Here is a 113,436-nt window from a genome sequence, read left to right as displayed (position 1 = left end):
TCAGCGCCTGTGAAATGGTGAGAAACTACATGAGGTTTTTCTATAAATGACTTCATCTATGTTTCTTATGTCACTGATAAATATAGATTTACTTTCTCGATTAATGACGATCGCGTGCGTCCGCTTCAGGCACTGAACCCCGCCTGCTGATCTTCTGTTTTCGTTTTGAAGACAATTCGATAACGATTCTCATCCGAGATTCGTTTTCATGTGAATGCCGGCCAACCGGTATCCAGGACTTTCATCGAATCGAACAAGGAGAAGGCAGCGATGTTCGCGCCCATCAGCCGTAGCATGACTCTCACCTTGGGTCTGTGCGCCACCGTCATCAGCCCGGCAGGGGTGGCCGAAGAGCGCGAAAAGCGTTCCGAGGAAGGCGTACTGGAGCTCGGCTCCACCGAAATCCTCGCCCAGGGCCTGGGCAGCACCACCGAGCACACCGGCTCCTACACCACCGGCAGCATGAGCGCCGCCACGCGCCTGAACCTGTCGATCAAGGAAACCCCGCAATCGGTCTCGGTGCTGACCCGCCAGCAACTGGACGACTTCCAGCTCGACACCTTGTCCGAAGCGCTGGGCCACGTCACTGGCGTGACCGTCCAGCGCAACGACTCCGAGCGACCGATGTACTATGCGCGCGGCTACTCGATCAACAACTTCCAGATCGATGGGATGCTCAACACCTTCTCGGGGCTCAAGTCCGACTCCGACACCATCATCTACGACCGTATCGAGGTGGTGCGTGGCGCTACCGGCCTGACCACCGGCGCGGGTGATCCCTCCGGCACCATCGCCATGGTACGCAAGCGCCCGTCCCATGAGCTGGCGCTGAAGACCGGCATCAGTGCCGGCAGTTTCGACAACTACTACAGCTACGTGGACGTTGGCGGCCCTTTGGGTTGGGACGGGCGCCTGCGTGGGCGCACGGTGCTGGCCTATCGCGACAACAAATCGTACATGGACCACTACCAGACTCAGCGTGAGGTGGCCTACGGCATCCTCGAGGCCGACCTCACCGACAGCACGGTGCTGGCGGTCGGCTACGACTACCAGAACAAGCATGTCCAGGGCTCCAGCTGGGGCACCGTGCCCTACTGGAACGCCGATGGCAGCAAGGCCAACCTGCCACGCTCGACCAACCTGGCGGCGCCCTGGTCGTCCTGGCCACTGAAGGACCAGACGGTGTTCGCCACGCTCGACCAGCAACTGGGCAACGACTGGCTGCTCAAGGCGGCCTACACCCATCGGCAAAGCGACAGCGACGGCAAGGTGTACTATGGCGGCAACGGCTTCCCCGAGGCCGACCGCAGCGGCATGAAGGCCTGGAGCAGCCATTTCTCCGGAGAGGAGCAGATGGATGCCGTGGACTTCAACCTTGCAGGCCCCTATCAGTTGCTGGGTCGTACCCACGATTTCATGATCGGCTACGGGGTTTCCGAGCGACGCGACAGCTCGCCGTACTACACCGGCCGCAACGATCCGCAGGGCTACGCGATCATTCCCGACTGGAAATACATGGGCGGTATTTCCAAGTTCTACGATCGCAAGACTGGCCTGGATGAATCGCGCTCGCGCATCGAGCAGAAGGCCGGCTACATCGCCACCCGGCTCAACCCTACCGATCGCCTGCACCTGGTACTCGGCAGCCGCTACGGCAGCTGGAAGACCACCAGCAAGTCCTGGAGCTACGATGACAACCTGGCGGTCAGCGACATCTCCCGCAGCGAGCAGACCCAGAACGACCAGTGGACGCCCTATGCCGGTGTGCTCTACGACCTCAATGAGCAATTCACCGTCTATGTCAGCTATACCGACATCTTCAACCCGCAGACCAACAAGGACATCAGCGACAAGTACCTGGACCCGGTCGTGGGCAAGGTCTACGAGCTGGGCCTGAAGGGCAGCCTGTTCGAGGACCGGGCCAACCTCAGCGCCGCGGTGTACCGCAGCAAGCAGGACAACGTTGCGGAGGTCGACGACTCGGTGCCGCCAGGCCCCAACGGCGAGCAGTACTACAAGTCCGGTGGCAAGGGGGCGGTGGTCGAGGGCTTCGAAGCCGAGTTGGCAGGCGAGGCGGTGACGGACTGGCAGATGAGCCTGGGCTACAGCTACACCCACGCCCTGCGCGGCGACAAGACGCGCAAGGACACTGCCCGACCGATGAACCTGGTGCGTTTCTCCAGCACCTACAAGGTGCTGCCAAAACTGACCGTGGGCGGCACCCTCGACTGGCAGAGCCACACCTTTGGTGTGGGTAACCGCCCAGTGGGGCGCAATGCATCGGGTGGCATCATCACCGCCAGAGACCGCATGAGCCAGCGGGCGTTCTCGGTGGTCGGGCTGATGGCCCGCTACCAGATCGACGAACACCTGTCGGCATCGGTGAACGTGAAGAACCTGTTCGACGAGCACTATTACAACAACCTGGGGTTCTACAACGGCGTCTATAACGGCGAACCGCGCACCCTGATGGTCAGCCTGGACTGGTCGTTGTAGCGTCCCGCGCCTGGCCTGCGACGTGCAAGCGCTCGCAGGCCAGGTTCAGCGCCCCAGCGGCAGCGCCACCGCAATCATCGCGAACAGCGCGCCGCAGCAGCGGTTGAACCCCTTGCCGCCCTTGGCCAACCACGGCCTGATGCGACCGGCCAGGCGTGCCAGCAGGTATTCGACCAGGCATTCCACGCAGGCGAACGTCGCCGCCATCACGATGAACTGCAGGGCCAGGCCGCGTTGCGGGTCGATGAACTGTGGCAAAAAGGCGCCATAGAACAGCAGCACTTTCGGGTTGGACAGCGCCGACAGCAAACCCTGGCGGAACAAACCGGCATTTCCCAGCCGGGTCTGGCCCTGGGCCAGGTCCAGGTGCAGGGGTGGGGCACGCCAAAGCTGGATGCCGAGCCACAGTAGGTAGGCGCCGCCGACCCATTTGAGCACTTGCAGCACGGAGCCGGACGTTTGCAGCAGTGCGCTCAGCCCGAACATCGCCAGGGCGATCAGGGCGCTGAAACCACACATGCCGCCGAGGATGGTGAACAGCGTTCGCCGCGCGCCGTAGCGAGCGCCATGAGTCAGGGCAAGCAAACTGTTGGGACCCGGGGTCAGAGACAGGCCGATGCTTGCCAGCAGGTAGATGAGCCAGGTATCGAGTGCCATGAGAACGCCTTGTAGGGGAAGGGGCGGCGGGCCCGCTGCGCGCAAGCGGCCCTGTGAGTGCGAAGTATACGGCCGCTTGTCCTTAGGCATGGGTATGATCTGGACGCTCAACTGTTGGCGTGCCAACACCCTGCGCACACTTTGCCCGCCATCGATCAGCGCATATTTGGCAAACTCCAGCAAAATCAGTGGGTTGAAACCCGGCACAACTCCTGCAAAAGCCCCTGCATGCCCAGTCATCCGCAGGAGCGCCCTTGAACCGACTCAACTTCTCCTTGATCCCGCTCTGTGCCGTGCTGGCCCTGGCTGGCTGCGAGCGTGCCGAGCAGGTCACGACGCGCAGCGACCAGCCGCTGCACGGCGGAACCTTGGTCTATGCCACCGACCGTGAGCCCACCTGCCTGGACCCGCATGTGGCGGGTGACATGCCGCAAGTGTTCGTGGCCCAGCAGTACCTCGACTCGCTGGTGTCGATGGACAGCGACGGCCGTATCGGCCCTTGGCTGGCCGAGCGTTGGCAGGTGTCCGCCGACGGCCTGAGCTACACCTTTCACCTGCGCCGCGACGTGCATTTCACCGATGGCACGCCGTTCAATGCCCAGGCGGTCAAGGCCAATCTCGACCACATGGCCGACCCCAAGACCCAGTCCAGCACCGCGGGCGGCTATATCCGCCAGTATCGCGGCACCGATATCGTCGACGAATACACCGCCGTGGTGCACCTGGCCACGCCTTACGCCGCCTTCCTCGAAGTGCTCGCCCAAGGTTTTCTCGGCATCCAGTCGCCCACCGCGCTCAAGCGCAGCCGTGACGAGAACTGTGAAAGCCCGGTGGGCAGCGGGCCGTTCAAGGTGGTGCGCTGGGACCGGCAGAACCAGGTCGAACTGGTGCGCAACCCCGACTACAACTGGGCGCCGCCCACCGCCAGGCACCAGGGCCCGGCGTATCTTGAGCGCATCGTGTGGAAGTTCATCCAGGAGCCTTCGGTGCGTTTCGCCTCGCTGCAGGCCGGTGAGGTCGACGTGATCGAGAGCGTGCCACCCGAGTCGCACGAGGCTGCGCGGCGCAATCCGGATGTCGAGCTGATCATCGCCCAGCGCCCCGGCAACCCCACCAACGGCACCTTCAACCTGCGCCGGGCGCCGTTCGACGATATCCGCGTGCGCGAAGCCTTCGTACGCAGCGCCGATATCGAAGGCGCGCTCAAGAGCGTGTACTTCGGCGAGTTTCCGCGAGCCGGTGGCCCGCTCAGCGTGGCCACGCCGTTCTACAGCGGCGATTTCGAGCGCAGCCAGGACTACGACCCGCAGCGCGCCGCCCGATTGCTCGACGCCGCCGGCTGGACCGCGCGTGATGCGCAGGGTTACCGCACCCGCAATGGCAAGCGCCTGAGCGCGGTGGTGCTGATCGGCGCGCGTACACCGCCTTCGGAACTGACCCTCTGGGAGCAGGTGCAGGCCACCACCCGCCAGGCTGGCCTGGAACTGGTGATCGATCAGATGAGCGACGCCCAGGTCACCGCGCGCCAGGCCGCCTGGGACTACGACATCCGCATCGGTTACTGGAACACCAACACCCCGGATGTGCTGCGCATCATCTTTGGCTCGGCGTTCGTCCAGCCGGCAGGTGTCGGCGGCTATCACCAGAACTCCTCGGGCTTTGCCGATCCGGGCTTCGACGCGCTGCTCGACGACGCCCTGGCCACGCAGGATCCGGAGCGCCGTCGGGCGCTGTACCTCAAGGCCCAGCAACAGGCCGCCAGCCAGTACCTGCAATTGACCACCTACCCACAGAGCACGCGGCTGGGCCTCTACAAGACGGCCCACGGCGTGCGCCTGGAGCCCTCGTTGGCGGTGACCTACCTCTATGACACATGGGTGAGCAAATGAGCGACCCGACGACCCTGACCGATCCCCGTCGCGAGCGCCTGGGTGCGCTCGCACGCCGCACCGCCATTCGCCTGGGCGGCGGCCTGCTGGTGCTGTGGGCGGTGGCGACCCTGACCTTCTTCGCCCTGCGCCTGATGCCGGGCGACCCGGTGCTGGCGATTCTTGGCGGCACCACCGGCAACCCGACGCCGGAAGCCATCGAGGCGACCCGGCGCGAGTACGGCCTGGACAAACCGCTACCGGTGCAATACGTGCTGTATCTCGGGCGTCTGGTGCAGGGCGACCTGGGCCAGTCCTACTCCCAGCACCAGCCCGTGACCCGAGTGCTGGCCGAACAGGCCGGGGCAACCCTCGAGCTGACGTTCGCCGCGCTGGTGCTGGCCTGGTTGCTGGTGCTGCTGTTGACGGTGGTCACCGCCGGCCGTGGCCGGCTCATCGGCGGGCTGGCCTCGCTGGCCGAAACCCTCAGCGCCGCCTTGCCGCACTTCTGGCTGGGGGTGGTGCTGCTGGCGGTGTTCGCCTTCGGCTTGCGCTGGTTCCCGCCGGCGGGCAGCGACAGCCTCGCAAGCCTCGTGCTGCCGGCATTCTCCCTGGCCATTCCGCTGGCAGGATTCATCGCCCAGGTGACCCGTGAATCGCTCGAGCTGACTCTCGATCAGCCCTTCATCCTCAGCGCCCGCAGCCGTGGCCTGAGCGACCTGGCCGTGCGCTTCCGGCATGCCCTGCGCCACGCCCTGCTGCCGGGGGTGTCACTGTCGGGCTGGGCCATCGGTGCGCTGATCAGCGGGGCGGTGGTGTGCGAAGTGATCTTCTCGCGCAAGGGGGTGGGCCGTCAGTTGTACCAGGCGGTGCAACTGCAGGATCTGCCGCTGGTGATCGGCATCACCCTGGTGGTGGCTGCAGCCTACGTGCTGGCCAACATTCTCGTGGACTTGCTCTACCAATGGATCGACCCACGCCAACAGGAGGCGAGCGCATGAGCGACCTTATTCTGGAACACAGCCAGGCGCCGCTGCGTCGACAACGTCGCTTGCAGTGGCCGCCGCTGGGGGCGATCCTGGCGATCCTGTTCCTGCTCGCGCTGTTGCTGGCGGCGCTGGCGCCTGGGCTGTTCACCCGCATCGACCCGCTGGCGATCGTGCCGCGCGAGGCGTTCCAGGCACCGAGTTGGACGCACTGGCTGGGCACCGACCAGTCGGGGCGCGACATCTTCGCGCGTATCGTCCATGGCGCGCGTCAGAGCCTGCTGATCGGTGTGGCGGCAACCTTGCTGTCGATGACCATCGCCGTCAGCCTCGGGCTGCTCGGCGGATTGGGCGGGGCGCGGGTAGACCGTGGCGTGGGCTGGCTGCTGGAGGTGCTGTTCGCCTTTCCCAGCCTGGTGCTGGCGCTGCTGTTCGTGGCGGTGTTCGGCAGCGGTGTCGGTCCGCTGATCATCGCCACCGGGCTGGGTGGGGCGCCTGGCTATGCGCGGATGGTCCGTGGCCAGGTGCTGGCGGTACGCAATTCGGGCTATATCGAAGCGGCACGGGCGCTGGGGCACCCGACCGCCCGCATTGTCCTGCGTCAGTTGCTGCCCAATGCCATGCGCCCGCTGGTGGTGACCCTGACCATGGGTGTCGGCCAAGCCATCGTCTGGGCATCTGCCCTGAGTTTCCTGGGCCTTGGTGCCCGACCGCCGGCGCCTGAGTGGGGCACCATGCTGTCGATGGGCCGTGATTTCATTGCTAGCGCCTGGTGGCTGACCTTTTTCCCCGGCCTGTTCATCGTGCTCACCACGTTGGCGACCACTGCGGCCGGACGCTACCTTCAACACCGCCTGGAGGGCCGCCTGCCATGAGCGACAAGACCTTGATCGTCGATGGCCTGAACGTGACGTTCGAAGGCCGCAGTGTGGTGCGCGAACTGTCCTTTACCCTGGCGCCGGGTCGCTGTGTGGCCCTGGTGGGGGAGTCTGGCTCGGGCAAGAGCGTCAGCGCCCGCAGCCTGGTTGGGCTGGTGGGCGCGCGTGGCGAGGTGACCGCGCGCACCTTGGGCTTTGCCGGTCGCGACCTGCTGGCCCTGAGCGAGCGTCAATGGCGTGCGGTGCGTGGCAAGGATATCGGCTTCGTGCTGCAGGATGCGTTGGTGTCGCTCGACCCGCTGCGGCCCGTGGGCAAGGAAATCCTCGAGGTGTTGCAGACCCATGGCTATGGAGATCGGGCGCAGCGCGCTGCGCGCGTACTGACGCTGCTCGAACGGGTCGGGGTGCCGGACGTGGCGTTGCGTGCGCGGCAGCGGCCAGGCCAGCTTTCTGGGGGGCTGCGCCAGCGAGCGCTGATCGCCAGTGCGCTGGCACTGGAACCGGCGCTGGTGATCGCCGATGAACCCACCACTGCGCTCGATGCCACGGTCCAGGTGCAGATTCTTGAGGTGTTCCAGCAGATCAAGGCGCGGGGTTCATCGTTGCTGATCATCAGCCATGACCTGGCGGTGGTCGCGCAACTGGCCGATGAGGTGGTGGTGCTGCGCCATGGCGAGGTGGTGGAGCAGGGGCCGATGCAGCAGGTGCTGCGTCAGCCACAGCATCCCTATACCCAGGCGCTGTTGGCCGCGGTGCCGGCGGAGCATCCGCGTGGCAGCCGCCTCTCGCCAACGCGTGCGGGCGAGCGTGTACCGCGTAGCGCCGTGCCTGGCGAGGTGCTGCTGCAGGCCCGAGGCCTGGGCAAGCGCTACACCGGCCCTGACGGGGTGGTGCGCCAGGTGGTGCAGGGCGTGGACTTCACCCTGCGTGCCGGGCGTACCCTGGGCATCGTCGGTGAGTCCGGCTCGGGCAAGACCACGGTCGCGCGCATTGCCCTCGGGCTGCTGCAACCGGACCAGGGCGAGGTGCTGTATCGCGGCCAGCCATGGAACCGCCCGAACGATGCCGTAAGCGAAGCCAGCCGACGTCCGTTACGCCAGCAGATCAGCGTGATCTACCAGGACCCGCTGGGTTCGTTCGACCCGCGCTGGACCGTGACGCAGATCCTTGATGACGCCTTGCAGGTGGCGGGCGTCGAGGCCGCCGCGCGCCCGGCGCGTATCCAGGTGCTGCTCGAGCAAGTGCGCCTGCCGGCCAGCCTGGCCAGCCGCCGGCCGTTGCAGCTCTCCGGCGGCCAGCGCCAGCGTGTGGCGATCGCCCGCGCCATCGCCAGTGAGCCGAAGCTGATCATCTGCGACGAGCCTGTGTCGGCGTTGGATGTATCGGTGCAAGCCCAGGTGCTCGACCTGCTGGCCGACCTGCAGGATGCGTTGGGTCTGGCCTATCTGTTCATCTCCCATGACTTGGGGGTGATTCGCCATGTCAGCGATGACGTGCTGGTGATGCGCCATGGCCAGGTGGTCGAGCATGCGCCGGTCGAGCAGTTGTTCGAGCAGCCTGCCCACGAATACACCCGCCGCCTGCTCGGCTCGGTGCCGCGCCTGCCGGGCAGCGGCGCCGAGCTGGTGGTGCCGCCGCTGGACCTGGAACACGAAGCCTTCGACCTGTTCGATGAATCACGCCTCTGGAAAATCGCCATTTAAGGATTGCCCCATGACCACCTTCCAACGTTTCCCCTCCCAGGCGCCGGCCGCCACTGTGGAGGCCTTGAAGACGCGCATCGATGCGCTGCTGCCAGACATCGCCGCCGGTGCGGCCGAGCGCGAGCGTGAGCGCCAGTTGCCGTTCGAAGCCATCGCCCGGCTGGCTGCGGCCGGGCTCTACACCGTGCGCATTCCGACCCGTTATGGTGGGCCCGATGGCACGGTGAGCGATGTCATCGAGCTGCTGCTGAAGATCGCCTCGGCCGACTCCAACGTTGCCCAGGCCCTGCGCCCGGGTTTCGCCTTTGTCGAGGGCCTGCTTGTGTCGGGCGCAGACGATGCCGAACAGGAGCGCGAGCGCTGGTTTGCGCGCTACCTGCAAGGTGCGGTGATCGGCAATGCAGGCTGGGAACTGGGCGGCGCCAATGGTGCCATCGCTGCGCGGCTGGTCCGCGAGGGTGACCACTATCGCGCCAATGGCAGCAAGTTCTACAGCACCGGGGCGCTGTTCGCCGACTATGTCAGCGCGGTGGCGCTGGATGAGGACGAGCAACCGGTGTCGTTCATCCTTCCGCGTAACCGCGACGGCCTGGAGCTGGTCGATGATTTCGATGCCATGGGCCAGCGCCTGACCGCCAGCGGCACCACGCACCTGCGCAATGTGCGGGTGGAGGCGCGCGAACTGCGCACGCGTACCGTGGAGGAGGGCAAGCGCACGCTGGTGACGCCGTTCCTGCAACTGTTCCTGGGCACCGTGCTGGCCGGGATCGCCCGCAATGCGCTGGACGACGCCACCCGTTTCGCCCGCGAGCATGCCCGGCCGATCAAGCACAGTACGGCCAGTCGTTCGGTGGACGATCCCTATGTTGAACTGAGCGTGGGCGATATCGCGGCGCGCGCCTATGGCGCCGAGGCGCTGGTGCTGAAGGCGGCCGCCACGATCGACCGGGTCTGGGCGGCGCAGTCGGACGAGGCGGCGGTGGAGCAGGCCGCGCTCGAAGTCGCGCAGGCCCAGTACCTGGTGGCGGAGCTTGCGCTCAAGGCGGCCGAGACAGTGTTCGACGTGGGAGGCGCTTCGACCACCGGGCGTGCGCACAATCTCGACCGCCATTGGCGCAACGCCCGCACCGTGGCCAACCACAATCCACGGCAGTGGAAGGCGGCGGTGGTGGGTGCCTGGCAGCTCAAGGGTACCCGCCCACCGGTGTCCGGCTTGTTCTAGAACTTCACATCCATCGCCACCTCGAAGGTACGCGGTGCGCCCATGTAGTACTGCTGCCCATAGGCCTGCTTGGCATACACCTCATCGGTCAGGTTGCGTACACGGCCGGTGAGGGTGGTGTGCTCGTCCAGGCGATAGCGGGCGAAGGCGCCGAACAGGGTGTAGGCGGGGGCCTTGAGGCTGTTGGCGTTGTCGGCGTAGACCGAATCGACGTAGCGGGCATCCACGCCGGCCGACCAGTCACGGGTGAAGGCATAGGTCAGCCACAGGTTGGCGACATTGGCTGGCACGTTCACCGGCGCATTGCCCTTGCGTGACACCGACATACCACCTACCGCCTCGTTGAACTCATCGTAACGGGCATCGACATAGGCGTAGTTGGCCTCGGCCAACAGCCTGGGCGTGACCTGCAGGCGCCCGGACAGCTCGATACCGCGCGAGGTCTGCTGACCCGCCTGAACCGTCAGGTTGGGGTCGTTGGAATCACGCACCGCGAAATCCTTGCGCACGATCTGGTAGACCGCCACGGTGGCGGCGCCGCGTCCGTCGAGGAAGTCGAACTTGCTACCGGCCTCCCACTGCTCGCCCTTGGACAGGTCGAACAACCCGACGTTGGAATAGGTCGCCGATGCCAGCGAGCCGGCCGGCAGGTCGGCGGAGTTGCTGTACTGCAGGTAGACGCTGGCTGTCGGGGTCAGCTCGTAGGTCAGGCCGATGCGCCCGGACAGTGGCTCCCAGCGGCGCTCGAAATAGGCCGGCGAACTGGGGCTGACCGGGCCGTAGTTGGTGACCTGCATGTCCAGGTAGTCGTAGCGCAGGGCCGTCAGCAGCGCCAGGCGGTCGGTCAGTTCCAGGCGATTCTCGGCGAACAGCGCGCGGTTGAGCACCTCGTTGCGTCGCTGTTTGGTCAGGCCGCGATTGACGCCGGGAATGTCGTAGAAACTGCCGGGATCGAAGTGATCCGGATCGACCACGTCGCTGTAGCTGCCCGAGGTCGGGTACAGAGTCTGGTGCATGCTCGACCAGTCCAGCCCCAGCGACCACTGGCTGCTCAGGCCGAACAGGCTGTTGTCGTGGCGCAGCTCGACACGATCGCCGATCACGCTCTGCTGGTGGCGTTGCAGGTAGGGGCTGGAGCGCACCACGTTGCCGTCGCTGTTGTAGCGGTAGCCTTCGAGGTTGCGGTAATCACGCTGGGCATTGTAGTGGTAGAGGGTGTTCTGCACGCTGGTAGTGTCGCTCACCTGGTAATCGAGGATCGAACGCAGCCAGCGTACACGCTGCTCGTAGCGCCCGTCGGCGACGTTGTAGTTTTCGAAGCGGCGGCTCTTGTCGATCTTCAGGGTGCTGCGCCCCGGCAGGATGGGCGAGCCCCAGTAGGGGCTGTCCTCTTTGTCTTCCTGGTACTCCAGCGCCAAGGTGTGGGTGAGGTTGGGCGAGAGGTCGCTGAGCAACGAGAAGGCCAGGCTGTCGGTGTTGCGCTGGTTGCGGTCAATGTAGCCATTACCCTGGCTGTGGCTGAAGTCCAGGCGTGCGAAGTGGCGGGCATCGGCGGGGTTCTCGGCTAGGGCCTGGTTGATGCCGAAGGCGACTTCCGAGTCGTCGTAGCTGCCGTAGCGGATGCGCCCATCGAGGGTTTGCGCGTCGCGGCTGGCGAGCTTGGTGATGTAGTTGATCGAGCCCCCCACGGCGCCGGCGCCATGCAGGAACGACGACGGGCCGCCGATCAGTTCGACCCGATCCAGCACCCACGCATCCACCGGGCGGGTGGCGCTGCTGTAGCCCAGGTTGATGCCGTTGTAGAGCTGGGTCACCTGGTTCTGGGTGAAGCCTCGGTAGGCGACGAAGCCGCCGTAGCCGGGGTTGGCCGAGGCATTGACGCCGGTCATGGCGTTGATCACGTCCTGACTGTCCTTGGCGTCACGCTGCTCGATCACCCGGCGGTCCGAGACGCTGACCGAAGCCGGTGTCTGCCGTGCCGTGAGGCCCAGGCGCGAGCCGGTGCGAATCGGTTCGTCCAGTTGCACGCCAGAGGGCGACTGCTGTTCGGCGTCGATGGTGGTGGCGTCGAGTTGCACGGGGGCGACGTCGGCCCAGGCACAGGTGCAGGTGGCGCCCATCAGGAGCACCAGAGAAGTGTTGCGGATCATGTTGTAGTGATTTCCACGCAAAGGTCATGGCTGACCCACGGGCACGGGCGTGCCCGCCTGGGGTCAGGCGAAGGTCGCTGCTGCGGGGAGGTCGGACGGGGAGGCGCGGGGCGGGATGGCGGGGCGCAGATAGCGTGGGGGCGGCTGCGCCCAGCTGCGCACGATGATCGGCGAGGGTTGCCCGCCATGCGCCGCAGGGAATGACCAGAGACTGCCACTCAGTGGCACGGCCAGCGCAAAGGAGGAGCACACCGGGCAATCGAGCTGGGCCATGTGCTGGTCGCTGCTGCTGTCGCCCAGGTCGATGGCCGGGCCTTTGCCGGTACTGTCGAGGGCGCAGAAACCACCGTCCAGGCCCGACAGACGCAGGCCGCTCATCTGGCCGTGGTGCAGGCCACAGAGCAACAGGCTGAACAGCACGCTGGCATAGAGCGTCCAGGCAGTCAGCGAACGTGTCCGACGGGTGGTTTTCATGGCCGCGAATCTACCATTCGGATGGCGGGGAGGGTGGCGGTCGTGGTGTGGTCGATTGTCGCAACGTCGTCTGGCGAAATTCGCGCTGCCCTTTATCGCAGTATCTGGCACAGACCCGATGCCCATGAGCACCGAAACCGGGCTCACACCCGCTCTCCAGTTGTGCGTGCCGCCCTATCCCGGAGCGCAGGCCGAAGAATTTCATCTTCGTTCATCTGCGTAGTTGGCCCGCAACCTGCTATATCAGTTCAGCAGTTTCAGACAAGCGGTCATTGCGTACCCCATCGTAGGTAAACGCGACAGATCAGCCAAAAATTAGCAACACCACGGATTTCAGGGGCTGCAGGATGTCGTCCGCGCAACAAATCGAACAACCTGGGAGCGATTCCGGCTGGAGTGCACACCTGCAATTGCGCTTCGTCAAACGCGGGGATACGACTCGTCTTGGTGCACGAAAGCATTTCGGCCCTCTTTTGGTGCAGCGCCCTTTTTATCCCGAAGGCGCGCCGTGCCATGTCTACATCCTTCATCCCCCAGGTGGCGTCGTCGCCGGTGACCGGCTCGAGCTCGATATCCACCTGGAACCTGGCAGCCACGCGCTGCTGACCATGCCTGGCGCGAGCAAGTTCTACCGCAGCATCGGCCCGACCGCGCACCTGGCGCAGCGCTTTCACCTGGCGGCCGACAGCACGCTGGAGTGGCTGCCCCACGACAGCATCTTCTTCGATGGCGCCCGCGCCCGGCTCGACAGCCGTTTCACCCTCGAACCCGGCGCCCGCCTGCTGGCCTGGGAAACCCTGTGCCTGGGGCGTCCGGTGATGAGCGAGCGCTTCGATCATGGCGCCCTCGACAGCCGACTGCGCGTCGAGCTGCCGGACGACCCGGGGCTCCACGAGCGCCTGCGCATAGAAGGCGGGCACCTGGAAAAACTCGGCGGTTATCCGCTGGTCGCGACGTTCTGCGCCGCACCTGCCGATACGGCCCTGCTCGAGCAGGTACGCCAGCTGCTCGACGACGTGGAAACCCCGGCTGGCGCGACCCTGCTCGGGCCGTTGCTGGTGATTCGCCTGCTCGATAACGACAACCAACACGTGCAACGCACCCTGCAGCGCCTCTGGCATCTGTTGCGCCCGGCCGTACTGGGCCTGGCGCCGAGCCCGCCGCGCATCTGGGCCACCTGAGAGAGCCTCCCATGGAGCTGACCCCGAGAGAGAAAGACAAACTGCTGCTGTTCACCGCCGCGCTGGTTGCCGAGCGCCGCCTGGCACGTGGACTGAAGCTCAACTACCCCGAAGCGGTGGCGCTGATCAGCGCTGCGGTGATGGAGGGCGCGCGGGACGGCCGCACGGTGGCCGAGCTGATGAGCCTGGGCCGCGAGGTGCTCAGCCGTGACCAGGTCATGGACGGTGTGCCTGAGCTGATCCCGGACGTCCAGGTGGAAGCGACCTTCCCCGATGGCACCAAGCTTGTGACGGTCCACGAACCTATCGTCTGACGCTGCCCAGGAGGCATTCATGATTCCCGGAGAAATCCAGGTCGCCCCAGGCGACATCGAGCTCAATGTCGGCCGCGAAACGGTCAGCGTCAGCGTTGCCAATCATGGCGACCGCCCGGTGCAGGTCGGCTCGCACTACCACTTCTACGAAGCCAACGACGCGCTGGTGTTCGAGCGCGAGCCGACCCGAGGCTTTCGCCTGGACATTCCCGCCGGCACCGCCGTGCGTTTCGAGCCTGGCCAGTCACGTACCGTGCAGTTGGTGGCCTACGCCGGCAAGCGCGAAGTCTATGGCTTCCAGGGTAAGGTGATGGGCGCGCTGGAGGACAAGGCATGAGCCGTATTTCCCGTCGGGCCTACGCCGACATGTTCGGCCCCACCGTCGGCGACCGCGTGCGCCTGGCCGATACGGCGCTGTGGGTCGAAGTGGAGAAGGACTTCACGATCTATGGCGAGGAAGTCAAGTTCGGTGGTGGCAAGGTCATCCGCGATGGCATGGGGCAGGGCCAGATGCTGGCCGCCGAAGCCGTGGACCTGGTGCTGACCAACGCACTGATCATCGATCACTGGGGGATCGTCAAGGCCGACATCGGCGTGCGCGGGGGGCGTATCGTCGCCATTGGCAAGGCTGGCAACCCAGACGTGCAACCCGGCGTCACCATCCCGGTTGGCGCGGCGACGGAAGTGATCGCTGCCGAGGGCAAGATCGTCACCGCAGGTGGCATCGATACACACATCCATTTCATTTCCCCGCAGCAGGTCGATGAAGCGCTGACCAGCGGCGTCACCACCTTCATCGGTGGTGGTACCGGTCCTGCGACCGGCACCAACGCCACTACCTGTACGCCGGGGCCTTGGTACCTGGCGCGCATGCTCCAGGCTGCCGACAGCTTGCCGATCAATATCGGCTTTCTCGGCAAGGGCAACGTCTCCAAACCCGAGCCGCTGCGCGAGCAGATCGCGGCCGGTGCCATGGGCATGAAGCTGCACGAAGACTGGGGCTCGACGCCGGCGGCCATCGATTGCTGCATGAGCGTGGCCGAAGAGATGGACATCCAGGTCGCGATCCACAGCGATACGCTCAACGAATCCGGTTGCATCGAGGACACCCTGGCAGCGATTGGCGATCGCACCATCCACACCTTTCATACCGAGGGGGCTGGTGGGGGGCATGCACCGGATATCATTCGCGCGGCAGGGCAGGCCAACGTGCTGCCGTCCTCGACCAACCCGACGTTGCCCTACACCATCAACACCGTGGATGAGCACCTGGACATGCTCATGGTCTGCCACCACCTGGACCCGAGCATTGCCGAAGACGTGGCCTTCGCCGAGTCGCGCATCCGCCGCGAGACCATCGCCGCCGAGGACATCCTCCACGACATGGGCGCGTTCTCCATGACCTCGTCCGATTCCCAGGCCATGGGCCGGGTCGGCGAAGTGGTGCTGCGGACCTGGCAGGTGGCTCACCAGATGAAGGTGCGCCGCGGCCCCCTGGCGCCGGACAGCAGCTACAGCGACAACTTCCGGGTCAAGCGCTACATCGCCAAGTACACCATCAATCCGGCGCTGAGCCATGGCATCGCCCATGAGGTCGGCTCGGTGGAGGTGGGCAAGCTGGCCGACTTGGTGGTCTGGTCGCCCGCGTTCTTCGGTGTCAAGCCGTCGGCGGTGATCAAGGCCGGTTTGATCGTCACGGCGCCCATGGGCGATATCAACGGCTCGATCCCGACCCCGCAGCCGGTGCATTACCGCCCAATGTACGCAAGCTTCGGTGCGGCGCGCCACGCCACGCGCATGACCTTCCTGCCCCAGGCCGCCATGGACCGTGGGCTGGCCGAGGAACTGGGGCTGCGCAGCCTGATCGGGGTCACCCGCGGCTGTCGCCGGGTACGCAAGGCCGACATGGTGCACAACGGCCTGCAGCCGTTGATCGAGGTCGATGCCCAGACTTACCAGGTGCGCGCCGATGGCGAGTTGCTGGTGTGCGAACCGGCCAGCGAACTGCCACTGGCCCAGCGTTATTTCCTGTTCTGAAGGAGCAAGCATGATTGTCCTGACCCGCCGTGTCGCCGAGGCTGCCTCGGTCAGCGGCACTGTCACCCTGGATGTGGACAGCCGAATCAAGAGCCGCCTGCGCGTGACCCTCGACGATGGCCGCGAAGCCGGTCTGATGCTCGAACGCGGCCACCTGCTGCGCGGTGGCGAACTGCTCGCCGATGCCGATGGCCTGCACGTGGTGCAGGTGCTGGCAGCACCGGAGCGCGTTTCCACGGTGCGCTGCGCCGATCCGTTGCTGCTGGCGCGTGCGGCCTACCATCTGGGCAATCGCCATGTGCCGTTGCAGATCGAGGCCGGCCTTTTGCGCTACCAGCATGATCATGTGCTGGACGAAATGGTGCGCGGCCTCGGTCTTGAGGTGCTGATCGAGCAGGCACCGTTCGAGCCGGAGCCTGGCGCCTACCAGAGTGCTCCTCACGGGCACGCCCACAATCATCCCTTCGTTCGCCTGTAAACACCTTCCGAACTGCCTTGGAGCACACAATGAAAAAAGCCCTTGCCCTCGCTTTACTGATGATCGCCTTGCCAGCCTTCGCTCACCCCGGCCACGACAACAACCCGCTGCAGGACGGTTTGCTGCACCCGCTGACGGGCCTGGACCACCTGCTCATGCTGCTGGGTACCGGCGTGCTGGCCGCACTGACCCGACGCAACCTGAGCTTGCCCCTGGCCACGCTTTCGGCGATGTTCGGCGGCGCGGTGCTGGGGCATCTGTTCGGCGACCTGGTCGGTGTCGAGACCATGATCTCCATCTCACTGGTGGTGGCCGCCTGCGCCATGCTGCTGCCTAATCGCCAGGTACTGCTGGCCCTGGCCATGCCGGTGTTCGCCCTGTTCCATGGCTGGGCCCACGGCGTTGAAGCAACGCCCAGCGCGTTCTGGATGTTCAGCGCAGGCTTCGTCACCGTCAGTGCGCTGCTGCTGGTGGTCGGGTTCGGCGTGGGCTGCCTGCTGCGTCGCCACAGCAAGTTGCAGAAGCTGTTCGGTGGCGGCTTGCTGGCCGGTGCCGCGTTCGTGCTGGCCGGCTGATGAGCAGCGACCTGGCGCTGTTGCGCCTGCTGCAACTGGCAAGCCCGGGCCTGCCGGTGGGTGGCTTCACCTATTCGCAAGGCCTGGAGTGGGCCGTCGAGGCGGGCTGGGTGCGTGACACGGCCGGCTTTTGTGCCTGGCAGCGTGAGCAGTTGCACGACACCCTGGGTTGTCTTGACTGGCCATTGCTGGCGCGCCTCTACCGGGCATGCCAGGGCGATGATGCCGAGGCCTTCGCGCGCTGGACCCAGTTTCTGCTGGCCAACCGCGAGACGGCTGAGCTGCGGCTGGAAGAGCGCCAGCGAGGTAGCGCCCTGGCGCGGCTGCTCGATGGCTGGCAACTGGCCCAGGCGCCAGCCTGGCGTGAGAGCATCGAACTCTCCCAGCTCGGCGGCATGGCCTGGCTGGGGGCGCATTGGTCGATTCCGCTGCGCGACCTGGCCCTTGGTCATGGCTTCGCCTGGCTGGAAGGCGCCGTCATGGCCGGGGTCAAGCTGGTGCCTTTCGGCCAACAGGCGGCCCAGACCTTGCTGCGCGACTTGGGCGCCGAGCTGCCCGCCGTGCTCGACCAGGCCCTGACCCTGGAGGATGACGAACTGGGCGGCGGCCTGCCGCTGCTGGCCATTGCCTCGTCACGCCACGAAACCCAATACACCCGTTTGTTCCGTTCCTGAGGATTGCCAACATGCAAAGCTATCAGCAACCCCTGCGCGTCGGTGTCGGCGGCCCGGTCGGCTCCGGCAAGACCGCGCTGCTCGAGGCCCTGTGCAAGGCCATGCGTGACCATTACCACATCGCCGTGGTGACCAACGACATCTACACCAAGGAGGACCAGCGCATCCTCACCGAGGCCGGTGCTCTGGAGCCTGAGCGCATCGTCGGCGTCGAGACTGGCGGCTGCCCGCACACCGCAATCCGCGAGGATGCCTCGATGAACCTGGCGGCGGTCGAGGCGTTGGCGCGCAAGTTCGGCAACCTGGAGGTGATCTTCGTGGAGAGCGGTGGCGACAACCTCAGTGCCACGTTCAGCCCGGAGTTGGCCGACCTGACCATCTATGTGATCGACGTCGCCGAAGGCGAGAAGATCCCGCGCAAGGGCGGGCCGGGCATCACCAAGTCGGATTTCCTGGTGATCAACAAGACCGACCTTGCACCTTATGTCGGTGCGTCGCTGGAGGTGATGGAGCGCGACACCAACCGCATGCGTCCCGAGCGGCCCTGGACGTTCAGCAACCTGAAGAAGGGGGAGGGGTTGCAGGCGGTGATCGATTTCATCGTCGATCGCGGGATGTTGGGGGTGAGGGGGTAAGCCTTCTCTGAGCTTTACTCGGCCCTGTGGCAGCGGCGGTTTGCCGCGCCCACAGGTCCTTTGTCAGGCCGCGATCTTCGAAGGGTCGCCCTGCAGCAACCAGCGGCTGCGCTGCGATTGCAGCAGCCCCTCGAGCAGCGACACACCGCGATCGCGTTGGGCGATGCGGTCCTGCTCGAACGCATCCTTGAGCAAGCTCAGCACGTTGCGCGACTGGGTCACGGCCTTGGGCGTGGTCACGTCGCTTTTCAGGTCGCCATCGACATAGGTGAGGATCCGCTCTTTCTGGCTCGCCTGCTGGGTCGCGCTGGCCTCAACCAGCTGGCCTTTGTCATAGGCCAGGCGGGTGGTGCTGCTGGCCTGGTCGTCGATCAGGTGGTAGCTGTAGTTCTGCGACTCGCGGTCGCTGCCCAGTATCAGGTTGGTCAACGGATTGAGGCCGCGGTGGAACGAGGCAGTGAGCTTGCTCTGCTGGTTCTGCTCCACCGAGCGGTCCTGCATGCCACGGCTCTTGACCGTGGTGCTCTGCGAGGCGCTGAAGGTGAAACTGTCGGTTTCGTCCTGGCGCATCGGGTTGCTTCTGCGCGTGGTTTCGCTGATCGATGCGCTGAAGTCGGCCAGGCCGCTGAGCAGGGCGCGGTCCTTGTCGTTCAGGGCGGATGGGCTTTGCACCGCAGGTTGGCGATTGTCGTCGATGCTGTTGAGCTGGGTGAACGCGGTCTTGAACAGGTTCATCAGGTTCTCGTCGCCACGACCGCGGCGCTGGGCGGCGTCGAACTGGGTCAGGTAGTTGTCGATCGCCGCCTTGCGCTGCGCCGACTTGCCCAGCAGCTCGGCGTCCTGGGTGTCCAGACTCAGTTGCACCTGGCCGGAAGGGCCCTGCAGGCTGAGGCTGCGCGCCTTGTCATCGAGGCTCAGGGAGAAGGTCTGCTCGCCGCTCAGGGATTGGAACTTGCTGCTCATCTGCAAGGCGCTGAACAGCTTCGGATCGAGCTTGACCAGTGCGCCGAGCTTGAGCTGGGGTGGCACCTCGTTGAGGCCGTCGATGGTGGATTGGAAGGCGTCGGCGAGGTTGCCCAGGCCCTTGAGTTCTTCGGCGCTGAGCGAGCCGCCTTCGACTTCGGCGCTCACCGCCAGGCCCTTCTCGCCACTGGCCAGCGACAAGCGGATGGTCGCGCCGGAAGCGGTGGTCAGGCTGAAGGTGACGCCGCTGTCGGGATTCTCGCGCAGGCGCTGCTGCTGCAGCTTGAGCACGCCGGGGTCGATCGGAGAGTCGTCGCTGAAGGCGAACACCGACTGCGAGATGTTCTTGCCGCCGTTCTGTGCAAGCTGCTCGATCAAGGCCGCACCAATGCCTTTGAAGCGGCCTGCGCTGCTGGACGACTGGAAGGCTGTCTGCAGTGTGGTGGCGAGCTTGTCCTGGCTGTCGTTTTCCCAGACATAGCGGACCTGGCCTGGCAGCAGCCCCTGGCGCGAGTAGGTCTCGGAATCGCTGATGGTGTTGTTCTGGCCGAGAATCACACTGGTGCTCGGGACTGCCGAGACACTGGCGATGCCGGTCGGGTTGCTGGCGCTGGTCGGATCTGGTTGCGGGGCAGTCAGGACCGGGGCCAGGCGCTGTGCTGCTGTTATCGGATTCATTAGCGTCCTGCCGAATTGAGGTGCGGGTACGTCAGTGATATCGGCAGGCCAGCACCCAACATTAGAAAATCCCGCAAACGAAACGGCCCGCCAGAAGGCGGGCCGTTCGTTACAGCAGGCGGCGATCAGCGGCGGCGGAACAGCGGCAGCGGCTCGTCGGTGGCACCCTGGTAGGTGACCGAGAAGTCCTTCAGGCTCTGCAGCGCGTCTTGCGGGTCCTTGTCAGCACGGATCGCGAAGGCGTCGAAACCACAGCGGGCCATGTAGAACAACTGGTCGCGCAGGACGTCGCCGATGGCGCGCAGTTCGCCCTTGTACTGGTAGCGGTCACGCAGCAGGCGCGCATTGGAGTAGTTGCGCCCGTCGGTGAACGCCGGGAAGTTCAGGGCGATGACCTGGAAGTGCTGGACGTCCTCGCCGATTTCCTCGGCTTCTTCGTCGCTGTCCAGCCACACGCCCAGGCCGCCGTCGCGGGCCTTGAGGGCATGGGCATGGTCACGCCACAGCTGCAGCGGAACGATGTAGTCGTCGCAGTTGGTCAGTTCGTCGAACGAGGTACCCTTGGGCAGCAGGTGCCAGGTTTCGTCGACGAGCTGGTTGTTCTTAATGATTCGCTGCATAGACGCGTTCCTTGAATGGGTCGATGCCGATACGCTGGTAGGTGTCGATGAAGCGCTCGTCTTCGTTGCGCTGCTCGACGTACACGTTGATCAGCTTCTCGATCACGTCAGCCATGTCGTCCTGGGCGAAGGAGGGGCCGAGGATCTTGCCAAGGGTCGCATCGCGCGCGGCGTTGCCGCCCAACGACACCTGGTAGAACTCCTCGCCTTTCTTGTCCACGCCGAGGATGCCGATGTGGCCCACGTGGTGGTGGCCGCAGGCGTTCATGCAGCCGGAGATGTTCAGGTCGAGCTCGCCGATGTCGAACAGGTAGTCCAGGTCGTCGAAGCGGCGCTGGATGGATTCGGCGATCGGGATCGACTTGGCGTTGGCCAGGGAGCAGAAGTCGCCACCCGGGCAGCAGATGATGTCGGTCAGCAGGCCGATGTTCGGCGTGGCAAAACCACTTTCACGCAGTTCCAGCCAGAGCGCGTGCAGCTGACGCTGCTCGACGTCGGCGAGGATGATGTTCTGCTCGTGGGAGGTGCGCAGGTGGCCGAAGCTGTAGCGGTCGGCCAGGTCGGCGACGGCATCGAGCTGCTTGTCGGTCAAGTCGCCTGGGGCTACGCCGGTGGGCTTGAGCGACAGGGTGACTGCGACATAACCCGGCTTCTTGTGGGCGCGGGTGTTGCGCGAACGCCAGCGGGCGAAGCCAGGATTTTCCTGGTCCAGGGCGCTGTAGTCGACGTTTTCCAGCGCGAGGTACTCGGGGTCGACGAAGTGACGTGCGACGCGTTGCAGCTCGGCTTCGGTCAGGGTGGTGCTGCCGCCGCGCAGGTGAGCCATCTCGGCTTCGACCTTTTCGGCGAACACTTCCGGGGTAAGGGCCTTGACCAGGATCTTGATCCGCGCCTTGTACTTGTTGTCACGGCGGCCGTAACGGTTGTACACGCGCAGGATGGCGTCCAGGTAGCTGAGCAGGTCCTGCCAGGGCAGGAACTCGTTGATGAACGCACCGATCACCGGGGTACGGCCCAGGCCGCCGCCGACCAGGACGCGGAAGCCCAGCTCGCCGGCTTCGTTGTGCACCGGCTCCAGGCCGATGTCGTGCACTTCGATGGCGGCGCGGTCGTCCTTCGAGCCGTTGACGGCGATCTTGAACTTGCGCGGCAGGTAGGCGAATTCCGGGTGGAAGGTGGTCCACTGGCGGACGATCTCGCACCAGGGGCGCGGGTCGATCAGCTCATCGGCGGCGACACCGGCGAACTGGTCGGTGGTGACGTTGCGCAGGCAGTTGCCGCTGGTCTGGATCGCGTGCATCTGCACGGTGGCGAGTTCGGCCAGGATGTCCGGGACGTCTTCCAGCGCCGGCCAGTTGTACTGCACGTTCTGGCGGGTGGAGATGTGGGCGTAGCCCTTGTCGTAGTCACGGGCGATCTTCGCCAGCATGCGGACCTGGCCGGCGTTCAGCTGGCCGTAAGGCACGGCGACACGCAGCATCGGCGCGAAACGTTGGATGTAGAGGCCGTTCTGCAGGCGCAGAGGGCGGAATTCTTCTTCGCTCAGCTCACCGGCCAGGTAGCGGCGGGTCTGATCACGGAACTGCTTGACGCGGTCCTCGATGATCCGCTGATCGTACTCGTCGTATACGTACATAAAAGTCCTGTCTCAGGCTGCATGCAGCTAATCGCGCGCACGGCCGCGCACTCCGGGTCGGAGCGGGGGAACGATAACAGGTTGTATTTATGCGCTAAAGTGATGTTTTTGCATATGAAAAGAACCAATTGGACTAAGTGAGACTGGCTGCTATTTGTCGGGTGGCTGGCCTTGCGCCGTTATACTGAGCCCCTTTGCATTGCAGGGATGTTGCGCATGTTCATCAGGGCGCTGTGCCGCAGTCTGTGCCTGGGTCTGCCATTGGTGGCGAGCGCCCAGGCGGCTTCGGTGGTGTTTCTCAACCCGGGCTTGTCCGATGAGACGTTCTGGGTCAGTTATTCGCACTTCATGCAGGCCGCCGCCGACGATCTGGGGATGGACCTGCGGGTGGAATACGGCGAGCGCCAGGCCGAGCGGCAACTCGAGCAGGCGCGGGCCGTTCTGCGGGGGGCGCACAAGCCAGACTATTTGGTGTTGGTCAACGAGCAGTACGTCGCGCCGGAGATCATGCGGCTGTCCCAAGGCAGCGGGGTCAAGCTGCTGTTGGTCAACAACGCCCTGACCGAGGGGCAGGCCGAGGAGATTCAGGCGCAGCCGGGCAAGTATGCCGCGCTGCTCGCGTCGCTGGTCGGCAATGACGAACAGGCGGGTTACCAGATGCTGCACGATCTGGTCGCCAGTTTGCCCAGGACTGGCGAACCGATCGAGCTGCTGGCGTTCTCCGGCATCAGCACCACGCCGGCTTCGCAACTGCGCGAGCAGGGCATGCGGCGGGCGTTGGCCGAGCTTGCGCAGGTACGCTTGCGCCAGGTGGTGTATGGCGGCTGGAGTCGCCAACGGGCCTTCGAACAGGCCCAACTGCTGCTGCAGCGCTATCCACGCGTGCGCCTGGTGTGGTCGGCGAACGACGAGATGGCGTTCGGTGCGATGCAGGCATTCGAGGCGGTTGGCCGGGTGCCGGGGCGCGATGTGCTGTTCAGTGCGGTCAACAGTTCACCCGAGGCCTTGCAGGCTCGCGTGGATGGGCGACTGAGCGTGCTCATGGGCGGGCACTTCAGCCTGGGTGGTTGGGCCATGGTGATGCTGCATGACGATGCCCGGGGCCTGGCGCTGGACCGTGACGGGCAACACCTGTACCGCCTGCCGGTGCTGCAGGCCATCGATGCGGTGAAGGCCAGGCGCTGGCTCGAACTGAGCGCCCGTAAAGGCTATGGCGTCGACTTTCAGCGCTACAGCGCCGAGGGACGAGACACCGATTATCGCTACCCGTTCCTGACGTCACCCGTCGATTATTGAAAAACCCTGCTTGAGCAAAGGGCATTGCTGGGCTTAACTGCTGATGTGACGTGCATTCCCATAACCACTACAAGAGGTAATGCAATGGGAAACCCGACCAAGCTCCGCAAGCCTGACAGCAGTGTCGACGCCTGGGCGATCCTGTGCCTGATCGTGCTGGTTGTCGTGACCGCTGTGTATTGGGTCAGCCATCAGTAACGCAAATTTCAGACCGTGAACCGCAACTGAGCCGCCCGCGGGAGGGAATTCCGCGGGCGGATGCGTTTGGGCGGTGGTATCGCGTTTCAAGGGCAATCAGCGCCCCGTCAGGTGCATCGCCAATTGCACCAGCCCCACCAGCACCAGGATGAACACCAGGGTGAACATCACCCCCATCACGATGAAGTGGCTGGCCTTGCCGTGGGTGAAGTCGCGTGCGCGGTTCTTGCCGCTCTGCACACCGAAGGCGGCGGCGAGGATGCTGTGCAGCATCTGCCAGAAGGTTGGCGGCTTGCCTTGGCTGGAATCGTCCATGGTCGCTCCTGGAAAATCTGAGGCAATCAGCGAAAGTGTAGGCAAGAACGGCGCTCAGCGCCCGACCCGCTTGCCTCGCTGCAAGCCCACCTCCAGTGCCTGGCCGTCACGTTGTTTGCCCTGGCGCGCCAGGCTTTCGAGCTGGGGAATGAGCATGCCTTCGGGCAAGTGGCGCCAGAACCGCCCCGGCATGTGCAGGCGCAGGGCATCAGGATTCAACCGCGCCGGATTGAAGGTGGAGCGGTAGTAGGTACGCCACAGTTCGGCGCCGGGATCTTCGGCATGGCGCGCCCAGTCGATCCACTCACCTGGACATTGCCGACGGTAGTCGAGCTTGCTGCCGTCGAAACGAATGCCATCGGTGGGCGTTGCAATCAGCCAGCGCTGGCGCCCGAGGCGATCGGCAAAATGGCTACTGGCGCTTTCAAGGATGTCATGGGCGGGTTCGTGGTAGGCCACCAGGTCCAGTTGCAGGCGTTCGGCGACCGCTTCCGGCAGCGGCACGAAGCGCACGAAGGCGTGCAGGTGATGCGCCTCGCGGGAGACCTGCTTGATACGCCGCTGCAACTCGCTGCCCAGGCGATCACCGGCAAGCATTGCCGTGCGATCCCCATGGGCGACGCGCCAGAGCACTTCGTACAGCAGGTTCCAGCGTTGCGCGCCGCGATAGCGCGCCGCCTGCTCGAGTTGTGCGAGCAAGGCCGCCGGTACTCGCGGGCGGAATGGGCCGGGCCCTTCTGGCAACGGCGTGGCAATGGCGAGCAGGTCGTCCATCGGGCCCTGGCTCCAGGTCACGTCGGCCGGGTCGATGCCATGGCCGAGCAGTACCCGCGCTTGCTTGCGCCAGGTGTCGAACAGGTCGTCGCAATCCAGCGCGATCATGCCCAAAGCCCCATCTGCACCGGCGCCTGCGGCTCGCGCAGGCGTTGGCGCAACAGGCCGCTGCGCAGTTCGGCCTGGGCCGGGCGGTAATCACTGGTGACGATGAACGGACGGGCTTTTTCCAGCACGCAACGCAACTGGATCAGGTCGTCGTAGCGAATGCGCCGCTCGCGGCGCAGTGTCACCAGGCGCTGCACGCTGCGCAGGCCGATACCGGGGATGCGGGCGAGCAGGGCGGGTTCGGCGCGATTCAGGTCCAGCGGAAAGACCTCGCGGTTTGCCAGGGCCCAGGCCAGCTTGGGGTCGATGTCCAGCGCCAGGTTGCCGGCCTGGCCGAGCAGCTCGCCAGCCTTGTAGCCGTAGCCGCGCATCAGGAAGTCGGCCTGGTACAGGCGATGTTCGCGCAACAGCGGCGGGGCGGCCAGCGGCACGCTGTTGGGGCTGTCCGGGATGGGGCTGAAGGCGGAGTAGTACACACGCTTGAGGCCATAGCCCTGGTACAGCGATTCGGCGTTGCGCAGCAGGGTGCGGTCGTCGGTGGCGTCGGCGCCGACGATCACCTGGGTGCTCTGCCCGGCCGGGGTGAAGCGTGGCGCCCTGGGTTCGTTGGCCACGGCCTGCTGGCCCTGGTGAATCACGCCCATGGCCTGGCGGATGGTGTGCGCCTGTTTCTCCGGGGCCAGGCGCTTGAGGCTGGCCTCGGTGGGCAGTTCGACGTTGACGCTCAGGCGGTCGGCCAGGCGCCCGGCTTCCTCGATCAGCAGTGGATCGGCATCGGGGATGGTCTTGAGGTGGATGTAGCCACGAAAGCCATGCTCTTCACGCAACAGCCGCGCCACTCGATTCAACTGCTCCATGGTGTAGTCGGCCGAGCGGATGATGCCCGAACTCAGGAACAGCCCGCTGATGCAGTTGCGCCGGTAGAAGTCGAGGGTCAGGCGCACCACTTCCTCGGGGCTGAAGCGTGCGCGAGGCACGTTGCTGGAGCGGCGATTGACGCAGTACTGGCAGTCGTACAGGCAAAAGTTGGTGAGCAACACCTTGAGCAGCGATACGCAGCGCCCGTCAGGGGTATAGCTGTGGCAGATGCCCATGCCATCGGTGGCGCCAAGCCCGTCACGCCCCCGCGAGCTGCGCTTGGGCGCGCCGCTGCTGGCGCAGGAAGCATCGTATTTGGCGGCGTCGGCGAGGATGCCGAGCTTGGCGATGAGTTGCATGGGGATGTCTCGTGATACTGGTTTTTCATACAGTATTTGCAGAGCGGTCGACTTGCAAGAGGCTTCTTGAAGTCGCCTGACGGCCTGCCAGCGGATCCGCCTTCAGAACCTGAATGCGCGTGCGGCTAACCTGAGTGAATCACTCAGCTAAGCTTGCCTGAGCTTTTGGACACCAAAGGCACGGGTGCGCGGACCAGGGGCAAGGCACATTCACGGACAGGATCGGGGCCAGCGGTGCCTCGACGGAGGGAGCATGAACAGAGGAATCGCATTCAAACCGGCCCTGGCGGGCCTGGCCCTGGCCTTTGCCCTGACGGGTGTACAGGCTGCCGAGGGCAAGCGGGTTGACGTATTGCTGGTGGGCGGTGGGATCATGAGCTCCACGCTTGCTGTCTGGCTCAACGAGCTCGAGCCCGGATGGTCGATGGAGATGATCGAGCGGCTGGACAAGGTCGCCGAGGAAAGCTCCAACGGTTGGAACAACGCCGGTACCGGGCATTCGGCGCTGGCCGAGCTGAACTACACCCCTGAAAAGGACGGCAAGATCGACATCAGCAAGGCGGTGGAGATCAACGAGTCGTTCCAGGTTACCCGGCAGTTTCTCGCCTGGCAGGTCAAGCAGGGCGTGCTGAAGAATCCACGCTCGTTCATCAACGCCACCCCGCACATGAGCTTTGTCTGGGGCGATGACAATATTCGCTTCCTGCGCAAGCGCTATGAGGCACTGCAGGCCAGCCCGCTGTTCAAGCCCATGCAGTATTCGGAAGACAACGCGCAGATCGCCAAGTGGGTGCCGTTGATGATGGAGGGGCGCGATCCGAACCAGAAGCTTGCAGTGACCTGGACGCCGATCGGCACCGACGTCAATTTCGGCGAGATCACCCGCCAGTACGTGGCGTACCTGCAGACCCGCCCCAACTTCGACCTCAAGCTCTCCAGTGAGGTGCAGGACATCACCCGCAACGACGACGGTTCGTGGCATGTGGAGTACAAGAACCTCAAGGATGGCAGCACGTCGGCCACCGATGCCAAGTTTCTGTTCATCGGCGCCGGTGGCGCGGCGCTGCCGCTGTTGCAGAAATCGGGCATCCCCGAGGCGAAGGAATACGCAGGTTTCCCGGTGGGTGGATCGTTCCTGGTGACCGAGAACGCCGCCATTGCCGATCGCCACATGGCCAAGGCCTACGGCATCGCCTCGACGGGGGCGCCGCCGATGTCGGTGCCGCATCTGGATACCCGGGTGCTCGATGGCAAGCGGGTGATCCTGTTCGGGCCGTTTGCAACCTTCTCGACCAAGTTTCTCAAGGAGGGCTCGCTGCTCGACCTGTTCGGCAGCATGACCCTGCACAACAGTTGGCCGATGGTGCGTGTCGGGGTCCGCGAGTTCGACCTGGTGCAGTACCTGATCGGCCAGGTCATGCAGTCGGACGACGACCGCTTCGCTGCGCTGCAGACCTACTTCCCCCATGCGAAGAAAGAGGACTGGCGCCTGTGGCAGGCTGGGCAGCGCGTACAGATCATCAAGAAAGACCCTGAGCAGGGCGGGGTGCTCAAGCTTGGCACCGAGGTCGTGACCTCTGCCGACGGCAGCATTGCCGGCCTGCTGGGGGCTTCGCCGGGCGCCTCGACCGCGCCGCCGATCATGCTCGACCTGCTGCGCAAGGTGTTCAAGGACAAGGTCGCATCGGCACCGTGGCAGGAGAAGCTGCACCAGATCATCCCCAGCTACGGGCTCAAGTTGAACGAGCATCCTGACAAGGTGCAGCAGGAGTGGGACTACACCAATGAAGTGCTGCAACTGCAGCCTTTGACTTCGCCAGCGGGCTGAGCCCGGCGGGCTGGCGGCCCTGGTGCAGGGCCGCCAGAGGCGTGCCGCCATGCCGCAGACCGCTTTGCTGTTCGCTTGCTAAGATGCGTCCAATCTCAAGCACTGGACATCCTCGATGAGCGACCGCACTCCGATCATTCCCGCCTCCCAGCAAAAACTTGCCGAGCGCGCCGGTTATCTGCCGGCCTTGAAGGTCGGTAATACGTTGCGGCTGCCGGTTGCGATTTCGCGGATGTGGTGGAACTGACCACCTATCATGTCGGCTTGCGCGAGCACATCGCGGTGTTTCGTGCGGTGAAGGACGAGCTGTTCCCGCGAGGTACCTGCCCCTGGACCTGTGTCGGTGTCAGCGAGCTGGCCCATGACGGGCTGCTGGTGGAGATCAAGTGCGTGGCGGTTGCGCGCCAGGGGTGAAATGCAGAAGGGGCGCCAACGGGCGCCCCTTCCTTTTGCTGCTTAGGCTTCAGCGTCCCATGGACGATCGCCTTTTTCATCCTTGACGCGGGTTGGCAGGCCCATCACGTCCAGCGCCTTGAGGAACGGCTCGGCGGGCAGTTCCTCGACGTTGACCATGCGCCCGGCATCCCACTCGCCACGAGCGACCAGCAGGGCTGCGGCCACTGGCGGCACGCCAGCGGTGTAGGAGATGCCCTGGCTGTCGGTCTCGGCGTAGGCCTCTTCGTGGTCGGCGACGTTGTAGATGAACACTTCGCGCGGCTGGCCGTCCTTGGTGCCCTTGACCAGATCGCCAATGCAGGTCTTGCCGGTGTAGCCCGGTGCCAGGGAGGCTGGATCGGGCAGTACGGCCTTGACCACTTTCAGCGGCACCACTTCAAGGCCTTCGGCGGTCTTGACCGGTTGCTCGGAGAGCAGGCCGAGGTTCTTCAGCACAGTGAACACGTTGATGTAGTGTTCGCCGAAGCTCATCCAGAAGCGCACATTGGGTACGTTCAGGTTCTTCGAGATCGAGTGCACTTCGTCGTGACCGGTCAGGTAGAGGTTCTGCGAACCCACCACCGGCAGGTCGTCGGTGCGCTTGACCTCGAACATGGTGTTGCTGGTCCACTGGCTGTTCTGCCAGCTCCAGACTTGCCCGGTGAACTCGCGGAAGTTGATTTCCGGGTCGAAGTTGGTGGCGAAGTACTTGCCGTGGGAACCGGCATTGACGTCGAGAATGTCGATCGAATCAATGCGGTCGAAATACTGCTGCTGCGCGAGCTTCGCGTAGCTGTTGACCACACCCGGGTCGAAGCCGACACCGAGAATGGCGGTAATGTTCTTCTGCTGGCACTCCTCGAGATGCTTCCACTCGTAGTTGCCATACCAGGGCGGGGTTTCGCAGATCTTGCCCGGTTCTTCGTGAATCGCGGTATCCAGATAGGCGACACCGGTATCGATGCAGGCACGCAGCACCGACATGTTGAGGAAGGCGGAACCGACATTGATCACGATCTGCGATTCGGTTTCGCGGATCAGTGCCTTGGTCGCCTCGACATCGAGGGCGTTGAGCGAGAAGGCCTGGATGTCGGCGGGCACCTTGAGGCTACCCTTGGCCTTGACGCTGTCGATGATGGCCTGGCATTTGGAGATGTTCCGTGACGCAATCGCAATACGACCGAGTTCGTCGTTATGCTGTGCGCACTTGTGGGCCACCACCTTGGCGACACCTCCTGCACCAATGATAAGAACGTTCTTCTTCAATTTATCCCTTGCTCCTTACTGAAAGCCGGTCTTACGACAGGCTGGAAACGTAGTCTTCGAAACCGAACTCGCGCTTGACCTCGACGCTGCCGTCGAGCTGCTTGACGACGATGGCCGGCATCTTCAGACCGTTGAACCAGTTCTTCTTGACCATGGTGTAACCCGCCGCGTCGATGAACGACAGGCGATCGCCGATGGCCAGCGGACGATCGAATTGGTACTCGCCGAAGATGTCGCCGGCCAGGCACGACTTGCCGCAGACCATGTAGGTGTGCTCGCCGTCGTTGGGGGCCATCTTGGCGTTGAGGCGGTAGATCAGCAGGTCGAGCATGTGCGCTTCGATGGAGCTGTCGACCACGGCCAGGTGCTTGCCGTTGTAGAGGGTGTCGAGCACGGTGACTTCCAGCGAGGCGCTGTTAGTGATCGCCGCTTCACCGGGCTCCAGGTAGACCTGCACGCCGTACTTCTGCGAGAACTCTTTCAGGCGTGCGCAGAAAGCGTCGAGTGCATAGCCTTCGCCGGTGAAGTGGATGCCGCCGCCGAGGCTGACCCACTGGACCTTGTGCAGCAGGTGGCCGAAGCGCTCCTCGATGTGCGAGAGCATCTTATCGAACAGGCTGAAGTCGCCGTTCTCGCAGTTGTTGTGGAACATGAAGCCGGAGATCTGCTCGATCACCGCTTCGATCTTCTCAGGGTCCCATTCGCCCAGACGGCTGAACGGACGCGCCGGATCGGCCAACAGGTAGTCGGAGCTGCTCACCTGCGGGTTGACGCGCAGGCCGCGGGTCTTGTCTTTGGACTGCTCGGCGAAACGCTCAAGCTGGCCGATGGAGTTGAAGATGATCTTGTCGCAGTTCTCCAGCATTTCCTCGACCTCGTCGTCGGCCCAGGCCACGCTGTAGGCGTGGGTTTCGCCGGCGAACTTCTGGCGGCCGAGCTTGAGCTCGTACAGCGAGGAGGAGGTGGTGCCGTCCATGTACTGCTCCATCAGGTCGAATACCGACCAGGTGGCGAAGCACTTGAGGGCGAGCAGGGCCTTGGCGCCGGAGTGTTCGCGCACGTAGGCGATCTTCTCCAGGTTGCCCAGCAGCTTGGTTTTGTCGATGAGGTAGTACGGCGTCTTGATCATTTCAAAGGCCCCCGGCCAGGCCGGCCAAAAAAAGGACACGCATTGTGCCTTCACTTGCCGCATATCGAAAGAGCGCGAGGCGCATTTCGTCCGAGCTCGCAGGCTGCGTGGCGTGTGAGGGGAGTAGAGCAGGGGAATGTGACTGTCTTAATCGTTGTGGTGGGGCGGATGGCCCATACAGGTACGGCGCTGTACCAGGACTGTCCGGCGATAGGGCCATCTGCCTCGCTACATCAGTGCGGCAACCGCGCAACCACCTTGATCTCGAAATCGAACCCATACAGCCAGGTCACTCCGATCGCCGTCACGGTCGGGTACGGCGCCGGGCCCCAGAATTCCGCCCGCACCAAATCCCAGATGGCCTGGAACTTGTCTTGTGGATCGACGATGAACAGGGTGACGTCCTGCACGTCATCGAAGCTGCAACCGGCGGCCGCGAGGATCGCATTCAGGTTGGCGAAGGCCCGGCGCACCTGGTTCTCAAGGCCCGGCTCGGGTGAGCCGTCCTCACGGCTGCCAACCTGCCCGGAGACGAACAGCAAGCCGTTGCTGCGCACGGCCGGGGAGTAGTGGTTGATGTCGTACAGGGCCTGGCGGCCAGCGGGGAATACAACGTCGCGTTGCTTCATGGTGTTTGTCCATCAGTGAGGTGATGGGGCGACTGTACGGGCCCAGACCTGTTCGATAAACGCGCCAGTCTGGTTATCATTGTTTGTTGATTCCAAACAATCGAGGCGCAGATGGACCGGTTCGATGCAATGCGTGCCTTTGCCCGGGTGGTGGAGGCGGGCAGCTTCACCAAAGCTGCCGAGACGCTGCACATGAGTCGCACCAGTGTGACCCAGCTGGTGCAGCAGTTGGAAACGCGCTTGCGCGTGCGCCTGCTCAACCGCACCACACGCAAAGTGAGCGTGACCCGCGATGGCGAGCAGTTCTATCAGCGGGTGTTGCGCCTGTTGGCCGAGCTCGAGGATGCCGAGAGCAGCCTCAGCGGCGCTGCCGGTTTGCCGCGTGGCAAGCTGCGGGTCGATGTACCGAGCCCGCTGGCAAGCCTGGTGCTGGTGCCGGCGCTGCCGGACTTCCATGCCCGCTACCCGGACATCCAGATCGACATGGGCGTCAGCGATCGCATCGTCGACATCATTGGCGAGCACGTCGATTGCGTGGTACGTGGTGGCGAGTTGCTTGACCAATCGTTGATGGCGCGCAAGGTTGCCGACCTGCAGTTGGGGGTGTATGCGGCGCCGGCTTACCTCGAACGCCTGGGCACACCCGCCCACCCTTCGGAACTGGAGGATTCTGACCACCGCACGGTGGGTTTTCTCTGGGCGCGCACCGGCAGACCGCTGCCCTATGCCCTCGTTCGCGGAACCGAGCGGCTGCAGGTCAGGGGTACCCAGGTCTTGGCGGTGGACGACGGCAACGCCTACCTGGCAGCCGGGGTAGCGGGGCTTGGGGTGTTGTGGCTGCCGGACTACATGGCCCGTGCGCCACTGGCCAGTGGCGCGCTGGTGCGGGTGCTCGAAGATTGGCAGTTGGAGTCGATGCCGTTGTATGTCGCTTATCCGCCGAATCGGCATGTGGGCGCGCGGTTGCGGGTGTTCATCGACTGGGTGGTGGAGGTGATGGGCGCTGATCAGGGCCGTTTCCCCAACTCTGGGCTATAACCTTCAAAGGTACCCCATCGCGGAGTCGCCATGGACCTTGCCCCCCGTTCTGACAGCCATGACCTTGCCAGCACCGAGCGGGCGCACAAGCCGTTCGACCTGCTGCGCTGGTATGCCTGGGTCAGCCTGGCCATCATTCTCTCGGTGGCAATGGGGCTGGGGCTGATTTCCAGCCGTTTCGTCATCGACGAGAGTGTCGAGCGCGATGCGCTGCTGACCGCGCAATTCATCACCGCGATTGCCGATGCCGAAGTGCGCCATGTGGCCATCCCCAACGTACGTACCATGGGCGAGCTGCTCGATCCGCGCCTGGACGAGGCCATGCCCGAGGTCGATCCCGAGGCCCGGCGCAAGGCGCGCGGGGAGTTTCTCGACCATATCGCCCATCTGCCGGACATGCTCCTGGCCAACATCTATGCACCCGACCGCACAGTGATCTGGTCGAGCAATCCTGCATTGATCGGCAAGCTGATCCACGTCGATGAAGACCTCGACCGGGCCTTCGAATACAAGATGCGTGTCTCTGCCAGCTATCACAATTTCGAGCAGGCGCGCAGCGAGCAGAAGTTCGTGACGCCGCCGGAGCAATTGTTCATCGAGAACTACATCCCGCTGTTCGATGCCGATGGTGAACGTGTCACGGCGATGGTGGAGATCTACAAGGAGCCCCACGACCTGATCGTGCGCATCGAGCATGGCCTGATGCTGATCTGGCTGGCGATCGTGGTCGGTGCCGGGCTGGTGTACATCGGCTTGTACGGGATCATGCGGCGCGCAGCCAGGGCCCTGGCGGTGCAGCAGAAGCGTCTGGTCAACAGTGAAACCTTCGTGGCGTTGGGCGAGATGTCCTCGGCGGTGGCGCACAGCCTGCGCAATCCGCTGGCCAGCATCCGTTCCAGCGCCGAACTGGCCCAGGCGTTCGACGAGGGGCCCGCGCAGAAGAACATCAACGACATCATCGGACAGGTCGATCGCATGTCCCAATGGGTCCGGCAACTGCTGCAGTCGTTGCGTCCGCTCAATGACAGCGCGGTCCCCGTCGACCTGGCCAAGGTCCTGTATGAAAGCCTGCAGGCCTTTGCCGTCCCCCTGGCCCGCAGCGGTGTGCAACTGGACGTCCAGCCCTTGCCGGTGGTGCAGGTACTGGGCCATCCGGAACTGCTCGGGCAGATCTTCGCCAGTCTTATCGGCAACGCACTGGAGTCCATGGAGCAGGGCGGCCGGCTAAAGGTGGAAGTGGTGCGCCAGGATCGGCGGATGCTGGTACTGCGCATGTCGGACACCGGGCGGGGCATGAACGAACAGCAGCAGCGCATGGCGTTCCGTCCGTTCTTCAGTACCAAGCAGGGCGGGCTGGGTGTCGGGTTGGTGCTGGTGAAGCGGATCATGGAGCGTTTCGGTGGGGCGGTCCGGCTGAGCAGTCGGGAGGGGGGCGGCACGCGTGTGTCGTTGAGTTTCCGGATTGCCAGATCTGATATTTTTTAGAGCTTTTATCTTTAAATATATGATTTAAATAGGTTTTTGTTTATTGGGCGAAATCCCCCATATGTGGGGCATTATTCTCTAATGTACTTGACGTTATGCTTTCAAGTGCCTGATTTAATTCTATATTTTTTTCATTCATAAGCTGGCTGATTTTTTGCTTCACTGTTTCAAACGCTTCCAGGCCGTTACCCAATCGAGCGACCGACAGCATGCAGACCCTGCAAGACGATGCTTCCGACACCCAACATGTCTCGCCGAGTGCGTTGGCGGTTCCCCTGCGTGAATTCAACCTGTTGCGCTGGTTCTCGATCATCAGCCTGCTGATCATCGCTTCGGTCGCCGGTGGCCTGGGCTATTTCTCTACCCGCTTCGTGGTGCGCGACAGCGTCGAGCGCGACGCCATGCTCACGGCCCAGTTCATCCAGGCCATGGCCCAGGCTGAAGTGCGCCATTCGCAACTGCCCCCGGGAACGACCATGGGTGAGCTGCTCGACCCGCGCATGGATGGCCAGCACTTGCAGATCAGCGAAGCGTTGGTCAGGGCGACCCGGGTGGAGTTCCTCGATCACGTCGAGCACCTGCCCGATACCTTGCTGGCGAATGTCTATGCCCGCGATCACACCATCGTCTGGTCGACCAACAGCGAACTGATTGGCAAGCGCATCGGCGAGGACGACGATCTGCAACAGGCCTTCCATTCGCGCCAGGCGGTTTCGGCCAGCTATCACAAGGTTGATGAGGATCGTGAGGAGCAGAAATTCCTGCGTGAGCCTCAGTACCTGTTCATCGAGAACTACATTCCGCTGTTCGACACCCAGGGCGAGCAGGTGCTGTCGATGATGGAGATCTACAAGGAGCCGCAGGACCTGGTGCGGCGTATCCAGCGCGGTTATGTGCTGATCTGGGTATCGACCCTGGTGGGCGGGGCGCTGATCTACTTCGGGCTGTTCTGGATCGTGCGCCGCGCCGCGCAGTTGCTGCATCACCAGCAGGATCGCCTGGTGGCCAGCGAGACCTATGTGGCGCTGGGCGAAATGTCTTCGGCGGTGGCCCACAGCCTGCGCAATCCGTTGGCCAACATTCGCTCCAGTGCCGAACTTGCCCAGGATATCGCGAGCCCGGCGGCGCAGAAGAACATCACCGATATCATCAGCCAGGTCGATCGCATGTCACGCTGGGTGCGTGAACTGCTGGTGTCGCTGCGCCCGACCAGTGACGACCCCGAAGCCGTGGACCTGGTGGCGGCCCTGGAAGACACCCGCCTGGCGTTTGCCCAGCAGATCGAACGCAACGGTGTGCGGTTCAGCCTGGTTGGCCCACAGGCGCAATGGGTCGCCAGCCAGCCGCTGCAGCTCACGCAGATTCTCAACAGCCTGTTCGCCAACGCGCTGGAGGCGATGCCCAATGGCGGCGAACTGCGCGCCGAGGTCGGCGTTGTGGAGGGGCAGCAGGCGCAACTGGTGCTTAGCGACACGGGCAAGGGCATGACCCGGCAGCAGGAGCGGATGGTTTTCAAGCCGTTCTTCACCACCAAGCAGGGCGGGCTGGGCGTCGGCCTGGCCCTGGTCAAGCGGATCATGGAACGGTTTGGCGGCTCGGTGAGCCTGAGCAGCCGTGAAGAGGAAGGAACCCGCGTCAGCCTGATATTCAAACGTGCAGCGGGAGGGGACCATGGAGCACAGCATCCTGGTGGTCGAGGATGATGAAATCCTTGCCGACAACATTCGCACCTACCTGAGTCTGAAAGGCTTTGAGGTCATGGTGTGTCACAGTGCCGAGCTGGCGCTGGAGCAGATCAAGCGCGTCCAGCCCGATGCGGTGCTGACCGACAACTCATTGCCGGGCATGAGCGGCCATGACCTGCTGCGTACCCTGGTGGCGCAGGCGCCGGCATTGAAGGTGATCATGATGACCGGTTTTGGCAACGTCGAGGACGCCGTCCTGGCGATGAAGGAGGGGGCCTTCCACTACCTGACCAAACCGGTGGTGCTGGCCGAGCTCAAATTGATGCTCGACAAGGCCCTGGCCGCCGAGCGCATGGAGCGCACCTTGTCGTTCTACCAGACGCGCGAGGCGCAGAAGTCGGGGTTGCAGGCCTTGATCGGCGAGTCGCCGGTCATGCAGGGGCTCAAGCACACCCTGCGTCAGTTGCTCGATGCCGAACGGCGTATGGCCAGTGACGACCTGCCGCCGGTATTGGTGGAGGGCGAGACCGGCACCGGCAAGGAACTGGTCGCCCGTGCCCTGCATTTCGACGGCGCACGGGCCAAGGGGCCGTTCATCGAGTTCAACTGTGCCTCGATTCCGGCCAACCTGCTGGAGGCCGAGTTGTTCGGGCACGAGAAGGGTGCCTTCACCGACGCCAAGGAGCGCCGGGTAGGGCTGGTCGAAGCCGCCGATGGCGGTACGTTGTTTCTCGACGAAATCGGCGAGATGGACCTGGTGCTGCAGGCCAAGCTGCTCAAGCTGCTGGAGGATCGCAGCATTCGCCGCATCGGTGCGGTCAAGGAGCGCAAGGTCGACCTGCGGGTGATCAGCGCGACCAACTGCAACCTGGAGCAGATGGTCCAGCAGGGCAAGTTTCGCCGCGATCTGTTCTTTCGCCTGCGGATCATTGCGTTGAAGGTGCCGCGCCTTTATGCCCGGGGGCAGGACATCCTGATTCTGGCCCGGCACTTTCTGGCGCACCACGGTCGGCGTTATGGCAAGCCGAACCTGCGCTTCTCAGCCGAAGCCGAAGCCCTGATGTTGGGTTATAGCTGGCCAGGGAACGTGCGCGAACTACGCAACATGCTGGAACAGACCGTGCTGCTGGCACCGACAGAGGTGATTGGCGCGCATCAGTTGAACCTGTGCCTGACCCTGGTCGACGAGCCAGTCGTACCGGCCGCACAACCTGTCTACGAACCCCAGCGTCCCGAGCCCGAGATCGGCGGTAGCTTGCCGGACATGGAGCGAGACATGGTTTGCCGCACCCTGGACCGCACCGACTGGAACGTCACCAAGTCGGCGCGTTTGCTCGGGCTGTCGCGCGACATGCTGCGCTACAAGATCGAGAAGCTGGGGTTGAGCAGGCCTGACAAGCGGCAGTGGTAGGCGTCAGGGCTTGCCGCTGCCGCCCTGGCTACCATTACCTTCCGAGCCGCTGCCATCCATGCCGGGCAGATCGCGGTTGTCGTTCTGCCGTGCTGGCGGGCTTTCCGGGTCGTTGCCCTGAATGCGCGGATCGGTATCGCGCGGCATGGGTTTCTCGACCGGATTGAGGGTGCTGTCTACACCAGGTTGCGGTGCAGGGTTGTGCGGATCGTCCGGGTAGGTGGTGCCGGTGCCAACCGCCATGGCCAGTGGTGAACAGAGCAGGGCGGCGAGCAGGCAGGTACGGGTCAGGGATCGCTTCATGGGGCAAACTCCTTTGCACAGGACAGGGGCGTCTTCCTCTTGGGCCCCGTCCTGCTCAGCAAGGTGCCATTACCCCGACCGGCGGTCACACCACCATCGACAACAGCATGATGAAGATGATGCCGACCACGGACAGGATGGTCTCCATCATGCTCCAGGTCTTGAAGGTCTCGGCCACGGTCATGTTGAAGTACTGCTTGACCAGCCAGAACCCGGCATCGTTGACGTGGGACAGAATCAGCGAACCAGCGCCGGTGGCCAGTACCAGCAACTCACGGTTGACTCCCGGCACCAGCTCGATCACCGGCGCGACGATACCGGCGCCGGTGATGGTCGCCACGGTGGCCGAACCTGTGGCGATACGGATCACCGCCGCCACCAACCAGGCGAGCATGATCGGTGAAATCTCGGCTTGCACGGCCATCTGCCCGATCACGTTGCCGACGCCGGTGTCCACCAGCATCTGCTTGAAGCCGCCGCCTGCACCGACGATCAGCACGATTGCCGCGGTGGGCGCCAGGCTCTGGTCGAGCATCTTCATGATCTGCTGGCGGCTGAAGCCGCGGGCCGAGCCGAAGGTGTAGAACGCCAGCAGCAAGGCGGCGAGCAACGCGCTGATGGGGTGGCCGATCAGGTCCATCCACTGGCGCACGATATGGTCGGTGGGCAGCACCACATCGGCGAAGGTCTTGAGCAGCATGAGCGCCACCGGCAACAGCACGGTGACCAAGGTGATGGTGAAGCTTGGCAGGTTTCTCTGGTCGGACTCGCGGGCGATCTGGTCCATCAGCTCCTGGGACGGGTTGCCGGGGATATAGCGGGAGATGAAATTACCGAACAGCGGCCCGGCGATGACTGCCGTGGGCAGCGCCACCAGCAGGCCGTAGAAGATGGTCTTGCCGATGTCGGCATGGAAGATGCCGATCGCCAGCAATGGCCCTGGGTGCGGCGGCACCAGGCCATGCACCACCGAGAGCCCTGCCAGCAGCGGGATGCCGATCTTCACCAGCGACACCCCGGAGCGGCGGGCGACGATGAACACCAGCGGGATCAACAGCACGAAGCCGATCTCGAAGAACAGTGGGATGCCCACCAGAAACGCGGCGAACATCATCGCCCAATGCACTTTTTGCTTGCCGAAGGCTCGGATCAGCGTTTGTGCGATCTGGTCGGCGCCGCCGGAGTCGGCCATCAGCTTGCCGAGCATGGTCCCCAGCGCGAGGACGATGCCGACAAAGCCAAGCACGCCGCCGAAGCCGTCCTGGAACGACTTCATGACCTTGGCCACCGGCATGCCGGAGGTCAGGCCAAGGAAGCCTGCGGCGAGGGTCAGGGCGACGAAGGGATGAACCTTGAAATGGGTGATCAGCAGGATGAGCCCGACGATGGTAACCAGCGCGTCGAGCAGCAGGTAGGTATCAGTAGCCAGTCCGAACATGGGGTCTATGCCTCGGTCTTGTCGTTGTTGTAATGGCGGAGCTTGAGTGAACTTTTGACGCTCGGAGGCGTCGAGACAGCGCTGTCTTTGGTGAGCCGGGAAACCGCCGGGTCAGGCAGTTCGCGCCAGAGGCCGGTCACCGCAGGGCTTTAGCCAGTCATGCACGGATTCGGCGAGTGCCTCGATCGGGCGCGTGGCATCCAGCGCCAGCGTGAGCGGTTCGCCAAACGGTGCTTCAAGGGTCGCAAACTGGCTGGCGATCAGGCTGGCGGGCATGAAATGGCCGGGGCGGGCGAGCACCCGTTTCTCGGCCTCCTCAGGGCTCAATTCGAGAAAGACGAAGCCCAGGCCCGGCACGGCCTGGCGCAGGGTGTCGCGGTAGCGGCGCTTGAGCGCCGAGCACGTGAGAATCGGGCGTTCGCCAGCCTGGAGAATGGCCTGCAATTCTTCGCCCAGGCGTACCAGCCAACCGGCACGGTCGTTGTCGTCGAGGGGGATGCCGGCGCTCATCTTCTCGATGTTTTCGGCAGGGTGGAAGGCGTCGCCCTCGATCAGGCGTCCGCCGCTACGCGTAGCAATGGCCTGGCCGACGCAGCTTTTGCCGCAGCCTGCCACGCCCATGACCACGATGGCGCGAGGGGAAAGGTTCATCGATACCTCCTGCGGGGTAAGACAGCGCTGTCTCACGCTCGACGAGCAGTGGTGCAGGCGCCACCCTCCCGGGTGTTATTGATCTTGTGATACGCAGTATGGACGCTGCGGCAATTATTACGTTGCCTGCGTTCTGAGACAGCGCTACCTTAGTGACCGTTCCCACTTCTTGCAAGTAGTAAAATTACAACATTCATGACCCGCACCGGCTCCCGCACCACAGGTCGTCCCACTCTGGCCGAAGTCGCCAGACTTTCAGGGGTTTCTCCCATTACCGCTTCGCGCGCGCTGCGCGGCGTCAGCACGGTTGCACCGGAGCTGGTGGAAAAGGTCATTGCCGCCGCCGCGAGCCTGGGCTACGTGGCCAATCCGGCCGCCCGGGCCCTGGCGTCGGCGCGCAGCCAGTCGGTGGTGGTACTGATTCCGTCCCTGTCCAACCAACTGTTCATCGACACCCTGGAGGCGATTCACGAGGTGATGCGTCCACGCGGGCTGGAAGTGCTGATCGGCAACTATCATTACGACAGCGCCGAGGAAGAGAACCTGATCCGCAACTACCTCGCCTATCAGCCCTGCGGCATCCTGCTGACCGGGTTCGAGCGCAGCGACGCTTCGCGACAGATGCTCGCCGCCAGCGGTGTGCCCTGTGTACACATGATGGAGCTTGGCGGGGAGCCGGGCGCGTTGTCGGTGGGGTTCTCCCAGCAGCAGGCTGGGCACGCCGCGGCTCGCCACCTCATCGAACGCGGGCGCAGGCGCCTGGGCTTCATCGCTGCGCAGCTCGACCCGAGGGTGATGCAGCGCGCCGAGGGGTTTCGCCAGGCGCTGCTGGAAGCGGGCTTGCAGGCACCGGAGCTGGAGATGCTGGACCCACAACCCTCATCGATCGGCCTTGGGGGCGAGCTGTTCAGTCGTTTGCTGGCCAAGGCACCGGACGTCGATGGCCTGTTCTTCTGCAACGACGACCTGGCTCAGGGCGCAGTGCTCCAGGCGCTGCGCCAAGGTGTCGAGGTGCCGAGGCAGGTGGCGATGGTCGGCTTCAACGACCTGCCGGCCTCGGCGCACATGGTGCCGCGCCTGACCTCGATCCGTACGCCAAGGGCCGCTGTGGGGCGCAGTGCCGCGCAGGCGCTGTTGAGCCTGCTCGATGGCAAGCGGGTCGCGCAGCAGCAGCAGGACATGGGCTTCGAACTGGTAGTGCGGGAAAGTACCTGACCGGGTGTGGGGGCGGTCGAAGCCCTCTGCGAAACCGTCTAATCACAAGGTGATATCAGATCGCTTGCACGGCAGCGGGGCCCATCTATGCTCAGGAAACCCCTGCGCATACAAGGAGGCCCGGCGCATGTTCGAGTACCATCGCAAGTCCGATCTGATCGAGATTCAGCGGTGCCGCCAGGCACTGGCGGGCATGGAAGCCAAATTAGCTGCGATCAGTCGCTCCATGGCGATGATCGAGTTCGCCCCGGATGGCAGCATCCTCGACGCCAACGACAACTTCTGCGCAACGATGGGCTACAGCGCCGAAGAGATCCGCGGCAAGCACCACCGTCTGTTCTGCGACCAGACCTATGCCAAGAGCGCCGAGTACCAGCAGTTATGGCATGAGTTGGGGCAGGGCAAGGCGATCAGCGGTACGTTCGAGCGTATCGACAAGGCGGGGCGCGAGGTGTGGCTGGAGGCGAGCTACATGCCGGTGCTCGATGATCAACAGCAGGTTACCAGCGTGATCAAGGTCGCGGCCGACATCACCCGCAGGGTCAACGAAGAGCACGAGAGCGAAAGCCTGCTCAAGGCCATCGGTCGCTCGATGGCGGTGATCGAATTCACTCCCGAAGGGCGGGTGATCACGGCCAACCAGAATTTCCTCGACACCATGGGCTATCGCCTGGAGGAAGTCACGGGGCGTCATCATGGATTGTTCTGCCTGCCCCATGAGCGCGAATCAGCCCAGTACCGGGAGTTCTGGGCATCGCTCAACCGGGGCGAATATCACTCCCACCGCTTCGAGCGGGTCAACAAGCAAGGCCAGACGGTGTACCTGGAGGCCTCCTACAACCCGATCTTCGATGGCAAGGGCCGCCTGTACAAGGTGGTCAAGTTCGCCAGCGACATCACCAGTCAGGTCAGCACCCAGCAGAGCGCTGCCGATGCTGCTCACGCAAGCTCCGTGCAGACCGACGCCTGCGCGCGCAAGGGGACCCAGGTGGTGCAGCAGACGGTGCAGGTGATCGAGCAGATTTCCGAGGAGCTCAATGATGCGGCACGCAGCATCGATGCCGTGAGCAAACAGTCGGAGCTGATTGGGAAGATCGTCCTGACCATTCGCGGGATTGCCGACCAGACCAACCTGCTGGCACTCAATGCCGCCATCGAGGCCGCCCGGGCAGGTGAGCACGGGCGTGGTTTCGCGGTTGTGGCTGACGAGGTGCGCAGCCTGGCGGCGCGCACCAGCAAAGCGACGCTGGAGATCGTCGAGGTGGTGCGACAGAACCACGATCTGTCACTGACGGCGGTGGCCAGCATGCAGTCGAGCCTGTCGCGCACGGGGTTGGGCGTGGAGCTGGCCAACGAGGCCGGCACCGTGATCATGGAGATCCAGCAAGGCTCACGTCATGTGGTCGATGCAATCAGTCAGATCAGTTCGACGCTGCAATTGCATTGAGTCCCTCGCGTAGCTGATGCTCCAGGCCCTGGAGGTTTGCCTCCAGGCGCTCGAGCAATGCATCGCTGGGCGCTTCATCGGCCAGTGCTTGTTCCAGTGTTTCGCAATCGCGAACCACCCCCCTGACCTTGAGCATGCGCGCACCCCCTTTGATCCGGTGCACCAGCGTTTTCACCTGTTCCGATGTGCGGTCTGGCCCCAGTTCTCGCAGGGCCTGCAGATCTTGCGCGGTACTCTGGGCGAGTTGTTCGAGCAGACGCCGGGTCAGGTCCACGTCGTCCTGGGTGAGATGGCGCAGCTGAGCGATGTCGAAACCAGTGGCAGGTGGTGTGTCTTCGGTGAGCGGTGCCTCGGTGGTCGACGCCTGGGGCAAATGGGCTTTGAGGGTGCGCAGATCGATCGGTTTGAACAGGCATTCGTCCATGCCATCGGCCAGGCACTGTGCCTTGGCTTCGGCCTGGGCGTTGGCCGTGACGCCGAGGATTTGGCAGGGTTGCGCGCCGCGCTCGCGTTCCAGTGCGCGGATGCGCCGGGTCAGTTCGTGGCCATCCATGACGGGCATGCTGCAGTCGGTGATCACCAGGTCGAACGTTTCTGCCTGCCAGAGCGCCAGGGCCACCTCGCCATTTTCAGCCAGGCGCACTTTGTGCCCGAGGGTGCAGAGTTGCTTTTCGAGGACCATGAGGTTGGCGGGGTAGTCATCTACGACCAGAACCCGCAAAGGACCGGCCAGGTTGGTATCGCCAGGTTCAGGCGTGGTCTGCGCGACCAGGGGCTCGGCGCTCGGCAGCGACAGGCTTATATCGACTCGGGTGCCGATGCCCTGCAGGCTCTGCAGTTGCAGGACGCCGCCCATGAGCTGGCACAGCGTACGGCTGATGATCAGCCCCAGCCCGGCACCATGGCGCGCGCGCTGGCCGTCGAGTTGGGCGAAGGCCTGAAACAGCCTGGCCTGATCGGCTTCGCTGATGCCGATGCCGCTGTCCTGCACCTGCAGTTCCACCTGCAGGACACCTTTGGTTTGCGGCTGCGCGCTCAGACTGACTTCGACCTGGCCTTGCTCGGTGAACTTGATCGCATTGCTGAGCAGGTTGGACACCACCTGGCGCAGTCTTACCGGATCGACCGCGGCCCAGACCGGCGTCTCCGGGAGCCTGGTTTGCAATGTCAGCCCCTTGAGCCTGGCATTGGCTTCGAACGCGCGCAGGGTCGAACGGACCAACTCGACCAGGTCGGTGGCTACCGGCTGCAAGACCATGTGTCCGGACTCGATGCGCGAGATGTCGAGAATGTCGCCGATCAGGTCGAGCAGTCCGAGCGCGGCATCGTGTGCAGTCTGCAAACCCTGTGGGTCGCTGCGGCCTTTACGGTTGTCTTCGAGTGCCAGCTCCAGCAGCCCGATCACCGCGTTCATGGGGGTGCGAATCTCATGGCTCATGATTGCCAGGAAGCTGCTCTTGGCCTGGCTGGCACGCTCAGCATCCTCTTTGGCCACGCGCAGTTGTTCGAGCAGGCTGCGGCTGAGTGTGAGCTGCGCTTGCAGCGCTCGTTGTGCTTCGCTGCGTTGGTGGATCAGCTTGCGTAGATAGCCGTTCCAGAACACCACACCGGCCAGCAGCAGCGTCGAAAGCACCAGTACCTGCAATGCCAGCGAGCGGTAGTTGCCCCATAGGCTATCGCTGACGACGGTGCTGGTGCGCCAACGGTTGACCAATTGGTCCAGTTCTTCCGGCGGGATACTCAGCAGCGCCTTGTCCATGATCGACTGCAGTTGTGGCAGGTCAGGCGCTACCGCAAAGGCCATGGCTGTATGACTGTCGTCCTGCAAGCCGGCGATGCGCAACTTGTCCTTGAACACATGGGTCAGGTAGTAGGATGCGCTGATGTTGCTGCTGAGTGCGATATCGGCATTGCCTTTGGCAACCGACTCCATCATTGCCAACACGTTGCTGGCCTCGACCACCCGAGCCTCTGGATAACGCTGGCGCAGCGCGACATGCTGGGAACCATCACGTACGAGCGCGATGCGCTGCCCTTGAAGAGGGGTAGACGGAGTGCTGCCGCGGCGCACGACCTGCACGTTCGGGCTGACCAGGTAGGGGCGGGTGAAACGTAGGCGCGATGCACGTGGCGTGCTGTAGTCCAGAGCTCCGATCATCTGTGCATCGCCCCGTGCCACCTCATCGACCATGGCGGCTACGGAGTCGCGTTCGACGATGTCGAAACGCAGGCCGGTGCGCAACTCGATCTGTTTGAGAACGTCCAGCGTGATGCCGCTGGGTTGCTGCTGGGAGTCGTTGAAAGTCAGCGGTGCAAGGCTGGGATTGATCAGCACCCGTATCCTCGGAGCGCTGGCCAACCAGCGCTGTTCTTCACCGGTGAGCGTGGAAGGGCGCCGTTCAAGGAGCAGGCTGGTGTTGCCGCTGGACCAGCGCCGCAGGATGTTCAGGCGCTCGCTGTCAGTGATCCTTTGCAACGCCTGGTCGACCAGATTCAGCAGTCTGACGTTGTGTTGGTCCAGTGCAAAAGCGAAGGCACCTGCAGGCGTCTGGACGAAATGGTCGATGCGCACCAGGCCTTGATAGGCCCGTCCAATGGCGAAGTCCGAGCTGATGGCATCGCCGATGTAAGCATCGGCATCGCCTAGCGCCACGGCGCTGAGGCCTGCCTGGGTCGAGCTGTAGAGGGTCAGATGCGCCTCGGGGTACAGGGCTTGGACAGTCGTCGTCGGCAGGTAGTGGTCGACCATCGCCAGGCGCAGGCCGGTCAGATCCTCACTGTGTAGTTGGGGACGGTCCTGACGCGTGACGATTACCGGAAGGTCGTCGGCATAAGCTTGGCTCAGGGACAACTGAGCATCGGCCGCTTCGAAACCGTTGGAGCTGCCAAGCAGGTCGATCTCCCCCTTGTGCAGGGCTTCGATGGCCGCCGTGCGGCTGGCGAAACGGCGTACTTCGACCGGAATGCCCAATTGCTCGCCGATCAGGCCTGCATAATCCGCGCTCAATCCCTCGTAGTCGTGCGGGCTGACATTGATTTCGAAGGGCGGATAGTCAGGGCGCGAGCTGCCCAGGATCAGCACCTTGCGCTCGCGCAGCCATTGGCGGTCGCTGTCGCTCAGCGGCAGCGCGGCACTGGCGCTGATCGAGCGGGCCAACAACTGTCGGGGTTCGTTTTCGCCAGCTGCGGCGCCCGATACCAGCAGGACGGCCGCTGCCAGTAGCAGGCCGCCAAGGGTGTGCTTCATGAGCGCGAGGCTCAATTCACGTGGTTGCGTTTGGCCAGGTCGACCATTTCGACCAGCGACTCGGTCTTGAGTTTTTCGCCGATTCGGCCGCGGTAAGTACTGATGGTCTTGGCGCTGAGGTTCATGGCTGTCCCTATGTACTTGTTGTTTTCTCCCCGCGCGAGCCTGCGCAAGACTTCCATTTCCCGGTTCGACAGGCTGTTGAGCCGTACCGTTTCCGATGCCAGGGTGTTGCTGTTCACCGACATCTGCGGAAACGTCGAATAACCTTTGACCAGTGCCTTGAGCGCAAACAACAGGGCATCGAGGTCTTCGTCCTTGTTGACGAAAGCCGCGATCCCGGCATCCAGGCAGCGACGAACATAGAGGTCGGAGGACTGCCCAGTGAGTACCATGATTTTTGGCGCAGGATCGAGCAATTGCAAACGCTTGATCACCTCCATGCCATCCAGGCCTGGTAGCCCAATATCGAGAATCACCACTTTTGGGGCAAGCTGGCGTGCCATCTGTACGGCTTCGATGCCATTACCCGACTCGCCAACGACATCAAAGCGTTCGCGTTCGAGCAGGATGCGCACGGCAAGGCGAACTGTGGGGTGATCATCGACCATCAGTACGGTGGTCATGGGAAAACTCCTGTACGAAGTAATGTTCGTTCCTGACGTTATCCAGGAATGGGTCTGTAGGGCCAATCTGGCTGCAGGCACGATACGTCCATCAGAAAGCTTTGATAATGGCGAGTATAGGCGCGTTGAAAAAGCCGCCACTGGTTGGTGAAAAGTCTTACAAAAAAGCGGCGCGTGGGGCGGCGACGCCGCTCGCGGGCCGTTATGGGGTGAGGATGCTCAGGTAGAGCGCAGACAAGCTGGGTGAGGTTTGTTCACGCGTTGCGTGGAGGCGGGATTGTTGATCAGCGCAGTGCCGACCCGCGTCGGGCGTTGCCGCAATTGTCCTGCGCAATTCGGGCACTGTCCCTGCAGATGGTGCTCGGCGCAGCGGCGACAGAAGGTGCATTCGAATGAGCAGATCAACGCGTCAAGGGTATCGGGGGGCAAATCGGTATCGCAACATTCGCAATTGGGGCGTAGCTCGAGCATGGCGCAACTCCGGTACGGACAGTGATGCGCCAGTGTCGGTCGCTGGACGCTGGCTGACAATCCTCAGTCGCCGGGGCGATACAGGTGGGCGTGGCCGGCGCGGTACAAGGCCGAGTCGGCAAATGGCGCGTCGCCTAGCACGTGGCCGACGAGAATCAGCGCAGTGCGTCGGAAGCCTTTGTCGGCAACAGCGTCGACGATATCGGCGAGGCGGCCCCTGACCCAGTCCTGGTCGGGCCAGGTTGCGCGGTGGATCACTGCCACCGGGCAATCTGCCCCATAGTGCGGCAGCAGCTCGTCGACGATGCGCGGTAGATGGCGTACCCCCAGGTGGATGGCCAAGGTACTGCGGTGGCGCGCCAGGTCCGCCAGCTGCTCGCCTGCCGGCATCGGCGAGCGATCGCCGTAGCGGGTCAGGATGACGGTCTGCGAGATGTCCGGCAGCGTCAGTTCACAGCCGAGCAGGGCGGCGCTGGCGGCTGTGGCGGTGACGCCAGGAATGATCTGGTAGTCGATGCCCTGTTCGCGCAAGTGGCGGATCTGTTCGCCGATGGCGCCATACAGGCTGGGGTCGCCGCTGTGTACACGGGCGACATCCAGCCCCTTGTCATGGGCGTCGCGGATGGCGGCGATGATCTGCTCGAGGTGCAGTTCGGCGCTGTTGATCACGGTACTGGCCGTGTGGCCTTCAAGTACCGCGGGCGGTACCAGTGAGCCGGCGTAGATGATCACCGGGCATTGGCGGATCAGGCGTTGGCCCTTGACCGTGATCAGCTCCGGGTCGCCGGGGCCGGCACCGATGAAATAGACCGTCATGGCAAGTCCTTGAAACGTGAAATGAAAAGCGATTATCCGTTGCTGGCCAGGGCAAGGGTAGCGTCACCGAGCACCTGCCGAGTGACTGTCAGGATTGGCGAGCGCTGACCCTCGTCAGCCAGCGCCAGCGCTGCGCTTTCTGCCACTCCCCAACAGCCCGTGGCGTTGAAGGCCATTTCTGAGCGGTAACTGAGCAGGGGCAGGAATGGGTGCAGTTGCTGGGCGCTGTATAGCGTCAGGGGCAGGCCGAGTTGCTCGGCCAGTTGCCGCAGGCCGGGCTCCTGAGCCTTGAGATCGATGCTGGCGATACCACGCAAGGCGGCCAGCTTCAGGCCGTTGTCGGCCAGCGCAAGGTGCAGCAGGGTTTCCAGAACCGCCGCCGGGCAACCCCTGCGGCAGCCGAAACCGACATATAGCGCGGCCATCAGGCCTGCGCGGAGCGGCGGTAGAGCCAGGCGCTCAGCAGACCCAGTGCGACCCAGAAGGCTGCGTTGGTCAGCCAGGAGGCAACCTTGAACTGTGCTTCCAGCGCTTCGGGCGCCAGGCTTTCATGCACCAGTGGCTGAGGGGCGCCGATCAGGTGCGGTACCACCAGCAGCGCTGCGCCGAGCACCTTCAGCAGCCAGTGGCGCGCGAAGACCAGCAACGCCAGGCCCACAGCAGTGGCGGCGGCGGTGCCTATCCACCAGGTCTGGCGTTGACCCAGATCGGCTGCGGCGGTGCCAGGCAGTTCGGGTGGCAGGCCCAGGGTCGGTGCCAGGCAGAACACGGCGAAGCCGCCCAGGCCCCACAAGGCACCCGTACTGACCCGACCAGGTTCGCGCAGGCTGTAGAGTGCGGCGAGGATCAGCGCGAAACCGACTGCCACTACCAGATTGCCGCCGGCAGTCGACAGCACCCGCTGCCAGCCATCTTCCGGCGACCAGGCTTCTGCGTCGTGTTCATGGCCCCCGGCACCTTCACCTGTGTGTTCGTGCTGCTCGGTGGGCGCCGCGTTTTCATAGGTTTCGGCCTGGAGGATCAAGGGCGCGACCCAGAAACTCTGCAACAGCGTCAGCAAAAGTGCGGCGAGCAGGCCACTGAAGCCTGCAGTTCGAGCGATACGCTTGATCATTGTCGGGCACTCAGTGGCAAGGGAAGGCGGCGCTGTGGCGGGTATCGTGGGCAGCGTTGTGCACCGCCTCGAGATGGGAGAACCCGGCGAAGTACACCAGGCACAGGCCCAGCAGGCTGGCGCCGACCGCAACGACGAGGCGCTGGCTGAGGCTGACGGGGGTTGCGATGCTGTGTTTGGCGCTGGTGACGGACATGACGCATTCCTCTGCTTTTTTTCATGGGCGACAGGAAGCGCGGCAACCCCAGGCGAGAACCGCCCAGGGACATGCAACAGCGCCCGCCCACCGCGGGGTGTGATCACAAGACGTCGGGCCGGTCTCCGGGCTGACGAGCAGGAGCATGGCTCCTGGGGAGAGCGTCACCTTCCCATGCCGAACTGCCGACACAGTGGATCAGACGCTCGCTCGCTTACCGTTGCGGGGGCAGCACCGGACTTGTCAGGCTCATGAAGAGCCATTGACGCACCGGTTTCCCGTTTCACCCCTGCAAGGGGCACCCTACGTAATGTATTAGGAGATCACGGCCATGCTTTGGTCGTCAATTCTTGTTACGAATCGCGCAGGCGTAGCGACTGGAAATCATCAACCTGCCTTGCACGTCGCACTTTTTGGCGTTCAGGGGCTCTATGCATGGCCAGGCTGTGCCGATTTCCGGCCCGGCCGCTGACCCTGGACCCCGGTGCAGATGCCTGTTCCTGCCTATCGCCGCCGTGCCCGCCTGTCGCTGGTGGGTGTCTTGATCGCCCTGTGCGCGTGCACCGGGCAGCAGGGGCGCGACGTATTCACCCAGTTAGGCAATGGTCATCCCAGCGAGTTGTTCCAGACCAGTGTCGACCGCATGGCGACCTTGTCCATGCGCGACAACCTGCAGAGCCTGTATCTGCTGATGAACAAGCTCTACCTGCGCAACCCCAATCAGTGGAAGCAGTCCGGCTATCTGGACGCGGCCACCGCCGAGCGCCAGATCCGCCAGGCCATCGAGCAGCGCCAGCCATTGCCGCAACTGGGCGAGCGCCGTGACCTGGCGGCGCTGAGCTACGCCTTGAGCCCGGAGTTTCGTGGAGATCGAGTCGGGGCGTTCATCTATGCCATCGGCAGCATGTTGATTACCGCCCACGGTGGGCGCACCGAGTTCTACATGACCGATGCGATTGATCCACTGTTCGTCAATAACGCCGCGCGCAACATCGAAAAGGCTACCTGGATGCTCAGTCAGCGCCAGGACGCCAATGGTGTGTTGCTACTGTTTTCCAACGAAATCTCGGAGGAGGGCAGCAACCTCAGCTTTGCCGTCGAATTCGGCAAGATCGTGGCGCGCCTCGATCTGCTGGCGCAGATGCTGGATGAGCGTTATCGACGGATCGGCCTCAATTACGCGCAGAGCCTGTTATTGATGAATTTCCTGCCGGTGCAGTGATCGTTACCCGTGGTTTCACAGCAATGCTTCGATCGCGCGTCGATAGCGCTGGCCGGCCAGGCTCATGCTGTTGTTGTGGCTCGCTCCCGGCACCAGGAGCAAGGTCTTGGGCTGTTGGGCCGCCTCGAACAGCGCCTCGCTGAAGCGGGGGGGCACATACCGATCATCCAGGCCATGCACCAGCAGCAGCGGCAAACCGATATCGGCGATCTTGCCCAGCGAGTCGAATCTCTGCGACAGCAGCCAGCGCACCGGCAGTGTGGTATCGGCCACTGATGCCGCCGCGTCGCCAAGGGAGGTGAAGGTGGATTCGAGAATCAGGCCGCGCGCAGGTACAGGCTTACCTTGCTGGCGTGCCTGGCGTGCGAGCTCCGAGGCAAGCTCCACAGCGACCGCACCGCCCAGCGAATGGCCGAAGATCAGGCGCTTGCCCGGCACCGGCTGCAACTGGGCGAAGCGCTCCCAGGCAATTCGGGCGTCCTCGTAAACCGTGGCTTCGGACGGCAGGTCGCCTCGGCTCTGGCCAAAACCGCGGTAGTCCACGGCCAACACCGAATAGCCCATGGCGTGCAACTGCTCGATGCGGAACATCTGGCCGGTGAGGTTCCAGCGTACGCCGTGCAGGTAGAGTATCGCCGGCGCATCGGCGCGTTTGGCCGGCCACCACCAGGCATGCAGGCTCTGGTCGCCGGTGAAGTTGCGCGGGCGCAGGTCCAGTTCCTGTACGTCGGCCGGCAGGCCCCTGAACCAACTGGCCTGGCCCGGCTCGATACGAAACACCAGTTCGCGCTCCTTGTGCTGCAAGACCGCGCAGCCCGCGGGCAGGCCCACCACCAGCAGGGCCATGGCCAGCCACATGAGCCAGCGGCGTTTGAAGTGAGTGAGCAGGGTGTCGGTCATGGGTGTCATCAGGCTGCTGGGAATCGTCGTTTTTAGCAGAAGCCATGGCCTCGCTGCAGGCAATTTTTCCCGAGCGGTGCTGACACATGTTTGCAAGCTGTTTCCCCGGTGCCATCGAGGGGCTCTGCACGCTTGCCGCCGCGGGCGCCGAGGGGTAGGTTTCCCTGACCCTGCCGATGGAAGACTCACCTTGGACTCGATTACTCAAGCCGTACTCGGTGCCGCCCTGCAAGGTACGGTGCTCGGTCGCATCCAGGGCCGCCGTTCGCTGCTGTATGGCGCCGCGCTGGCCACCTTGCCCGATCTCGATGTGGTGATCCGGTATGCGGACCCCGTTTCGCAGATGACCTATCACCGTGGTTTTTCCCACTCGATCTTCGTCCTTACCGGTCTGGCGCTGCTGCTGGCGTGGCTGGTGGCCTGGGTTGGGCAAAGGCGCTGGCCCGACAAGGGATACCGTTGGCCCCGGTTGTTCGTGGCGTTCTGGCTGGTGCTGGTCACCCACCCTCTGCTGGACGCGTTCACGGTCTATGGCACGCAATTGTTCTGGCCGCTGCCGCTCATTCCCGAAAGCTGGGCGGCGGTGTTCATCATCGATCCGGTCTACACCGTGCCACTGCTGGTCGCTGTGATCTATGCCGCGTGGCGAGGGCTGAGCGGCAAGGCGATACCCCTGATGACGGCAGCCCTGGTGTTCAGCACGGCGTATCTGGGCTTTGGGCTGGCCGGGCGCATGGCGGTCGAGCAGCGTTTCCAGGAGGCCTTGGGCCGCCAGGGCGTTGCGGTCGATCACCTGCGTGCAGTGCCCATGGCCTTCAACAGCCTGGTCTGGCGGGTGCTGGCCAAGACACCGGATGGTCATTACTACGAGGGCGTGAGCAGTGTGTTCGACCGCGAACCGCCCGAGATGCAGCGCCTGTCGCTGAACCTGGAGGCCGCCAAGGTGCTCGAGGGCGTCGCGCTGCACGAGCGGCTGCGCTGGTTCACCGATGACTGGCTGCGTTATGACGTGGTGGGCGATGTACTGGTGGTAACCGACCTGCGCATGGGCATTCCCGGTAACTACACCTTCCGTTTCAGCATGGCTCACCGCGACAGCCAGGGACAGTGGGTGGTCGATACCCCGGCGAACTGGCGTGGCGGTGCCGCGATGTTCAACGGCCATGACCTGGGGCTGATCTGGCGTCGTATCCTCCAGCAGCAGCCTCCGCTGCCCCTGGCGGCCTGGACCACACGCTACCTGAACCCCTCGGCGCAATCCGAGGTGGGGCACTGAACGGCCGCTCGAGCGGGCTCGACCTGGTCAAGTGGACGGCGATCCTGAGCATGGTCGCCGATCATTTGCGCTACCTGTGGCCCAGTGCCGACGGGTTGTTCGTGATCGGGCGACTGGCCTTTCCACTGTTCTGCCTGGTCATCGCCTGTCATGTCGCGCGCGGCCAGCCAGGCGTGCTGTACACCCCCGCCAACGCTCGCTACCTGAGCTGGATGCTGGCCTTCTCGATACTTGCCGAAGGCCCGTACCGGTGGCTGGACAATGGCTCGCATACGCTCAACGTCATGCCCACCCTGACCCTTGGCCTGCTGGTCGCCTGGGGGGTGAGGCACCCGCAGCCTGCTGCGCGCATTGTCGGGCTCGGTAGTGCCGGGCTGGCGCTGGTTTTCAGTGATCGACTGATGTACGGCTTGCCGGGGGTGTTGCTGCCGGCGGCCTGCCTGGTGCTGTGGTCGCGAGGTTGGCCGGGATGGCTGGTGCCCTGTCTGTTGGCAATGGGCGCCAACCTGACCAACAGTTGGTTGCGGGCACATCCCTGGCAGCCTTTTTCCCTGCTGGTGCTGGCCACAGCTGCAATGGCACTGCCATTGGGTTTGCGGATGCTGGCCTACCAGGGGGCGTCCATCGTGCCTGTAGGGCGCTGGGCCTACGGGTTCTATCCCTTGCACTTGATGGCGATCAAGGCCTTGCAATACCTGGATCTGCCCCCATCCTAGGGAGCCTCGGATATCCAGGAACAGTCCCATGGAACCCAACCGCTTCGGCGACATCGCAGCCTTCGTCAGTGCCGTGAAGGCCGGCAGCTTCACTGCAGCCGCCGAGAGCCTGGGCCTGACCCGCTCGGCGGTGGGCAAGAGCATCGCACGCCTCGAATCGCGCATGGCGGTACGCCTGCTCAACCGCACCACGCGCAAACTGAGCCTGACCGATGAAGGCCAAGTGGCGTTCGAACGCTGGCGGCAGATCCTCGAAGACCTGGACGAAGTCGAGACCACCATGGCCCAGCGCCGCGGACGACCGACAGGCACCCTGCGCCTGACGGCCCCGCTGTCGTTCGGCCAGCGTCACGTGCTGCCGATCCTGGATGTCTACCTCAAGCAATGGCCGGAACTGCGCGCCGATATTCGCTTCACTGACCGTTTCGTCGATCTGGTGGAGGAGGGGGTGGACGTTGCCGTGCGCATCGGTGCGCCCAAGGAGGACTCGCAACTGCTGACGCGTACCGTGGCGTGGCAGCAGTTCGTCACCTGCGCTGCGCCCGAGTACCTGCAGCGCCATGGTGTGCCCCAGGTACCGGCAGACCTCTATGGGCACGACAAGATTGCTTTTCTGGCGGGCGAGAAGGCCAGCCCCTGGCGTTTCCACACCGATGAAGGGCTGCACCTGTGCGAAGAGCCCGGGCGCTTGAACATCGACAGCTCCGAGGCCATGCTCGATGGCGCCCGCGCCGGTTTCGGGCTGATCCATCTACCCACCTACATCACCGGCAACGACTTGCGCGCCGGAACGCTGGTCGAAGTGCTCGCAGGTTTCCGGCCGCCGGCCGACCCGATTCGTATCGTCTACCCCAGCAAGCGCCACTTGTCGCCGCGGGTGCGAGGCTTCATCGACCTGCTGGTCGCCCGGTGGGAGCACGGAGTGCCGTGGGAACACTGATTGGGGAATGGAGGGACCGGGTGTAGGGCCCGCCTTGCGGTTTATCGCTCAGGCGTGGCCCGGGACACTGTGCAGTCATACCCGTCACGACTTATGGAGACGCCATGACTGCGTTGTCTGTCCTGGACCTGGTCATGATCGGCGAGGGCAAGACCCTGGCCGATGCGATCGAGGAATCCCGCCAACTGGCACGTCACGTCGAGCAGCACGGTTACGCTCGATACTGGATCGCCGAACACCATGACATGCCCGGCATCGGCTCTGCCGCCACCGCGCTGGTAATCAACGAGATCGCCAATGCCACGCGGCATATTCGCGTGGGTGCCGGTGGCATCATGCTGCCCAATCATGCCCCGCTGGTGGTTGCCGAGCAGTTCGGTACGCTTGATACCTTGCATCCGGGGCGCATCGACCTGGGGCTGGGACGTGCCCCAGGCAGTTCCGGGCCGACCGTACGTGCGTTGCGCGGCGTCGCGCCCGAGCGTGACTTTGGCCAGGATATTGCCGAGCTGCGCGACTACCTGGCCGACAACGGCCAGCGATCGGTGCGCGGGGTGCCGGGCAAGCACGAGGTGCCGGTGTGGATATTGGGCTCCAGCCTGTTCGGTGCCGACCTTGCGGCCCGGCTCGGCTTGCCTTATGCCTTCGCCTCTCATTTCGCCCCGCGCTACCTGTTGCAGGCCATCGCCCATTACCGCGCGAACTTCCAACCCTCGGCGCAACTGGCCAAGCCCTACGTCATGGTGGGCATGAATCTGTTCGCTGCAGCCAGCGATGCCGAAGCCGATTACCTCGCCAGCTCGCACCGCAAATGGATGCTCGATCTGCATGTCGGACGTCATGGCCTGCTGCCCTTGCCGCAGGAAGGTTATGTCCAGGGTTTGCCGGGCCATGAACGAGCGGTGCTGGAGCAGGTGATGGCCTGTACCATAGTCGGCGGACCGCAGCGGGTGAGGGATGGGTTGCGCGCACTGATCGAACAGACTGGCGCCGATGAGTTGATGATCGATTGCCGGATCCATGACCCGTTGGCGCGCCTGCGCTCTCACGCGTATGCGGCGCAGGCCCTTGCCGACCTGAACTGAACGCGGTGGCAGGCGCCAAAGCACGGCCTGCCATTGCCGGCCTTCACTGTGCGTCTTTCCAGCCCCCGCCCAGCGCGGCATAGAGGTTCACCTCTGCCAGCAGTTGCGCCAGCCGGTCGTTGATCAACCCCTGCTGGGCGCTGAACAGCGAGCGCTGGGCGTCGAGAAAGGTCAGGCTGCTGTCCACGCCAATGCGGTAGCGGTTGCGGGCCAGGTCGTAGTAACGCTGTGTAGAGGCCACCAGGTCGCGTTGGGCCACCAGTTGCCGCTCATACGTGGCGCGCGCGGCCAGACCGTCAGACACCTCCTGGAACGCGCCCTGAATCGATTTCTCGTAGCGGGCGACCTCGATTTCCTTTTGCAGGCGTGCATAGTCCAGGCTGGCCCGCAGGCTGCCGGCGGTGAACAGTGGCAGGTTGATCTGCGGCTGGAACAACCAGGTTCCGGTGCCGCCGTCGAACAGCCCGGACAACTCGCGACTGCTGCTGCCAGCGTTGGCGGTCAGGCTGATACTGGGGAAGAATGCCGCCCGTGCAGCACCGATGTCGGCATTGGCGGCGCGCAACTGGTGTTCGGCTTCGAGGATGTCCGGGCGACGCTGCAGCAGTGCCGAGGGCAGGCCGGCTGGCAAACCGACGATCTGTGGCGAGGCCAGCGGCAAGCTGGGCGTGCGCTCATCGAGGGGCGCGCCGACCAGCAGGGTCAGCTGGTTGATATCCTGGGCAACCTGGCGCTGGTAGCGCGCTACTGCAGCACGGGCGGTGTCGACGCTGGTCTGCGCCTGGATCTGCTGCAATGCCGACGCAGTGCCGGCGCGGCGCTGACCTTGGGTCAGGCGCAGGCTTTCCTGGTCGGCGATCAGGGTCTGGCGTGACAGTTCGAGCAGTTCCAGGTCGGCACGCCAGGTCATGTAGCTGCTGGCCACGCTGGCCACCAACCCCAGTTGCACACTGCGTCGGGCCTGTTCGCTGGCGAGGTAGGTCAGCAAGGCCTTGTCGCTCAGGCTGCGCAGGCGGCCGAACAGGTCAAGCTCATAAGCGCTCACCCCGAGCGTGGCGGCGTAGGTCTGGGTAATGGCGCCTTCACCGGTTCCGGTCATGCGCCTCGGCAGGTACTGACGCTGGCCCTTGGCGTCGGCGGACACCTTGGGCAGCAACTCCGAGCGCTGGATACGAAACTGCGCGCGATAGGCTTCGACGTTGAGCGCTGCGACGCGCAGATCGCGGTTGTTGAGCAATGCGTTATCGATCAATTGGCGTAGCAACGGATCCTGGAACACTTCGTGCCAGTCGTCGTGCTGATGGCCGTGCGTCATGTCGCCCTGGGTGGTCTCCCCCAAGGGAAATTCAGGGGCGACAGGCAGGGCGGGGCGTTGATAGTCGGGGGCCAGGGTGCAGCCGGTCAGCAACACCGCCAACAAGGCAGCAGAGTATTTGGGCATCGCGGGTTCTCTGGGGTCAGGCACCGGCCATCCATCTGGCCAGGCCGTGGCGGCCACTGACGCCAAGCTTGGCGGTGGCGCGTTTGAGGTAGGTTTCCACTGAGCTGTTCTTCACGTTCAGGCGTTGGGCCATTTCCGGCACGGTGCCGCCGGTGAGCAGCCCCAGGCAGACTTCCTGCTCGCGACTCGACAGTTGCACCGCTTCCTGGGCCAGGCGCTCGCCGAAGCCGTGGCGCAACGCATCGGGCATCGCCGCGCCTTCGCCCTGGCCGTGCACCGGGTGTTGTGCATGGTGTTCGAGCAAGGGCAACAGGGTGTCGGAGAGGCGCTTGAGCAGCGACAGTTCGCCGAGGGAAAAGGCTGTCTGGCTGGGCGGGCGATGGAAGCAGATGACCCAACGGCGGTCGCCATTGCATGACACCAGGTTGCACTGGTGCGCGCTGGGTTGCGGGTTGCCGGTGACATGCGGCGCCCTGACCTGAATGAGCAGGGGATCCTTCATCTGCAGAATGTTCTGCAACAGCGGGTGATTGGGCTGATCAGGCGGAGGAAACTCCTGGGCCAGCCCTGCGCCGCCCAGCACCTTGACCCGGGTGACGCCGGTCTGTCGGGCATCCAGGGTCCACTCGCTCAGGTCGAGCCGGTGAATCGGCACGAGGCTGTCGACCAATTGGAGCATGCGCTCGGCAAAATGAATCTCGCCGGTGCTGGCGATCAGTTCTCCCAGTTGCAGGTAGAGGCGCGCGTCGTGGTGATGTTCGAGGCTGCGGGTCAGCTTCATGTCCTGTTCATCCTTGAGTCGGGTGCTGCGCGGGCGGGTGGCGAATGGGCTCACGCCTTGGCCGGTCGAGGGTGCGCTATTCAAGCCCGGGCCCGGCGCCTGCGTCTGTAGTGGAAACCGGGGACAGAAAATGGCATCGATTCGGACAAAATGGGGGGATGAATCGGACAGGTTGAAGGCAGATCTGTCTGTATTAGTCGGCAAATTGACGTCAGAAAGCCGCTGTTGCCACCACGTTTGCCACGGCTGGCGCGGCGGGTAGGCTATAGAAGGGGCTGATATGTAGCTGATTTCCTACATAAAAATCAGCGACCGTGGACGCGCGGACGACTGTCCGGGTTTCCGGGGCCATACAGGTTACGGAAGCGGTGCTTGAATCCGCGGACGATCAACGGAGAAGGACCCTCCCAGCCCATGCCTGCCGCCGATACCTACCCCCTGACCAGCGCTCAACGGGACATCTGGCTCGACCAGTTGAGCAAAGGCGATTCTCCGCTCTATACCATCGGCGGCTATGTCGAACTCACGGGCGAGCTGCGGCCGGACACCCTGCATCACTCGTTGCAGCAACTGGTGGCGGCCAACCCGGTGTTGCGCACCGAGCTGCTGCCAGGTGCAGGTGCCGACGGCCTGCCGATGCAGCGCTTCGCCGAGCATGCCACGTTGGCGTTGCCTGTGCTGGACCTGTCGACTGAAGCCGACCCGGCAGCCGCGGCCACGGCATTGATTCAGGCGCAAATGGGCCAGGGGTATCGCTTCGACGGCACGGCACTGCTGCGTTTCGCCCTGATTCGCCTGGGCCCCGAACGTCATTGGCTGGCAACCCAGGCCCACCACCTGATCCTCGACGGCTGGGGTTTCGGGCAGATGCTCAAGGCACTGGGCGAGCATTACACGGCGCTGCTCGAGGGTGGCGAGGCGCCACGGGCCCAGGTCGGTTATGCCGACTTCATCGACGAAGACCGCCAGTACCAGGGCTCGATGCGCCAGGCCCGCGATCGCGCATATTGGCTCAAGCGCTTCGCCAGTGTGCCGGAGCCGCTGCTGGCAGCGCGTCACCATTACCGTCGAGCCACCGATGAAGCACCTTCGCGCACCTGGGTTCAGGCGTTTCCCGATGCGTTGCATGGGCGCATGAAGCGCCTGGCCGAGGCTCACCAGGCCTCGGCGTTCCATGTCCTGCTGGCTGCACTGCATGTGCTGTTCTCCCGCAGCGCACAACGCGAGGACTGGGTGGTGGGGCTGCCGCTGCTCAATCGTGGCGGTGCACGTTTCAAGGCCACGCTGGGGACCTTCGTGCAGGTCAGTGCGGTGCCCCTGGCGTTTGCCCCGACACTGAGCTTCGCCGAACTGGTGGTTGCGATACGCGATACCCTGCGCCGGGATTTTCGCCATCAGCGACTGGCCGTGAGCGAGCTGAACCGAGCGCTTGGCCTGTTGCGCGAGGAACGCGGGCAATTGTTCGAGGTGTCGGTCTCCTACGAGCAGGACGATCACGACTACCGCTACGGCGAGGCCAGCGCCCACACGGTGAAGGTCTCCAACAGCCACGAATCCACGCCCTTGGCCATCCACCTGCGCAGCAATCGCCATAATGACAAGGCGTGGTTGCATCTGGTGCATCACCGCGCCTGGCTGGCAAGCGAGGAGGCCGAGGCGTTGGCGCAGCGGCTGCTGCATATGCTCGACCAAGGCTTGGCGACACCGGCGTTGGCGGTTGCCGATTTCGACCTGCCGACACCTGCCGAGCATCGCCAGATGCAGGCGTGGAATGCGACGGGGCGCGCCGTTGGCGAGCCGGTCGTGCACCGCCGGATCGAGGCCCACGCGGCGCTGATGCCCGACGCCATTGCCGCTGTGCACGAAGGGCGCAGCCTGAGCTATGGCGAGCTGAATCAGCGGGCAAATGCTTTGGCCCTGCGTCTGATCGAACGAGGTGTGAGGCCCGAGCAGCGCGTGGCAGTGGTTGCCCGCCGTGGCCTGGATACCCTTGTGGGCCTGCTGGCGATACTCAAGGCGGGGGCAGCCTACGTACCGATCGACCCGGCGCATCCGCGCGAGCGCATCGCATATCTGCTTGAAGACAGCGCGCCCGTGGTACTGCTGACACAACAGGACCTGCTGGCGCGTCTGCCGCGCCATGAGCTGCCGCTGATCGAACTCGACGCCTGCCCGGCAGCCACGACCATTGTGGACAACCCTCGCGTGGCGGGGCTTGGGCCCGAGAGCCTGGTCTATGTGATCTACACCTCAGGCTCCACTGGCCAACCCAAGGGGGTGATGGTCGAACACCGCATGCTGGCCAACCTGGTCGATTGGCATTGCGAGGCCTTTGACCTGGGCGTCGGCGGGCACACGTCGAGCCTGGCCGGCTTTGGTTTCGATGCCATGGCCTGGGAGGTCTGGCCAGCCTTGTGTGCGGGGGCGACGCTGCACCTGGCGCCCAGCAGCGACGGTGGCGAAGATATCGACAACCTGCTGCGCTGGTGGCGTGCCCAGCCACTGCAGGTCAGTTTCCTGCCAACCCCGGTGGCCGAACACGCGTTCACCCAGCACGATCACCCGACCCTGCGTACCCTGCTGGTGGGGGGGGATCGGCTGCGCAGCCTGTCGCGTGAGCGGGCGTATGCGGTCATCAACAACTACGGCCCTACCGAAGCCACGGTGGTCGCCAGCTCCGGGCGGGTGACGGCGGGTGGTGCGCTGCATATCGGCACGCCTGTGGCCAATACCCGGCTGTATGTGCTCGATGCGCAGCTCAAGCCATTGCCGGTCGGTATCCCGGGCGAACTCTATGTAGCAGGCCTGGGGGTCGCCCGCGGCTACCTTAATCGCCCGCAGATGACCGCCGAGCGTTTCCTCGACGACCCGTTCAGTGAAGAGGTCGGTGCCCGGATGTACCGCACCGGCGACCGCGTGCGCTGGCTTGCCGACGGCACCCTGGAGTACCTGGGGCGCAATGACGATCAGGTGAAGATTCGCGGTGTACGCGTCGAACTCGGTGAGATCGAGGCTGCGCTGACCCGTCACCCGCAGGTGCGCGAAGCGGTGGTGCTGCTGCGCGATGGGCAACTGCAAGCCTGGTTCATTGGCGATGCGGTTACCCCCGGCGACCTGCATGAGCACCTGCGCGGGCTTCTGCCGGTGGCCTTGCTGCCAGCCGGCTACCAACGCATCGAGCACTGGCCGTTGACCGCCAACGGCAAGCTCGACCGTCGCGCCTTGCCGGCGCTGGATGAAACCGCATCGGTACGTCGCGCCCATGAAGCGCCTCGCGGCGACGTGGAGGTTCGCCTGGCTGCGCTCTGGAGCGAACTGCTGGGTGTGCAGCGCATTGGCCGTCACGACCACTTCTTCGAGTTGGGTGGCCATTCGTTGCTGGCGGTGCAACTGGTCGAACGCATGCGCCAGCAGGGCCTGCAGGCTGACGTGCAGGTGCTGTTCGGCCAGCCGACCCTGGCAAGCCTGGCCGCCGCCAGCCAGCGTCTGCTCGCGCAGGTGGAGGATAACCGCGTACCCGCTGACTGCACCCATATCACACCGGCGCTGCTCAGCCTGGCTTCGCTGACCCAGGGCGAGATCGACGCCATTGTCGCGGGCATACCGGGTGGCGCAGGCAATGTGCAGGAAATCTACCCCTTGGCGCCATTGCAGCAGGGGCTGCTTTATCACCACCTGCGCGACAGCCATGACCCTTATCAGCAACAGGCGCTGTTCGCCTTTACCGACCGCACGGCGTTCGAGGCATTTGCTCACGCGTTGCAGCAGGTGGTCGAGCGTCACGACATCCTGCGCACCAGCCTGGCTTGGGAAGGGCTCGAGCAACCGCAGCAAGTGGTCTGGCGTCAGGCGCAACTGCCCGTCGAGGTGTTGCGGATCGGGCCGGGCGACACGGCGCAGGAGTTGTCTGCACATTACTCAGCGGCCCAGCGCCCGCTGGACCTGCGTCATGCGCCGATGATGGCGCTGGCGGGGGCTGAAGACCGTGAGCACGGTCGTTGGCTGGGGTTGTTGCGCTTCCACCATCTGGTCAACGATGCGGTGTCGGTGCAGGTGTTGCTCGGCGAGCTTCGGGCCTTGATGAGCGATCAGGGGCATGCGCTGCCGGCGCCTGTGCCTTATCGCAACTACGTCGCGCTCAGCGGCGCCGAGGTGCGGCAGCAAGGGCACGAGGTGTTCCTGCGGGCATTGCTGGCAGGTGTCGAGGCACCGCCGACGTTGCCGGGGATAGTAGAGGACCAGGTGCAGGCGGACGCGCTGGAGAGCCTCGCGCATGAGGCTCCGCTGGTGCTGACCGAGGCCTTGCGCCGCCTGGCCAGGCAGCAGGATGTCGGGCTGGCCAGCCTGTTCCACCTGGCTTGGGCGCAGGTGCTGGGGGCACTGGGCGGTCGTGACGACGTGGTGTTCGGCAGCGTGTTGCTGGGGCGGATGATGGCGGGTGAGGGGGCCGACCGAGCGTTGGGCATGTTCATCAACAGCTTGCCCCTGCGGGTGAGCCTGGCGGGGCGCAGCGTGGCGCAGGCGCTGGCCGACACCCATGCCGGCCTTGCCGGGCTGTTGGGCCATGAAGACGCACCCTTGCTGCTGGCCCAGCGTTGCAGTGGGCTGCCAGCGGGTGTGCCGCTGTTCAATAGCCTGATCAATTTCCGCCATGGGCTGGCGGCCGAACAATCGACGTTGCCAGGGGCTCGCTTGTTGGAGGCCAGCGAAGTACACAGCCATGCGCTAGTGCTGTCGGTGGATGATCAGGGTGAGGCCTTGCACCTGAGCGTTCGTGCGCCGCGAGCATTGGGTGCAGCGCGTGTGCTGGCCTATCTCGAACGTACCCTCGAGGGGCTGGCCGAGGCGCTGGAGCAGGGTGGTTCGGCACCGATCGAGCAGTTGTGCAGTGTGCCGGAGAACGAGCTGCACCGGCTGCTGCACGACTTCAATGCCACCGAGGAGCCCCATGAATTGATGCACAAGACCCTGCCGGCGCTGTTCCAGGCCCAGGTGCTGCGCACGCCCGATGCCGTGGCGCTGCAGACCGACGAGGCGACGCTGAGCTACCGTGAACTCGACGAGCAGGCCAACCGCCTGGCCCATCACCTGGTGGCCCTGGGCGTACAGCCTGACACGCGAGTCGGCGTCTGCATCGAGCGCGGCCTGTCGCTGCTGGTCGGGCTGCTGGGCGTGCTCAAGGCCGGCGGTGCCTACGTGCCGCTGGATCCTGGTTACCCGGATGAACGCCTGCGCTACATGGTCGAGGACAGTACACCGCTGGCAGTGCTGGTCCACGGGGCCACACGTGGCCTGTTCGATCCGTTGGCGGTGCCGCTGGTGGATCTCGATCAGGGTGTCTGGCAAGCGCAGCCTGCCCAGGCCCCTCAGGTGCCGACACTGACGCCTTCGAACCTTGCCTACGTGATGTACACCTCCGGCTCGACCGGCATGCCCAAGGGCGTGATGATCGAGCACCGCGGGCTGGGCAACCTCATGCACTGGGGCTCGACCATCTGCCCGCCGCGTCCGGGCGATGCGCTGTTGCAGCGTGCGCCGTTCAGCTTCGACGGTTCGGTCTGGGAGTTGTTCTGGCCGTTGTGCGCAGGCTTGCGCCTGGTGCTGGCCCGCCCTGACGGTCATCGCGATCCGGCTTACCTGGTCCAGCTGGTCCAGGCTCGCCAGGTCACCACGATCAAGTTCGTCCCGGCATTGTTGCACCAGTTTCTCGAGCAGCCGGGCGTCGAACGCTGTACGAGCCTGACCGACATCTTCTGTGGCGGGGGGGAGTTGACCTTGACGCTGACTGCCAGCTTGCGCCAGCGCCTGCCGCAGGTGCGCTTGCACAACGTTTATGGGCCCACCGAGGCTACGGTCGACAGCACGGCCTGGACGCTCGAACCGGATCAACCGCTGCCGAGCACGCCACCGCCGATCGGCCGGGCGATCGCCAACACCCGGCTCTACGTGCTGGATGCCCATGATCGGCCGGTGCCACTCGGCGTGGCAGGTGAGTTGCACATCGGCGGCGTCGGTGTGGCACGCGGCTACCTGGGGTTGCCGGTGCTGCAGGCCGAGCGCTTCATCGACAGCCCGTTCGTCGAGGGCGATCGGCTGTACCGCACCGGGGACCTGGTGCGCTACCGCGAGGATGGCGAGCTGGAGTTCCTCGGGCGCAACGACTTCCAGGTCAAACTGCGTGGTCTGCGCGTCGAGCTGGGTGAGATCGAGGCCCTGCTGGCCGGGCATCCCGCTGTGGGCCAGAGCGTGGTATTGGTGCGCGACGAGCGTCTGGTCGCCTACTTCACCTGCCGGGAGGAGCAACCCGCCCCGGCACTGGATACGTTGCGCAGCCACCTGCTGGCGCGGCTGCCGGAGTACATGGTGCCCTCGGCCTTCGTCGCCCTGGCCGACATGCCGCTCAGCCCCAACGGCAAGATCGACCGCAAGGTGCTGCCTGAGCCTGGAGCGGAATCGGTGATCAGCCGCGTCTACACGGCGCCACGCAACGCACTGGAGCAGACCCTGGCGCAGATCTGGAGCGAGGTGCTGAAGGTCGAGCAGGTTGGGCGGGACGACAACTTCTTTGAACTGGGCGGGCATTCACTGCTGGCGGTGAATCTGGTGGCGCGCATGCGCCAGGCGGGGTTGCAGGCCGACGCACGTACCTTGTTCCGCCAGCCCACGTTGGCGGGCCTGGCGGCCAGTACCGGGTGGGACAAGCCGCAGATCGAGATCGCGGCCACCACCATCCCGGGGCTGAAGGCACGACGCAGGATCTGAGGCGGGCAGGGGCTGCGTGGCAGCCCCGCACTCACTGTGCCGGCGAATGACTGCTCCACTGTGCTTGACCCCATGGCGCCAGGGGGTAAGGCTACCCGGGTCCGCATGGAGAAAAAAATGGACCTGTCGAGCCTGCTGCTGTTCATCCCCGCCTGTTTCGCCTTGAACATGGCGCCGGGGCCTAACAACCTACTGTCGCTGCACAACGCCAGCCGCCACGGCTTGCGCACTGCCTGCCTGGCGGGGGGCGGGCGTATCCTCGCCTTCAGCGGCATGATCACCTTGGCGGCGATGGGGCTGGCGGTGGTGCTGCATACCAGCGAATACCTGTTCCTGAGCATCAAGCTCATGGGCGCGGGCTACCTGTTCTATATCGCCTGGCAATTGTGGCGGGCGCCCGTGGCAGAGGTGGCCCATGCCGGCGGGCAGTCGCGCGGCACCTGGGGCCTGGCACGCCAGGAGTTCTGGGTGGCGGCGGGCAACCCGAAAGCGATCCTCATATTCACCGCCTTCCTGCCGCAGTTCGTGTCGGTCGGCAGTACCACCCCGGTGAGCGAGCAGTTCCTGTGGCTGGGGTTGTGGTTCCTGTTGCTGGAATGGGCGGCGATCGCGATCTATGCGGCGCTGGGTGCCTACCTGCAGCGCTGGTTCAACCAGCCGCGGCCACGGCGGCTGTTCAACCGGATCAGCGCATCGTTGCTGGGATGCGCAGGGCTTGGCTTGCTGGCGGCGCGGCGATAGCCCCTCAAGATAGCCCCTCAACCGGTCTTTTCGCAGGTATCGACAGGCAAAGCGGCTTGCTCGCGCAGCGCCGACGCCACGACGAACGCCAGGGCCACCAGTGTCAGGACCGGCAGCATCGCCAGGCGCAAGCCATGATGTTCGCCGATAAAGCCCAGCAGGGGCGGGCCGACCAGAAACGCCAGGTAACCTGCCGTTGCCGCCAGCCTGACGCGTTGATCGCTGTGAGCACCACTTTCCCCGGCTGCCGAGATCGCCAGGGGAAAACCCAGCGATGCGCCAATGCCCCAGAGCATCACGGCGGCTGCGGCGATCCACTGCACGTCGCAGAACACCACCAATGCCAGGCTGGCTGCGCCAAGCAGTGCGCTGGCGCGCAAGGTGAGCGTCCGACCAAAGCGGCGCACCACCGGCGCACCGGCGAATCGACCCAGGGTCATGCCCAGGGTGAATACCAGGTAGATCAGCGTGCCGGTGGTTTCTGCGAATCCGTGGCCGTCGATCATCAGCAGCGGCAGCCAGTCATTGGCTGCACCCTCGGCCAGCGCCATGGCCAGCACCACGAAGCCGATCAGCAACAGGCGTCGGTCGCTGAGCAGGGCGCCCCAGGCAAACTCGGCTGTCTGCGTTGTCGGTTGATTCGCTGCTCCTTCACTGGCCCGAGGGGCGTGAGGGGCAAGGGCCAGGGTCACCACGGCCGAAAGCAGTGCGGCGACGATCAGATGCAGGTCCAGGGGCACCTGCAGCGCGGTCATGCCCATGCCGGCCAGCGCGCCCACCAGGGTGCCGAGGCTGAAGAAACCGTGCAGGGTAGTCATGATCGGTGCATCGATTTCCCGCTCCACGGCTGCACCTTCGATGTTCACTGCGATATCCGCCCAACCCATGCCGATGCCGTAGATGAACAGCCCGGCAAAGGCGCACCAGGCACTGTTCAACTCGCTGCTGCCGGCCAGCACCAGCATGCCTGCGGACAGCCCGAGCAGGCCGGTGCGCATCATCCGGTGTGCACCAAAGCGGGCGATCAGGCGTCCGGCACTGAGAATCCCGCACATCGCTCCGGCTGAAAATCCGAACAGGATCATCCCCATCTGTTCGGTGGAGGCCGACAGGCCGTCGCGCAGGGCAGGGGTGCGGGTGACCCAGCTGGCGAGGGTCAGGCCAGGGAGCAGAAACAGCAGATACAAGGCGTAGCGGGCCAGGCGGTAGGTGGCGGGCATGGTACAGACTCGTTGGAAAGGTTTCGTACGGGCGTACGAATAAATCGTACGGATGTCCGAAAAGGGCGTCAATCCTGTATTGAGTCGTGTGCTGGCTGAATGTTCAAAGACTCCAGAGGCAACCGGCGCCTGGCCGGTCGCGGTCAGGAGAACAGGTCGGCGCCGGTGGATGCCGCGTCCAGCATCGCCTGCAACTCGGCTACCCGGCGCTGGTGACGGGCGATGGCCGCAAGGTGTTCATCGATCTGCTGGCGAATGACTGCCGGGTCTTCGGCCTTCCTCGAGAGCCGCTCGATCCGCCTGGACAAGCCAACCTTCTTGTCGGCCTCCAGGCGTGCCGACTCGTCCATCTGGGCGATGAGTGCCTGCAGGTCGTCCAGGCCATGGACGTTGCAGAACAATCCCGTCGCCTGGCGGTAAACCACCGACTTTCGGGCTCTGTCCAGCAGTTCGAAGACATTGCTCAGGGTGCCGGGGCTTTTGCCGTCCCAAATCATCAGGCCGAAATCGGCGGCTTCTGCCATTTCCAGGTCCTTGGCAGTGTAAAACGCGCGGCCCTTGGCATTGGCGGGTGGGCAGACAGCCACGAGTGGCCATGCACCAAGATTGTGGCGAGGCGTGTCACCGGTGCAGTACACCGTGACAGCGGCGTACTGGCGTTTGGCGAAATACTGCTGCACGCATTTGTCCACGCCTGCGGCATCACCGACCAGCACTTCGTGGCCACTGGCAACGATATTGTCGAGTCGCGCCTCGACCTGAGGGTCGAGGCGCTTGAGCGTGATCGAGCCGGAGATGAAAACCTTCGGCATCAATGCCTCCGTGTAAGGGTGACGACTGCAATTGAGCGGATGCTAGCGTATCCGCGCAGGGCGGTACAGGCGGCTTCCAGCGAGGCGCCAGTGTCGAACAGATCGTCGAGCAGCAGGACATTGCACGGGTGGAGTTTGTCTTGGGTGACAAAGCAACCTTGCAGTGCAGCGCAGCGCTCTTCATAGGTCGCCAGGTCTTTCATTGCGACGGTGCTGCTGTGCTTGATCAGTGTCTGGTCGCAGTACTCGAGCTCCAGCAACTGGGCTACCCGTTCTGCCACCGCGTGCACGGGCTGGCGAGTACGCTGGCGGCTGGCGGGCATGGGCAGCACGACATCCACCGGGACATTCTGTATCGCCTGGACGACAGATTCTGCGAGGAAGTCCACCAGGTCGTAGTCGTCGCGGTACTTGAGCTGGAACACCGCCTCGCCGATGGCGGTGCGGGTGGTGTCGAACTGCATGTAGCCCTGGGCGTTTTCGCCGACCGGCACGCTGCAGACGATGTGTTTGTCGAGGCTGATACCGTAATCCCAGGCGTCGTTGCCCGGCAGCGTGCGAATGTCCATGTGAGGCTTCCTTGTCGTTGATATGCCAGAGACTTTCTAACGGCCATCAATCAGCCGTGGTGGCAATGTTGCGACGGGGAAGTCCCAATTTCGACTTCACGCTTTCCGTTTTATGGGTAGGAAAATTCTGAGCTATCCGTGTGTCGCCCTCGTCGGCCAGTGGTCACGGGCCCGGCTAGACTGCTCAGGATCATCCACCGATCCGGGGGCCTGCCATGCCCAGCAAGAACACCATCTGCCTGTGGTTCGACAGCGATGCCGAGGCGGCGGCGAAGTTCTACGCCGCTACCTTCCCCGACAGCCGTGTGCTCGCCGTGCACAAGGCGCCGGGCGACTACCCCTCGGGCAAGGAGGGTGATGTGCTTACGGTGGAGTTCATCGTGATGGGCATTCCGTGCCTGGGTCTCAATGGCGGGGCCGCGTTCAAGCACTCCGAGGCGTTTTCGTTCCAGGTGGCCACCGACGACCAGGCCGAGACCGACCGCTACTGGCACGCGATCATCGATAACGGTGGCCAGGCCAGCGTGTGCGGCTGGTGCAAGGATAAATGGGGGCTGTCGTGGCAGATCAGCCCGCGAGTGCTGACCGACGCGGTCGGCGGTAGCGACCGCGCGGCAGCCAAACGGGCGTTCGAGGCGATGATGGAGATGGACAAGATCGACATCGCCACGATCGAGCGGGCAATCCGGGGCTGACAGGCCTTGCCTGCCAGCCCGCGAGGGTCAGAAGCTGTACTTGGCCGTCAGCATCAGGTTGCGCGGATCGCCGAAGGTGTCGCCGCCGTAGTCCACCGACTTGGAGATGGACGAGTAGTACTTCTTGTCGAAGATGTTGTTGGCGTTGAGCTGCAGGTCCAGATGCTGGTTGACCTGGTAGCCGGCCAGCAGGTCGGTGACCGCGTAGCTGCCCTGTACCAGCCGATAGTTGCCGCCATCGACCGGGATGTCGTTGTACATGCGGCTCTGCCAGGTGATGCCGCCGCCCACCCGCAGCTTCTCCAGCGGGCCCTGGAAGCGGTAGGTGGTGAACAGCTTGAACTGGTGCTCGGGCGTGTCGGATTTGAGCGGCTTGTTGACGCTGGCCGGGTTCTTCTCGTCCTTGATGGTGTGCACGCGCGCGTAGGTGTAGCCGGTGCCGATCTGCCAATGGTCGGTCAGTGCGCCCTGCAGCTCGAAATCGATACCCTGGCTGCGGACCTCGCCCGAGGCCTCGTAGCAGGTCATCTGCGGGCAGTTGGCCGCACCGATCTCGACCTGGCGGTTTTCCTGATCGATACGGAACACCGCAAGGCTGGCGTTCAATGCACCGTCGAAGTATTCGCCCTTGATGCCGACTTCATAGTTCTTGCCGACGATCGGGATGATCGGCTTGCCGGAAACGTCCTTGCCGCTCTGCGGGGTGAAGATGTCGGTGTAGCTCACATACACCGAGTGATGCTCGTCCAGGTCATAGATCAGGCCGCCGTAGCGGGTGACGTTGCGGGTCACCTTGTAGTCGCCGTCGTTGCTGTCGCGCTGGTCGTAGTCGTACCAGTCCAAGCGCCCCCCGAGAATCAGCTTGAGCGGGTCGGCCAGGCTCAGGCGGGTGGTGGCGTAGACGCCTTCCTGGTTGATCAGGTAGCGACTGTTTCCGGTGTGCAGGAAGTTCGGCTTGCCGCCGTCGAGCGGATAGTTGGTGTCATAGGGGCTGTAGTCGCGCTTGTTCATGTCGTAGATGCGCTTGCTGGCACCCAGCACCAGTTCATGGGTGCGGCCCAGCAGCTCGAAGGGGCCGCTGGCGAAGGCGTCCAGGCCCAGCTGGTTTTCGTCGTGCGCGGACTGGTAGACCGTCCTGCTCAAGGTCTTGGCAGTGTTCCAGCGCGACTGGTAAGAACCGCGGAACAGTGCGTTCTGCTCGCTGTAGTTGGCGTTGACCTGCAGTTTCCAGTCGTTGGCCAGGTGCTGGCGCACTTCGGCGAAGAGGGTGTTGATCTCCTGGTCCTTGTCTTCCCAGTCGGTGCCGGGGTTGTACGAACGCGACACATCCAGGTGATGGCCGCTGAGGTCGGTGGGGATCGCGCCCCAGAAGAAATTGGTCTTGTCCTTCTGGTGTGAAAAGCCCAGGGTCAAGGTGGTGTCATCGCTCAGGTCGGCTTCGCTGATGGCATAGAACAGCCCGTGGTTTTCTTCCTGGCCATCACGGAACCCGTTGGCATCGCGGTAGGAGGTCACGATTCGGCCGCGCAGGGTGCCGCTGTCGTTGAGCGGGCTGGAGGCGTCGAGTTCGCCACGGTAGTTGTCCCAGCTCCCGGCCGCGCCGGTCACGGTGACTTTCTGCTCGGCCAGCGGGCGCTTGCGCACCAGGTTGATGGCCGCTGATGGTGTACCGGCGCCTGTGACCAGACCGGTAGAACCGCGGACCACTTCGACGCGGTCGAACATCGCCAGGTTGGGTTGGGCGCCAACCACCGATCCGGTATAGGCGCTCGGGATGCCGTCGTACATCAGGTTGTCGACGTCGAAGCCCCGGGCGGTGTAGCTCTGGCGGCCGGGGCCGCTGGACTGGTTGAGGAACAGCCCAGGGGTGTAGCGGGCCACGTCGTTGATGCTGGTCATGTTCTGGTCGTCCATGCGCTGACGAGTGATCACCGTGACCGCCTGTGGCGTCTCGCGCATGGTCAACGGCAGCTTGGTCGCGGTGTTCATGGCGCCGGTGGTGTAGGACGTGCTGCCTTCGGTGGTGCTGCCCAGCCGGTTGTCAGTGATCTCGGTGGCGCCCAGTTCCAGTGTTCCGGGTGGTTGCTGGTCGTCGGCCATGGCATGGGGCAAGGTGCTGATACAGATGGCCAGGGTCAACAGGTTGGGCGCGAAACGACGAGGCGGAGCAGCAGGGGTCATGCCAGATATCCTTGTTGCTAGTACTTATGAGAATGATTAGCAATAATTGTGTCAGGATTTGTCGCGGTCCGAAAGCGTGGTATGCCAAAAAAATCGCCAAATTTTTCACATTCGTCCGTGGGTTGCAGGATCGCGGGGCGTCCCGAGGCTTGCGCAAAGCGAGTAGAATCCGCGCTTGATCAAGTGTGTGAGGTCCATGTGGAGCTGCAGCAGGGTTTTGTCCTGACCCGTCATTGGCATGACACCCCCGACGGCACGTGCGTGGAGTTCTGGCTGGCCACCGACCAGGGCCCCCGGCGCGTGCGCCTGGGCGCGCAGGTTTCGGTGGCGTTCGTGCCCGCACAGCAGGCCGCCCACGCGCAACTGTTGCTCGCCGATGAGCCGGGCGCAGAGTTGCGCCCCCTTGAGCTGCGCGACTTTCAGCAGCGGCCTGTAATGGGCCTGTACTGCCGCCAACACCGCCAGCTGATGGCCTTGGACAAACGCCTGCGCACGGCCGGCGTCGAGGTGCTGGAGGCTGATATCCGGCCGCCGGAGCGCTATCTGATGGAGCGCTTCATTACCGCGCCGGTGTCGTTCGGTGGTCGTGTCGATGCCCAGGGAGCGGTCGTGGATGCACAGCTCAAGCCTCATCCGGACTACCGACCGAGCCTGCGCCTGGTGTCTCTGGATATCGAGACCAGCGAACGTGGCGAGTTGTACAGCATCGCGCTGGAGGGGTGCGGCCAGCGTCAGGTCTATATGCTCGGCCCTGCCAACGGCCAGGCGCAGGTAGAGGATTTCGACCTGCACTACTGCGCCGACCGTGGCCAGTTGCTCGAATGCCTCAACCACTGGTTGGCACGCCATGACCCGGACGCGATCATCGGCTGGAACCTGGTGCAGTTCGACCTGCGCATCCTTCACGATCACGCTCGGCAATTGCAGGTGCCTCTGTGCCTGGGTCGCGACGGTGCGCCGATGACCCTGCGCGAGCATGGCAGCCGTACGCATTTCTTCGCCGACGCGCCGGGGCGGCTGTTGATCGACGGCATCGAGGCCCTGCGCTCGGCGACCTGGAGCTTCCCCTCGTTCAGTCTGGAAAACGTTGCCCAGACCCTGCTGGGGGAAGGCAAGGCCATCGACACCCCCTACCAGCGCATGGATGAGATCAACCGGATGTTCGCCGAGGACAAGCCGGCCCTGGCGCGCTACAACCTCAAGGATTGCGAACTGGTCACCCGCATCTTCGAGCACACCCGGCTGCTCGACTTCCTTCTTGAACGTGCCACGGTGACTGGCCTGCCGGTGGACCGCAGCGGCGGCTCGGTGGCGGCGTTCTGTCACCTGTACATCCCGGCCATGCACCGGCTGGGCTTCGTCGCGCCGAGCCTGGGCAGCCGCGAGGGGGAGGCCAGCCCGGGCGGGTTCGTCATGGACTCGCAGCCAGGCCTTTACGAGTCGGTGCTGGTGCTGGACTACAAGAGTCTGTATCCATCGATCATCCGTACCTTCCTGATCGACCCGGTGGGGCTGGTGGAAGGCTTGCGTGAGCCCGATCAGGCCAGCTCGGTCGAGGGCTTTCGTGGCGCTCGCTTCTCGCGTACCCGCCACGCTTTGCCGGCCATCGTCGAGCGCGTCTGGCAGAATCGCGAGGCGGCGAAGAAAGCGGGTAACGCCCCGTTGTCCCAGGCCCTGAAGATCATCATGAACGCCTTCTACGGTGTGCTTGGCTCCAGCGGTTGCCGGTTCTTCGACCCGCGCCTGGCCTCGTCGATCACCCTGCGTGGGCACCAGATCATGCGCCAGACCCGCGCCTTGATCGAAGCACGTGGTTATGACGTGATCTATGGCGACACCGACTCCACCTTCGTCTGGCTCAAGGGCGCGCATGACGAGGATCAGGCGACGAGTATCGGGCGTGCACTGGTGGCCGAGGTCAACCAGTGGTGGCGCGAACACCTGCGCCAGGAGATGGGCCTGCACAGTGCGTTGGAGCTGCAGTTCGAAACCCACTACCGGCGCTTCCTGATGCCGACCATCCGCGGCACCGAGGAGGGCAGCAAGAAGCGCTATGCCGGGTTGGTGCAGCGCGCCGACGGTCAGGACGAGGTAGTCTACAAAGGGCTGGAGTCGGTACGCACCGATTGGTCGCCGCTGGCCCGGCAGTTCCAGCAGGAACTGTATGGCCGGATTTTCCGTGGCCAGCCCTATCGCGACTATGTGCGCGATTATGTACGACGCACGCTGCTGGGCGAGCAGGATGAACTGCTGGTGTATCGCAAGCGCTTGCGTCGTCCGTTGCAGGACTACCAACGCAACGTGCCACCCCATGTGCGCGCCGCGCGTCTTGCCGATGAATACAATTTGCGCCTGGGGCGCCCGCTGCAATACCAGCGCGGCGGCTGGATCAGCTACGTCATCACCACGGCTGGCCCGGAGCCCCTGGAGAACCTGCAGTCGCCAGTCGATCACGAGCACTACCTGAGCCGTCAGTTGCAGCCGGTGGCGGATGCGATCCTGCCGTTCGTGGGGGATGACTTCGCCAGCCTGACCGATCGCCAGCTCCTGCTCTTCTGAGGGGGGGCGGCTGCCGCCGGGGTGGCATCTATCTACTGCCCGAGCATGGCCGCTGCCACCTAGCCTGCGCTTCTTTTCCAAGGAGCGCTACGCCATGACGACCCCCCGCGTACAGCACGAACAAGACGCCACCGCCGTCCCTGATGTTCACGCACTGCATCAGGACGCCGTGATTGGTCAGCGTTTGCCGGACTGGCTACGCCAGGCTTCCCCGGAGCAGGTCAAGCACCTGTACGAGGCGATGAGGCTCAGCGTGTATTTCCAGGCGCGGGCCCAAGCCATCATGGGGCAGTTGGACAGCCTGGACAGCTTTGCCGAAACGCGTTTGGCCGAGGCCCTCAGGCCCCATGTCGATGGGCCGTTCGATGTCCGCGCGTTGCAGTTTCGTCGTGGTCACCGCGAGCCAGTGCTCACCTCGATACCCATCGGTTACCCGGTGACGGAGCCGGTGTACACGCAAATGCCCCTGGTCGAGGCGGCGCTGCGCAATTTCCGCGAGGAGGAAACCGAGGACGGCGGGCAGTTACCCGGCAACCGGCTAAGCGATCCTCGCAATGCATCTGCCCGGCTGCCCAACGCGCGCCGTTTTGCTGCATTGTGCCGGTCTCTGGACCTGGGCGGTCAATACCAGCGCCATTTGCACACCGTGCTGGAGCGGGACAGCCATTCGGGCGCTGCCGCCGAATCGGTGTTCGGCCGGGCCCATCGCTACGGCATGCTGGCTGATGCCTGCGTTGCGCGGCTCAAAGGTGTTCTGAGCGAGGACGAATACCTGCTGGTGCACAATCTCTGCGCGCAGAAAGCCTCGTTGACCTTCGAAGGACGTCCGGTGCAGTACAAGCGCCTGAGCCTGCTGGCGTGCACCCTGGAGCAGATCGTGGTGCTGGATGTTCGTGACGAGATCTTCAGCCCGCTGTACAGCTCCAGCTACCGCGTGCTGGTCCACATTCCGGGCGATCCGACGACTCCGTGGAGCGCATTCCCCGACCTGCGCCACTTTGCCAATGACCTGGGCAAGCGCCTGCGCCTGCCCGGGTACCAGCGTTTCTTCAGCCGCTTTGTGTTGCGCCGCGATGCGCAGTCGTTCTTTTCCGCCGTTGTTTCGGGCTACCAGGGCGTGTCGGACCTGGCAAACATTGCACTGGAAGAGCATATGCACCCCTGGGAGATCACCGACCAGGCTACTGCCAGTACCCTGGAAGGCTCGCTGTTCAGTGCGCTGGGCCGTGCGCGCATTGCGCAGGTCAAGGCCGATGCGGCGATGATTGCCGTGCCCTCGGCTGCGGTGGATGAACAGGTCCGGCGCGAGCACGATCAGCGCTTGTCCGCAGAAGGCTGGGCTTTGCTCAATATAGCGGGGCTCTTCGTGCCGGCCCTGGGCGCGGTGTTGCTCGCAGTGACCGCATGGGAACTGCTGGGTGAGGTCTACCACGGTGTCGAGGCCTGGCACGAGGGGGATAGCAGCGAGGCCCTCGATCACCTGCTCAACGTCGCCGGCGATGTAGCCATGATTGCAGCCACGGCGGCAGGTGCGCAGGTGGCGCGAGCGGCCTGGAGCCGTTCGGCGCTGGTCGATAGCCTATTGCCGGTCCGGCTGGAGGACGGCAGCACGCGGCTATGGAAGGAGGACCTCACGCCATTTCGCAATGCGCCGCCTGCCGGGGCGCTGCGTGACGACCAAGGTGTATACCGTGCCGGCGAAGGTTGCTGGATTGAAATGGATGGCCAGCACTATCGGGTTGCGCAGGGTAGCGATCAGCGCTGGCGCTTGCAGGGTGACGACAACCACGCGCCTGTGCTCAGACACAATGGTGCGGGCGGCTGGCGGCTGTGGTGGGAGCAACCACTGGAGTGGGATGAGCCTCGGCGTTCGTTCCGGCGCCTGGGGCATGACTTTGCCGAGCTGGACGACGACCAGATCGACGAAATCCTGCTCGCCCACGACATACAACCGCAGCATCTGCGCGCGGTCCATGTCGAGGGACGTGTGGCCGATGGCGAATGGCTGGACAGTGTCGTCCGCTATCGGCTGGACCTGCGCATCCGTCGAGTGGTCAGCCAATTGCGCAGTGGGATCATAGCCACCGACGAGGCTGTACTCGGTCAGGCACGGTTGCTGTCCGGCGGCGCTGATGCTTCCGATCAGGCATTGGCGGAGCTGATCTGGTCCGAACGCAGGCGTCTGTTCGAGCAGTTGTATGCGTTGGAGCAGCCAACCGGAGACGCGGGCGTCGAGCGTCTGTGCCGACAGTTCTCTTCACTGCACAGTCGGGCGGCCTCGCAACTGTTGCGCGAAGCCAGTGTGGTCGATCGTGGGCGCTTGCTGGACAACGGCCGGGTGGCGATGGACCTTGCCTCTCAGGCGGGCGCTGCGGTGTGGCGTATCAGGGTGGCCCGGGTGTTCGAAGGGTTGTACCTGGATGCCAGCCAGAATGCCGATCTTGCCCGCGTTGCGCTGCAGGTGCTGGACACACTGCCGGGTGCTTCGCGCAACGTGGCCTGGCGCTTGTGCGAGGGCTCGGCGGACGGCCCGGTACTGCTGTCGATAGACCGCGCACAGGCCGTTCGCACACTGACCCTGGTTCACACCGATGGGCATTTCCAGTTGCTCGACGGTGCAACAGAGGTGGTGCTCAAGGAAGGCGAACTGTTCGACGTCCTGAGTGGCGCGGTGGACGACGGGCAGCGGGAGGCCCTGGGGTTGACCGAGCCCTTGGCCCACAACCTGCGTGTGACCCTGGCGCGCGCGACGGCGGCCCGTCGCTCGCAAGTGGTGGGGATGCTCGGCAAGCGCGCCTCTGCAGGCTGGTTCCGGGCGCCGCAACGTCTGGCGGATGGGCGGGTCGGTTACCCGTTGAGCGGTCGCGGCGCCGGACGTGGGCGATGCCGGCCGTTGTTCGGCAGGGTGCGTAACCTGTACCCGAACCTGAGCGACAACGAGGTGCGAACCTGGCTGGTCATGCTCGGCAACAGCGGCACAAACATTCAAATCGAGCTGACTCGGCTAGAGGATGAGATGGCTTTGCTGGAGACGCACCTGCAGTTGTGGGCCAATCAGCCTGGCGGCCTGAGCGCCCGTGGAGAGCGAGCCTACCTGCGCGATGCCTTGCTCGCGGCCTGGCGGCGCACCCTGCCCAGAGTGTACGACCAGTTCGGGCGCGTGATCGGTCAACGTCTGAACCTGTGGGCCGTGTCATTGCAGTCGCTCCCGGAGATTGCGCAACAGGTCAGTTTCGACCATGTGGTGTCGTTGTCGTTGCGCGGCATTGGCTTGACCGAGATTCCCAGCACCTTCATGCGGGCGTTCGGTCGCCTGGAAGTCCTCGAGTTACCCAGCAACAGGCTTACCCGCCTGCCGCCGCGGTTACGTCACCTCTCGCGACTGCGGGAACTGGACCTCACCGGCAATCGGATCGTGCTGGACGATCGCCAGGCAGCCACGCTGTTGCAACTGACGCATCTGAGGTTACTGGATTTGTCGTACAACCCGTTGGGGCGTAGTTTTTCCGTGGCAAGCATGCCACATCTGAGCTCCCTTCAGTTGGCGCACACCGGAATCAGCCAGTTGCCTGACGGTTTGCTGAGTCGCGGCTCTCTGGCGATCGCTGACCTGCGTCACAACGCAATTGTCGAACTTCCCGACCACTTCTTCAGTGCCCCTAGGTGGTATGCCCGCTCGGTGCTGTTGAGCGATAACCCGCTGAGCGCCACCTCTACCCAGCGCCTGCGCAGCTTCATGATTCGTCATCAACTGATGGTTGAAGAGGAGCTGGAAGCCGAGAATGCCGGCGATCAAGCGGGGGATGTCGCTGCTACGCTCGACAGAGCACGCGGTATCTGGAGACAGGTGATCGATGCAGGTTCCACCGCACTGTTCGACGAGCATTGGAATGGGCTGGCCGGGGCGCCGGGCAGCGCCGATTTCATGGACCTGTTGCGCCGCCTGCCCGAAACGCTGGATTTTCGCAATCACGGCACAGACCTTGGGCGGCGAGTGAACAGCATGATTCTGGCGATGCGCGAGCATGAGCAGTTGCGCGAGGAACTGTTCACCCAGGCGATGTTGCCCAGGACATGCCAGGACAGTGTCATCGGGAACTTCAGTCGGCTGGAAGTGCGCATGCTGGTCTGGAAGGCACTGGTTGACGCCCGGGGCGGTGCCCAGGATGCGGCATTGGTGCACCTGGGGCGGCAGCTGTGGCGCCTGGATGAAATCGAACGGATTGCCGTCGATGACATTGCCGGTCGTGTGGTCGCGGGGAGCGACCCCGATGAAATCGAGGTCGAATTGGCCTACCGGGTCATGTTGCGCGATGAGTTCGATCTGCCTGCACAGCCGTCAGACATCGCCTACCAGCAGACTGCCGGCTTGAACCCTGAGCGTTTGGCTGCGGCCCGCCGGCGGCTGCGCGAGGGGGAAACCGAGCAGGCCATGGTCGAGTCGCTGTTCATGCGTGAATTCTGGACCGAGCACCTCAAGAACAGCCATCAAGAGGAATTCGACGCCATCAAGAGGCCGTTCTTCGAGCGTATCGAGGTGGCTCAGGAGATGGCTGGCGATGACTCGACAGGCACCCGGTCCTATGACGATACCTTGCAAGCCTTGAGTATCGAGGTTCAACGACTTCAGGCTCAGTCCGCCGAGCTTGACCTTCAACGCGGCGGCCTGACGGGGGAAGCCCTGGAGGCCCATCTGCAGCGGCACGCGGATATCGACCGACAACTGCGCGAGCAGCGTGCCAGCCTTCAGATGCGCTTGGCCGATGGCGAATTTGCCGAGCGCATGCGCGCCTTGGGCACTGGCATGGATTCCCAGTCCTTTCGCGAAACGATGGACCTGTTGTCGACCGAGCACGATGCGGCGGTGCAGGCACGCATCATCGAACTGACCCGAACGGCGCTGGCGCAGACCCCGTCGCAGGTAACACCGCCGACTTCCGAGCCGCAGCCGGGGCCGAGCCGTGGCAGCGGCATGGGCTGAGAGGCGAGGGTGCCAGCGTTCATTGTTGGGCTATGCTCTGCAGTGGGGGGCGGGCATTTCCGCACGTCCCGAGCGAAGGCCTGGACACCGGAAGTTACCTTTGCACAGCGCATGTTCCACTTCAGGTGGTTTAGGCTCCGTGTCGGATCTTTCTCTATGATCTGTAGTCATTGATATATCGAGAGAACAAGGAGATACACATGCTCGTCCGGTCACTGACCCTCGCCACTCTGCTTGCCGTCGCTGCCCCGCTGCTGGCTGCCGACAGCGATGCGCCCCTGGCCAAGGAGCTGGGCAAGGCACGGCCATTGGTCGTGATCGCCCCCAGCAGCGCCGACCCGACGTTGCGCGGGTTGGAGGAGGCCATGAAGGATCCGGCCACCCAGGCCGGGTTCAAGGAGCGCAACCTGGTGCTGTTCAGCGTCGCCCAGATGATGGGTAAACGCGAAGACAAGAACCTCGAGCAGCAGACCACCATGGCGCTGATCCGCGAACTCAAGCTTGGCGCGAGCAAGGGCACCAAGGTGATCCTGATCGGCAAGGATGGCGAGCGCCACATGCTCAAGGATGATGAAAGCGGTGAGAAGATCGACCCGCAGGCGATTTTCAAGGCCGTTGACGAACTGCCGGCGGCAGAGAAAGCCATTGCTGCCCCCGAGCCGGTAGCCGCTGCCCCGGCCTCGGAGCCCAAGGCGAAAGAAACTGGCAAGGCCGCCAAACCGGCCAAGCCGGCAGCACCGCCCAAGCCACTGGACGACTGAACCGCCAGCGCCGGTCTTTGCAGACCGGCGTTTTTGTATCCCACTGTATCAGCGGGCCCCGGTGACCGATTGCCATACAAATTCCCTCGCTTCTCGATACATCGGGGACACACCACTGCGGCGAAATGAGCTGACCTTTCGACCGACGTGGAGCTTCGCCATGACCGCCATCTGCAATCTTCTCCCGCCGCTCTGCCGTCTCATTCGAAACATCTGACTTTTCGCCGGTTAGCGCGCGGGGCAAGCCATCTTCCATCGTTCAACGGGAGGCGGCTTGCCCCGCGGTCGTTTCCGGCCCCTGCGGAGACTTTCCCCATGCATTCCGAACCCTTGCTCACCGGCCTTGGCTTGCGCCGCGGCCTGCTGGCTGAACTGCTGAAACTGGAGCCGGGCACCGTGGACTTCCTCGAGTGCGCCCCGGAGAACTGTATCAATGTCGGTGGCGCCTTCGGCCATGGGCTGGCGCAGCTCGCCGAACGTTTCGCAATCGCCTGCCATGGCTTGTCACTGTCGCTGGGCGGGCCGGAGGCGCTGGACTTGAAGCTGCTCGATGGCACCCGGCGCTTCATGGACCGTTACCAGGTGAAGCTGTACAGCGAGCACCTGAGCTATTGCAGCGATGACGGTCACCTCTACGACCTGATGCCGATCCCTTTCACCGACGAAGCGGTCCGCCATGTCGCTGCGCGTATCCGTCAGGCCCAGGATTGCCTGGGCAGGCGCATCGCCGTGGAAAATATCAGCTACTACGCCGCGCCCTACCAGGCGATGAGCGAGTTGTCGTTCATCTGCGCGGTGCTCGAGGAAGCCGACTGTGACCTGTTGCTGGACGTCAACAATGTCTTCGTCAATGCCTGCAATCACCGGTACGACGCATTGACCTTCCTCGAAGGGCTGCCGCGCGAGCGAGTGGTTGGCATGCATGTGGCGGGGCACTACGACGAGGCAGCGGACTTGAAGGTGGACACCCACGGCGCTGCGGTGAAGGAAGATGTATGGACGCTGTTCTCGATTGCGTGCCAGCGCTTCGGCAATCAGCCGACCGTACTGGAACGCGACTTCAACTACCCGCCCATGGCCGAGCTGCTCGCCGAGACTGCACGCATCCGGGCGCTGCAACAGGCTGCCGGAGGGTTGCGCCATGACTGAACTGCGCGAGCAACAATTCACCCTGGCCCGTCACCTGCGCGACCCGCAGCGTCATCCGGCGCCACCCGGTATCGAGGAGCGGCGGTTGAAGGTCTACCGCGAGCTGTTCTACGGTGCCATCGAGGGCCTGCTGGCCGGCGGTTTCCCGGTGATGCGCAAGACGTTGGGCGATCAGGTCTGGCATGCCCGGGTGCGTGATTTCTATGCCAACTATCGCAGCCAGACCCCGTTGTTCACCGAGGTCGCCGAATGCTTCATCGACTACCTGCAGGGTGTCGAGCTGGACGCACCCTGGCAACTGGAACTGGCGCATTACGAGTGGATCGAGGCGTACTTGAGCCTCACGGATGCGCAGGACCCCGCACACGATCCGCACGGCGACCTGCTTGACGGGGAACCGCTGCTATCCTGTGTGGCCCAGGTGCTGGCTTATCAATGGCCGGTAGAGCGAATCGGCCCTGACTATCAGCCAGAACAGGCGCCTGAGGTGCCGACTCTGCTGCTGGTGCACCGCGATGCAGGGTTCAAGGTGCACTTTTCCCGCCTGGCACCCTTGGCGTGGCAGCTGTTGAACGCATCGGGCAGCGGGCGTGAGCGCTTGCTGGCACTGGGCGGCGAGGCGTTGCTCGAAGGCGGCAAAGCGATGCTTGAAGGGTTGCGCGCCCAGGGTGTGATCATCGGAACCCGGGCGGCCTGACGAGTCGCCTCAAGCTTTTCGGGAAGACACAAAGCCCACGCCTGTTGCCAGGCGTGGGCTTTGTGTTCTGCGGGCCTTGATCAGCCGTGCTGCCAGCGACGGGCCAGCCAATGATCCAGGCTCAGGCGGCCGGATCCCTTGAGTATCAGCGGCAGCAACGCCACCAGGTAGATCAGCGGCAGCTTGAAGTTGCCGAAGCCGCGGTCGGTAATGGTATAGCCCTGGGCCAGCTCAGCCAGCGATGACCAATGTGCCGGCCAGTGCACGGAGGCGATCGCGACGACCGTCACCACGGCCAACACCACCGAGGCCAGCCGTGTACCGAAGCCCAGCAGCAGGAGCAGCGGGCAGATCAGCTCGGCCCACATCGACAGTTGCCAGTTGAATTCAGCGGGCAGCACGTTGAACGGGAAGGGGAAGTTGGCCTGCAAGTCGACGAACCAGTTGTTGCCGTTGAACTTCTCAAGGCCTGATTCGAAGAACTCCCAGGCCAGGAACAGCCGAAGGGGCAGGTCTGCGCTCCAGTTGCCGGTGTTGTCGATGCGTGAAAGGGTGCGGTTGATCAGCGTTGTCATGGTGCAGGTCTCGCTTCAGCAGGAAAGGGCAGGTTTGGCGCGGCGCAGGTGTTGAGCGCGCTTGGCGGTGAGCTTGAGGACGATGGCAGCGAACATCAGGGCGAATGCCAGCGGGTACCAGCCGCCCATCGGGATGCGCTTGTAGAACGACAGGCAGAACACCCCGGCCAGCACCCAGGTGCCGGTGCTGTGCAGGCCTCGCCACAGACGGCCGCCGAGCAGGCGCATGGCGCCTTTGAGCGAGGTCAGGGTCAGCAGCAGGATGAACAGGTAGCCAACACTGCCGGGAATGTTGGCCACTGCGGTGCGGCCGGCCCAGAACAGCTCCGGGAAGCGTTGCGCATAGAGGTAGATCAGTACCCCGTGAACCGTGTGGGAGAAGGCGAAGGCCAACCCGAGGAAGCGTCGCTCACGCAGCACCTGGCGACTGAAGACTCCAGGTAACAGGGTCACCAGCGAGGAGGCGAGAAACGTCAGCAGGAACAGCGCGAAGGAGCTGCGTGCGGTGGCGCGGATGGCTGTGCGCAGGGCTTCGGCAGAGCCGACGGGGTGCATCGACAGGGCCAGCCCGGTCATCAGCAGGGTCAGGCCGGCAAGGGCAGCGAACAGCTTCCAGCCGGAGGGTAACGCGAGGTTTTTCATGAGCAGCTCCCAGGTCTGCGACGGCGAAGGCCGTGGCGTTGTTGTGGCTGGGAGTGTGTTGGCGAGGGGTATCTGCAGTGTGTCGGCGGGGCGGGGGTTGTGTATCGGTGTGTAGCGTTCGGCGGGTGTGCTACAGATCCATACATGAACCGACCGTGGGAGGGAAGCCCGCTCCCACAGACAGCCCCACTTCTACAGGTGGGAGGGTGGCAGTTCTACTTGGGCGCACAGCCCGCCGCTTTCACGATTGCTCAGACTCAGTCGTCCACCCATGGCCTGGGTCAGTTGATGGGCAATGGCCAGCCCGAGTCCGGTCCCGCCGGTGCTGCGATTGCGCGAGCCTTCGACCCGATAGAAGGGTTTGAGCACCTCGCTCAATTCCTGTTCGGGAATCCCCGGGCCGTCGTCGAGCACTCGAATCAGGGTGTCGCCGGTACTGCCGTGGCTGACTTCCAGGCGCGCAGAGCCGGTGAACTTCAAGGCGTTGTCCAGCAGGTTGACCAGGACTCGGCGCAAGGCATGCGGGCGGGTGTGCAGCACCGTGTCGGTGTCACCGCAGCGCACGACCTGCGCGCCGCTGTCCTGGTAGTCGAACACCAGGCTGTCGAGGAACGCGTCGAGATTGACCTTGCAGGGCTGTTCGGTGCTGCTGTCCATGCTGCGGGCGTAGGCCACCCCCTCGCGCACCAGATGCTCCATGGCGCTCAGGTCGTTCCACAGTTTGTCCTTTTCCAGCCCGTCATCCATCACTTCCACGCGCAGCTTCATGCGTGTGATCGGTGTCTGCAGGTCATGGGAGATGGCCGCCAACAATTGCATGCGCTCCTTGAGATAAGCGGCGATGCGTGCCTGCAGGGCGTTGAAGGCCACGGCGGCGTACTTCACCTCGCGCGGGCCGCTCTCATCCAGCTGTAGGCCGGGCTTGTCGGGGTCGAGGTGATCGACGGCCTGGGCCAGGCGCGTCAGGGGGCCGATCGCCAGGCGTACCGCAAGCCAGGTGCACAGCAGCAGGACCGCCAGCTGGAACAACAGCACCACGGGTAGCCAGGTGGCCAGTGGCACCGGCGCCGGGGTGACGTCGATGGTCAGCGGCGCGCCGTCGGCGAAGTCGAGGTGAGCCTGGAAGTGTGCGTTCGGCCCAGGGATTTCCTGGAAGGTCAGTTGATAGTCCTTGCCAATCGCCTTGACGATCGACTCTGCTGCCATGGGCGGGTCGGCGCTGGGCATGCTCTGGCCGGCGAGGCCTTGGTCGAGGCGGTAGCGGTAGTTGTGACGCTCCAGGCGCGGCAGCCACGCAGCACGTTCGGCGGCGGGCAGGCGGTCGAGGATGGCCACCGAGGTCGCGACGTCCATTTCCAGGTTGCTCAGCATCATCGAGCGGCTGCTGACGTAGCGCTCGTAGAACTGAAGGCCGAACGACGAGCCGTAGGCCAGCACCAGCCCGGTCAGGAAGATCAGCGCCAGGCGCGAAGCCAGAGTGCCTGGCCACTTCATGTCGGCGACTCGATCAGCGAGACCGGCAGCGAGAACACATAGCCCTCGCTGCGCACGGTCTTGATGCAGGTCGGCTCGCGCGCGTCGTCGCCCAGGCGCTGGCGCAGCCGGCTGACCAACAGGTCGATGGAGCGGTCGAAGATGTCGGCTTCACGGCCCTGGGTGAGGTTGAGCAGTTGCTCGCGGCTGAGCACCCGCTGCGGATGGTCGAGGAATACCCGTAACAGGCGGTACTCGGCACCGCTCAAGGCCACGAGGGTGCCTTCGTCGTCGAGCAGGTGGCGGGCGGTGGTGTCCAGGCGCCATTGGCCGAAGGCGATCAGCCGGCTGCTTTCGCTGATGGTGAGGTTGGGCGGCAGCATGCGCGTGCGACGCAGCACTGCATTGATGCGCGCCAGCAGCTCGCGGGCGGAGAACGGTTTGGTCAGGTAGTCGTCGGCGCCCATTTCCAGGCCGATGATGCGGTCGGTCTCGTCGTTGCGGGCGGTAAGCATCAAGACGGGCGTGTTGCGGTGCTTGCCGGCACGGAGTTCGCGACACAGCAACAGGCCGTCATCGCCGGGCATCATGATGTCGAGCACGATCAGGTCGACGGAGTTGCCTTCGAGAAAGCTGCGCATCTGCCGACCGTCGGCGACGATGCTCGTGCGCAGGCCGTTCTTCTTCAGGTAGTTGCCGACCAGCTCGCGAATTTCGCGGTCGTCGTCGACGATCAGGATGTGATCGACGTGTTCCATCATGGTGGTCCTGTAATGAGTGCGATGGGCACAGTGTAACGAGGCTCGGCTCGCTTGCCTGCGGGTGTTTGTATTGCAGTGTATCCGCCTGCGACACAGATACAGAACGAAGCAGCACGGGCATTTCTCGACACATGGCCGATACCTGACGGGCTTCAAATGGCACTCGACCGGGGAGCGAACGGCTTCCCACCCAAAGCCCCGCAGGAGATCCATCATGAACTTCAAGACCCTTGCCAGTGCCAGCCTGTTCGCCGTACTCAGCGTCGGCGCCATCGCCGCCCAGGCCAGCACCCAACCGATGCCCGACAGCCAGGCCATGCAGTACCGCTACGGTGATCACCTGGACGTCAAGCGCGTACTGTCGGTAAAGAACGACCGCGGTAACGCGTGTGGCGTGGTCAACACCCGCATGGACTACCTGGACTCGCAGGGCCAGGTGCAGAGCGTCGAGTACCGTACCTACGCCACCGGCGGTTGCCATGACAACTGATCGTACCCAGGCCGAGCCAGCCAGCCCCTGGCGACGCCGCTGGCTCAAGCTGGGCGGTGTAGTTCTGGCGCTCGCTGGCCTGGGCCTGGCCGGGCACCTGTTGGCGCGGGACGACCTGGGGCCGATGCCTTCGTTGGCAGGTGCCCAGGCGTGGATCAACTCGCCGCCGCTGGATGCTCCGGCGCTCAAGGGCAAGGTCGTGCTGGTGGACTTCTGGACCTGGGACTGCATCAACTGCAAGCGCAGCATGCCGTACGTCAACCAGTGGGCCAAGCGCTATGCCGACCAGGGGCTGGTGGTGGTGGGCGTGCATACGCCGGAGTACGACTACGAGCATGATGTGGGCAATCTCAGGCAGAAGGTACGCTCGCTCGACATCGGTTATCCGGTGGCGGTCGACAATGATTACCGGATCTGGAATGCCTGGGGCAATCAGTTCTGGCCGGCGCATTATTTCGTCGATCGCAAGGGGCAAGTGCGCCACGTGCATTTCGGTGAAGGGGACTACGCCGGTCAGGAACGGGTGATCCGCGAGCTGCTGGCCGAGCCATCGACGTAGGCCCAGGCTAGCGCTGGCGCAGGAGACGACTCACCGCAAACTGGCAAAGTGTGCCTGCATCCGTATCGGGTCGGCCTGGCGAGCGCTGAACAGCTCGAATGCCTTGACCGCCTGGAACACGGCCATGGTACCGCCGTCGAGTGTCTGGCAGCCCAGCGCCCGGGCGTGGCGCAACAGCTCGGTTTCGAGCGGGAAGTAGATGATCTCGGCCACCCACAAGCGCCTGTGCAGCAGTTCGACCGGCAACGGTGTACCCGGCAGCTTGGCCATGCCCACTGGCGTGGTGTTGACCAGCCCGTCGGCTGCCGCCAAGGCGTCGGCCAGGTTCTCGCCCAATTGTGCGCGGCCGGTTCCGAAGCGTGTGTTGAGGTTGTCCACCAGCGCTTGCCCGCGTGCGCGGTCTATCTCGAACAGCACCAGGCACTCGACTTCTTCGGCCAGCAGCGCATGGGCCACTGCTGCCCCCGCGCCGCCAGCCCCCATTTGCACCACCTGACGCCGGGCAACGCCGGGCAGGCCTCGGCGCAGGCCTTCGGCGAAACCCAGGCAGTCGGTGTTGTGGCCGATGCGCCTGCCGTCCTTGAACAGCACTGTGTTGACGGCGCCGATGCCGCGCGCCTCGTCTGACAGTTCATCCAGAAACGGCAGGATCGCCTGCTTGAACGGGAAGGTGATGTTCAACCCGGTAAAGCCGGTGTGCTGTGCCGCGTCGAGCAAGCGGGGCAGGGCGCTGTCGTCCAGGCCCAGCTGGTCGACATCGATCAGCCGATACAAGTAGCGCAAGGTCTGGGCATCGCCCTCTCGCTCGTGCAGCGCAGGTGTGCGCGAGGCCTGGATGCCGCGCCCGATCAGGCCAGCGAGGATGCTGTGCGGCCTCATGCAGCCACCTCCTGCAGCAGTTGCTGGAAATGCGCCAGCCCTGCGCGGTAGCCTTGGCTGCCCAATCCGCAGATCACCCCCACGGCCACCGCCGATACGAACGAAAGGTGTCGGAACGGTTCGCGCTTGTAGATGTTGGACAGGTGCACCTCGATCACCGGCAGCTCACAGGCGACCAAGGCGTCACGGATGGCAACCGAGGTGTGGGTCCAGGCACCGGGATTGATCAGGATGCCGGCGCAGCGACCTCGGGCGCCATGGATCCAGTCGATCAATTCACCTTCATGGTTGGTCTGGCGAAACTCGGTTTCCAGGCCCAGCTCGCGGGCGCTGGCGGCGCACAGGTTCGCAAGGTCGGCGAGGGTTTCCCGGCCATAGTGACCGGGTTCGCGAGTGCCCAGCAGGTTGAGGTTGGGGCCGTTGAGTACAAGGATTGGGCATGACATGGCGCAGCATCGCTTTTATTGTTGGCTGCAGTAAGTTTTGTACTATCTGGTTAGTTTTGTAAATCGGCGGCACCATTCGGCATCAAAATCGGGGGCGATAATCGCCCATCGTTCCGGCTGAATTACAGAATCGTAATCTTCACGCCACCGCCACGATAACCGCCGCGCCCTAGAGTCCCTCGCCAGCAACCGCCAGCCGTCGAGGATCCCAGACCGTGCCGTTCAAACCCTCCCGCTCCCTTGTCCTGATTTGCCTGCTGTCGGCCAGTGCTTTCGCCCAGGCAGGACAGGGCCTGACCCTGGGCCAGGCGCTCGATGCGGCGTTTGCCGATAACCCGGACCTGGCTGTCGTGCGCCAGGGACTGGGCATCGCCGATGGCGAACGGCGCCAGGCCGGGCTGATACCTAACCCGGAGCTTTCCTGGGAGCGTGAAGACACTCGCCGCGATACCAGTACCACCACGGTCATGCTCAGCCAGGCGCTCGAGTTGGGTGGCAAACGGGGCGCGCGTGTCGAGGTGGCCAAGGCCGGACAGGATATCGCTTGGCTGGAGCTCGAGCGCCAAGGCAATGGCCTGCGTGCCGATGTGACCCAGGCGTTCCATGCTGCACTGCGGGCGCAGACTGCGGTGGAGCTGGCCGAGCAGTCCAAAGCCTTGACCGAACGGGGCCTGCGGGTGGTACAGGCGCGGGTCACGGCGGGCCAGTCATCGCCGGTCGAGGCCACTCGCGCCGAAGTGCAGTTGGCCCAGGCCCTGGCGCAACTGCGTCGCGCCGAAGCGGATCGCGTGGTGGCCTGGCAGGCGCTGGCGCGCTTGACCGGCAGCGCCGAGGTGGCGTTCACACAGCTTGATGGCAGCGGCTTGTTGCCTGGCCCGGCGCCACAGGCCGAGGTCTTGCTGGGCAAGGTCGAACAGACTGTCGAGTGGCGCCTTGCCGCCGCGCAGATCGAGCGCTCAGAGGCTGCGCTAGGTTCGGAAAAAGCCCAGCGTATCCCCAACCTAACGGTCAGCCTGGGCAGCCAGTACAGCCGCGAGGACCGCGAACGGGTCAACGTGGTCGGCCTGTCCATGCCGCTGCCGCTGTTCGATCGAAACCAGGGCAACGTGCTGGCGGCCTCGCGTCGCGCCGACCAGGCCCGCGACCTGCGCAACGCGGTGGAACTGCGCCTGCGCAGCGACACCCGCAGCGCCCTGAGCCAGTGGGCCATGGCCATGGCCGAGGTCAACGCCTACGACCGCACAATTCTGCCCTCGGCACGCCAGGCGGTAGATACCGCCACGCGCGGCTTCGAGCGCGGCAAGTTCGCGTTCCTCGATGTCCTGGACGCCCAGCGCACGCTGATCGAAGCCCGTGGGCAGTACCTCGACGCCCTGGCTTCGGCAAGTGATGCGCGGGCCCAGATCGAGCGGATCTATGGCCAGCTGGATGCCGGGCGCTGAGGCGCGAATCGAGCGTTCCACCTTCTTCATTTGCAGCAGGAGCCCCCATGAACACCACCCGCAAGTTCGCCCTCCTTGCCACCCTGGTCGCCGTGATCGGCGCCGGTGGGTTGGCCTGGACCGGCAACCTCGGCCCCGGAAAGACCAGTGAGTCCGGCCATGACGACCACGGCAACGACGGCCACGACCACGGCAGCGCGCCCGCAGCATCCGGCGAGGAAGGGCACGACGAAGAGGGCGAGCTGCACCTTTCCTCCGCGCAGATCGAGGCGGCCGGGGTCCAGTTGGTCACCGCCGGCCCGCGCGCCCTGGGGACGTCGATCAGTTTTCCTGGCGAGATCCGTTTCGATGAGGACCGTACCGCCCACGTGGTGCCGCGTGTTCCTGGTGTGGTCGAGTCGGTGCAGGCCGACCTGGGCCAGCCGGTCAAGCGTGGCCAGGTGCTGGCGGTGATCGCCAGCCAACAGATTTCCGAGCTGCGCAGCGAGCAGCAGGCGGCGCAGCGGCGGGTCGAGCTGGCGCGGCTGACGTTCGAGCGTGAAAAGCAGCTGTGGCAGGAGCGCATCAGCGCCGAGCAGGATTACCTGCAGGCTCGCCAGGTCTTGCAGGAAGCTGAAATCGCCTTGGCCAATGCCGGGCAGAAGGTGGCTGCCGTGGCCCCGGCGGGGGCGGGCAATCGCTACGAACTGCGTGCACCGTTCGATGCGGTGGTGGTGGAAAAACACCTGGCCGTTGGCGAGGTGGTGAGTGAGGCCAGCAACGCCTTCACCCTGTCTGATTTGAATTGGGTCTGGGCCACGTTCGCCGTAACCCCGCGTGATCTGGACAAAGTTACCAGCGGGCGCGCCGTGACGGTCAGTTCGCCGGACCTCGATGCGCAGGTCGAGGGCACCATCAACTACGTCGGCAACCTGCTCGGTGAGCAGAACCGCGCCGCCACCGCTCGCGCCACGCTGGCCAACCCCAAGGGGTCGTGGCGCCCAGGGCTGTTCGTCAATATCGCGGTGACTGTCGAGCAAGCAGAGGCTGCCGTGGTGGTTCCGCAGGTTGCCCTGCAGACCCTCGAAGAGCGCAGCGTGGTGTTCGCCCGCACCCCTGATGGCTTCCAGGCGTTGCCGGTCAGGACGGGTCGTCGCGATGGCGGTTTCGTCGAAATCACCGAAGGCCTGGCCAGCGGCACCCAGGTGGCGGCGGCAGGTAGCTTTGTCCTCAAGTCCGAGCTGGGCAAGGGCTCGGCCGAGCACAATCACTGATCCGGGAAACCTTCATGTTCGAACGCCTGATTCAATTTGCCATCGAGCAACGCCTGGTGGTGATGCTTGCCGTGGTGCTGATGGCTGCGGTGGGCATCCACAGCTACCAGAAGCTGCCGATCGACGCGGTGCCCGATATCACCAACGTGCAGGTGCAGATCAACACCGCTGCACCCGGCTATTCGCCGCTGGAGACCGAGCAGCGCATCACCTACGCCATCGAGACAGCGATGGCCGGCCTGCCCGGGCTCAAGCAGACCCGTTCGCTGTCGCGTTCAGGGTTGTCGCAGGTGACAGTGATCTTCGATGACGCCACCGATATCTTCTTCGCCCGGCAACTGGTCAACGAACGCCTGCAAGTCGCTCGCGAACAATTGCCAGAGGGCATCGAAGCCAGCATGGGGCCGATCTCGACGGGCCTGGGGGAAATCTTCCTGTGGACGGTCGAGGCCCAGGACGGCGCACTCAAGGAGGACGGCACGCCCTATACCGCTACCGACCTGCGGGTGATCCAGGACTGGATCATCAAGCCCCAACTGCGCAATGTGCCGGGTGTGGCCGAAGTCAACAGCATCGGTGGCCACGCCAAGCAGTACCTGATTGCACCGGATCCCAAGCGCCTGGCGGCGTACAAGCTCACCCTCGACGACCTGATCGCGGCGTTGCAGGGCAACAATGCCAACGTCGGCGCCGGCGCCATCGAGCGCAACGGCGAGCAGTTGCTGGTGCGTGCGCCGGGGCAGGTGGCGTCGATCGAGGATATTGCCAATATCGTCATCTCCAGTGCCGATGGCGCGCCAATTCGTGTCAGCCATGTGGCCCAGGTCGGCCTGGGCGAGGAACTGCGCTCGGGCGCGGCGACCGAGAATGGCCGCGAGGTGGTACTGGGCACCGTGTTCATGCTGATTGGCGAGAACAGCCGCACAGTGTCCCAGGCGGTCGCGGCGAAGCTTGCCGAGATCAACCGCAGCCTGCCCAAGGGGGTGATGGCGGTCACGGTGTACGACCGCACCAACCTGGTGGAAAAAGCCATCGCCACGGTGAAGAAAAACCTGGTCGAAGGCGCCATTCTGGTGGTCGCGGTACTGTTCCTGTTCCTGGGCAACATCCGTGCGGCATTGATCACAGCCATGGTCATACCGCTGTCGATGCTGTTCACCTTCACCGGCATGTTCGCCAACAAGGTCAGCGCCAACCTCATGAGCCTGGGGGCGCTGGACTTCGGCATCATCGTCGACGGTGCCGTGGTGATCGTCGAGAACGCCATCCGCCGCCTGGCTCATGCCCAGCACAAGCACGGGCGCATGCTGACACGTGCCGAGCGCTTCCATGAAGTGTTCGCGGCCGCTCGCGAGGCACGCCGGCCCCTGGTCTACGGGCAGTTGATCATCATGGTGGTGTACCTGCCGATCTTTGCCCTGACCGGTGTGGAAGGCAAGATGTTCCACCCCATGGCGTTCACCGTGGTCATGGCCTTGCTGGGGGCGATGATTCTTTCGGTGACCTTCGTGCCGGCGGCGATTGCGTTGTTCGTTACCGGCAAGGTGAAGGAGGAGGAAGGTGTGCTGATGCGTACTGCTCGCCAGCGTTACGCTCCGGTGCTCGCCTGGGTGCTGCAGCGACGCAAGCTGGCCTTCACCGCCGCTGCAAGCCTGGTGCTGCTGTCGGGTGTATTGGCCAGCCGCATGGGCAGTGAGTTCATCCCCAGCCTCAGCGAGGGTGACTTCGCCCTGCAGTCGCTGCGGGTGCCGGGCACCAGCCTGAGCCAATCGGTGGACATGCAGCAACGCCTGGAACGGGCGATCATCGCCCAGGTGCCCGAGGTCGAGCGGGTATTCGCCCGCACCGGTACTGCCGAGATCGCCTCGGACCCGATGCCGCCGAACATCTCCGACGCCTATGTGATGCTCAAGCCGCGTGAGCAATGGCGCGATCCAGGCAAGCCGCGCGAAGCGCTGATTGCCGAGGTGCAGCAAGCCGCCGCCAGTGTGCCTGGCAGCAACCATGAACTGTCGCAACCCATCCAGCTGCGCTTCAACGAGCTGATTTCCGGGGTGCGCAGCGATGTGGCGGTGAAGGTCTTCGGCGACGACATGGACGTGCTCAACGCCACGGCGGCGAAAATTGCCACCACCTTGCAGCAGGTGCCGGGGGCATCGGAGGTCAAGGTCGAGCAGACTACCGGGTTGCCGGTACTGACCATCGATATCGACCGCGACAAGGCGGCACGCCACGGTCTGAACATTGCCCAGGTGCAGGATGCGGTGGCCATCGCTGTCGGCGGGCGCAAGGCGGGGACGCTGTACGAGGGTGACCGGCGCTTCGACATGGTGGTGCGCCTGTCCGAAGCCCTGCGCACGGACGTCGACGGGCTGGCGAACCTGCTGATACCGGTGCCGGCCGGTGCTGGCGCGGCACAAATCGGCTTCATCCCGTTGTCGCAGGTGGCGAGCCTCAACCTGCAATTGGGCCCGAACCAGGTCAGCCGCGAGGATGGCAAGCGTGTGGTGGTGGTCAGTGCCAACGTGCGTGGCCGCGACCTGGGCTCGTTCGTCGAGCAGGCCGAGCAGGCCCTGATCGACCAGGTGCAGGTCCCGCCTGGGTACTGGACACGCTGGGGCGGGCAGTTCGAGCAGTTGCAGTCGGCTGCCGAGAGGCTGCGGGTAGTGGTGCCGGTCTCACTGCTGCTGGTGATGGCGTTGCTGCTGATGATGTTCAACAACCTGCGTGACGGCTTGCTGGTGTTCACCGGGATTCCCTTCGCCCTGACCGGAGGGGTGCTGGCCTTGTGGCTGCGGGACATTCCATTGTCGATTTCGGCAGGGGTCGGGTTTATCGCGCTGTCGGGGGTTGCGGTACTCAACGGCCTGGTGATGATCGCCTTCATTCGCAGCCTGCGAGAAGAGGGGCGATCGCTGCGGGTGGCGGTCGAGGAGGGCGCATTGACCCGCCTGCGGCCGGTATTGATGACCGCGCTGGTGGCGTCGCTGGGGTTTATCCCGATGGCGCTGGCCACCGGCACAGGCGCCGAGGTGCAGCGGCCGCTGGCGACAGTGGTGATCGGCGGTATCCTGTCGTCGACGGCCTTGACCTTGCTGGTGTTGCCCGCACTCTATCGCTGGGCGTATCGGCGGGAAGAAGAGTGAGGTGGCTGCCAGTCGGCTCCGGTGATGTCAGGCCGGGGCTGACTGGCTCCCCAGCGATTCCTCATGCAGGGAAATGCGCGAAGTCTCTGGCAGCGCCAGCCCGCCAACCAGCGCCACCAGGGCGATGATCACCAGGTAGAAGGCGGGTGCCAGGCTGCTGCCTGTCAGTCCGATCAGCCAGGTCGCCACCAGCGGCGCGGTGCCGCCGAACAGGGTATAGGCGACGTTGTAGGTGATGGCCGAGGCGGTGTAGCGGGTGCGGGTCGGGAAGCTCTCCGACAGCAAGGCCGCTGTCACCACTCCGCTGGACAAGGCGCCTACCGCCAGCAGGATCACGCCCAGCAGCGCGCCTGGCATCGAGCCGGAGCTGGCCAGCCAGTACGCGGGGAACACGCAGACCATCACCCAGATGCACGTGAAGCCGATGGTGCGGCGGCGTCCGATCCGGTCCGAAAACGCACCTGCCAACGGGCAGCCGGCTGCTGCGAACAGCAGCGCCACGGTGGTTACCAACAGCGACTGGGCGCGGCTGAGGTTGCCGACCAGTTGCAGGTAGGTGGCGAAGTAGGTGGTGAACATGTAGAACGACAGCGCCGTCAGTGAAATGAATGCGCCCAGGTTGCGGATCGCCCGGCCATGGTGGCGAAGCGTTTCCTTGAGTGGCGAATGTTCATGCTCGCGGCCCTCGGCGATGGCCTCGCGGAAGGCGGGTGTTTCTTCCATGCGCCAGCGCAGGTAAAGCCCGACCAGACCCAGCGGTGCGGCGATCAGAAAGGGCACGCGCCAGCCCCAGGTGTTCATGGCGTCCGGCGTCAGGCTGGCTTCAAGGGCATAGGCGATGACCGCCGCGCAGGCAAATGCCGAGAAGGTCGAGACCGGCACGAAGCTGCCGTAGAACGCACGTTTTTCCCGAGGCGCATGCTCCATCAGGTAAGCGCAGGCCCCGGCGTACTCGCCACCTGCGGAAAAACCTTGCAGGCAGCGCGCCAGGGTCAGCAGTGCGGGCGCGGCGATGCCGATGCTGGCGTAGGTCGGCAGCAGCCCGATGAGTGTTGTGGAACCGGCCATGAGCAGGATGGTCAGCGACAGGATGCGCTTGCGCCCCAGGCGATCGCCCAGTGCACCGAACACGATGCCGCCCAGCGGACGCAGGGCGAAGGCCACGGCGAAGACGGCGAAGGTCTTGAGCAGGGCGACGCTGGCGTCCTGGCTGGCGAAAAACTGGCTGGCGATCAGCGTGGCGAGAAAACCGTACACCGCGAAATCGAACCACTCGACGAAGTTACCGATGGCCGATGCGGCAATCACCCGACGCAGGGTGGCGGGCGATACCTCATGGGATACAGACATGCGAATGCTCTCCGGTTGTCATAGGCAGCCTGGCAGGGGGTGGACACGGTCGAGCCGTGTCGTCTGGTTGTCAGGGCCAGTAGAGCGTAGGGCGGGGGGCGGTGCATCCTTGAGGGCGACACCGGGATATCTGTTTCGACCGCGGATCTATCGCGAACAGGGCACGACAGTCGCCGCTCAGACAGCGAACACCACCCCGGTACGCGAGGCGGCGTTGCGGATATGCTCCTGCATCGCTCGCTGAGCCCCGGCTTGCGACCGGCGCTCGAGGGCCTTGAGGATCTTGCGATGTTCCTGCCAGGTCTCTATGGCCCGCTCAGGGCGAATGAACGGCAGCTTCTGGCTCTCCAGGAAAATTTCCTGGCTCGCGGTGATGACCTGCAGCATCGCCTGGTTGCCGCAGGCCTGCAGCAGCAATTGATGGAACTCGAAATCGAGCCGCGCCGCGTTCTCGAAGCGCCCCTCGCGCAGCTCCTGGCGCATGGCTTCGACATTGGCCTGGAGCCGGTCGATATGGTCGGCGGTCAATGCCAGCGCCGCTTGCCCGGCGGCAAAACCCTCCAGTGCATAGCGCAGTTGGAACGTATCGGCGGCCGATACCTGCTCGGCATAGGGCCAGGAAAACCCACTGGGTGCCGGACTCTGCACGAATACGCCCTTGCCGGGCTGCACGCTCACCAAGCCCAAGGCGCTGAGCGACGACAGCGCTTCACGCAGTGAGGCGCGGCTGACCCCGAGTCGCTCTGCCAGGTCACGTTGCGAAGGCAGGGCATCGCCCGGCTGGTAACCGCCTTCATCGATGAGCTTGCGGATGGCCTGCAGGGCCAGTTCCGGGACGGCGCGGGGGAGAGTGTCGAGCATGCTGTTCAGACCAGTCAGAGGGCAATGACGCTGACGTTTTACGGTGAACCGACCGTGCTGGCAAGCGTTGCGCCAACCTGGCGCAGCCCCGGAAGGCCTTGCACGAAAGCAGGGCGCGCCACAGGTCAGAGGACGACCATGCGGTGCAACTGTTCAGACCAGTAAGACCTTGCAGCCACGGGCCTGGCAGCCTTTCGCAAAGGCTGTGGGCGCAGACTGGCATGCCCCCTGCAATGGCCAGGTCAGTCCCATCATTCGAATTCCTGCGAGGCCTTTCCATGACGACGTTCCGCTCCCTGTTCCTGGCGACTCTGTTCTGTGGCACCACCCTTGCGCTGCCCTTGGCCCAGGCCGACGCCTTGGCCGATATCAGTGCCCGTGGCGTGCTCAAGGTCGCCGTGCCCCAGGACTTCCCGCCGTTCGGTTCGGTCGGCCCGGACATGAAACCGCGTGGTCTGGATATCGATACCGCGCAACTGCTGGCCGACAAGCTTGGCGTCAAGCTGGCCCTGACCCCGGTCAACAGCACCAACCGCATCCCGTTCCTGACCACCGGCAAGGTCGATCTGGTGATCTCGAGCCTGGGCAAGAACCCTGAGCGTGAGGCGGTGATCGACTTCTCGCGCCCCTACGCGCCGTTCTACCTGGCCGTTTTCGGCCCGGCCGAAGCGAAGATCGATGACATTGGTGCAGTCGCCGGCAAGACCATCAGCGTCACCCGCGGCTCGATCGAGGACATGGCCCTGACTGCCGTGGCGCCCAAGGATGCGGTGATCAAGCGCTTCGAAGACAACAACTCGACCATCGCCGCCTACCTTTCCGGGCAGGTCCAGTTGATCGCCAGCGGCAGCGTGGTGATGTCGGCCATCGCCGAGAAGAATCCGGCCAAGGTGCCGGTGGTGAAGGTCAAGCTGAAGGACTCGCCGGTCTACGTGGGGGTGGCCAAAAATGAGGCGGCGCTGCTGGATAAGGTCAACAGCACCCTGGCTGCGGCCAAGGCCGACGGTAGCCTGAACCGCAATGCCGAGAAATGGCTCAAGCAACCTCTCCCAGCCGATCTTTGAGCGGCTGCGGACACCTCTAGCCATGGCTTATCAATTCGACTTCGCCCCCGTCCTTGCCCAGAGTGACCTGCTGCTCAAGGGGGCCTTGTTCACCCTGCAGCTGACCGCCATCGGCACCGTGCTCGGCCTTGCCATCGGCGTGATCGGCGCTGGTGTGCGGGCCTGGCGCCTGCGCCCGTTCGACCTGCTGTTCGGCCTGTACGTGGAACTGATCCGCAACACGCCGTTCATCGTGCAGCTATTCTTCATCTTCTTCGGTCTGCCCGCATTGGGCATTCGCCTGAGCGAATGGGAGGCGGCCGTGCTGGCGATGGTGATCAACCTGGGCGCCTATTCCACCGAGATCATTCGCGCCGGCATCCAGGCCATTCCCAGGGGGCAACTGGAGGCCGCAGCGGCTCTGGCCATGAGTCGTTTCGAGGCGTTCCGTCACGTGGTCCTGCGTCCTGCGCTGGCCAAGGTCTGGCCGGCGCTGTCCAGCCAGATCGTGATCGTCATGCTCGGCTCGGCGGTGTGTTCGCAGATTGCCACCGAGGAACTGTCGTTCGCCGCCAACTTCATCCAGTCGCGCAACTTCCGCGCCTTCGAGACCTACCTGCTGACCACCGTCCTGTACCTGCTGATGGCCATCCTCGTGCGCCAACTGCTGAACTGGATCGGGCAGCGCCTGCTGATGGGGAAACGCTGAATGGACTTCACCTTCTGGGACATCCTGCGCAACCTGCTGACGGGGCTTCAGTGGACACTGGCGTTGTCGCTGGTGGCATTCGCCTGTGGCGGCCTGGCCGGGTTGCTGGTGCTGATCGGGCGCATTTCCGAGCGGGCGCTGCCACGGCGCCTGGCGCGAGGCTACATCGAGCTGTTTCAGGGCACACCGCTATTGATGCAGTTGTTCATGGTGTTCTTTGGCATTGCGCTGTTCGGTATCGACGTTTCTGCGTGGATGGCGGCGGCCATTTCCCTGACGCTGTTCACCAGCGCGTTTCTCGCCGAGATCTGGCGCGGGTGTGTGGAGTCGATTCCACGTGGCCAGTGGGAGGCCTCCGGCAGTCTGGCGCTCAGCCGTATGGAGCAGTTGCGCCACGTCATCCTGCCCCAGGCACTGCGCATCGCCATCGCGCCGACCGTGGGCTTCTCGGTGCAGGTGGTCAAGGGCACGGCGGTGACCTCGATCATCGGCTTCACCGAGCTGACCAAGACCGGCGGCATGATCGCCAACGCCACCTTCGAACCCTTCATGGTCTATGGCCTGGTCGCACTGGGCTATTTCATTCTCTGTTATCCGCTCTCGCTGAGCGCCCGTTATCTGGAAAGGAGGCTGCATGCCCCTGCTTAGAGTGTCCGCGCTGCACAAATACTACGGCGACAACCACGTGCTCAAGGGCGTCGACCTGAGCATCGAAGAGGGCGAAGTGGTCGCGATCATCGGCCGCAGCGGTTCGGGCAAGAGCACCTTCCTGCGCACCCTCAACGGCCTTGAGTCGATCAGCGACGGGGTGATCGAGGTGGACGGTGAATACCTCGACGCCAGTCGCGCCGACCTGCGCGCATTGCGTCAGAAGGTCGGGATGGTGTTCCAGCAGTTCAATCTGTTCCCGCACCTGACCGTGGGCGAGAACGTGATGCTGGCACCGCAGGTGGTGAAAAAGGCCGACAAGGCCCAGGCGCGCGAGATGGCTGAGCGCATGCTGGCCAGGGTGGGGCTGGCGGAGAAATTCGACGCCTACCCGGATCGCCTCTCGGGCGGGCAGCAGCAGCGAGTGGCGATTGCCCGCGCACTGGCAATGTCGCCCAAGGTCTTGCTGTGCGACGAGATCACCTCGGCGCTGGATCCGGAGCTGGTCAATGAGGTGCTGGGCGTGGTGCGACAACTGGCCAGCGAAGGCATGACCCTGATCATGGTCACCCACGAGATGCGCTTTGCGCGTGAGGTGGGCGACAAGCTGGTGTTCATGCACCAGGGCAAGGTGCATGAAGTGGGGGACCCGAACGCACTGTTCGCCGCCCCGCGTACGGCGGAGCTGGCGAACTTCATCGGGATGACGGCGATGGTGTGAGCAAGACCGTGACAGGTGAGGGTCAACCAGTTCTCGCCCAGCCATCGTGTGGCGTGCAGTGACCTCCAGGCTTTCAGTGTTCGCGCAGATCGCTCAGCAGGCGCTCGAGCGTGGCGCGAGCTTGTTCATCCAGCCCGAACACCGGCCGACGCGGTTCGCCCACCGGCAGCCCGGTCATGGCCAGTCCGGCCTTGATGGTCGCTGGCAAACCGCCCTTGAGAATGAAGTCCAGCAACGGCAACTGGTGGTAGAACAGCGCTTGGGCCTGCTTGAGGTCGGCGTCGCGTACCGCCTGGTACAGCTGCAGGTTCAATTGGGGAATGAGGTTGGCCGCAGCAGTGCACCAACCTTTTGCCCCGGCCACGAAGGCTTCCAGTGCCAGCGGGTTGCAGCCGTTGTAGAACGGCACCTGGCCCTCACCGAGCAGTTGCAGCCTGTGCATGCGCTGGATGTCGCCAGTGCTCTCCTTGACCATGGTGACGTTGTCCACCTCGCGCACGATGCGCAGGATCAGTTCCACTGGCATATCAGTGCCGCTGGTGGCGGGGTTGTTGTAGAGCATGATCGGCAGGTCTATGGCCGCGCCGATGCTGCGGTAATGCGCGAGGATCTCGTTGGGGCTGAGTTTCCAGTACGCCGAAGGCAGCACCATCACCGCATCGGCGCCATGCTGTTGGGCGAAGCGGGCGCGACGGATCGCACCGGCGGTGGTCAGATCGGAGACGCTGACGATGCTGGGCACACGCCGAGCGATGCGTTCGAGGCTGTACTGGGCGACCTGATGCCATTCGCTGTCGCTCAGGTAGGCGCCTTCACCCGTGCTGCCCAGCGGGGCGATGGCCTGGACGCCACTGTCGATGAGGCGATCGATGGACTGGCCCAGGGCAGGCAGGTCGAGCTGTTCGCCACTCTGGCTGAACGGGGTGATGGTGTAGCCGATGATGCCGTGGAATTCTGTGGTCATGAGGTGTGGCTCCGCAAGCAAGGCATTCAGGGGTCAGTCAAGGCAGTTGGCGTGTTTGCGCAGGCTCTGCCGGGCGAAATAGTTGAACGAGGCGCCGTGGCGCTTGGGGCGGTCGATCCAGTCGTGGGCTTCACGGCCAAGCTTGGGGTCGATGGGTTTGATGCTGCCGGCCGACATCGCCAGCAGCTGCAGGCGCGCGGCACGTTCGATCAGTTGGGCATAGACGCACGCCTGCTCGATACTGGTGCCGGTGGACAATTGGCCGTGGTGCGAAAGCAGGATGGCGCGCTTGTCGCCCAGGGCCTGACTGATGATCTCGCCTTCTTCGTTGCCCACTGGCACGCCGGGCCAGGCACCGAGGAACGCGCAATCGTCGTACAGCGGGCAGAGGTCCATGTGCGAGACCTGCAGCGGCACCTCCAGCATCGACAGGGCGGCAACATGGGTGGGATGGGTGTGGATGATGCAGTTCACGTCTGGCCGGGCGCGGTACACCCAGCTGTGAAAGCGGTTGGCGGGGTTGGGCATGCCTTGGCCTTCGAGCACCTCCAGGTCTTCGTTGACCAGCAGTAGGTTGCTGGCACTGATCTCGTCGAAGCCCAGGCCCAGTTGCTGGGTGTAGAAAGTGCCAGGCTCCGGGCCGCGGGCGCTGATCTGCCCGGCCAGGCCTGAGTCATGGCCATGGTCGAAGAGAATTCGACAGGTCAGGGCCAGCTTTTCGCGTACAGTCCACGTATTATCGGCGAGTGAGCCTTGCATCTGTGCCAGCGCTTTGTGCACCAGTTGCTCTTTGCCGAGTGTCAGGGTGTTGGCCATGGGGATATCCTCTGTGGCGTGCTGTTGATGCCAGTGCTTGCCCGCCCCGCTGCTTTGATCGGGAGAGGGGCGGTCAATTGCATGACACAAATAAATCTACATGACACAAAGTGTCATTGGCAAGCCGTTCACTCGGGAAAACCGCGTCGCATGTCTATCCGCTTGAAACTGCTGAGAAAAAAACTGGGCATTACCCTGGAAGTGCTGGCTGAGAAATCCGGTATGACCAAGAGCTACCTGTCGAAGGTCGAGCGTGGGTTGAACACGCCTTCGATCGCGGCGGCGTTGAAGCTGGCCAGGGCACTGAACGTCAATGTCGAAGAGCTGTTTGCCGAAGATCACAACGTCCAGGCACGCTACAGCCTGGTGCGCTGCAGTGAGCGCCAGGCGCTGGTGGGAGAGGGTGCGGGCCCGGGTTATGCGGTGCTGACTTCGCAGATCGGTCAGCGCAGCCTGTTACCCTTTCTTGTTCAGCCACCCCGAGATTTCAGTGATCCCACGTTCAAGGAGCACCAGGGCGAGGAATTCCTGTTCGTCCATGCGGGCCGGGTCGAGGTCGACTTCATGTCTGAACGGGTGTTGCTGGAGCAGGGTGATGCCCTGCATTTCAACGCGCAGACACCGCACCGCCTGCGTTCGGTCGGCGAGTGCCAGGCGCAGTTGCTGGTCGTGGTACAAGGCGGTGAGGCGTGAGGCGCGGACGATGATCGAAGTGTCGCGGTTCTGGCGCGATCCAGCGCTGCCCTTCGTCGAGGCGCGGCGGGTGGGTGATGGGCGCCAGGTGTGTTATGGCCCGCATTCGCATGAAGGTTTTTCCATTGGCGTGGTCACGGGCGGGCGCAGCAGCTACCTGTCCGGTGATACCTGGCGCGAGATTGCGGCCGGGGCCACGGTGCTGATGAACCCTGGCGTGGTACATGCGTGCAATCCGATTGAGGGAGGGGTCTGGTCGTATCTGATGTTGTACGTCGACCTGCCCTGGCTGGAGGCGCAGGGCTTCGTCCTGCCTCAGGCCACCTACAGCGAGTCGCCAGCGCTCTATGCGCGACTGTTGCAACTCTTTGCTGGACTGTTCGATGGCGACACGGACGCCAGCGAGGTGATGCTGACGGCGTTCTTCAAGGCGCTGCCGGGATACCTCGAAGCGGCGCCAGACGCGCATTCCCAGGCACATCCGCGTCTGGAGACGGCAGCGGCCTTCATTCGTGCCCATCGCCTCGACCCTTTGAGCCTCGACGATATTTGCGCCGCCGCGGGGTTGTCGCGGGCTTATCTGATTCGCGCGTTCCGCCGACGCTTCGGCTTGACGCCCCATGGGTATCTGGTCGATCAGCGGGTACAGCACGCCCGGGCGCAGTTGCGCCGCGGACGCGGGATCGCCGAGGTGGCGCTGGAGGCGGGTTTTGCCGATCAGGCGCACCTGCAGCGTGCCTTCAAGCAGCATCTGGCGGCCACGCCGGGGCATTACCGCAGCGGCGGTAGTGCGCGTTAACCCAGCACCAGGTACAGCGCACTGGCGACCAGCAATACCGCCAATCCGCGATTGAACAGACGCATGTGGCGCGGGTTGCCCAGGTACTGACTGATCACGCTGCCAGCCCAGGCCCAACTGGCCACCGAGACGAAGCAGATGGGCGCATACAGCCAGGTGAACAGCCACAGCAGTTGGTGATCGCCGCCAGTGTAGGCGCCGATCCCGGCCACTGAAGCCAGCCAGGCCTTGGGATTGAGCCACTGCATCACAGCGCCGTGCCAGAACGACGGCGCCTGCGCCTGATGACCGGCGTTCAGCTGGCCGTTGTCGCTGGACAGTTTCCAGGCCATGTACAACAGGAACAGCACCCCACCCCAGTGCAGCAGGCGACTTAGCACTGGCCAGCGCAGCAGCACTTCATGCAGCCCCAGGCCGATCAGTACCAGCAGCAGGCAGAATCCCACGCTGGCGCCTGCGGCATGGCCCAGGCTGGCGCGCAGCCCGTGACGTGCACCGCTGCCGAGGGCGACGATATTCACAGGGCCAGGAGAAATCGAGGCCGCGAGGGCGAAGGCGGCCATGGACAGGGACAGGCTCATGAAGGGCTTCCTTGGTGTCGAATGAGGTCAGCATCCTGTGTCACCCTTGAGGTTCTGGTATTGAACGAAAGTGCTCAATCGACGCTGTTACAGCTTTTGTAATAGTTTCACACTGTCAGAAAAACCTGCTTCGATTGTAGGATCACCTTCCCAAATTTCTATCAAGGTATCTATGAGCACCTTCGCGGAGCCCCCTAGTCCTCGGCCGTCCTGGCCATCCTTTCCGCGTCTTCGTGACGTCTCTCCCGAGAGTACCCGCTAATGGAATGGCTAGCTGACCCTACAGCCTGGCTAGGCCTGCTGACGCTTATCGTCCTTGAGCTGGTGCTGGGTATCGACAATCTGGTGTTCATCGCCATCCTCGCCGACAAGTTGCCGCCGCATCAGCGCGACCGTGCCCGGGTGATCGGCCTGACCTTGGCCTTGCTGATGCGCCTGGGCCTGCTTGCCTCCATCTCGTGGATGGTGACGCTGACCGCGCCGCTGTTCGAGGTCTGGGGCAAGAGCTTCTCTGGCCGTGACCTGATCATGCTGTTCGGTGGTGTGTTCCTGTTGTTCAAGGCCACCATGGAGTTGCACGAGCGTCTGGAAGGGCATGTGGCCCAGAGTACCGGTGTTGTGCGTCACGCTGCCTTCTGGCCGATCGTCGCGCAGATCGTCGTACTCGATGCGGTGTTCTCGCTGGATGCGGTAATCACGGCCGTGGGCATGGTCGAGCAGCTCTCGGTGATGATGATCGCAGTGATCTTCTCCATCGGCATCATGATCGTTGCCAGCAAGCCGCTGACCCGTTTCGTCAACGCCCACCCGACGGTGATCATGCTGTGCCTGGGCTTCCTGATGATGATCGGTTTCAGCCTGACTGCCGAAGGCCTGGGCTTCCATATCCCCAAAGGCTATCTGTATGCGGCGATCGGTTTCTCGATCCTGATCGAGCTGTTCAACCAGGTGGCAAGGGCCCGCCGCAAACGCAGCCTGCAACAGCACAAGCCGCTGCGTGAGCGCACGGCCCATGCGGTGCTGCGTTTGCTGGGTGGTCGACGGATGGAGGCTGACGAGGTGGGCGAGGAAATCGCCGACCTGGTCGAAGGGGGGGACGAACAGGTGCTGTTCGACCGCCGTGAGCGGGTGATGATCAGCGGTGTGCTGAACCTGGCCGAGCGACCGATCCGCACCGTGATGACCGTGCGTGCCGAGGTGGATGCGATTGATCTGGCTCTGCCGGATGAGGTCATTACCCAGGCCTTGGTCAACTCGCCCTACTCGCGACTGCCCCTGATTCGTGACGGTCGTATCGATGAGCCGCTGGGCTTCGTGCACAAGAAGGAGTTGCTCAAGGAGTTGCTCTCGGGCAACCAGCCAGACCTTGAAAGCATGGTGCGTACGCCGCTGAACCTGCTGGAGAGTTTCAGTATTCTCAACGCGTTGGAGCAGATGCGTGGTCAGTCCACTCACATCGCCTTCGTGGTCAACGAATTTGGTGACTTCACCGGCGTGCTGACCATGACCGATATCCTCGAGTCCATCGCTGGCGAATTGCCGGACGCCAGTGAGGTGGAAGGGCCGGGGATCGTCGAGGAGGCGGGCGGTTTCGTGGTCAGTGGTGCTCTGAACCTGAGCCAGGTCCAGGCGCGCACCGGCTTTGTCGCCCGCGCCACCGAGGATTACCAGACCCTGGCCGGCCTGGTGATGAGCCTGCTCGATCGTCTGCCGGTGGTGGGCGATCGACTGGCCTGGAACGGTTGGACCATGACGGTAGTGGCAGTGGAGGAGCGCCGGGTACGCCAGGTGCGTCTTACACCGAGCGACGTCGCTGACGCAGCAGGTGCTTGATGCCTTCGAGCACCAGTACCAGCACCGCAGCCCAGATCGGCAGGTAGGTCAGCCACTGGTCAGGCGCGATGCTCTCGCCCAGGAGCAAGGCTACGCCGACCAGCAGCACCGGTTCGACGTAGCTGAGCAAGCCGAACAGGCCGAATGGCAGCAGGCGACTGGCGAGCACGTAGACGATCAGCGCCGAAGCGCTGATCGCGCCCAGCAGTGGGATCAGGCCATACAGGCCTGGATGTGCAGCCAGGTCGGCGCTCGACAGCGGGCCCTGGATCACGAAGTACAAGGCCCATGGCAGCAGCAGGCACATGTCGCACCACAAGCCACCCAGGTGGTCGGTGCGGCAGCGTCGGCGCAGCACGAAATAGATCGGGTAGCCGATCACCACCACCAAGGTCTCCCAGGCGAAACTGCCATGCTGGTAGAGCTCGTGACCGACGCCAAGTGCCGCGCAGCCTACTGCCAGCTTCTGCAGGCGTGAGAGGCGCTCGCCATAAGCCACCCTGCCGGTCAGGACCATGGCCAGCGGCAGCAGGAAATACCCCATCGACACCTCCAGGCTACGCCCGTGCAGCGGCGCCCAGAGGAACAGCCACAACTGGACTCCCAGCAGCCAAGACGTGCCGACCATGCCCAGGAACAGACGAGGGGCCTGGCGAACACGTGCCAACAGTTCGCCGACATGCCTCCAATCCTTGCTGAGCAGCATGAACAGGGTAAGGCATGGCAGGGTCAGCAGGGTGCGCCAGCCGAAGATCTCCTCGCCGTCGAGCGGCGCGAGCATGGAGGTATAGAAGTACATCACGGCGAACAGACAGGATGCCATGACAGACGAGATGATGCCTTTTGACACGAAAGCCTCGGTTGCAGAAGGTGAGCGGACGAATCAGCCGGGCATGATCTCAGGGGGCACGCCCTGGGGCAACCGCAAGCTGGCGGGCTGTGCAGCGAGCGCCTTCAGGAATTCTTCCAGCGGCATTGGCCGGGCATACAGGTAGCCCTGTTGGAAGTCCACCTGGTGGCGCGCCAGGTAATCACGCTGAACGTCGGTTTCCACGCCCTCGGCGACCATGCCGAGCCCCAGCTTGGTCGACAGTTCGATGATGGTGTCGAGGATGTGCTGCGACAGCGCATCGCTGCCGATCATGGCGACGAAACTCTGGTCGATCTTCAGGTAGTCGATCTTGAACTGGCGCAGGTAGTTGAGGCTGGACTGGCCGGTGCCGAAGTCGTCCAGGGCAATCATCACGCCCATCTGGTGGAGCTTTTCGAACAGCTCCAAGGTGATGGGCGTCGCTTCGATCAATTTGCGCTCGGTCAGCTCCAGGGTCAGGACCACCCGGCCAGGTGGAAAATGCTGGAGAAAGGTGCGGCAATCGTCAAGCAGTCGCAGGTCGCGACAGTGGTCGGCGGTGATGTTGATGCCAATGTGGAAGCCGTCCTCCATCAGCGCCGAATAGGGCGCCAGGCCTTGGGCGGTAAGCAGCATCAGGGCACGGGTCATGGGCACGATCTGCCCACTGTGTTCGGCGTAGGGGATGAACAGATCGGGGCGTACCAATCCTTCGTGCGGATGTTGCCAGCGCATCAACACTTCGGCACCGGCCCAGCGGTAGTCACCCTTGCGCACCACCGGCTGAAAGTATGGGATGAACTCGTTCGCCTCCAGCGCCCGGTTCAACTCGGCCCTTGACGACGAGGCGCGTCGCAGTTGCCAGCGACAGGCCAGACCGATAAGTACACCGATGACCAATAGAAGACTGAGCAGCGCCGGGTACTGGCTACGCAGCACTTCCATCGGTTTGTCCGGGCCGTAGCCTCCATGGACGCTGAACGGGTAGCGCACCGAATGTTGAGAGACTGGTGCGCTGGGGGCTGTTGGGGGGACGCCGGTATGGACCAGGCCATCGGCGCTCAACCAATGCTTGCCGATCTGAATCTGCAGGGTTTCGTCATCGGCGATCAGGCGCAGGGCCGTCAGCAGGTGGTCGCCGTCGAGCGTTACGATGGCGCCGCGGCCCTCTTGACCGGTGCGATACACCAACAGCGGATGGCCCGGCGTGACCGAGTTGCCATCCATCAGCCATAGCTGGCCCTCAGTGTAGTCGAGGGTGTTGACCGGTTCGTCGTAATCGCCGAACAGCGAGGAGCAGTACAGGGTGTCGTGGTCGAACAGGTTGGTTGAGCGCACGAACGCATTGCGTGTCACTTGCTCGCGCAGGGCCAGTGTGACTTCGCTACAAGGGCGTCCAGCCAGAGGCAACAGTGCTTGTGCTGCCGTGGAGAGCCCGCCCAGGATACGCTCCATGTGGCTGACGACCTGCTGCACGGTAGCCTGGCTGTTCTCTCGCAGGTCGCGTTCGATCTGCCAGTGCATGATCGCCAGGCCGCACAGCATTGGCAGTGCGCCGACGGCCCAGGGCAGCAGGCTGCGCCAGCTCCAGCGGGCAGAGCGTTTAACCGTAAGAGGCATGCGGGTCTAGACTTGAATGGCTGGTGGTAGCACAAGGATAGCTCGGACCTTCGGCACATTGCCGAACTAAAGCGCGACAAAGGAAATTACGCCCTGTAGAATCAGTTTACGAATACAAGAATAAGGTCTTCCCCTCCTGGGAGGCCGACCCAGCCGAGACCAGGTTCATATGGCATATCACGGGTTCAAGCTGCTCTTTGGCGATTTTCTCTCCCGCAGCGTGAGGGGTATTCCCTGCTCACCACCTTGTCTGTCCGACATCCCAAGCGTTTGACACCGTTTTTTCTGCTGTAGATGAGGACACGAACATGGCTGATATCTTCGACAACCCGATGGGCCTGATGGGCTTTGAGTTCATCGAGTTCGCTTCGCCCACGCCTGGCGTGCTGGAGCCGGTATTCCAGGCACTGGGCTTCACCAAGGTGGCGACTCACCGCTCCAAGGATGTCCACCTTTATCGCCAGGGTGGCATCAACCTGATCCTGAACAACGAACCCAAGAGCATCGCTTCGTACTTTGCTGCCGAGCATGGCCCGTCCGTCTGCGGCATGGCATTCCGCGTGCGCAATGCGCATGAAGCCTATGCCCGTGCACTGGAGCTGGGGGCCCAGCCGGTGGAAATCGAAACCGGCCCGATGGAGCTGCGGCTGCCAGCGATCAAGGGTATCGGCGGTGCGCCGCTGTACCTGATCGACCGCTTCGAGGAAGGCAGCTCGATCTATGACATCGACTTCAACTTTATCGAAGGCATCGACCGCAATCCGGCAGGCGCGGGGCTGAAGATTATCGATCACCTCACGCACAACGTCTACCGCGGGCGAATGAGCTATTGGGCTGGCTTCTACGAGAAGCTGTTCAACTTCCGCGAGATCCGCTACTTCGACATCAAGGGCGAGTACACCGGGTTGACCTCACGTGCCATGACTGCGCCGGACGGCATGATCCGTATTCCGCTGAACGAGGAATCGTCGAAGGGATCGGGCCAGATCGAAGAGTTCCTGATGCAGTTCAACGGCGAAGGCATTCAGCACGTAGCCTTCCTCACCGACGACCTGCTCAAGACCTGGGATGCCCTGAAGGCCATCGGCACACGCTTCATGACCCCGCCGCCACAAACTTACTACGAGATGCTCGAAGAGCGCCTGCCGGGGCACGGCGAGCCGGTCGACCAGTTGCAGGCTCGGGGTATTCTGCTCGATGGTGCGTCCGCGCCAGGCGACAAGCGCCTGTTGTTGCAGATCTTCTCGGAGACCCTGCTGGGGCCGGTGTTCTTCGAATTCATCCAGCGCAAAGGTGACGATGGCTTTGGCGAAGGTAATTTCAAGGCTCTATTCGAGTCCATCGAGCGCGACCAGGTCCGGCGCGGTGTGCTGAACGTCGAATAAGCCTTGAGAACAGGGCGTTACCGGTCAATGACCGGCAACGCCTTATTTGACTGGGTTCCGGTTACGCAAGAGGCTCCAGAGTACGAGCACCGAGGTGAACAGGCCGATGAGCACAAGGGACGGCATGATATTTGTCTTGACCTGTCGTGCCTCACGAGCGGTAAAACCGGCGGGGTAACCTGCTCTGATCACGTAACCGTACTTTTCCGAGACCCCGTTCTGGGGGAACTCCGACAGCGAGGGGCGTCCTGCGTCACGGCTGTCACCTTCGGCCCAGAGGTAGAGGCCGCCAAACTCCAGCAGCAATACAAGCCCGTCCTTGAAGCCGCGCAGTTCGTTACGCAGTTCAAGCCCGTAGGTGCTGGCGATTACCGCATGGGTGTCGGCGACCAAGCGGTACTCCACGAGTACACCATTGGGGATGGTCGGTGAATTCATGTTGAGTCGCAGGTATTCGCCCTTCGCGAAGCGAGGCGTGTGCAAGGGTTTTGTGCCCAGGCTGCTGCAAAACCCGGCATCGTTGCGGGTCAGCACCAACGAGTGAACCCGCGGGTTGCGTCTGGCCTGGCTTTCCAGTTCCTGTTGAACCTCCTTGCATGGCCGGGTGCCCAGCGGCTGCGCGTGCAGTGCCGCGCGATGCAGGCTATCGAAGACACGATCGATAGCGAACACGGCTTCTTCGATGGATACCTTCGCGTTTTCCTCGAGCTGTTTGTTCAATTGGTAGTCCATGACCACCAAACCCGAGATCACAGGGGCTGTGCCGATCAGCATGGAGACCATGAGATTTGTCATGCGGTGGCTCAGATGCCTGGATATGCTCATCGAACTTCTCCCTATCGCTTTGATGTAGGGAGAAGCTTGCTCTGGGCCCCTTGGTGGCGCTGTAAGTCATGTCGTGAACGGATAGGCACAAACCATCTCTTATCTGTGCGATTGATTACGCCTGATGTAGTCGCTAGACCACTTGGTCAGTGACCAGCGCTTGTGAAACAGACCTGATGACAGGTACAAGCGCAGACTGATCAGCAGAATCGTGTTCGGGGCGGCCTATATAGCGATGTGCTAGCCTTCAGATACTTCATGATCTTCAGGAGTTGCCATGGATTCGGAAACCCTGTCTGCCAGGAGCATTGTTCTTGGCTGCTGACGAACAGGCGCAAAGGAGCGCCACACAAGTCATTCATCTGGTTCCTCCGTCGTCTTCGGTCGAGGTGCGCGCTGAGCATATTCTCCGCTTCGACTGGGGCAGCACACCGTTGGGGGCACTATCGCAATGGCCTCCCTCGCTGCGCATCGCGGTGGATATCATGCTGTTGTCGCCGTTTCCCTGTGCGCTGGCCTGGGGTAAGGAGCTGACCCTGATTCCCAGCCAGAACTACCTGGCATTGCTGGCTGACGACCAGTCCCAGGTGGGCGTGCGCTTCGATCAGCTGTGGCAGGTCGAATGGGAACGCATTGGCCCATGGGTGTTCCAGGCACTGGACGGGCGCGCGAGCTTTGTCGACGAATCCCCCCTCCAGGTGCGTTATCGGGAGAATGATGACTATGCCTGGTTCGCGTTCGGCTACGCCCCCCTGCATGATGAGCAAGGCGTGGTCGCCGGGATTTTGCACACAGCGATCAATACCACCGCCAGCGTGGAGCAAATCCGCCAGTGGCGTGAACTGGCGCAGGGCTTCCAGCAACAGATCGGATGTCATCTGCCCAATAGCGACTATCTCTGGCGCTTTTCACGGGATGCGATGATCATCGTCAGCCGCGATCTTGAACTGCTGGCCGCGAACGACGCGTGGCGTCGCGTGTTGGGATGGGACCAGCAGTCATTGAGCGCGATCACGGTCGTCGATTTTGTCCATCCCGCTGATCGTGCGGAGGTCCGGCTGGCGATCAATGAGCTGCTGCTTGGCGAGGTCGTCGAACAGGTGGAATCGCGGCTCAGGCACAAGGATGGGTACTACCGCTGGATGAGTTGGAGTGCGCGGCCCGAGGGTGATGTACTGATTGCGGTAGGGCGGGATATTACCGAAGAGCGCACGACGATCTTGCGCGAGGCCGAGAACCTGCTGCGCGATAGTCAACGAATGGAAACCGTTGGCCAATTGGCAGGCGGCATGGCGCACGAGATGAATAACTTGTTGGCGGGCATTGGCGGTAGCCTGGAGTTGCTCCAGCGCCGCTTGGGCCAGGGGCGCCTGGAGCGCATCGACGAGTACGTGCATGTGGCGCGGGATTCGGTACAGCGTGCGATGGCGTTGACCCATCGGCTATTGGCAATTTCCAGCAGCCAGCCACTGCAGCCGCGTCTACTCGATGTGAATAGCCTGTTGCGCGGCCTTGAACCATTGATTCATCAGGCACTCGGGCCCGAGTTCGTACTGAACTGGCAACTGGATCTCGCGCCCTGGCCAGTGCAGGTGGATCCTGGGCAGTTGGAAGTCGCGATTCTCAATCTGTGCAGCAATGCCCAGGATGCGGTCGTTGAACGGGGTCGCCTGACCATCCGGACGGCCAACGAACGATTTGTGAATGGGGATAAGCACGGTGAAAGCATCCCAGATGGGGATTATGTCGCCATTCATGTCGAAGACGAGGGGCAGGGTATGCCCGCAGACGTGGTAAGCCGTGCGTTCGAGCCGTTCTTCACTACAAAGCCCAAAGGTCGTGGCGCCGGGCTCGGGCTGCCGATGATCTATGGGTTTGCCCGCCAGTCTGGGGGCTATGTGTGGATCCAGTCGATTCCAGGGAAAGGCACCCAGGTTACCCTTCTGTTCCCGCGCCACCCAGGCGAGTTGCCGGTGGTCAGTGAAGGGGTGGAGGTGCCTGTGTTGAAGCGTGGCAGGAGTGAGCGAATACTGTTGGTCGATGACGAGGTCAATTTGCGGGCCTTGATGAAGGAGGTGCTGGTAGAACATGGCTTTGACGTCACCGAAGCCGGCGATGCCGGTATGGCATTGGAGCGCTATCGTGAGGGTGGTCTCTTCGATCTGGTGATCACGGATATCGGGTTGCCGGGTGGTATGAGCGGACGCCAGGTGGGCAAGACGATTCGCCAGGCCAAACCCCTGCAGAAAATCCTGTTCATTACCGGCTATACCGCGCAGCCCATCGAGCGCAGCCTTCTCGACCAGCCGGGAACAGCACTGATGCTCAAGCCATTCTCGCTCGAGAGCCTCGCGGTCCAGGTTCAGCGGATGCTTGAGCCGTGACGGCGATCATGCCTCGCCGAGCATCTGCGCTACGCGCTGGCTCAGTTGGTGCAACTCGAAGGGTTTGCAGATCAATTGCATGCCTGGGTCGAGGAAGCCCTCGCGGGACATGGCCGTTTCCGCGTAGCCGGTAATGAACAGGACCGGCAGGCTCGGGCGTAGTGCGCGGGCAATCTCGGCCAGCTGTCGGCCATTCATGCCTGGCAGCCCGACATCGCTGATAAGCAGCGCAATGGGCTGTGAAGAGCGCAAAAGATTCAGCGCCTGCGTAGCGTCGCAGGCGCTCTGGCATGGAAAACCGTCATCGCGCAGCGCTTGGCAGAGCAGCTCGCGCACTTCGCGGTCGTCCTCCACGATCAGCACCTCGCGGCAGCTTCCTGCGATGGGCGTGCTTGCAACTTCCAAGGCCTGCGGTGGGGTGCTCAGGCAGCGTGGCAGGTAGAGATCGACCCGTGTGCCCTGGCCAATCTGGCTTTCCATCGTGACATGGCCGTGGGACTGCTTGCTGAATCCGTAGACCATCGACAAGCCCAGGCCTATGCCCTGGCCCACAGGCTTGGTACTGAAAAAGGGTTCGAAGGCATGTTCCAGGGTGGCGTGTGACATGCCCTGGCCAGTGTCGCTGAAGGTCAGTTGCAGGTAGTCACCACTGCTCAGGCCTGCGCCCTCAAACTGTTCCGCGTCGATATGCTGATTGCGGGCTTCGATGGACAAATGCCCACCACTGGGCATGGCTTCACGGGCGTTGACCAGCAGGTTGTCCAACGATTCGCGCAACTGCTTGTCGTCTGCCTGGACTGGCCAGAGTGCGTCCGCCATGCGCAAGGATAGTTTCACCGAGTTGCCCAGTGTCGCCTGCAGCCGTGCAGGCTGCAGCAAGGCATGCAGGTCCACTGCTTGGCTCTGCAGCGATTGACGGGAAGAAAAAGCCAGTAGCCTGTGGGTCAGCATTGCTGCGCGGGCTACGGCGTCCTGGCCCATGCGCAGGACTTTGTCGAGCCCTTCGGTACGCCCTTGCTGCAGACGCCTGTCGATCAATTCAAAGCTGCCACCAATGCTGGTCAGCAGGTTATTGAAGTCATGGGCAACGCCGCCTGCCAACTGACCGATAGCTTCCATCTTGCGTGTCTGGTGCCGGGCCTGGCCGTCAGCCTGTTGACTGTCCAGGCGCTCGCGCAGCGCGCTCAGCGCATTGCGCGCCATGTACTGACGACGTCGAGCGCGCAGGGCCTGGTTCGCCGCACCCAGCAGTTGTTGTTCATCGAAGGGGTAGCTCAGGTGCGACAGGTTGCCCAACCGTTGAGGCATCGAACCATTGTCGGTCGTCGCGTGGGTGTTCAGCAGCAATACCGGCAGATCTGACCACTCCGGTTGCTCATCGATGAACCGGTGCAGGGGCGACTGCGGGTCATCGGTCAAGGTCTGCAGGTCGACGATTACCACGGCGACACCCTCGGCCAGCCATAGGCCGAAACGGTCCTTGTCGCCTGTGCACAGGCACGCGATACCGCTTCCAGACAACAGTTTGGCAGCGGTCGCTGCAACCTGCTCGGGTGCGAGGATGAGGGTGCGTTCGTCCAACGACAACGAGCCGGACAAGACAAATCTCCCATGGCAGTCGCCCGGCCGGAAATAGCCGAGCATTCAGCGAGCTACTACCCACTGGACCACCAGGGTTCTGTCAGGGTTCAAGCGAGTTCTACAAACCTTGTTGCAAATAGGGGTCGTCTGGATTCTGTCGCTCAAGTTCGGCCAGCAAGACTTGTACGTTCTGCAATTGGCCAGTTTCCTTCCAGTAGCGAATCAGCAACACCCGTGCACGGCGATTGGCGGGCTGGCGATCGAGCAGGGTTTCCAGTTGCTTCTGCGCTGCTTCGACTTGCTCAAGGTCATGCAGGGTGACGGCCAGCGTGTAGCGATAGTCGGCGTTGTCCGGTTCCAACTCCACGGCACGGGAAAAAGCCAGCAAGGCATATTCCCGTTGATCGTGGCGGCTGAGCCAGAGACCCAGCTCATATTGCAGAAACGCGGAGTCAGGGCGCAGGGCCAAGGCTTTGCCCAACACCTCGCGGGAGGCGTCGTGCTGGCCTTGCCGTTCCAGCAATCGTACCTGCGTTGCCAGCGCCTCCAGATCCTGCGGCGCCAGAGCCAGGCTGCGCTGAAGGGCTGCTTCGGCCTGCGGATAGTCCTGTTCATGAAGGTACAGGCGCGCCAGGTGGACTTGTGCCTCGGCATCGTCGGGCTGTTGTTCGAGTGCTTGCTGATATTGCTCAAGGGCTGCCTGCAGCGGTCGGAAGTACAGGCCGATGGCATCGGGGTCGAGGCCCAGTAGTGCATCCACCACGGCGAACCGTACGCTCTGGTCGTCATCCTCCAGCAAAGGGCCGAGGACCAGGCTGCGTTGGGCGGGTGGCAGCAGGCGCCGGATGCTGGTGATCGCCGCACGACGTACCAGGGGGGCACCATGGTCGAGATCCTGCTGGGCCAATTTCAGCGCCTGTGGGGAGGGGTAGTGAGGCAGTTCGGCGTAGAGCGCAGCACGCCTGATAGGTGGCAGGTCATCGCGTTGCAACTGTTGGTACAGCACCCGTGCCGCACCCGGAAGACCTTCGTGGGCCTGGCGCAGCGCCTTGGCATAGCTCTGTGGCGGCTGGCTGGAGGGCTCTGGTTTCTGGTCGCGCCACAAGTAACCGATCACCCCCGGGATCGCCAGGACGAGCAGCAGTGCGATCAGATAGCGGCGACGTTTGGGCATTAGCGGTACCGGGGGTCAGGAGGGAGTGAGCTTGGGGCAGCTGGCGGTTAAATGCAACGGGGCCAGGCAAGCCTTAGTGTCGTGGGGTTTAGAGGGAGACTGTCCTGCATATGAGACGAATAAGGCTATTTTCCCCGCCTAATTCACGATTGTTTTCATCGGTAGAATGTTCGCCAGCCAAGAGAGGAGATATCTCATGAAAAAGATCCTGGGTATTTACCGTAGCCCCCATGCCCATTGGGTAGGGGATGGTTTCCCCGTGCGCAGCCTCTTCACCTACGACCAGCTCGCACGCCATATCAGCCCGTTCCTGATGCTGGACTACGCCGGCCCTCATACATTCACACCGACCGACGCCCGTCGCGGGGTTGGCCAGCATCCACATCGCGGCTTCGAGACCGTGACCATCGTCTATCAGGGTGAACTCGAACACCGTGACTCCACTGGCGCCGGTGGCTTGATCGGTCCTGGCGACGTGCAGTGGATGACCGCAGCCAATGGCATCATTCATGAGGAATTTCATTCCCCGGCCTTTGCTCGCAGCGGTGGCGTCCTTGAGATGGTGCAACTGTGGGTCAACCTGCCTGCACGTGACAAACTCAGCCCGGCGGGGTACCAGACGCTGCTGGATGCCGAGATTCCACAGGTAGCGCTCGACGAGGGTGTCGGCAGCCTGCGGGTGATCGCAGGTGATTACCAGGGGCATCGGGGGCCTGCCCGGACGTTCACGCCCATGGATGTGTGGGATGTGCGTATGAACGCTGGGGCAACGCTGCAATTACCGATTGCCGAGGGGCGGAATGCCGCACTGGTCGTACTGCATGGGTCGATACAGGTAAACGACCAGCAGGACGTCAGTCCAGCCAGCCTGGTGTTGCTGGA

At 63.8% G+C, this 113,436-nt stretch carries 95 protein-coding genes, 2 pseudogenes and 1 riboswitch (1 of these 98 cut by a window edge); of the genes and pseudogenes, 52 read left to right on the top strand and 45 right to left on the bottom strand.

From position 1 onward, the window contains the following. The first annotated feature begins 270 nt into the window (after window positions 1-270). A complete protein-coding gene (locus AC2CGW_RS09140) occupies window positions 271-2,496 on the top strand; it encodes a TonB-dependent siderophore receptor (protein WP_484573910.1) in 2,226 nt (741 codons plus the stop codon). Window positions 2,497-2,541: 45 nt separating this feature from the next. Here AC2CGW_RS09140 and AC2CGW_RS09135 read toward each other — a convergent pair whose 3' ends face one another. Beyond that, window positions 2,542-3,153 (bottom strand): LysE family translocator, encoded by a 612-nt coding sequence (locus AC2CGW_RS09135; RefSeq protein WP_112898414.1) that lies wholly within the window; start codon window positions 3,151-3,153, stop codon window positions 2,542-2,544. A 275-nt stretch (window positions 3,154-3,428) separates the two neighbouring features. On the opposite strand from AC2CGW_RS09135, the gene AC2CGW_RS09130 reads away from it, so the two are divergent. Genes AC2CGW_RS09130 through AC2CGW_RS09110 form a run of 5 tightly spaced genes read left to right on the top strand, consistent with a single transcriptional unit; the run spans window position 3,429 to window position 9,810 of the window. Then, window positions 3,429-5,042 carry an ABC transporter substrate-binding protein gene (locus AC2CGW_RS09130; RefSeq protein WP_484574015.1) on the top strand — a complete coding sequence of 538 codons (1,614 nt, stop codon included), beginning with the start codon at window positions 3,429-3,431 and terminating at the stop codon, window positions 5,040-5,042. Further along, entirely contained in the window at window positions 5,039-6,022 is a 984-nt protein-coding gene (locus AC2CGW_RS09125) for an ABC transporter permease (protein WP_484573909.1), read from the top strand. Before AC2CGW_RS09130 ends, AC2CGW_RS09125 begins: the two co-directional genes overlap by 4 nt. Then, the gene (locus AC2CGW_RS09120) at window positions 6,019-6,882 is read left to right on the top strand and encodes an ABC transporter permease (RefSeq protein WP_484573908.1); all 864 of its coding nucleotides are present in this window, start codon (window positions 6,019-6,021) and stop codon (window positions 6,880-6,882) included. The genes AC2CGW_RS09125 and AC2CGW_RS09120 overlap by 4 nt, the downstream gene beginning before the upstream one ends. Next, complete coding sequence (locus AC2CGW_RS09115; RefSeq protein ID WP_484573907.1) at window positions 6,879-8,588, top strand: dipeptide ABC transporter ATP-binding protein; 1,710 nt, start codon at window positions 6,879-6,881, stop codon at window positions 8,586-8,588. The genes AC2CGW_RS09120 and AC2CGW_RS09115 overlap by 4 nt, the downstream gene beginning before the upstream one ends. A gap of 10 nt (window positions 8,589-8,598) precedes the next feature. Next, window positions 8,599-9,810, top strand: a complete 1,212-nt coding sequence (locus AC2CGW_RS09110) for an acyl-CoA dehydrogenase family protein (protein ID WP_484573906.1) — start codon at window positions 8,599-8,601, stop codon at window positions 9,808-9,810. Here the strand turns inward: AC2CGW_RS09110 and AC2CGW_RS09105 are convergent. Both AC2CGW_RS09105 and AC2CGW_RS09100 read right to left on the bottom strand, forming a co-directional pair. Beyond that, window positions 9,807-11,960: a TonB-dependent receptor gene (locus AC2CGW_RS09105; protein WP_484573905.1), complete on the bottom strand. Its 2,154-nt coding sequence runs from the start codon at window positions 11,958-11,960 to the stop codon at window positions 9,807-9,809. The two genes, AC2CGW_RS09110 and AC2CGW_RS09105, sit on opposite strands and share 4 nt — an antisense overlap. Window positions 11,961-12,023: 63 nt before the next feature. Further along, window positions 12,024-12,434 carry a DUF2946 family protein gene (locus AC2CGW_RS09100; RefSeq protein WP_186708530.1) on the bottom strand — a complete coding sequence of 137 codons (411 nt, stop codon included), beginning with the start codon at window positions 12,432-12,434 and terminating at the stop codon, window positions 12,024-12,026. A 347-nt stretch (window positions 12,435-12,781) separates the two neighbouring features. Here AC2CGW_RS09100 and AC2CGW_RS09095 point away from each other — a divergent pair, with 347 nt between their 5' ends. From AC2CGW_RS09095 to ureG, 8 genes are read left to right on the top strand one after another with little or no spacing between them, the layout of a single operon-like run. Beyond that, entirely contained in the window at window positions 12,782-13,615 is an 834-nt protein-coding gene (locus tag AC2CGW_RS09095) for an urease accessory protein UreD (RefSeq protein ID WP_288376759.1), read from the top strand. 11 nt (window positions 13,616-13,626) lie between these two features. Further along, entirely contained in the window at window positions 13,627-13,929 is a 303-nt protein-coding gene (locus AC2CGW_RS09090; protein ID WP_186665091.1) for an urease subunit gamma, read from the top strand. A gap of 19 nt (window positions 13,930-13,948) precedes the next feature. Continuing rightward, complete coding sequence (locus AC2CGW_RS09085; protein ID WP_186665089.1) at window positions 13,949-14,266, top strand: urease subunit beta; 318 nt, start codon at window positions 13,949-13,951, stop codon at window positions 14,264-14,266. Beyond that, window positions 14,263-15,966 carry an urease subunit alpha gene (ureC, locus tag AC2CGW_RS09080; RefSeq protein ID WP_288376756.1) on the top strand — a complete coding sequence of 568 codons (1,704 nt, stop codon included), beginning with the start codon at window positions 14,263-14,265 and terminating at the stop codon, window positions 15,964-15,966. The genes AC2CGW_RS09085 and ureC overlap by 4 nt, the downstream gene beginning before the upstream one ends. A gap of 10 nt (window positions 15,967-15,976) precedes the next feature. Continuing rightward, entirely contained in the window at window positions 15,977-16,444 is a 468-nt protein-coding gene (ureE, locus tag AC2CGW_RS09075; RefSeq protein ID WP_484573904.1) for an urease accessory protein UreE, read from the top strand. A gap of 29 nt (window positions 16,445-16,473) precedes the next feature. Further along, on the top strand, window positions 16,474-17,019 hold the full coding sequence (locus AC2CGW_RS09070; RefSeq protein WP_063545045.1) for a HupE/UreJ family protein: 546 nt from the start codon (window positions 16,474-16,476) through the stop codon (window positions 17,017-17,019). Then, on the top strand, window positions 17,019-17,693 hold the full coding sequence (locus AC2CGW_RS09065) for an urease accessory protein UreF (RefSeq protein WP_186665079.1): 675 nt from the start codon (window positions 17,019-17,021) through the stop codon (window positions 17,691-17,693). Before AC2CGW_RS09070 ends, AC2CGW_RS09065 begins: the two co-directional genes overlap by 1 nt. A gap of 11 nt (window positions 17,694-17,704) precedes the next feature. Then, entirely contained in the window at window positions 17,705-18,328 is a 624-nt protein-coding gene (gene ureG / locus AC2CGW_RS09060; RefSeq protein WP_186665077.1) for an urease accessory protein UreG, read from the top strand. A gap of 63 nt (window positions 18,329-18,391) precedes the next feature. Here ureG and AC2CGW_RS09055 read toward each other — a convergent pair whose 3' ends face one another. The 3 genes from AC2CGW_RS09055 to AC2CGW_RS09045 form a co-directional block, all read right to left on the bottom strand. Next, window positions 18,392-19,969 (bottom strand): hypothetical protein, encoded by a 1,578-nt coding sequence (locus AC2CGW_RS09055; protein WP_186665075.1) that lies wholly within the window; start codon window positions 19,967-19,969, stop codon window positions 18,392-18,394. Between the two features lie 125 nt (window positions 19,970-20,094). Further along, the gene (locus tag AC2CGW_RS09050) at window positions 20,095-20,589 is read right to left on the bottom strand and encodes a DUF934 domain-containing protein (RefSeq protein ID WP_186665073.1); all 495 of its coding nucleotides are present in this window, start codon (window positions 20,587-20,589) and stop codon (window positions 20,095-20,097) included. Continuing rightward, complete coding sequence (locus AC2CGW_RS09045) at window positions 20,573-22,225, bottom strand: nitrite/sulfite reductase (protein WP_186709650.1); 1,653 nt, start codon at window positions 22,223-22,225, stop codon at window positions 20,573-20,575. Before AC2CGW_RS09045 ends, AC2CGW_RS09050 begins: the two co-directional genes overlap by 17 nt. Before the next feature lie 216 nt (window positions 22,226-22,441). Here AC2CGW_RS09045 and AC2CGW_RS09040 point away from each other — a divergent pair, with 216 nt between their 5' ends. Continuing rightward, on the top strand, window positions 22,442-23,521 hold the full coding sequence (locus AC2CGW_RS09040) for an ABC transporter substrate-binding protein (protein ID WP_426352286.1): 1,080 nt from the start codon (window positions 22,442-22,444) through the stop codon (window positions 23,519-23,521). Window positions 23,522-23,815: 294 nt separating this feature from the next. Here AC2CGW_RS09040 and AC2CGW_RS09035 read toward each other — a convergent pair whose 3' ends face one another. The 3 genes from AC2CGW_RS09035 to AC2CGW_RS09025 are packed head-to-tail and all read right to left on the bottom strand — an operon-like array spanning window position 23,816 to window position 26,133. Beyond that, on the bottom strand, window positions 23,816-24,034 hold the full coding sequence (locus AC2CGW_RS09035) for a DUF2970 domain-containing protein (protein ID WP_054890753.1): 219 nt from the start codon (window positions 24,032-24,034) through the stop codon (window positions 23,816-23,818). Between the two features lie 54 nt (window positions 24,035-24,088). Beyond that, entirely contained in the window at window positions 24,089-24,922 is an 834-nt protein-coding gene (locus tag AC2CGW_RS09030; protein WP_288376748.1) for a TIGR03915 family putative DNA repair protein, read from the bottom strand. Beyond that, window positions 24,913-26,133 (bottom strand): putative DNA modification/repair radical SAM protein, encoded by a 1,221-nt coding sequence (locus AC2CGW_RS09025; protein ID WP_186665064.1) that lies wholly within the window; start codon window positions 26,131-26,133, stop codon window positions 24,913-24,915. The genes AC2CGW_RS09030 and AC2CGW_RS09025 overlap by 10 nt, the downstream gene beginning before the upstream one ends. Window positions 26,134-26,386: 253 nt before the next feature. Between AC2CGW_RS09025 and mqo the strand changes: the two genes are divergently transcribed. Then, complete coding sequence (gene mqo, locus AC2CGW_RS09020) at window positions 26,387-27,961, top strand: malate dehydrogenase (quinone) (RefSeq protein ID WP_411384335.1); 1,575 nt, start codon at window positions 26,387-26,389, stop codon at window positions 27,959-27,961. 115 nt (window positions 27,962-28,076) lie between these two features. Continuing rightward, window positions 28,077-28,375, top strand: a pseudogene (locus AC2CGW_RS09015) (Rid family hydrolase). 42 nt (window positions 28,376-28,417) lie between these two features. Here AC2CGW_RS09015 and AC2CGW_RS09010 read toward each other — a convergent pair. The 3 genes from AC2CGW_RS09010 to AC2CGW_RS09000 form a co-directional block, all read right to left on the bottom strand. Further along, the gene (locus AC2CGW_RS09010) at window positions 28,418-29,662 is read right to left on the bottom strand and encodes a saccharopine dehydrogenase family protein (RefSeq protein WP_028691662.1); all 1,245 of its coding nucleotides are present in this window, start codon (window positions 29,660-29,662) and stop codon (window positions 28,418-28,420) included. A 31-nt stretch (window positions 29,663-29,693) separates the two neighbouring features. Next, complete coding sequence (locus tag AC2CGW_RS09005) at window positions 29,694-30,791, bottom strand: carboxynorspermidine decarboxylase (RefSeq protein WP_186719202.1); 1,098 nt, start codon at window positions 30,789-30,791, stop codon at window positions 29,694-29,696. 233 nt (window positions 30,792-31,024) lie between these two features. Further along, complete coding sequence (locus AC2CGW_RS09000; RefSeq protein WP_186719204.1) at window positions 31,025-31,420, bottom strand: RidA family protein; 396 nt, start codon at window positions 31,418-31,420, stop codon at window positions 31,025-31,027. 111 nt (window positions 31,421-31,531) lie between these two features. Here AC2CGW_RS09000 and AC2CGW_RS08995 point away from each other — a divergent pair, with 111 nt between their 5' ends. The 4 genes from AC2CGW_RS08995 (at window position 31,532) to AC2CGW_RS08980 (ending at window position 37,039) form a co-directional block, all read left to right on the top strand. Further along, complete coding sequence (locus tag AC2CGW_RS08995) at window positions 31,532-32,458, top strand: LysR family transcriptional regulator (RefSeq protein ID WP_186709656.1); 927 nt, start codon at window positions 31,532-31,534, stop codon at window positions 32,456-32,458. Between the two features lie 30 nt (window positions 32,459-32,488). Then, window positions 32,489-33,943 carry a sensor histidine kinase gene (locus AC2CGW_RS08990; RefSeq protein ID WP_484573903.1) on the top strand — a complete coding sequence of 485 codons (1,455 nt, stop codon included), beginning with the start codon at window positions 32,489-32,491 and terminating at the stop codon, window positions 33,941-33,943. Window positions 33,944-34,152: 209 nt separating this feature from the next. Then, window positions 34,153-35,646 carry a sensor histidine kinase gene (locus AC2CGW_RS08985; RefSeq protein WP_484573902.1) on the top strand — a complete coding sequence of 498 codons (1,494 nt, stop codon included), beginning with the start codon at window positions 34,153-34,155 and terminating at the stop codon, window positions 35,644-35,646. Beyond that, complete coding sequence (locus tag AC2CGW_RS08980) at window positions 35,615-37,039, top strand: sigma-54-dependent transcriptional regulator (protein ID WP_484573901.1); 1,425 nt, start codon at window positions 35,615-35,617, stop codon at window positions 37,037-37,039. The genes AC2CGW_RS08985 and AC2CGW_RS08980 overlap by 32 nt, the downstream gene beginning before the upstream one ends. 3 nt (window positions 37,040-37,042) lie before the next feature. On the opposite strand, the gene AC2CGW_RS08975 is transcribed toward AC2CGW_RS08980, so the two are convergent. The 3 genes from AC2CGW_RS08975 to AC2CGW_RS08965 all read right to left on the bottom strand — a co-directional run bounded on the left by AC2CGW_RS08975 (window position 37,043) and on the right by AC2CGW_RS08965 (window position 39,431). Beyond that, a complete protein-coding gene (locus tag AC2CGW_RS08975) occupies window positions 37,043-37,330 on the bottom strand; it encodes a hypothetical protein (RefSeq protein ID WP_484574014.1) in 288 nt (95 codons plus the stop codon). A 97-nt stretch (window positions 37,331-37,427) separates the two neighbouring features. Continuing rightward, complete coding sequence (locus AC2CGW_RS08970) at window positions 37,428-38,780, bottom strand: GntP family permease (protein WP_186665050.1); 1,353 nt, start codon at window positions 38,778-38,780, stop codon at window positions 37,428-37,430. 111 nt (window positions 38,781-38,891) lie between these two features. Beyond that, window positions 38,892-39,431: a gluconokinase gene (locus AC2CGW_RS08965; RefSeq protein WP_186665048.1), complete on the bottom strand. Its 540-nt coding sequence runs from the start codon at window positions 39,429-39,431 to the stop codon at window positions 38,892-38,894. A 195-nt stretch (window positions 39,432-39,626) separates the two neighbouring features. Here AC2CGW_RS08965 and gntR point away from each other — a divergent pair, with 195 nt between their 5' ends. The 3 genes and pseudogenes from gntR (at window position 39,627) to AC2CGW_RS08950 (ending at window position 42,093) form a co-directional block, all read left to right on the top strand. After that, window positions 39,627-40,646 carry an HTH-type transcriptional regulator GntR gene (gntR, locus tag AC2CGW_RS08960; protein WP_186665046.1) on the top strand — a complete coding sequence of 340 codons (1,020 nt, stop codon included), beginning with the start codon at window positions 39,627-39,629 and terminating at the stop codon, window positions 40,644-40,646. Between the two features lie 127 nt (window positions 40,647-40,773). Next, a pseudogene (locus AC2CGW_RS08955) lies at window positions 40,774-41,556 on the top strand (PAS domain-containing protein); the annotation flags it as partial. 42 nt (window positions 41,557-41,598) lie between these two features. Then, entirely contained in the window at window positions 41,599-42,093 is a 495-nt protein-coding gene (locus AC2CGW_RS08950) for a methyl-accepting chemotaxis protein (RefSeq protein WP_370672098.1), read from the top strand. On the opposite strand, the gene AC2CGW_RS08945 is transcribed toward AC2CGW_RS08950, so the two are convergent. The 7 genes from AC2CGW_RS08945 to AC2CGW_RS08915 form a co-directional block, all read right to left on the bottom strand. Next, a complete protein-coding gene (locus AC2CGW_RS08945) occupies window positions 42,068-45,340 on the bottom strand; it encodes a transporter substrate-binding domain-containing protein (protein ID WP_484573900.1) in 3,273 nt (1,090 codons plus the stop codon). The genes AC2CGW_RS08950 and AC2CGW_RS08945 overlap by 26 nt on opposite strands. An 11-nt stretch (window positions 45,341-45,351) precedes the next feature. Beyond that, a complete protein-coding gene (locus tag AC2CGW_RS08940) occupies window positions 45,352-45,966 on the bottom strand; it encodes a response regulator transcription factor (protein ID WP_186665040.1) in 615 nt (204 codons plus the stop codon). A gap of 219 nt (window positions 45,967-46,185) precedes the next feature. Continuing rightward, the gene (locus tag AC2CGW_RS08935) at window positions 46,186-46,437 is read right to left on the bottom strand and encodes a DUF1272 domain-containing protein (RefSeq protein ID WP_186665038.1); all 252 of its coding nucleotides are present in this window, start codon (window positions 46,435-46,437) and stop codon (window positions 46,186-46,188) included. A gap of 63 nt (window positions 46,438-46,500) precedes the next feature. Then, entirely contained in the window at window positions 46,501-47,253 is a 753-nt protein-coding gene (gene cobM, locus AC2CGW_RS08930; protein ID WP_484573899.1) for a precorrin-4 C(11)-methyltransferase, read from the bottom strand. A gap of 32 nt (window positions 47,254-47,285) precedes the next feature. After that, entirely contained in the window at window positions 47,286-47,678 is a 393-nt protein-coding gene (locus AC2CGW_RS08925; RefSeq protein WP_484573898.1) for a cobalamin biosynthesis protein, read from the bottom strand. After that, window positions 47,678-48,367 (bottom strand): CbtA family protein, encoded by a 690-nt coding sequence (locus AC2CGW_RS08920; protein ID WP_186665033.1) that lies wholly within the window; start codon window positions 48,365-48,367, stop codon window positions 47,678-47,680. Before AC2CGW_RS08920 ends, AC2CGW_RS08925 begins: the two co-directional genes overlap by 1 nt. A gap of 10 nt (window positions 48,368-48,377) precedes the next feature. Then, entirely contained in the window at window positions 48,378-48,563 is a 186-nt protein-coding gene (locus AC2CGW_RS08915; protein ID WP_063545029.1) for a CbtB domain-containing protein, read from the bottom strand. 99 nt (window positions 48,564-48,662) lie between these two features. Next, window positions 48,663-48,884, bottom strand: a riboswitch (cobalamin riboswitch). 169 nt (window positions 48,885-49,053) lie between these two features. Here AC2CGW_RS08915 and AC2CGW_RS08910 point away from each other — a divergent pair. Continuing rightward, window positions 49,054-49,785 carry a hypothetical protein gene (locus tag AC2CGW_RS08910; protein WP_288376723.1) on the top strand — a complete coding sequence of 244 codons (732 nt, stop codon included), beginning with the start codon at window positions 49,054-49,056 and terminating at the stop codon, window positions 49,783-49,785. Between the two features lie 15 nt (window positions 49,786-49,800). On the opposite strand, the gene AC2CGW_RS08905 is transcribed toward AC2CGW_RS08910, so the two are convergent. Further along, window positions 49,801-50,685, bottom strand: a complete 885-nt coding sequence (locus AC2CGW_RS08905; RefSeq protein WP_484573897.1) for an alpha/beta hydrolase — start codon at window positions 50,683-50,685, stop codon at window positions 49,801-49,803. 190 nt (window positions 50,686-50,875) lie between these two features. Between AC2CGW_RS08905 and AC2CGW_RS08900 the strand changes: the two genes are divergently transcribed. The 4 genes from AC2CGW_RS08900 to AC2CGW_RS08885 all read left to right on the top strand — a co-directional run bounded on the left by AC2CGW_RS08900 (window position 50,876) and on the right by AC2CGW_RS08885 (window position 54,702). Further along, window positions 50,876-51,961, top strand: a complete 1,086-nt coding sequence (locus AC2CGW_RS08900) for a metal-dependent hydrolase (RefSeq protein WP_288376719.1) — start codon at window positions 50,876-50,878, stop codon at window positions 51,959-51,961. Next, window positions 51,910-52,677, top strand: a complete 768-nt coding sequence (locus AC2CGW_RS08895; protein ID WP_484574013.1) for a TraX family protein — start codon at window positions 51,910-51,912, stop codon at window positions 52,675-52,677. The genes AC2CGW_RS08900 and AC2CGW_RS08895 overlap by 52 nt, the downstream gene beginning before the upstream one ends. A 28-nt stretch (window positions 52,678-52,705) precedes the next feature. Further along, window positions 52,706-53,617, top strand: a complete 912-nt coding sequence (locus tag AC2CGW_RS08890; RefSeq protein WP_484573896.1) for a LysR family transcriptional regulator — start codon at window positions 52,706-52,708, stop codon at window positions 53,615-53,617. A 104-nt stretch (window positions 53,618-53,721) separates the two neighbouring features. Beyond that, the gene (locus AC2CGW_RS08885; protein WP_186709674.1) at window positions 53,722-54,702 is read left to right on the top strand and encodes an LLM class flavin-dependent oxidoreductase; all 981 of its coding nucleotides are present in this window, start codon (window positions 53,722-53,724) and stop codon (window positions 54,700-54,702) included. Between the two features lie 43 nt (window positions 54,703-54,745). On the opposite strand, the gene AC2CGW_RS08880 is transcribed toward AC2CGW_RS08885, so the two are convergent. Both AC2CGW_RS08880 and AC2CGW_RS08875 read right to left on the bottom strand, forming a co-directional pair. Next, window positions 54,746-56,143 (bottom strand): efflux transporter outer membrane subunit, encoded by a 1,398-nt coding sequence (locus tag AC2CGW_RS08880; protein ID WP_484573895.1) that lies wholly within the window; start codon window positions 56,141-56,143, stop codon window positions 54,746-54,748. Between the two features lie 16 nt (window positions 56,144-56,159). Further along, window positions 56,160-56,924 carry a helix-turn-helix transcriptional regulator gene (locus tag AC2CGW_RS08875; protein WP_186709689.1) on the bottom strand — a complete coding sequence of 255 codons (765 nt, stop codon included), beginning with the start codon at window positions 56,922-56,924 and terminating at the stop codon, window positions 56,160-56,162. Window positions 56,925-57,338: 414 nt separating this feature from the next. On the opposite strand from AC2CGW_RS08875, the gene AC2CGW_RS08870 reads away from it, so the two are divergent. Together AC2CGW_RS08870 and AC2CGW_RS08865 are read left to right on the top strand one after the other, a co-directional pair. Next, entirely contained in the window at window positions 57,339-63,686 is a 6,348-nt protein-coding gene (locus AC2CGW_RS08870; protein WP_484573894.1) for an amino acid adenylation domain-containing protein, read from the top strand. A gap of 117 nt (window positions 63,687-63,803) precedes the next feature. Next, window positions 63,804-64,427: a LysE family translocator gene (locus AC2CGW_RS08865; protein WP_186665013.1), complete on the top strand. Its 624-nt coding sequence runs from the start codon at window positions 63,804-63,806 to the stop codon at window positions 64,425-64,427. Between the two features lie 17 nt (window positions 64,428-64,444). Here AC2CGW_RS08865 and AC2CGW_RS08860 read toward each other — a convergent pair whose 3' ends face one another. From AC2CGW_RS08860 to AC2CGW_RS08850, 3 genes are all read right to left on the bottom strand, one after another. After that, window positions 64,445-65,647 carry an MFS transporter gene (locus AC2CGW_RS08860; RefSeq protein WP_484573893.1) on the bottom strand — a complete coding sequence of 401 codons (1,203 nt, stop codon included), beginning with the start codon at window positions 65,645-65,647 and terminating at the stop codon, window positions 64,445-64,447. Between the two features lie 143 nt (window positions 65,648-65,790). Then, the gene (locus AC2CGW_RS08855) at window positions 65,791-66,459 is read right to left on the bottom strand and encodes a hypothetical protein (RefSeq protein ID WP_186665010.1); all 669 of its coding nucleotides are present in this window, start codon (window positions 66,457-66,459) and stop codon (window positions 65,791-65,793) included. Then, entirely contained in the window at window positions 66,459-67,028 is a 570-nt protein-coding gene (locus AC2CGW_RS08850) for a ComF family protein (RefSeq protein ID WP_186665008.1), read from the bottom strand. The genes AC2CGW_RS08855 and AC2CGW_RS08850 overlap by 1 nt, the downstream gene beginning before the upstream one ends. A 215-nt stretch (window positions 67,029-67,243) precedes the next feature. Here AC2CGW_RS08850 and AC2CGW_RS08845 point away from each other — a divergent pair, with 215 nt between their 5' ends. After that, the gene (locus AC2CGW_RS08845; protein WP_186708209.1) at window positions 67,244-67,723 is read left to right on the top strand and encodes a VOC family protein; all 480 of its coding nucleotides are present in this window, start codon (window positions 67,244-67,246) and stop codon (window positions 67,721-67,723) included. 27 nt (window positions 67,724-67,750) lie between these two features. Here the strand turns inward: AC2CGW_RS08845 and AC2CGW_RS08840 are convergent, their stop codons facing one another. Then, complete coding sequence (locus AC2CGW_RS08840) at window positions 67,751-69,904, bottom strand: TonB-dependent siderophore receptor (protein WP_186665004.1); 2,154 nt, start codon at window positions 69,902-69,904, stop codon at window positions 67,751-67,753. Between the two features lie 198 nt (window positions 69,905-70,102). On the opposite strand from AC2CGW_RS08840, the gene AC2CGW_RS08835 reads away from it, so the two are divergent. The 5 genes from AC2CGW_RS08835 (at window position 70,103) to AC2CGW_RS08815 (ending at window position 80,051) form a co-directional block, all read left to right on the top strand. Continuing rightward, entirely contained in the window at window positions 70,103-72,463 is a 2,361-nt protein-coding gene (locus AC2CGW_RS08835; RefSeq protein WP_186719230.1) for a DNA polymerase II, read from the top strand. A 94-nt stretch (window positions 72,464-72,557) separates the two neighbouring features. Further along, entirely contained in the window at window positions 72,558-77,444 is a 4,887-nt protein-coding gene (locus AC2CGW_RS08830; RefSeq protein ID WP_484573892.1) for an NEL-type E3 ubiquitin ligase domain-containing protein, read from the top strand. A 200-nt stretch (window positions 77,445-77,644) separates the two neighbouring features. Next, window positions 77,645-78,205 (top strand): DUF4174 domain-containing protein, encoded by a 561-nt coding sequence (locus tag AC2CGW_RS08825; protein WP_186708203.1) that lies wholly within the window; start codon window positions 77,645-77,647, stop codon window positions 78,203-78,205. A gap of 315 nt (window positions 78,206-78,520) precedes the next feature. Then, window positions 78,521-79,354, top strand: a complete 834-nt coding sequence (locus AC2CGW_RS08820) for an HvfB family MNIO-type RiPP peptide maturase (protein WP_484573891.1) — start codon at window positions 78,521-78,523, stop codon at window positions 79,352-79,354. After that, on the top strand, window positions 79,347-80,051 hold the full coding sequence (locus AC2CGW_RS08815; protein ID WP_186719241.1) for an HvfC family RiPP maturation protein: 705 nt from the start codon (window positions 79,347-79,349) through the stop codon (window positions 80,049-80,051). Before AC2CGW_RS08820 ends, AC2CGW_RS08815 begins: the two co-directional genes overlap by 8 nt. 80 nt (window positions 80,052-80,131) lie before the next feature. On the opposite strand, the gene AC2CGW_RS08810 is transcribed toward AC2CGW_RS08815, so the two are convergent. The 4 genes from AC2CGW_RS08810 to AC2CGW_RS08795 form a co-directional block, all read right to left on the bottom strand. Further along, window positions 80,132-80,626, bottom strand: coding sequence for an HvfX family Cu-binding RiPP maturation protein (locus AC2CGW_RS08810; RefSeq protein ID WP_186664987.1), 495 nt, complete (start codon window positions 80,624-80,626; stop codon window positions 80,132-80,134). A gap of 15 nt (window positions 80,627-80,641) precedes the next feature. Beyond that, on the bottom strand, window positions 80,642-81,268 hold the full coding sequence (locus AC2CGW_RS08805; RefSeq protein ID WP_484573890.1) for a ferric reductase-like transmembrane domain-containing protein: 627 nt from the start codon (window positions 81,266-81,268) through the stop codon (window positions 80,642-80,644). A 192-nt stretch (window positions 81,269-81,460) separates the two neighbouring features. Continuing rightward, window positions 81,461-82,762 carry a sensor histidine kinase gene (locus AC2CGW_RS08800; RefSeq protein ID WP_186664983.1) on the bottom strand — a complete coding sequence of 434 codons (1,302 nt, stop codon included), beginning with the start codon at window positions 82,760-82,762 and terminating at the stop codon, window positions 81,461-81,463. After that, window positions 82,759-83,499, bottom strand: coding sequence for a response regulator (locus AC2CGW_RS08795; RefSeq protein WP_186664981.1), 741 nt, complete (start codon window positions 83,497-83,499; stop codon window positions 82,759-82,761). Before AC2CGW_RS08795 ends, AC2CGW_RS08800 begins: the two co-directional genes overlap by 4 nt. Window positions 83,500-83,716: 217 nt before the next feature. Here AC2CGW_RS08795 and AC2CGW_RS08790 point away from each other — a divergent pair, with 217 nt between their 5' ends. Further along, a complete protein-coding gene (locus tag AC2CGW_RS08790) occupies window positions 83,717-83,992 on the top strand; it encodes a DUF2790 domain-containing protein (protein ID WP_186664979.1) in 276 nt (91 codons plus the stop codon). Continuing rightward, window positions 83,982-84,551, top strand: coding sequence for a thioredoxin family protein (locus AC2CGW_RS08785; protein ID WP_186664977.1), 570 nt, complete (start codon window positions 83,982-83,984; stop codon window positions 84,549-84,551). The genes AC2CGW_RS08790 and AC2CGW_RS08785 overlap by 11 nt, the downstream gene beginning before the upstream one ends. Before the next feature lie 30 nt (window positions 84,552-84,581). Here AC2CGW_RS08785 and AC2CGW_RS08780 read toward each other — a convergent pair whose 3' ends face one another. After that, the gene (locus AC2CGW_RS08780) at window positions 84,582-85,430 is read right to left on the bottom strand and encodes a shikimate dehydrogenase (protein WP_484573889.1); all 849 of its coding nucleotides are present in this window, start codon (window positions 85,428-85,430) and stop codon (window positions 84,582-84,584) included. Next, the gene (gene aroQ, locus AC2CGW_RS08775) at window positions 85,427-85,876 is read right to left on the bottom strand and encodes a type II 3-dehydroquinate dehydratase (protein ID WP_484573888.1); all 450 of its coding nucleotides are present in this window, start codon (window positions 85,874-85,876) and stop codon (window positions 85,427-85,429) included. Before aroQ ends, AC2CGW_RS08780 begins: the two co-directional genes overlap by 4 nt. A gap of 245 nt (window positions 85,877-86,121) precedes the next feature. On the opposite strand from aroQ, the gene AC2CGW_RS08770 reads away from it, so the two are divergent. The 3 genes from AC2CGW_RS08770 to AC2CGW_RS08760 are packed head-to-tail and all read left to right on the top strand — an operon-like array spanning window position 86,122 to window position 91,717. Continuing rightward, a complete protein-coding gene (locus tag AC2CGW_RS08770) occupies window positions 86,122-87,318 on the top strand; it encodes a TolC family protein (protein ID WP_484574012.1) in 1,197 nt (398 codons plus the stop codon). Between the two features lie 47 nt (window positions 87,319-87,365). Next, the gene (locus AC2CGW_RS08765; RefSeq protein ID WP_484573887.1) at window positions 87,366-88,571 is read left to right on the top strand and encodes an efflux RND transporter periplasmic adaptor subunit; all 1,206 of its coding nucleotides are present in this window, start codon (window positions 87,366-87,368) and stop codon (window positions 88,569-88,571) included. Between the two features lie 14 nt (window positions 88,572-88,585). Then, entirely contained in the window at window positions 88,586-91,717 is a 3,132-nt protein-coding gene (locus AC2CGW_RS08760; RefSeq protein ID WP_484573886.1) for an efflux RND transporter permease subunit, read from the top strand. Window positions 91,718-91,744: 27 nt separating this feature from the next. Here the strand turns inward: AC2CGW_RS08760 and AC2CGW_RS08755 are convergent, their stop codons facing one another. Then, window positions 91,745-93,067, bottom strand: coding sequence for an MFS transporter (locus tag AC2CGW_RS08755; RefSeq protein ID WP_186664965.1), 1,323 nt, complete (start codon window positions 93,065-93,067; stop codon window positions 91,745-91,747). A 177-nt stretch (window positions 93,068-93,244) separates the two neighbouring features. After that, the gene (locus tag AC2CGW_RS08750) at window positions 93,245-93,928 is read right to left on the bottom strand and encodes a FadR/GntR family transcriptional regulator (protein WP_484573885.1); all 684 of its coding nucleotides are present in this window, start codon (window positions 93,926-93,928) and stop codon (window positions 93,245-93,247) included. 278 nt (window positions 93,929-94,206) lie between these two features. Here AC2CGW_RS08750 and AC2CGW_RS08745 point away from each other — a divergent pair, with 278 nt between their 5' ends. Genes AC2CGW_RS08745 through AC2CGW_RS08730 form a run of 4 tightly spaced genes read left to right on the top strand, consistent with a single transcriptional unit; the run spans window position 94,207 to window position 97,049 of the window. Next, on the top strand, window positions 94,207-94,992 hold the full coding sequence (locus AC2CGW_RS08745) for a transporter substrate-binding domain-containing protein (protein ID WP_186664961.1): 786 nt from the start codon (window positions 94,207-94,209) through the stop codon (window positions 94,990-94,992). Between the two features lie 22 nt (window positions 94,993-95,014). Next, window positions 95,015-95,680, top strand: a complete 666-nt coding sequence (locus AC2CGW_RS08740; RefSeq protein ID WP_288376691.1) for an amino acid ABC transporter permease — start codon at window positions 95,015-95,017, stop codon at window positions 95,678-95,680. Further along, window positions 95,681-96,328 carry an amino acid ABC transporter permease gene (locus AC2CGW_RS08735; RefSeq protein ID WP_054890698.1) on the top strand — a complete coding sequence of 216 codons (648 nt, stop codon included), beginning with the start codon at window positions 95,681-95,683 and terminating at the stop codon, window positions 96,326-96,328. Then, window positions 96,315-97,049, top strand: coding sequence for an amino acid ABC transporter ATP-binding protein (locus AC2CGW_RS08730; RefSeq protein ID WP_186664957.1), 735 nt, complete (start codon window positions 96,315-96,317; stop codon window positions 97,047-97,049). Before AC2CGW_RS08735 ends, AC2CGW_RS08730 begins: the two co-directional genes overlap by 14 nt. Before the next feature lie 73 nt (window positions 97,050-97,122). On the opposite strand, the gene AC2CGW_RS08725 is transcribed toward AC2CGW_RS08730, so the two are convergent. Both AC2CGW_RS08725 and AC2CGW_RS08720 read right to left on the bottom strand, forming a co-directional pair. Next, window positions 97,123-98,013 carry a dihydrodipicolinate synthase family protein gene (locus AC2CGW_RS08725; protein ID WP_186708179.1) on the bottom strand — a complete coding sequence of 297 codons (891 nt, stop codon included), beginning with the start codon at window positions 98,011-98,013 and terminating at the stop codon, window positions 97,123-97,125. 33 nt (window positions 98,014-98,046) lie between these two features. After that, window positions 98,047-98,829, bottom strand: a complete 783-nt coding sequence (locus AC2CGW_RS08720; RefSeq protein ID WP_186664954.1) for an aldolase — start codon at window positions 98,827-98,829, stop codon at window positions 98,047-98,049. A gap of 150 nt (window positions 98,830-98,979) precedes the next feature. On the opposite strand from AC2CGW_RS08720, the gene AC2CGW_RS08715 reads away from it, so the two are divergent. Continuing rightward, window positions 98,980-99,522 (top strand): helix-turn-helix domain-containing protein, encoded by a 543-nt coding sequence (locus AC2CGW_RS08715; protein ID WP_288376686.1) that lies wholly within the window; start codon window positions 98,980-98,982, stop codon window positions 99,520-99,522. A gap of 10 nt (window positions 99,523-99,532) precedes the next feature. Further along, window positions 99,533-100,321 carry an AraC family transcriptional regulator gene (locus AC2CGW_RS08710; RefSeq protein WP_484573884.1) on the top strand — a complete coding sequence of 263 codons (789 nt, stop codon included), beginning with the start codon at window positions 99,533-99,535 and terminating at the stop codon, window positions 100,319-100,321. On the opposite strand, the gene AC2CGW_RS08705 is transcribed toward AC2CGW_RS08710, so the two are convergent. Beyond that, window positions 100,318-100,902: a LysE family translocator gene (locus tag AC2CGW_RS08705; RefSeq protein WP_186664951.1), complete on the bottom strand. Its 585-nt coding sequence runs from the start codon at window positions 100,900-100,902 to the stop codon at window positions 100,318-100,320. The genes AC2CGW_RS08710 and AC2CGW_RS08705 overlap by 4 nt on opposite strands. A 261-nt stretch (window positions 100,903-101,163) precedes the next feature. Between AC2CGW_RS08705 and AC2CGW_RS08700 the strand changes: the two genes are divergently transcribed. Continuing rightward, window positions 101,164-102,735 carry a TerC family protein gene (locus tag AC2CGW_RS08700; RefSeq protein ID WP_186664950.1) on the top strand — a complete coding sequence of 524 codons (1,572 nt, stop codon included), beginning with the start codon at window positions 101,164-101,166 and terminating at the stop codon, window positions 102,733-102,735. On the opposite strand, the gene rarD is transcribed toward AC2CGW_RS08700, so the two are convergent. Together rarD and AC2CGW_RS08690 are read right to left on the bottom strand one after the other, a co-directional pair. Beyond that, the gene (gene rarD, locus AC2CGW_RS08695; protein ID WP_186708175.1) at window positions 102,698-103,585 is read right to left on the bottom strand and encodes an EamA family transporter RarD; all 888 of its coding nucleotides are present in this window, start codon (window positions 103,583-103,585) and stop codon (window positions 102,698-102,700) included. The genes AC2CGW_RS08700 and rarD overlap by 38 nt on opposite strands. Before the next feature lie 33 nt (window positions 103,586-103,618). Then, window positions 103,619-105,205, bottom strand: coding sequence for an EAL domain-containing protein (locus tag AC2CGW_RS08690; protein WP_186664948.1), 1,587 nt, complete (start codon window positions 105,203-105,205; stop codon window positions 103,619-103,621). Between the two features lie 308 nt (window positions 105,206-105,513). On the opposite strand from AC2CGW_RS08690, the gene hppD reads away from it, so the two are divergent. Further along, a complete protein-coding gene (gene hppD, locus AC2CGW_RS08685) occupies window positions 105,514-106,590 on the top strand; it encodes a 4-hydroxyphenylpyruvate dioxygenase (RefSeq protein ID WP_186664947.1) in 1,077 nt (358 codons plus the stop codon). 42 nt (window positions 106,591-106,632) lie between these two features. On the opposite strand, the gene AC2CGW_RS08680 is transcribed toward hppD, so the two are convergent. Further along, entirely contained in the window at window positions 106,633-107,415 is a 783-nt protein-coding gene (locus AC2CGW_RS08680; RefSeq protein WP_484573883.1) for a CSS-motif domain-containing protein, read from the bottom strand. Window positions 107,416-107,729: 314 nt separating this feature from the next. Here AC2CGW_RS08680 and AC2CGW_RS08675 point away from each other — a divergent pair, with 314 nt between their 5' ends. Further along, window positions 107,730-109,799: a hybrid sensor histidine kinase/response regulator gene (locus tag AC2CGW_RS08675; protein WP_484573882.1), complete on the top strand. Its 2,070-nt coding sequence runs from the start codon at window positions 107,730-107,732 to the stop codon at window positions 109,797-109,799. 6 nt (window positions 109,800-109,805) lie between these two features. Here AC2CGW_RS08675 and AC2CGW_RS08670 read toward each other — a convergent pair whose 3' ends face one another. Further along, window positions 109,806-111,398, bottom strand: a complete 1,593-nt coding sequence (locus AC2CGW_RS08670) for a response regulator (RefSeq protein WP_288376678.1) — start codon at window positions 111,396-111,398, stop codon at window positions 109,806-109,808. A gap of 100 nt (window positions 111,399-111,498) precedes the next feature. Further along, a complete protein-coding gene (locus AC2CGW_RS08665) occupies window positions 111,499-112,554 on the bottom strand; it encodes a tetratricopeptide repeat protein (protein ID WP_186708165.1) in 1,056 nt (351 codons plus the stop codon). Between the two features lie 196 nt (window positions 112,555-112,750). Between AC2CGW_RS08665 and AC2CGW_RS08660 the strand changes: the two genes are divergently transcribed. Further along, window positions 112,751-113,436 carry the 5' portion of a pirin family protein gene (locus AC2CGW_RS08660; RefSeq protein WP_484573881.1) on the top strand. It continues 184 nt past the right edge of the window, so only the first 686 of its 870 coding nucleotides appear in the window; it begins with the start codon at window positions 112,751-112,753; its stop codon lies beyond the right edge, outside the window.

The organism is Pseudomonas sp. SYWMCR5, assembly GCF_057197165.1.
Note: the sequence above shows the minus strand (reverse complement) of the source record. Positions and strands in the feature narration are given on the sequence as shown.

What these genes read in the sequence shown, in the direction of transcription:
- AC2CGW_RS09035 (WP_054890753.1), bottom strand. Translation starts at nt 24,034, where the DNA reads ATGGACGATTCCAGCCAAGGCAAGCCGCCAACCTTCTGGCAGATGCTG.
- AC2CGW_RS08715 (WP_288376686.1), top strand. Translation starts at nt 98,980, where the DNA reads ATGTCTATCCGCTTGAAACTGCTGAGAAAAAAACTGGGCATTACCCTG.
- AC2CGW_RS09090 (WP_186665091.1), top strand. Translation starts at nt 13,627, where the DNA reads ATGGAGCTGACCCCGAGAGAGAAAGACAAACTGCTGCTGTTCACCGCC.
- AC2CGW_RS08735 (WP_054890698.1), top strand. Translation starts at nt 95,681, where the DNA reads ATGGACTTCACCTTCTGGGACATCCTGCGCAACCTGCTGACGGGGCTT.
- AC2CGW_RS08990 (WP_484573903.1), top strand. Translation starts at nt 32,489, where the DNA reads ATGGACCTTGCCCCCCGTTCTGACAGCCATGACCTTGCCAGCACCGAG.
- AC2CGW_RS08860 (WP_484573893.1), bottom strand. Translation starts at nt 65,647, where the DNA reads ATGCCCGCCACCTACCGCCTGGCCCGCTACGCCTTGTATCTGCTGTTT.
- AC2CGW_RS09095 (WP_288376759.1), top strand. Translation starts at nt 12,782, where the DNA reads ATGTCGTCCGCGCAACAAATCGAACAACCTGGGAGCGATTCCGGCTGG.
- AC2CGW_RS08800 (WP_186664983.1), bottom strand. Translation starts at nt 82,762, where the DNA reads ATGAAGTGGCCAGGCACTCTGGCTTCGCGCCTGGCGCTGATCTTCCTG.
- AC2CGW_RS08705 (WP_186664951.1), bottom strand. Translation starts at nt 100,902, where the DNA reads ATGAGCCTGTCCCTGTCCATGGCCGCCTTCGCCCTCGCGGCCTCGATT.
- AC2CGW_RS09000 (WP_186719204.1), bottom strand. Translation starts at nt 31,420, where the DNA reads ATGAAGCAACGCGACGTTGTATTCCCCGCTGGCCGCCAGGCCCTGTAC.
- ureC (WP_288376756.1), top strand. Translation starts at nt 14,263, where the DNA reads ATGAGCCGTATTTCCCGTCGGGCCTACGCCGACATGTTCGGCCCCACC.
- AC2CGW_RS09110 (WP_484573906.1), top strand. Translation starts at nt 8,599, where the DNA reads ATGACCACCTTCCAACGTTTCCCCTCCCAGGCGCCGGCCGCCACTGTG.
- AC2CGW_RS08825 (WP_186708203.1), top strand. Translation starts at nt 77,645, where the DNA reads ATGCTCGTCCGGTCACTGACCCTCGCCACTCTGCTTGCCGTCGCTGCC.
- AC2CGW_RS08880 (WP_484573895.1), bottom strand. Translation starts at nt 56,143, where the DNA reads ATGCCCAAATACTCTGCTGCCTTGTTGGCGGTGTTGCTGACCGGCTGC.
- AC2CGW_RS08855 (WP_186665010.1), bottom strand. Translation starts at nt 66,459, where the DNA reads ATGCCGAAGGTTTTCATCTCCGGCTCGATCACGCTCAAGCGCCTCGAC.
- AC2CGW_RS08980 (WP_484573901.1), top strand. Translation starts at nt 35,615, where the DNA reads ATGGAGCACAGCATCCTGGTGGTCGAGGATGATGAAATCCTTGCCGAC.
- AC2CGW_RS09115 (WP_484573907.1), top strand. Translation starts at nt 6,879, where the DNA reads ATGAGCGACAAGACCTTGATCGTCGATGGCCTGAACGTGACGTTCGAA.
- AC2CGW_RS08915 (WP_063545029.1), bottom strand. Translation starts at nt 48,563, where the DNA reads ATGTCCGTCACCAGCGCCAAACACAGCATCGCAACCCCCGTCAGCCTC.
- AC2CGW_RS09140 (WP_484573910.1), top strand. Translation starts at nt 271, where the DNA reads ATGTTCGCGCCCATCAGCCGTAGCATGACTCTCACCTTGGGTCTGTGC.
- AC2CGW_RS08870 (WP_484573894.1), top strand. Translation starts at nt 57,339, where the DNA reads ATGCCTGCCGCCGATACCTACCCCCTGACCAGCGCTCAACGGGACATC.
- AC2CGW_RS08765 (WP_484573887.1), top strand. Translation starts at nt 87,366, where the DNA reads ATGAACACCACCCGCAAGTTCGCCCTCCTTGCCACCCTGGTCGCCGTG.
- AC2CGW_RS08815 (WP_186719241.1), top strand. Translation starts at nt 79,347, where the DNA reads ATGACTGAACTGCGCGAGCAACAATTCACCCTGGCCCGTCACCTGCGC.
- AC2CGW_RS09100 (WP_186708530.1), bottom strand. Translation starts at nt 12,434, where the DNA reads ATGAAAACCACCCGTCGGACACGTTCGCTGACTGCCTGGACGCTCTAT.
- AC2CGW_RS08710 (WP_484573884.1), top strand. Translation starts at nt 99,533, where the DNA reads ATGATCGAAGTGTCGCGGTTCTGGCGCGATCCAGCGCTGCCCTTCGTC.
- AC2CGW_RS08690 (WP_186664948.1), bottom strand. Translation starts at nt 105,205, where the DNA reads ATGCCTCTTACGGTTAAACGCTCTGCCCGCTGGAGCTGGCGCAGCCTG.
- AC2CGW_RS09040 (WP_426352286.1), top strand. Translation starts at nt 22,442, where the DNA reads ATGTTCATCAGGGCGCTGTGCCGCAGTCTGTGCCTGGGTCTGCCATTG.
- AC2CGW_RS08820 (WP_484573891.1), top strand. Translation starts at nt 78,521, where the DNA reads ATGCATTCCGAACCCTTGCTCACCGGCCTTGGCTTGCGCCGCGGCCTG.
- AC2CGW_RS08890 (WP_484573896.1), top strand. Translation starts at nt 52,706, where the DNA reads ATGGAACCCAACCGCTTCGGCGACATCGCAGCCTTCGTCAGTGCCGTG.
- aroQ (WP_484573888.1), bottom strand. Translation starts at nt 85,876, where the DNA reads ATGTCATGCCCAATCCTTGTACTCAACGGCCCCAACCTCAACCTGCTG.
- AC2CGW_RS08810 (WP_186664987.1), bottom strand. Translation starts at nt 80,626, where the DNA reads ATGACAACGCTGATCAACCGCACCCTTTCACGCATCGACAACACCGGC.
- ureE (WP_484573904.1), top strand. Translation starts at nt 15,977, where the DNA reads ATGATTGTCCTGACCCGCCGTGTCGCCGAGGCTGCCTCGGTCAGCGGC.
- AC2CGW_RS08730 (WP_186664957.1), top strand. Translation starts at nt 96,315, where the DNA reads ATGCCCCTGCTTAGAGTGTCCGCGCTGCACAAATACTACGGCGACAAC.
- AC2CGW_RS08745 (WP_186664961.1), top strand. Translation starts at nt 94,207, where the DNA reads ATGACGACGTTCCGCTCCCTGTTCCTGGCGACTCTGTTCTGTGGCACC.
- AC2CGW_RS09085 (WP_186665089.1), top strand. Translation starts at nt 13,949, where the DNA reads ATGATTCCCGGAGAAATCCAGGTCGCCCCAGGCGACATCGAGCTCAAT.
- AC2CGW_RS09025 (WP_186665064.1), bottom strand. Translation starts at nt 26,133, where the DNA reads ATGCAACTCATCGCCAAGCTCGGCATCCTCGCCGACGCCGCCAAATAC.
- AC2CGW_RS09125 (WP_484573909.1), top strand. Translation starts at nt 5,039, where the DNA reads ATGAGCGACCCGACGACCCTGACCGATCCCCGTCGCGAGCGCCTGGGT.
- ureG (WP_186665077.1), top strand. Translation starts at nt 17,705, where the DNA reads ATGCAAAGCTATCAGCAACCCCTGCGCGTCGGTGTCGGCGGCCCGGTC.
- AC2CGW_RS08740 (WP_288376691.1), top strand. Translation starts at nt 95,015, where the DNA reads ATGGCTTATCAATTCGACTTCGCCCCCGTCCTTGCCCAGAGTGACCTG.
- AC2CGW_RS09105 (WP_484573905.1), bottom strand. Translation starts at nt 11,960, where the DNA reads ATGATCCGCAACACTTCTCTGGTGCTCCTGATGGGCGCCACCTGCACC.
- AC2CGW_RS08875 (WP_186709689.1), bottom strand. Translation starts at nt 56,924, where the DNA reads ATGAAGCTGACCCGCAGCCTCGAACATCACCACGACGCGCGCCTCTAC.
- AC2CGW_RS09005 (WP_186719202.1), bottom strand. Translation starts at nt 30,791, where the DNA reads ATGATCAAGACGCCGTACTACCTCATCGACAAAACCAAGCTGCTGGGC.
- AC2CGW_RS08805 (WP_484573890.1), bottom strand. Translation starts at nt 81,268, where the DNA reads ATGAAAAACCTCGCGTTACCCTCCGGCTGGAAGCTGTTCGCTGCCCTT.
- AC2CGW_RS08945 (WP_484573900.1), bottom strand. Translation starts at nt 45,340, where the DNA reads ATGAAGCACACCCTTGGCGGCCTGCTACTGGCAGCGGCCGTCCTGCTG.
- AC2CGW_RS08795 (WP_186664981.1), bottom strand. Translation starts at nt 83,499, where the DNA reads ATGGAACACGTCGATCACATCCTGATCGTCGACGACGACCGCGAAATT.
- AC2CGW_RS08680 (WP_484573883.1), bottom strand. Translation starts at nt 107,415, where the DNA reads ATGAGCATATCCAGGCATCTGAGCCACCGCATGACAAATCTCATGGTC.
- AC2CGW_RS08940 (WP_186665040.1), bottom strand. Translation starts at nt 45,966, where the DNA reads ATGACCACCGTACTGATGGTCGATGATCACCCCACAGTTCGCCTTGCC.
- gntR (WP_186665046.1), top strand. Translation starts at nt 39,627, where the DNA reads ATGACCCGCACCGGCTCCCGCACCACAGGTCGTCCCACTCTGGCCGAA.
- AC2CGW_RS08845 (WP_186708209.1), top strand. Translation starts at nt 67,244, where the DNA reads ATGCCCAGCAAGAACACCATCTGCCTGTGGTTCGACAGCGATGCCGAG.
- AC2CGW_RS09045 (WP_186709650.1), bottom strand. Translation starts at nt 22,225, where the DNA reads ATGTACGTATACGACGAGTACGATCAGCGGATCATCGAGGACCGCGTC.
- AC2CGW_RS08700 (WP_186664950.1), top strand. Translation starts at nt 101,164, where the DNA reads ATGGAATGGCTAGCTGACCCTACAGCCTGGCTAGGCCTGCTGACGCTT.
- AC2CGW_RS08750 (WP_484573885.1), bottom strand. Translation starts at nt 93,928, where the DNA reads ATGCTCGACACTCTCCCCCGCGCCGTCCCGGAACTGGCCCTGCAGGCC.
- AC2CGW_RS08905 (WP_484573897.1), bottom strand. Translation starts at nt 50,685, where the DNA reads ATGACCGACACCCTGCTCACTCACTTCAAACGCCGCTGGCTCATGTGG.
- AC2CGW_RS09070 (WP_063545045.1), top strand. Translation starts at nt 16,474, where the DNA reads ATGAAAAAAGCCCTTGCCCTCGCTTTACTGATGATCGCCTTGCCAGCC.
- mqo (WP_411384335.1), top strand. Translation starts at nt 26,387, where the DNA reads ATGAACAGAGGAATCGCATTCAAACCGGCCCTGGCGGGCCTGGCCCTG.
- AC2CGW_RS08840 (WP_186665004.1), bottom strand. Translation starts at nt 69,904, where the DNA reads ATGACCCCTGCTGCTCCGCCTCGTCGTTTCGCGCCCAACCTGTTGACC.
- AC2CGW_RS08830 (WP_484573892.1), top strand. Translation starts at nt 72,558, where the DNA reads ATGACGACCCCCCGCGTACAGCACGAACAAGACGCCACCGCCGTCCCT.
- AC2CGW_RS08925 (WP_484573898.1), bottom strand. Translation starts at nt 47,678, where the DNA reads ATGGCCGCGCTATATGTCGGTTTCGGCTGCCGCAGGGGTTGCCCGGCG.
- AC2CGW_RS09050 (WP_186665073.1), bottom strand. Translation starts at nt 20,589, where the DNA reads ATGCAGCGAATCATTAAGAACAACCAGCTCGTCGACGAAACCTGGCAC.
- AC2CGW_RS09135 (WP_112898414.1), bottom strand. Translation starts at nt 3,153, where the DNA reads ATGGCACTCGATACCTGGCTCATCTACCTGCTGGCAAGCATCGGCCTG.
- AC2CGW_RS08780 (WP_484573889.1), bottom strand. Translation starts at nt 85,430, where the DNA reads ATGAGGCCGCACAGCATCCTCGCTGGCCTGATCGGGCGCGGCATCCAG.
- AC2CGW_RS08910 (WP_288376723.1), top strand. Translation starts at nt 49,054, where the DNA reads ATGCCTGTTCCTGCCTATCGCCGCCGTGCCCGCCTGTCGCTGGTGGGT.
- AC2CGW_RS08920 (WP_186665033.1), bottom strand. Translation starts at nt 48,367, where the DNA reads ATGATCAAGCGTATCGCTCGAACTGCAGGCTTCAGTGGCCTGCTCGCC.
- AC2CGW_RS08665 (WP_186708165.1), bottom strand. Translation starts at nt 112,554, where the DNA reads ATGCCCAAACGTCGCCGCTATCTGATCGCACTGCTGCTCGTCCTGGCG.
- hppD (WP_186664947.1), top strand. Translation starts at nt 105,514, where the DNA reads ATGGCTGATATCTTCGACAACCCGATGGGCCTGATGGGCTTTGAGTTC.
- AC2CGW_RS08995 (WP_186709656.1), top strand. Translation starts at nt 31,532, where the DNA reads ATGGACCGGTTCGATGCAATGCGTGCCTTTGCCCGGGTGGTGGAGGCG.
- AC2CGW_RS08850 (WP_186665008.1), bottom strand. Translation starts at nt 67,028, where the DNA reads ATGGACATTCGCACGCTGCCGGGCAACGACGCCTGGGATTACGGTATC.
- AC2CGW_RS08885 (WP_186709674.1), top strand. Translation starts at nt 53,722, where the DNA reads ATGACTGCGTTGTCTGTCCTGGACCTGGTCATGATCGGCGAGGGCAAG.
- AC2CGW_RS08760 (WP_484573886.1), top strand. Translation starts at nt 88,586, where the DNA reads ATGTTCGAACGCCTGATTCAATTTGCCATCGAGCAACGCCTGGTGGTG.
- AC2CGW_RS08970 (WP_186665050.1), bottom strand. Translation starts at nt 38,780, where the DNA reads ATGTTCGGACTGGCTACTGATACCTACCTGCTGCTCGACGCGCTGGTT.
- AC2CGW_RS09120 (WP_484573908.1), top strand. Translation starts at nt 6,019, where the DNA reads ATGAGCGACCTTATTCTGGAACACAGCCAGGCGCCGCTGCGTCGACAA.
- AC2CGW_RS08725 (WP_186708179.1), bottom strand. Translation starts at nt 98,013, where the DNA reads ATGACCACAGAATTCCACGGCATCATCGGCTACACCATCACCCCGTTC.
- AC2CGW_RS08755 (WP_186664965.1), bottom strand. Translation starts at nt 93,067, where the DNA reads ATGTCTGTATCCCATGAGGTATCGCCCGCCACCCTGCGTCGGGTGATT.
- AC2CGW_RS08790 (WP_186664979.1), top strand. Translation starts at nt 83,717, where the DNA reads ATGAACTTCAAGACCCTTGCCAGTGCCAGCCTGTTCGCCGTACTCAGC.
- AC2CGW_RS08985 (WP_484573902.1), top strand. Translation starts at nt 34,153, where the DNA reads ATGCAGACCCTGCAAGACGATGCTTCCGACACCCAACATGTCTCGCCG.
- AC2CGW_RS09055 (WP_186665075.1), bottom strand. Translation starts at nt 19,969, where the DNA reads ATGAATCCGATAACAGCAGCACAGCGCCTGGCCCCGGTCCTGACTGCC.
- cobM (WP_484573899.1), bottom strand. Translation starts at nt 47,253, where the DNA reads ATGACGGTCTATTTCATCGGTGCCGGCCCCGGCGACCCGGAGCTGATC.
- AC2CGW_RS08865 (WP_186665013.1), top strand. Translation starts at nt 63,804, where the DNA reads ATGGACCTGTCGAGCCTGCTGCTGTTCATCCCCGCCTGTTTCGCCTTG.
- AC2CGW_RS09065 (WP_186665079.1), top strand. Translation starts at nt 17,019, where the DNA reads ATGAGCAGCGACCTGGCGCTGTTGCGCCTGCTGCAACTGGCAAGCCCG.
- AC2CGW_RS08720 (WP_186664954.1), bottom strand. Translation starts at nt 98,829, where the DNA reads ATGGCCAACACCCTGACACTCGGCAAAGAGCAACTGGTGCACAAAGCG.
- AC2CGW_RS08935 (WP_186665038.1), bottom strand. Translation starts at nt 46,437, where the DNA reads ATGCTCGAGCTACGCCCCAATTGCGAATGTTGCGATACCGATTTGCCC.
- AC2CGW_RS08965 (WP_186665048.1), bottom strand. Translation starts at nt 39,431, where the DNA reads ATGAACCTTTCCCCTCGCGCCATCGTGGTCATGGGCGTGGCAGGCTGC.
- AC2CGW_RS08785 (WP_186664977.1), top strand. Translation starts at nt 83,982, where the DNA reads ATGACAACTGATCGTACCCAGGCCGAGCCAGCCAGCCCCTGGCGACGC.